Annotated in this window: 84 protein-coding genes and 1 pseudogene (1 of these 85 cut by a window edge); 46 read left to right on the forward strand and 39 right to left on the reverse strand. The window is 71.8% G+C overall.

The genetic code is table 11. The annotated features are described in order from the left end of the window. A protein-coding gene (locus tag LADH09A_RS16610; protein ID WP_238646145.1) for a YflT domain-containing protein crosses the window boundary here: on the forward strand, positions 1-540 show its 3' portion. Its footprint begins 48 nt before the window's first position; the window shows 540 of its 588 coding nt (coding positions 49-588); its start codon lies off the left edge, out of view; it ends in the stop codon at positions 538-540. A gap of 46 nt (positions 541-586) precedes the next feature. On the opposite strand, the gene LADH09A_RS16615 is transcribed toward LADH09A_RS16610, so the two are convergent. The 3 genes from LADH09A_RS16615 to LADH09A_RS16625 form a co-directional block, all read right to left on the reverse strand. Further along, positions 587-925 carry a DUF6506 family protein gene (locus tag LADH09A_RS16615; RefSeq protein ID WP_238646147.1) on the reverse strand — a complete coding sequence of 113 codons (339 nt, stop codon included), beginning with the start codon at positions 923-925 and terminating at the stop codon, positions 587-589. A gap of 115 nt (positions 926-1040) precedes the next feature. Continuing rightward, a complete protein-coding gene (locus tag LADH09A_RS16620; protein ID WP_238646148.1) occupies positions 1041-1643 on the reverse strand; it encodes a DUF1684 domain-containing protein in 603 nt (200 codons plus the stop codon). 18 nt (positions 1644-1661) lie between these two features. After that, positions 1662-2246 (reverse strand): TetR/AcrR family transcriptional regulator, encoded by a 585-nt coding sequence (locus LADH09A_RS16625; protein WP_238646149.1) that lies wholly within the window; start codon positions 2244-2246, stop codon positions 1662-1664. Positions 2247-2306: 60 nt separating this feature from the next. Between LADH09A_RS16625 and LADH09A_RS16630 the strand changes: the two genes are divergently transcribed. Continuing rightward, complete coding sequence (locus tag LADH09A_RS16630; RefSeq protein ID WP_238646150.1) at positions 2307-2795, forward strand: FBP domain-containing protein; 489 nt, start codon at positions 2307-2309, stop codon at positions 2793-2795. On the opposite strand, the gene LADH09A_RS16635 is transcribed toward LADH09A_RS16630, so the two are convergent. Further along, entirely contained in the window at positions 2785-3330 is a 546-nt protein-coding gene (locus LADH09A_RS16635) for a GNAT family N-acetyltransferase (protein WP_238646151.1), read from the reverse strand. The genes LADH09A_RS16630 and LADH09A_RS16635 overlap by 11 nt on opposite strands. Before the next feature lie 156 nt (positions 3331-3486). On the opposite strand from LADH09A_RS16635, the gene LADH09A_RS16640 reads away from it, so the two are divergent. Continuing rightward, positions 3487-3969: a MarR family winged helix-turn-helix transcriptional regulator gene (locus LADH09A_RS16640; protein ID WP_238646152.1), complete on the forward strand. Its 483-nt coding sequence runs from the start codon at positions 3487-3489 to the stop codon at positions 3967-3969. Between the two features lie 9 nt (positions 3970-3978). Beyond that, positions 3979-4965: a pirin family protein gene (locus tag LADH09A_RS16645; RefSeq protein ID WP_238646153.1), complete on the forward strand. Its 987-nt coding sequence runs from the start codon at positions 3979-3981 to the stop codon at positions 4963-4965. A 64-nt stretch (positions 4966-5029) separates the two neighbouring features. Here LADH09A_RS16645 and LADH09A_RS31685 read toward each other — a convergent pair whose 3' ends face one another. Beyond that, positions 5030-5158, reverse strand: coding sequence for a hypothetical protein (locus LADH09A_RS31685; RefSeq protein ID WP_274529629.1), 129 nt, complete (start codon positions 5156-5158; stop codon positions 5030-5032). Positions 5159-5310: 152 nt separating this feature from the next. Between LADH09A_RS31685 and LADH09A_RS16650 the strand changes: the two genes are divergently transcribed. Then, entirely contained in the window at positions 5311-6900 is a 1590-nt protein-coding gene (locus tag LADH09A_RS16650; RefSeq protein WP_238646154.1) for a phospholipase D family protein, read from the forward strand. Here LADH09A_RS16650 and LADH09A_RS16655 read toward each other — a convergent pair. After that, positions 6849-7601: a hypothetical protein gene (locus LADH09A_RS16655; RefSeq protein ID WP_238646156.1), complete on the reverse strand. Its 753-nt coding sequence runs from the start codon at positions 7599-7601 to the stop codon at positions 6849-6851. The genes LADH09A_RS16650 and LADH09A_RS16655 overlap by 52 nt on opposite strands. 376 nt (positions 7602-7977) lie before the next feature. Here LADH09A_RS16655 and LADH09A_RS16660 point away from each other — a divergent pair, with 376 nt between their 5' ends. After that, positions 7978-8802 carry a SigB/SigF/SigG family RNA polymerase sigma factor gene (locus tag LADH09A_RS16660; protein WP_238646158.1) on the forward strand — a complete coding sequence of 275 codons (825 nt, stop codon included), beginning with the start codon at positions 7978-7980 and terminating at the stop codon, positions 8800-8802. A 127-nt stretch (positions 8803-8929) separates the two neighbouring features. Here LADH09A_RS16660 and LADH09A_RS16665 read toward each other — a convergent pair whose 3' ends face one another. Genes LADH09A_RS16665 through LADH09A_RS16675 form a run of 3 tightly spaced genes read right to left on the reverse strand, consistent with a single transcriptional unit; the run spans position 8930 to position 11703 of the window. Beyond that, positions 8930-9520 carry a GNAT family N-acetyltransferase gene (locus tag LADH09A_RS16665; RefSeq protein WP_238646159.1) on the reverse strand — a complete coding sequence of 197 codons (591 nt, stop codon included), beginning with the start codon at positions 9518-9520 and terminating at the stop codon, positions 8930-8932. Further along, positions 9517-11028, reverse strand: a complete 1512-nt coding sequence (locus tag LADH09A_RS16670; protein WP_238646160.1) for an APC family permease — start codon at positions 11026-11028, stop codon at positions 9517-9519. The genes LADH09A_RS16665 and LADH09A_RS16670 overlap by 4 nt, the downstream gene beginning before the upstream one ends. 48 nt (positions 11029-11076) lie before the next feature. Then, the gene (locus LADH09A_RS16675) at positions 11077-11703 is read right to left on the reverse strand and encodes a GOLPH3/VPS74 family protein (RefSeq protein ID WP_238646161.1); all 627 of its coding nucleotides are present in this window, start codon (positions 11701-11703) and stop codon (positions 11077-11079) included. A 183-nt stretch (positions 11704-11886) separates the two neighbouring features. Here LADH09A_RS16675 and LADH09A_RS16680 point away from each other — a divergent pair, with 183 nt between their 5' ends. From LADH09A_RS16680 to hrpB, 3 genes are read left to right on the forward strand one after another with little or no spacing between them, the layout of a single operon-like run. Continuing rightward, positions 11887-12711 carry a helix-turn-helix domain-containing protein gene (locus LADH09A_RS16680; protein ID WP_308194592.1) on the forward strand — a complete coding sequence of 275 codons (825 nt, stop codon included), beginning with the start codon at positions 11887-11889 and terminating at the stop codon, positions 12709-12711. Between the two features lie 41 nt (positions 12712-12752). After that, positions 12753-12953: a DUF397 domain-containing protein gene (locus tag LADH09A_RS16685; RefSeq protein ID WP_238646162.1), complete on the forward strand. Its 201-nt coding sequence runs from the start codon at positions 12753-12755 to the stop codon at positions 12951-12953. A gap of 28 nt (positions 12954-12981) precedes the next feature. Further along, positions 12982-15537 (forward strand): ATP-dependent helicase HrpB, encoded by a 2556-nt coding sequence (gene hrpB, locus LADH09A_RS16690; protein WP_238646250.1) that lies wholly within the window; start codon positions 12982-12984, stop codon positions 15535-15537. Positions 15538-15545: 8 nt separating this feature from the next. Here hrpB and LADH09A_RS16695 read toward each other — a convergent pair whose 3' ends face one another. Next, the gene (locus tag LADH09A_RS16695; RefSeq protein ID WP_238646163.1) at positions 15546-16271 is read right to left on the reverse strand and encodes a PP2C family protein-serine/threonine phosphatase; all 726 of its coding nucleotides are present in this window, start codon (positions 16269-16271) and stop codon (positions 15546-15548) included. A 260-nt stretch (positions 16272-16531) separates the two neighbouring features. Here LADH09A_RS16695 and LADH09A_RS16700 point away from each other — a divergent pair, with 260 nt between their 5' ends. From LADH09A_RS16700 to LADH09A_RS16710, 3 genes are all read left to right on the forward strand, one after another. Then, on the forward strand, positions 16532-19141 hold the full coding sequence (locus LADH09A_RS16700) for a glycoside hydrolase family 9 protein (RefSeq protein ID WP_238646164.1): 2610 nt from the start codon (positions 16532-16534) through the stop codon (positions 19139-19141). A gap of 137 nt (positions 19142-19278) precedes the next feature. Next, the gene (locus LADH09A_RS16705) at positions 19279-20529 is read left to right on the forward strand and encodes an HNH endonuclease signature motif containing protein (RefSeq protein WP_238646165.1); all 1251 of its coding nucleotides are present in this window, start codon (positions 19279-19281) and stop codon (positions 20527-20529) included. A 276-nt stretch (positions 20530-20805) separates the two neighbouring features. Beyond that, complete coding sequence (locus LADH09A_RS16710; RefSeq protein ID WP_238646166.1) at positions 20806-22068, forward strand: MFS transporter; 1263 nt, start codon at positions 20806-20808, stop codon at positions 22066-22068. 3 nt (positions 22069-22071) lie between these two features. Here LADH09A_RS16710 and LADH09A_RS16715 read toward each other — a convergent pair whose 3' ends face one another. The 6 genes from LADH09A_RS16715 to LADH09A_RS16740 all read right to left on the reverse strand — a co-directional run bounded on the left by LADH09A_RS16715 (position 22072) and on the right by LADH09A_RS16740 (position 27580). Further along, positions 22072-22329, reverse strand: a complete 258-nt coding sequence (locus LADH09A_RS16715) for a UBP-type zinc finger domain-containing protein (RefSeq protein ID WP_238646167.1) — start codon at positions 22327-22329, stop codon at positions 22072-22074. After that, a complete protein-coding gene (locus tag LADH09A_RS16720) occupies positions 22326-23897 on the reverse strand; it encodes a Na+/H+ antiporter (protein WP_238646168.1) in 1572 nt (523 codons plus the stop codon). Before LADH09A_RS16720 ends, LADH09A_RS16715 begins: the two co-directional genes overlap by 4 nt. 38 nt (positions 23898-23935) lie before the next feature. Continuing rightward, entirely contained in the window at positions 23936-24901 is a 966-nt protein-coding gene (locus LADH09A_RS16725; RefSeq protein ID WP_238646169.1) for a TIGR03885 family FMN-dependent LLM class oxidoreductase, read from the reverse strand. A 116-nt stretch (positions 24902-25017) separates the two neighbouring features. Continuing rightward, the gene (locus tag LADH09A_RS16730) at positions 25018-26433 is read right to left on the reverse strand and encodes an NADP-dependent succinic semialdehyde dehydrogenase (protein WP_238646171.1); all 1416 of its coding nucleotides are present in this window, start codon (positions 26431-26433) and stop codon (positions 25018-25020) included. Positions 26434-26445: 12 nt separating this feature from the next. Continuing rightward, entirely contained in the window at positions 26446-26709 is a 264-nt protein-coding gene (locus tag LADH09A_RS16735; protein ID WP_238646173.1) for a DUF6343 family protein, read from the reverse strand. A gap of 52 nt (positions 26710-26761) precedes the next feature. Continuing rightward, complete coding sequence (locus LADH09A_RS16740; protein WP_238646175.1) at positions 26762-27580, reverse strand: NmrA family NAD(P)-binding protein; 819 nt, start codon at positions 27578-27580, stop codon at positions 26762-26764. Between the two features lie 131 nt (positions 27581-27711). Between LADH09A_RS16740 and LADH09A_RS16745 the strand changes: the two genes are divergently transcribed. Then, positions 27712-28314, forward strand: coding sequence for an antibiotic biosynthesis monooxygenase (locus tag LADH09A_RS16745; RefSeq protein WP_238646176.1), 603 nt, complete (start codon positions 27712-27714; stop codon positions 28312-28314). 117 nt (positions 28315-28431) lie between these two features. Further along, a complete protein-coding gene (locus tag LADH09A_RS16750) occupies positions 28432-29283 on the forward strand; it encodes a GDSL-type esterase/lipase family protein (RefSeq protein WP_088947283.1) in 852 nt (283 codons plus the stop codon). Between the two features lie 34 nt (positions 29284-29317). On the opposite strand, the gene LADH09A_RS16755 is transcribed toward LADH09A_RS16750, so the two are convergent. The 3 genes from LADH09A_RS16755 to LADH09A_RS16765 form a co-directional block, all read right to left on the reverse strand. Further along, the gene (locus LADH09A_RS16755; protein WP_238646178.1) at positions 29318-30073 is read right to left on the reverse strand and encodes an EcsC family protein; all 756 of its coding nucleotides are present in this window, start codon (positions 30071-30073) and stop codon (positions 29318-29320) included. Between the two features lie 49 nt (positions 30074-30122). Continuing rightward, entirely contained in the window at positions 30123-30269 is a 147-nt protein-coding gene (locus LADH09A_RS16760) for a hypothetical protein (RefSeq protein WP_167362424.1), read from the reverse strand. Positions 30270-30375: 106 nt separating this feature from the next. After that, positions 30376-31236 carry a peptidase M23 gene (locus LADH09A_RS16765; protein ID WP_238646180.1) on the reverse strand — a complete coding sequence of 287 codons (861 nt, stop codon included), beginning with the start codon at positions 31234-31236 and terminating at the stop codon, positions 30376-30378. A gap of 419 nt (positions 31237-31655) precedes the next feature. Between LADH09A_RS16765 and LADH09A_RS16770 the strand changes: the two genes are divergently transcribed. The 3 genes from LADH09A_RS16770 to LADH09A_RS16780 all read left to right on the forward strand — a co-directional run bounded on the left by LADH09A_RS16770 (position 31656) and on the right by LADH09A_RS16780 (position 33802). Next, a complete protein-coding gene (locus LADH09A_RS16770) occupies positions 31656-32576 on the forward strand; it encodes a proteasome assembly chaperone family protein (RefSeq protein WP_238646182.1) in 921 nt (306 codons plus the stop codon). Positions 32577-32613: 37 nt separating this feature from the next. Beyond that, complete coding sequence (locus tag LADH09A_RS16775; RefSeq protein WP_238646184.1) at positions 32614-33411, forward strand: exodeoxyribonuclease III; 798 nt, start codon at positions 32614-32616, stop codon at positions 33409-33411. A gap of 73 nt (positions 33412-33484) precedes the next feature. After that, positions 33485-33802, forward strand: coding sequence for an antibiotic biosynthesis monooxygenase family protein (locus LADH09A_RS16780; RefSeq protein ID WP_238646185.1), 318 nt, complete (start codon positions 33485-33487; stop codon positions 33800-33802). Between the two features lie 793 nt (positions 33803-34595). Here LADH09A_RS16780 and LADH09A_RS16785 read toward each other — a convergent pair. Together LADH09A_RS16785 and LADH09A_RS16790 are read right to left on the reverse strand one after the other, a co-directional pair. Then, entirely contained in the window at positions 34596-35270 is a 675-nt protein-coding gene (locus LADH09A_RS16785; RefSeq protein ID WP_238646186.1) for a class F sortase, read from the reverse strand. A 313-nt stretch (positions 35271-35583) separates the two neighbouring features. Continuing rightward, positions 35584-36213 (reverse strand): hypothetical protein, encoded by a 630-nt coding sequence (locus tag LADH09A_RS16790; protein ID WP_238646253.1) that lies wholly within the window; start codon positions 36211-36213, stop codon positions 35584-35586. A gap of 130 nt (positions 36214-36343) precedes the next feature. Between LADH09A_RS16790 and trmB the strand changes: the two genes are divergently transcribed. Then, entirely contained in the window at positions 36344-37051 is a 708-nt protein-coding gene (gene trmB, locus LADH09A_RS16795; protein ID WP_372492293.1) for a tRNA (guanosine(46)-N7)-methyltransferase TrmB, read from the forward strand. 103 nt (positions 37052-37154) lie between these two features. Then, positions 37155-39668 carry a DEAD/DEAH box helicase gene (locus LADH09A_RS16800; protein WP_238646188.1) on the forward strand — a complete coding sequence of 838 codons (2514 nt, stop codon included), beginning with the start codon at positions 37155-37157 and terminating at the stop codon, positions 39666-39668. On the opposite strand, the gene LADH09A_RS16805 is transcribed toward LADH09A_RS16800, so the two are convergent. Beyond that, complete coding sequence (locus LADH09A_RS16805) at positions 39646-40785, reverse strand: acyltransferase family protein (protein ID WP_238646189.1); 1140 nt, start codon at positions 40783-40785, stop codon at positions 39646-39648. The two genes, LADH09A_RS16800 and LADH09A_RS16805, sit on opposite strands and share 23 nt — an antisense overlap. A gap of 190 nt (positions 40786-40975) precedes the next feature. Between LADH09A_RS16805 and LADH09A_RS16810 the strand changes: the two genes are divergently transcribed. Further along, positions 40976-41620, forward strand: a complete 645-nt coding sequence (locus LADH09A_RS16810; protein WP_238646190.1) for a hypothetical protein — start codon at positions 40976-40978, stop codon at positions 41618-41620. A 615-nt stretch (positions 41621-42235) separates the two neighbouring features. Further along, entirely contained in the window at positions 42236-42763 is a 528-nt protein-coding gene (locus LADH09A_RS16815; protein ID WP_238646191.1) for an endonuclease domain-containing protein, read from the forward strand. 111 nt (positions 42764-42874) lie between these two features. Here the strand turns inward: LADH09A_RS16815 and LADH09A_RS16820 are convergent, their stop codons facing one another. The 4 genes and pseudogenes from LADH09A_RS16820 to LADH09A_RS16835 form a co-directional block, all read right to left on the reverse strand. Continuing rightward, a complete protein-coding gene (locus LADH09A_RS16820; RefSeq protein WP_238646192.1) occupies positions 42875-43822 on the reverse strand; it encodes an ABC transporter substrate-binding protein in 948 nt (315 codons plus the stop codon). 215 nt (positions 43823-44037) lie between these two features. Further along, positions 44038-44802: pseudogene (locus tag LADH09A_RS16825) on the reverse strand (ABC transporter ATP-binding protein); the annotation flags it as partial. 19 nt (positions 44803-44821) lie between these two features. Continuing rightward, positions 44822-46048 carry a FecCD family ABC transporter permease gene (locus LADH09A_RS16830; RefSeq protein WP_238646193.1) on the reverse strand — a complete coding sequence of 409 codons (1227 nt, stop codon included), beginning with the start codon at positions 46046-46048 and terminating at the stop codon, positions 44822-44824. Next, positions 46045-47091, reverse strand: coding sequence for a FecCD family ABC transporter permease (locus LADH09A_RS16835; protein WP_238646195.1), 1047 nt, complete (start codon positions 47089-47091; stop codon positions 46045-46047). Before LADH09A_RS16835 ends, LADH09A_RS16830 begins: the two co-directional genes overlap by 4 nt. Positions 47092-47232: 141 nt before the next feature. Here LADH09A_RS16835 and LADH09A_RS16840 point away from each other — a divergent pair, with 141 nt between their 5' ends. Next, positions 47233-47592 carry a YciI family protein gene (locus LADH09A_RS16840; RefSeq protein WP_238646197.1) on the forward strand — a complete coding sequence of 120 codons (360 nt, stop codon included), beginning with the start codon at positions 47233-47235 and terminating at the stop codon, positions 47590-47592. Position 47593: 1 nt separating this feature from the next. On the opposite strand, the gene LADH09A_RS16845 is transcribed toward LADH09A_RS16840, so the two are convergent. Beyond that, positions 47594-47962: a cytidine deaminase family protein gene (locus tag LADH09A_RS16845; RefSeq protein WP_238646199.1), complete on the reverse strand. Its 369-nt coding sequence runs from the start codon at positions 47960-47962 to the stop codon at positions 47594-47596. Positions 47963-48083: 121 nt separating this feature from the next. Here LADH09A_RS16845 and hrpA point away from each other — a divergent pair, with 121 nt between their 5' ends. Next, a complete protein-coding gene (gene hrpA, locus LADH09A_RS16850) occupies positions 48084-52154 on the forward strand; it encodes an ATP-dependent RNA helicase HrpA (RefSeq protein ID WP_238646201.1) in 4071 nt (1356 codons plus the stop codon). A gap of 51 nt (positions 52155-52205) precedes the next feature. Here hrpA and LADH09A_RS16855 read toward each other — a convergent pair whose 3' ends face one another. Next, positions 52206-53138, reverse strand: coding sequence for a LysR family transcriptional regulator (locus LADH09A_RS16855; RefSeq protein ID WP_238646203.1), 933 nt, complete (start codon positions 53136-53138; stop codon positions 52206-52208). A gap of 35 nt (positions 53139-53173) precedes the next feature. On the opposite strand from LADH09A_RS16855, the gene LADH09A_RS16860 reads away from it, so the two are divergent. The 7 genes from LADH09A_RS16860 to LADH09A_RS16890 all read left to right on the forward strand — a co-directional run bounded on the left by LADH09A_RS16860 (position 53174) and on the right by LADH09A_RS16890 (position 62008). After that, positions 53174-53905 carry a succinate dehydrogenase cytochrome b subunit gene (locus LADH09A_RS16860; protein ID WP_274529630.1) on the forward strand — a complete coding sequence of 244 codons (732 nt, stop codon included), beginning with the start codon at positions 53174-53176 and terminating at the stop codon, positions 53903-53905. 1 nt (position 53906) lies between these two features. Beyond that, positions 53907-55844: a fumarate reductase/succinate dehydrogenase flavoprotein subunit gene (locus LADH09A_RS16865; protein WP_238646204.1), complete on the forward strand. Its 1938-nt coding sequence runs from the start codon at positions 53907-53909 to the stop codon at positions 55842-55844. After that, a complete protein-coding gene (locus LADH09A_RS16870; protein ID WP_238646206.1) occupies positions 55841-56605 on the forward strand; it encodes a succinate dehydrogenase/fumarate reductase iron-sulfur subunit in 765 nt (254 codons plus the stop codon). The genes LADH09A_RS16865 and LADH09A_RS16870 overlap by 4 nt, the downstream gene beginning before the upstream one ends. 694 nt (positions 56606-57299) lie before the next feature. Then, on the forward strand, positions 57300-58484 hold the full coding sequence (locus LADH09A_RS16875; RefSeq protein WP_238646207.1) for a zinc-dependent alcohol dehydrogenase: 1185 nt from the start codon (positions 57300-57302) through the stop codon (positions 58482-58484). Positions 58485-58657: 173 nt separating this feature from the next. Next, positions 58658-59587 carry an SDR family NAD(P)-dependent oxidoreductase gene (locus LADH09A_RS16880; protein WP_238646208.1) on the forward strand — a complete coding sequence of 310 codons (930 nt, stop codon included), beginning with the start codon at positions 58658-58660 and terminating at the stop codon, positions 59585-59587. A gap of 113 nt (positions 59588-59700) precedes the next feature. Further along, entirely contained in the window at positions 59701-60705 is a 1005-nt protein-coding gene (locus LADH09A_RS16885) for a serine hydrolase (protein ID WP_238646209.1), read from the forward strand. A gap of 124 nt (positions 60706-60829) precedes the next feature. Continuing rightward, positions 60830-62008, forward strand: coding sequence for an MBL fold metallo-hydrolase (locus LADH09A_RS16890; RefSeq protein WP_238646210.1), 1179 nt, complete (start codon positions 60830-60832; stop codon positions 62006-62008). 85 nt (positions 62009-62093) lie between these two features. Here the strand turns inward: LADH09A_RS16890 and LADH09A_RS16895 are convergent, their stop codons facing one another. Then, complete coding sequence (locus LADH09A_RS16895) at positions 62094-63605, reverse strand: deoxyguanosinetriphosphate triphosphohydrolase family protein (RefSeq protein WP_238646211.1); 1512 nt, start codon at positions 63603-63605, stop codon at positions 62094-62096. 183 nt (positions 63606-63788) lie between these two features. On the opposite strand from LADH09A_RS16895, the gene LADH09A_RS16900 reads away from it, so the two are divergent. The 3 genes from LADH09A_RS16900 to LADH09A_RS16910 all read left to right on the forward strand — a co-directional run bounded on the left by LADH09A_RS16900 (position 63789) and on the right by LADH09A_RS16910 (position 68021). Continuing rightward, entirely contained in the window at positions 63789-66368 is a 2580-nt protein-coding gene (locus LADH09A_RS16900; protein ID WP_238646213.1) for a Tex family protein, read from the forward strand. A 276-nt stretch (positions 66369-66644) separates the two neighbouring features. Continuing rightward, complete coding sequence (locus LADH09A_RS16905) at positions 66645-67529, forward strand: aminoglycoside phosphotransferase family protein (RefSeq protein ID WP_238646256.1); 885 nt, start codon at positions 66645-66647, stop codon at positions 67527-67529. Between the two features lie 24 nt (positions 67530-67553). Further along, positions 67554-68021 carry a hypothetical protein gene (locus tag LADH09A_RS16910; RefSeq protein ID WP_238646215.1) on the forward strand — a complete coding sequence of 156 codons (468 nt, stop codon included), beginning with the start codon at positions 67554-67556 and terminating at the stop codon, positions 68019-68021. Here the strand turns inward: LADH09A_RS16910 and LADH09A_RS16915 are convergent. Next, a complete protein-coding gene (locus LADH09A_RS16915; RefSeq protein ID WP_238646217.1) occupies positions 67951-68898 on the reverse strand; it encodes a DUF389 domain-containing protein in 948 nt (315 codons plus the stop codon). The two genes, LADH09A_RS16910 and LADH09A_RS16915, sit on opposite strands and share 71 nt — an antisense overlap. Positions 68899-69145: 247 nt before the next feature. Here LADH09A_RS16915 and LADH09A_RS16920 point away from each other — a divergent pair, with 247 nt between their 5' ends. From LADH09A_RS16920 to LADH09A_RS16935, 4 genes are all read left to right on the forward strand, one after another. Continuing rightward, positions 69146-69826 carry a sugar transferase gene (locus tag LADH09A_RS16920; protein ID WP_308194588.1) on the forward strand — a complete coding sequence of 227 codons (681 nt, stop codon included), beginning with the start codon at positions 69146-69148 and terminating at the stop codon, positions 69824-69826. Positions 69827-69848: 22 nt separating this feature from the next. Next, the gene (locus tag LADH09A_RS16925; protein ID WP_238646219.1) at positions 69849-70997 is read left to right on the forward strand and encodes a DegT/DnrJ/EryC1/StrS family aminotransferase; all 1149 of its coding nucleotides are present in this window, start codon (positions 69849-69851) and stop codon (positions 70995-70997) included. Continuing rightward, on the forward strand, positions 70994-71638 hold the full coding sequence (locus tag LADH09A_RS16930; protein ID WP_238646221.1) for an acetyltransferase: 645 nt from the start codon (positions 70994-70996) through the stop codon (positions 71636-71638). Before LADH09A_RS16925 ends, LADH09A_RS16930 begins: the two co-directional genes overlap by 4 nt. Positions 71639-71784: 146 nt before the next feature. Next, positions 71785-73659 carry a nucleoside-diphosphate sugar epimerase/dehydratase gene (locus tag LADH09A_RS16935; protein ID WP_238646222.1) on the forward strand — a complete coding sequence of 625 codons (1875 nt, stop codon included), beginning with the start codon at positions 71785-71787 and terminating at the stop codon, positions 73657-73659. Between the two features lie 78 nt (positions 73660-73737). Here LADH09A_RS16935 and wecB read toward each other — a convergent pair whose 3' ends face one another. Next, entirely contained in the window at positions 73738-74862 is a 1125-nt protein-coding gene (gene wecB / locus LADH09A_RS16940; RefSeq protein ID WP_238646224.1) for a non-hydrolyzing UDP-N-acetylglucosamine 2-epimerase, read from the reverse strand. 235 nt (positions 74863-75097) lie between these two features. Between wecB and LADH09A_RS16945 the strand changes: the two genes are divergently transcribed. From LADH09A_RS16945 to LADH09A_RS31930, 4 genes are all read left to right on the forward strand, one after another. Beyond that, positions 75098-76123: a polysaccharide biosynthesis protein gene (locus LADH09A_RS16945; protein WP_308194590.1), complete on the forward strand. Its 1026-nt coding sequence runs from the start codon at positions 75098-75100 to the stop codon at positions 76121-76123. Continuing rightward, the gene (locus LADH09A_RS16950; protein ID WP_238646225.1) at positions 76120-77424 is read left to right on the forward strand and encodes a glycosyltransferase family 4 protein; all 1305 of its coding nucleotides are present in this window, start codon (positions 76120-76122) and stop codon (positions 77422-77424) included. Before LADH09A_RS16945 ends, LADH09A_RS16950 begins: the two co-directional genes overlap by 4 nt. Beyond that, positions 77421-78335 carry a dTDP-4-dehydrorhamnose reductase family protein gene (locus LADH09A_RS16955; RefSeq protein WP_238646227.1) on the forward strand — a complete coding sequence of 305 codons (915 nt, stop codon included), beginning with the start codon at positions 77421-77423 and terminating at the stop codon, positions 78333-78335. The genes LADH09A_RS16950 and LADH09A_RS16955 overlap by 4 nt, the downstream gene beginning before the upstream one ends. Before the next feature lie 61 nt (positions 78336-78396). Continuing rightward, the gene (locus LADH09A_RS31930) at positions 78397-79872 is read left to right on the forward strand and encodes an O-antigen ligase family protein (protein WP_238646229.1); all 1476 of its coding nucleotides are present in this window, start codon (positions 78397-78399) and stop codon (positions 79870-79872) included. Positions 79873-79939: 67 nt separating this feature from the next. Here LADH09A_RS31930 and LADH09A_RS16965 read toward each other — a convergent pair whose 3' ends face one another. From LADH09A_RS16965 to LADH09A_RS16990, 6 genes are all read right to left on the reverse strand, one after another. After that, positions 79940-81199: a glycosyltransferase gene (locus tag LADH09A_RS16965; protein WP_238646231.1), complete on the reverse strand. Its 1260-nt coding sequence runs from the start codon at positions 81197-81199 to the stop codon at positions 79940-79942. A 5-nt stretch (positions 81200-81204) separates the two neighbouring features. Then, positions 81205-82413, reverse strand: a complete 1209-nt coding sequence (locus tag LADH09A_RS16970; protein WP_238646233.1) for a glycosyltransferase family 4 protein — start codon at positions 82411-82413, stop codon at positions 81205-81207. After that, a complete protein-coding gene (locus LADH09A_RS16975) occupies positions 82410-83426 on the reverse strand; it encodes a glycosyltransferase (RefSeq protein WP_238646234.1) in 1017 nt (338 codons plus the stop codon). Before LADH09A_RS16975 ends, LADH09A_RS16970 begins: the two co-directional genes overlap by 4 nt. Positions 83427-83496: 70 nt before the next feature. Next, positions 83497-84966 (reverse strand): lipopolysaccharide biosynthesis protein, encoded by a 1470-nt coding sequence (locus LADH09A_RS16980; protein WP_238646235.1) that lies wholly within the window; start codon positions 84964-84966, stop codon positions 83497-83499. Continuing rightward, positions 84963-85919 (reverse strand): NAD-dependent epimerase/dehydratase family protein, encoded by a 957-nt coding sequence (locus tag LADH09A_RS16985; RefSeq protein WP_238646236.1) that lies wholly within the window; start codon positions 85917-85919, stop codon positions 84963-84965. Before LADH09A_RS16985 ends, LADH09A_RS16980 begins: the two co-directional genes overlap by 4 nt. A gap of 106 nt (positions 85920-86025) precedes the next feature. Continuing rightward, the gene (locus LADH09A_RS16990; protein ID WP_099851971.1) at positions 86026-86544 is read right to left on the reverse strand and encodes a DapH/DapD/GlmU-related protein; all 519 of its coding nucleotides are present in this window, start codon (positions 86542-86544) and stop codon (positions 86026-86028) included. Between the two features lie 293 nt (positions 86545-86837). Between LADH09A_RS16990 and LADH09A_RS16995 the strand changes: the two genes are divergently transcribed. Then, entirely contained in the window at positions 86838-89945 is a 3108-nt protein-coding gene (locus tag LADH09A_RS16995; RefSeq protein ID WP_238646237.1) for a M14 family metallopeptidase, read from the forward strand. A gap of 100 nt (positions 89946-90045) precedes the next feature. After that, positions 90046-90957 (forward strand): NAD(+)/NADH kinase, encoded by a 912-nt coding sequence (locus LADH09A_RS17000; RefSeq protein ID WP_274529667.1) that lies wholly within the window; start codon positions 90046-90048, stop codon positions 90955-90957. Positions 90958-91129: 172 nt separating this feature from the next. On the opposite strand, the gene pgm is transcribed toward LADH09A_RS17000, so the two are convergent. Both pgm and glgC read right to left on the reverse strand, forming a co-directional pair. Next, complete coding sequence (pgm, locus tag LADH09A_RS17005) at positions 91130-92770, reverse strand: phosphoglucomutase (alpha-D-glucose-1,6-bisphosphate-dependent) (RefSeq protein ID WP_238646239.1); 1641 nt, start codon at positions 92768-92770, stop codon at positions 91130-91132. Between the two features lie 31 nt (positions 92771-92801). Beyond that, on the reverse strand, positions 92802-94034 hold the full coding sequence (glgC, locus tag LADH09A_RS17010) for a glucose-1-phosphate adenylyltransferase (protein WP_124823459.1): 1233 nt from the start codon (positions 94032-94034) through the stop codon (positions 92802-92804). Between the two features lie 70 nt (positions 94035-94104). On the opposite strand from glgC, the gene glgA reads away from it, so the two are divergent. From glgA to LADH09A_RS32095, 3 genes are all read left to right on the forward strand, one after another. Further along, entirely contained in the window at positions 94105-95322 is a 1218-nt protein-coding gene (gene glgA / locus LADH09A_RS17015) for a glycogen synthase (RefSeq protein WP_238646240.1), read from the forward strand. Positions 95323-95483: 161 nt separating this feature from the next. Then, entirely contained in the window at positions 95484-97709 is a 2226-nt protein-coding gene (locus LADH09A_RS17020; RefSeq protein WP_238646242.1) for an alpha-1,4-glucan--maltose-1-phosphate maltosyltransferase, read from the forward strand. Further along, positions 97697-97823, forward strand: a 127-nt coding sequence (locus LADH09A_RS32095; RefSeq protein ID WP_372492298.1) for a GlgB N-terminal domain-containing protein, incomplete at its 3' end; no start/stop codon positions are given. The genes LADH09A_RS17020 and LADH09A_RS32095, both read left to right, overlap by 13 nt.

The raw sequence follows: 97823 nt of genomic DNA on the forward strand, positions 1-97823 counted from the left end.
GGTGGCGACCTGCTTCCATCCGGGCCCGCCGGCCGCCTGGCGACACCGGCCGGTGACGGCCACGGGCCGGAGACAGGTCCGCCGACCGTGACGATCGGCTCGTACCCGGACTACCCGGCCGCGCAGCGGGTCGTCGACTATCTGGCCGACAACCGGTTCCCGGTGGAGCACAGCGCCATCGTCGGCACCAACCTCACCCTGGTGGAGTCGGTGCTCGGGCGGATGACCACCGGTCGCGCCGGCCTGCTCGGCGCGGGCACGGGTGCCTGGTTCGGTCTTTTCATCGGCCTGCTGTTCGGGATCTTCACCGTCGGCAACTGGCTGGCGGTGATCCTGGTCGGGCTGGTCATCGGTGCGATCTGGGGCGCCGTGTTCGGCGCCGTCGCACACGCGATGACGGGCGGGCAGCGTGACTTCACCTCGGCCAGCTCGCTGCGAGCAGGCCAGTACGCGGTGACGGTCGACGCGCAGTTCGCCGACCAGGCCCGTCAGCTGCTGGGCCGGATGCAGATGTCCAACCCGGCCGCGAACACCCGCTGACCCACGATCGAACGGCCGTCCCGGCAGCACGCGCCGGGGCGGCCGTTCAGCCGTGCCGTGGGGGAGGTGGGGGCTGGTCAGCTTCGAGTCGTTCGCCGTACTGCGTCGCACCGCGCACCGAGTCCACCGCGAACGTCACGTGGCCGACGGGGACCCGGCCGTCGACGGCCTCGGCCACCCGTGCGGCTGCCGCCAGCGCGAAGCCCCCGCACAGTTCGACCAGCGCGACCCCCTCGGCCACGAGGTCCACCGCCACGGCAGGGGCCATCGACGGGTCCGGCACGGGCACGAGGTAGGTGCGTTGGCCGCCGCGGTCGAACACGACCCGGTCCTCGACGGGGTCACTGCCCGGGTGCTCGTAGATGTACGCCCAGCTGACCGTCATCGAACGCTCCTCCTCCTGGACCGGGGACGTCGACCGACCGTAGGCGTTCAACCGGACTTGAGGTCAAGCGACGCTGATCCGCCCGATGCGCCGGCCGACGGGAAACCCGAGAGGATCAAGCACCGTGGTCGTGCGTCGCGTACGCCAGCTCGCCGGCGCGGAGGTCGACCTCGACCCGGTTTTCCGGTGGTGCCAGTGGGCAGGCCCAGCGATCGTCGTAGGCACAGCTCGGGTTGTAGAGATAGTTGGCGTCCAGCCGGACGCGGTCGCCGGGCAGCAGCTCGACGCCCCGGCCGAAGGTGCCCTTCACCGTGTCGGTGAGGTAGCGCCCTCCCCCGTAGGTCTCCCGCCCGCAGGTGCCGTCCCGCAGCGGCACGAACAGCCCGCCGCCGTACGCCTCGATCCACCACAGGGTCAGCGGCCCCCACGGCGTCTCGGCCACCGCGACCCGCCGGTACGTGACCACCCCGTCCGGACCGCCGGTGTCGATCCGCAGCTCCCCGCTGGCCGGCCGCAGCGACGCCTCCACGACTGCGTCCGGGTTGGGCGGGAAGTACCGCACCCCAGAGAAGCCGCTGCGCTGCGCTGGCGGGATCGGGCTCTGCGGGTGGGTGGCGAAGAGTTCGTCGCGCCCCGCGCGGAACCCGCTCAGGTCGACGTCGGACAGGTACAGCCGGGCGACCCGCTCCCGCCAGTCGGCCAGCTCCAGATCATCCACACCACCGAGCCTATGTCGTCACGCCGCGGCACCTGAGCGTGGCGGCCAGTTGGTCAGGACGGCGTCGAGGGCGTCCAAGGTCCGGGACCACGAGTCGTCCGTAGGGCGCGGGGTGTGCCGGAAGCCCCCGGTCTTCTCCAGGCTCACGAACCCGTGGAACGTGCTGTGCATCATCCGTACGGCGTCGGTCTGGTCCGGTTCGGCGAGCCGGTAGCCGCGCAGGATGGCCCGGGTCATCTCGGCGTGCCGGACGCCGGCGCTCGTGGCGGCCGTCTCCGGGTCCAGGTCGATCTGCATCGCCGCGTACCGACCGGGATGCTGCCTGGCGTAGTCCCGGTACGCGTCGGCGAAGGCCACCAGCGCGTCCTTGCCGGCCCGGCCGGCCAGGGCGGCGGCAACCCGGTCGGCCAGCTCCGCCAGGGCCAGCAGGGCGATCCTGACCCGCAGGTCCCGCGCGTTCTTGATGTGGAAGTAGAGGCTCGCGTCCTTCACCCCGAAGTGGCGGGCGAGCGCGGCAACGGTCACGTTCTCCACGCCCACCTCGTCGGCCAGCTCGGCCGCGACCAGGGTCAGGCGCTCGGCGGTAACCCCTGCACGAGCCATGCACCACACCCCAAACCTAGCCCCAATAATCGCTTGCCTAGGAGCGCTAGGCTACTACCTATGTTAGCCCTGACCGAATCCGCCATCCGCAAGTCCTTCGTCAACTGCACCCAGGGTGAGGCGAAGCGGATGGCCGTACCGAATGATCTGCCGACACGCCCCTGGGACGACCTGGACTTTCTCGGCTGGCGGGACCCGGCGGCACCCCAGCGGGCCTATCTGGTCGCCGAGTCCGACGGCCGGCTCGTCGGCGTGGCGCTGCGCTCCGCGACGCACCAGATCGGGCGGGTGCGGCGCAGCATGTGCTCGCTCTGCCTGACCACCCACCTCGGCGACGGCGTCTCACTGATGACCGCCCGCAAGGCCGGGCCGGGTGGACGGCAGGGCGACTCCGTGGGCACGTACATGTGCTCCGACCTGGCCTGCTCGCTCTACCTGCGGAAGAAGAAGCAGGCCGGGCCACCCATGCCCGACCCCCTGCCCCTGCCGGAGCGGATCGACCACGTCCGGGCCGCCCTCGCGGCGTTCCTGCGCAAGGTCAACGAGTGATCTGAGGATCGGTGGCCAGGCGGGCGTGCAGGTGCTCGTCGTAGCGGCGACCGTCGCCGTAGCGGTACGACTCCCGCAACGTCCCCTCGGCCGGGTAGCCGGCCCGGTCGGCGACGCGACAGGAGGCCGGGTTGGCGACCGCGTGGCACAACTCCACCCGGTGCAGCCCCAGGTCGCTGAACGCCCAGTCGGTGAGCCGGACGACGGCCCGCACCGCCACCCGACGCCCGCGGGCCGCGGGCGCCGTCCAGTAGCCGATGGACGCGTCACCGTCGTGGATGCGGTGCAGTGACACCGAGCCCAGCAGTTCGCCGCCGGTCGCCGCGGTCACCGCCATCGAGACATGGCCACCGGTGGACCAGTCGGCCCGGCGGCGCACCCAGAGAAGCGCGACCTCGTCGTCGATCGGGTCGCCGCCCTGCGGGTTCCACTGGGCGATCGCCGGGTCGCGCAGGGCGTCGCGGACCGCCGGGGCGTCCGCGTCCCGCCAGGGGCGCAGCAACAGGTCGGCGGCGGTGAGTTGCACGTGTTCCACGAGGCCGGAGTCTGGCACACCACGTCACCATCGCGCCGCCGGTTTAGCGCCGCCTTTCTTCAAAGCTGCACTATTCGGTGCTGCGTGGTGGAAACGTGACCCAGGCTACGCTCAACGGCACTATTTAAATTTTGAAGTAGTGCTATCGTCAGGGGCATGACCGAGAGCCTGGACAGCACCCGAGAGGCCGCCTGGCGCGCCTACATCGAGGCCAGCCAGCGTCTCTACACCCAGTTGGAAGAGGACCTGCGGGCCGAGAGCGACCTCAGCTTCGCCGACTACCACGTGCTGGTCCTGCTCTCGGAGGCACCGGGGCAGCGACTGCGGATGGGCGAGCTGGCCAGCCGGCTCATCTTCTCGCCCAGCCGCCTGACCTACCAGATCTCCTCCATGCAGCGCCGGGGCATGGTCAGCAAGGAGCCCTGCCCGGACGACCGACGCGGCAGCGAGGCGGTCCTCACCGCCGCCGGGCTGCTCGCCCTGCGGGATGCCGCACCCCACCATCTGGCGTCGGTGCGCACCTACCTGATGGACGACCTCGACGATGACGAGGTCGCCTGCCTCACCCGGGTCTTCGGCCGGATCGGTGACCGCCTGCGGGCGTCCCGCGCCGGCTCGACCACCCACGCCACGAGCTAGGAGCCTTCGATGCCCGCGATCACCGTTGACAACGTCCTCGTCCTGCCCCGCCTGCCCCGGCTGGAGGAGTCCACCACCTTCCGCCCGGTGCGCACGGTGACCACCGCGCCCACCGGCTTCGAAGGTGAGGGCTTCCCGGTCCGTCGCGCCTTCGCCGGGGTGTCGACCACCGACCTGGACCCGTTCATCCACCTCGACCAGATGGGCGAGGTCGACTATGCGCCGGGCGAGCCGAAAGGCACCCCCTGGCATCCGCACCGCGGCTTCGAGACCGTCACGTACATCATCGACGGGGTCTTCGACCACCAGGACTCGAACGGCGGTGGCGGCACCATCACCGACGGCGACACCCAGTGGATGACGGCGGGCAGCGGCCTGCTGCACATCGAGGCGCCGCCGGAGCACCTGGTGATGAGCGGCGGGCTGTTCCACGGCACCCAGCTCTGGGTCAACCTGCCCCGCTCGGCCAAGATGAACCCGCCCCGCTACCAGGACATCCGGGGTCGGGAGTCGGCTCTGCTCACCACGCCCGACGGCGGCGCGTTGATCCGGGTCATCGCCGGCGAGATCGCCGGGCACCGGGGTCCGGGTTCGACCTTCACCCCGATCACCATCACGCACGTCACCGTGCAGCCGGGGGCGCAGGTCGACCTGCCCTGGCAGCCCGAGTTCAACGCCCTGGTGTACGTGCTGGGCGGTCGTGGCACGGTCGGCACCGACCGGCGGCCGGTGCGTACCGGCCAGCTCGCGGTGCACGGCGCGGGTGACGCGCTGCGCTTCGGCGCCGACACCGCGCAGGACAGCAACACCCCCGCGCTGGACCTCTACATCATGGGTGGCCAGCCGATCCGGGAGCCGGTGGCACAGTACGGCCCGTTCGTGATGAACACCCGGGACGAGCTGCTCCAGGCGTTCGAGGACTTCCAGGCCGGCCGGCTCGGTGTGATCCCCACCGAGCGACTGCCGCACACCGGCGGCCAGGGCACCCGGCCCTGACCCCGCGTCAGCACTGAGATCGGCGCCGGCGCCCCCGGTTCACCACGGGGGCGCCGGCGCCGCCTCAGGACACCGCAAAAATCCCGGCGACGCCCAGAATCACCATCACCAACACCGCTACCAGCGCGCCCCGTTCGCTCTCCACCGCCGGCTCGCGGTACTCGGTCACGGGATCCGTCGTGTCGCGGGGCATGGTGTGGCCTCCTCGGCTGTTGTCGCGTCGCTCGGCTGCTGTCGCGTCGCTTCCGGTGGCGTTGACCAGGTGCCGGTCTGCCGGCCTGGCATGCGGACCCGCGTCGGGGGTCCTACCGTGAGGACGTTGCCGACCTCCAGGGGGGCTGGACGTTGCCGTTGCAGGACTGGTTCCTCACTGCCGAGGAACGCGCCAACCCGGTGTCTGGGTTACCCGTCTGGACCAGGGGAAACCTCGCCGAGCCGTTGATTCACGGTGCCGCGTACTTCGACCGGCTGGTCGACGAGGTGGAGGCTCTGGGCCCCGGCGACCACCTGTTCTTCACCGACTGGCGGGGCGACCCGGATCAGCGGCTGCGCCCGGACGGCCCGACCGTGGCCCAGCTCTTCGCCCAGGCCGCCCACCGCGGCGTGGTGGTCAAGGGACTGATCTGGCGCTCACACCTCGACGTGCTGGCCTACAGCGAGGCGGAGAACCGCGACCTCAGCGAGACGATCTCGGCCGCCGGCGGCGAGGTGCTGCTCGACCAGCGGGTCCGGCGCGGCGGGTCACACCACCAGAAGCTCGTGGTGTTGCGGCACGCGGGCGCAGCGGAACGGGACATCGCGTTCGCCGGCGGGATCGACCTGTGCCACAGCCGCCGCGACGACGCCGATCATCGTGGCGACCCGCAGCCGGTGCAGATGTCCCCCCGGTACGGGCCCAACCCGCCCTGGCACGACGTGCAGCTCGCGGTACGCGGTCCGGTGGTGGGCGCGTTGGACACCCTGTTCCGGGAACGCTGGACCGATCCGATGCCACTGGACTCGGAGAACCCGGTGGCCTACCTGCGGGACCGGCTGCGCGGTGCCGACCTCCGTCCCGACCCGCTGCCCGAGCAGCCGGCCGACCCGCCGCCCTGCGGTCCGCACCAGATCCAGGTGCTGCGCACCTACCCCGCCGTGCGCCCGCGCTACTCGTTCGCACCCGACGGCGAGCGGACCGTGGCCCGGGGTTACACCAAGGCGGTACGCCGCGCCCGCCGACTCATCTACCTGGAGGACCAGTACCTCTGGTCCGCCGAGGTCGCGGATCTGTTCGCGCACGCTCTGCGGGACAACCCGGAGCTGCACCTGATCGCCGTGGTGCCCCGACACCCGGACGTGGACGGCAGGCTGGCGCTGCCGCCGAACATGGTCGGGCGGGAGCAGGCGCTGTCGCTGTGCGAGCGGGCCGCACCGGATCGGGTGCACGTGTTCGACGTCGAGAACCACGCCGGCAACCCGGTCTACGTGCATGCGAAGGTCTGCGTCGTCGACGACGTCTGGGCCAGCGTGGGCAGCGACAACTTCAACCGCCGGTCCTGGACGCACGACAGCGAGCTGTCCTGCGCGGTGCTCGACGACACCCGCGACCAGCGGGAGCCCACCGATCCGGCAGGTCAGGGCGACGGCGCGCGGGCCTTCGCGCGGGACCTGCGGCTACGGCTCTGGCGCGAGCACCTGGACCGTGACCCGGCCGGCGCGGACGACGCCGACCTGATCGACCCGGCGGACGCGGTCGCGGCTGTCACGGCCGCCGCCGACGCGCTACAGCAGTGGTACGACGACGGCCAGGTGGGCGAGCGGCCGCCCGGACGGCTGCGCCCGCACCGCCCCGAGCGACTGCCGTGGTACACCCGGGCCTGGGCGTTGCCGGTGTACCGGCTGGTCTACGACCCGGACGGCAGGCCACTGCGGGCGAGGCTGGCCGGCACCTGGTGAACCGGTCGGGCCGGCTCCGGCGTCGCGACGGTCGGGTGCACGCTCAGCCCGCCGGGGTAGGCGAACGAGGAGCGCGGCGAGTAGTAGCCGAAGCCGATGGTCAGCGGGTTGGCCGGGCGGAGCGCGTACATCGGGTGGTCGGCCTGGAGGAACTCCACCGACTCGATCTCGAACGGGGCGACCGGCTCGGCGACGAACGGGTAGGCCGAGCTGAGGAGTTGACCGTCCCGACGGGTGAAGTAGCGGTGGTGCCCACTGCTGATCACGTGGCCGGTCTCCCCCACCCGGCACCGCGCCCGGAGCAACGGTGTCCCGTCGATCTCCGTCTCGGAGAGCAGATCCTCACCGCTGACCTCGATGCTGGTCCGACCGGCGAGCACCGGGGCACCGCGGGCGGCAGCGTACTCACGGACCACCCGGCTGGAGGCCACGTAGTGGCTCCACCAGCCACCCGGGTTGAGGCCGCCGGGCGCGTCGACGCCCAGCAGTGAGACGCCGAGGTAGGTCAGCGAGTACGCGCCGAAGCCGGAGGTCTGGGTCTCGTCGTCCACGACGTACTGGTTGAGGAACACCTGGCGGTCGGGGCGGGGGCACAGGCCGGGCGGAACCAGTGCGGCGACCGCGTCCGGATCCGCCGGCAGCCAACTGAAGTAGAGCGTTCGACTGTTCACGACGAGCTGGGGAGCGGCTGGATCGAGCACGGTGCCTCCGAACCGGGTGTGTACACGCGACGCTACGGCCGGTCCCACCAGCGGGACAACGACGGATAGTCGACACTCCTGCCCCAATGTCGGGTTCCATGTTGACCGCTCGGCGCGGGTCGAGGGCCGCTCGGTCGAAACCGAGAGTCGACCGGGCGGCTAGGCATGGCCGGAAAACGGGTAAGGAGCCTCACAGTCCCCCCGACTTCCGTCGCATTCGCCCGTTTTGTTACTCGACACACCTTAAGTACATCAGCCTTTCGGCTAGATTTCCGCGAGACGATCAGGTTAAGGTGAGTCCCGAACGGCCCATAGGAAGCTAAACCAAAGCGTCACACCTTTTTTGTCCGCGGACGAGGTGCAGGGAGGACCACCCATGACCGCTTCAACGATCACCGAGCAGCCGAACACCGCTGCCAAGGCGAGCACCAAGCTTGACCCGCGCGCCCTCACCGACAGTGCCGCCGACCTGCTCAACGCCATGGCCGCGCTGCCCGCCAACCACCCGTCGCGGGCCGCACTGCGCGACCGCGCGATCGAGGCCTGGCTGCCGCTGGCCAACCACCTGGCCCACCGCTACAGCGGTCGTGGCGAGCCGACCGACGACCTGGCCCAGACCGCCGCGGTCGGCCTGATCAAGGCCATCGACAAGTTCGACCCCTCCCGCGGCGTCGACTTCGCCGGCTACGCGATCCCCACCATCATCGGCGAGCTCAAGCGGCACTTCCGGGACCGCACCTGGGACATCCGGGTGCCCCGCCGGCTCCAGGAGCTGCGGCTGGCCATCTCCGACGCCAACAGCTCGCTCCTGCAGACCCTCGGCCGCTCGCCGACGGTCGCCGACATCGCCGCCCACCTCAAGCTCACCGAGGAAGAGGTGCTGGAGGGCCTGGAGGGCGCCCGCGCGTACAACGCGGTATCGCTGTCCACCCCGACCGGCGACGGCGAGCGGGCCACCGAGCTGGGCGACATGCTCGGCGGCGAGGACGGCGAGTTCGAGCTGGCCGAGCTGCGGGTCGCCCTCGGCCCGGCACTGGCCACCCTGGACGAGCGCGAGCAGAAGATCCTCACGCTGCGCTTCTACGGCAACCTGACCCAGTCGCAGATCGCCGACCAGATCGGCGTCTCGCAGATGCACGTCTCGCGTCTGCTGACCCGGGCGCTGACCAAGCTGCGCGGTCAGCTCGACGGCACGTACTGATCAGTCCACGGAAAGAGGGCCGGGTCTGCGGACCCGGCCCTCTTTCCGTGTCCGCGTTGTCACGCGGGCGTGACAACGCGTCCGTGGGCGTACACCGGCCGGATCGACTCCGAGCCGCCCGACCCGCTCAGTGCCCGACCGGCTCCCGCCACATCGGCCAGAACGGCGTGCCGTCGGGCACCCGGAACGGCTCCCCGGCCAGGTAGCCGTTCTTCGCGTACAGGTCCCGGCTGCGCGGGCTGCTCGCCTCCAGGTACGCCGGCATCGCGTTGGCGTCCAGCCAGGCGTGGTGGTGCCGCATCAACGCGGTGCCCAGCCCCTGCCCCTGCCGGCCCGGCTGGGTCGCCAGGAACGCAAGGTGGTGGTGCTCCGGGTGCGGGTGGTTCGCGGCGAACAGCTCGTCGAGGTGCTGGAACCGGTCGGTCCACTCGCCGCAGGCCGCGGCCAGCCGGGCGTCGTAGTCCACCGGCGGCGGAGCCGGCTCGCCGACCGACGGGAACCAGACCGCGACCGAGGCCCGGTCCTCGGTGGCGTGCACGAAGCCGTACCGCATCGCGTGTCCGACCAGGATCTCGAAGTCCCCGGCCAGCACGGCCTCCCGCTTGCTCGGGTCGGGCACCAGCCAGCGCGTCACCTCCAGCACGGTGAACGCCTCGGCGATCCGGCCAGCCACCAGGGAGGTCTCGTCCGGTCCGAGTTGCTCGATGACAACGCTCATCGGGTCACCTCCACGCTGGTCGGCGGCGTCGGCGTGACGGTGGTGGCGGCGCTCGCCGCGCCGAGGCCGATCCGGGCGTACGTGTCCGGGCGGTTGCTGCGCAGCACCAGCCCCCAGACGATGCCCAGCAGGGCCGCCACCGGGTACACGGCGGGCAGCGCCCAGCGCAGGGTCGAGTCCGGCGCGACGCCGAGCAGGTTGGCGAAGTTCGACACGGCCAGCCAGATGATCACGAAGAGCGCGATGGTGGCCAGGCCGGGTGCGATGGCGCGTCGCCAGAGGTTCTCGTCGCCGACGGAGCGGGCGAAGTAGGCGATCACCGCCACCGAGGTGGTGGCGATCAGCAGCAGGACACCGAACCCGCCGGTGGTGCCGCCCCAGAAGAACAGCTGGACGACCGGGTCCCAGCCGTTGACCGCGTACACCAGGATGACCACCAGACCGAGGACGCTCTGCGCCACCGAGGCGGCCCGCGGCGCACCGGTACGGGCCGAGGTCTGCCCGAACACCGCCGGCAGCACCCGCTCCCGGCCGAGAGCGAACGTGTACCGGGCCGTGGTGTTGTGGAACGAGATCATCGCGGCCAGCACCGAGGTCAGGAAGAGCACCTGCCCGATGGTGACGGCGGTGTCGCCGAGGTGCGCGGCGGCCAGGTTGAAGATCAGCCCGACGCTCTGTTCGCCGGCCTCGGCGACGATGTTCTCCGGCCCGACGGCGACCGTCATGGTCCAGGACGACAGCGCGTACAGGCCAGCGATGATCGCCACCGACAGGTAGGTCGCGATCGGCACCGTCCGCTTCGGGTCCTTGCTCTCCTCGCTGAAGACCACGGCGGACTCGAAGCCGACGAAGCCGAGGATGGCCAGCACCAGCACCGCGCCGACCCCCGGCACGAAGAGGTTGTCCGGCGAGAACGTGGCGAAGCTGACCTGACCGTCGGCCGGGTTGCCGATCTGCCCCAGGTCGAAGACGAGGATCACGACGATCTCGGCGATCAGCAGCGCGGCCAGGACCAGGCCGTTGATGTCCACCCGGAGCAGGCCGAGCAGGCCGACCAACGCCCACGCCACCAGGGCCACGACGGCCCAGTGCGGGTGCCCGCCGAAGATCCGGTCGAGCACCGGCTCGGCCGCCACACCGATGGTGCCGTACAGGCCGACCTGGAGCGCGTTGTACGCGATCAGCGCCACCCAGGCGGCGCCCACGCCGACCGGTCGACCCAGACCGCGGGAGATGTAGGCGTAGAACGCGCCGGCGTTCTCCACCCGGCGCGACATCGCCACGTAGCCCACCGAGAACAGCGCGAGCACCGCGGCGACCAGCAGGAAGGCCAGCGGGATGCCGGTCACCCCGACCACGCCGTAGCCGGTGGTGACGACGCCAGCCACTACGGTCAGCGGGGCGGCGGCGGAGAGCACGAAGAAGATCACCGAGGGGATGCCGAGGCGGCCTCGGGCGAGGGCTTCGGAGACGTTGCTGGGTCGGTCGACTGTCGATGTCGGGGGCATTCGACTACTCCGGTTGTCGAGGGGAGGGGTAGGGGGTTACCGGGAGGATCAGGGAAGGCCGCGCAGCACGGCTGCGCCGACGGCGGCCTCGGTGTGCCCGACGAGTTCCTTCAGGGGTGCCGGCAGCGCGGGGATGAGGACGTTCAGGCGGTGGTGGGCGCGCGGGCCGGCGCTCCACAGCACCTCACGGGTCAGCCCCGCCGCCACGACCAGGCCGAGCAGCAGCGCGTCCGGCACGCCCGGCGGGTCCGGTCGGTCCAGCAGTGCCCGCAGCCGGGTGGCCGGCCAGGCCACCGCGTTCAGGTCGATCGGCAGGTAACTGACCGAGGTGCGCAGCAGCCGCCGGCTCTCCTGGCGGCGCAGCACGCCGGCACGGGCCAGCCGCTCCCCCACCGAGGTCGTCGCGCTCTGCGCCAGGAAGCTCAGCCAGGTACGCAGCGCCTGGTGCTGGGACTCGCCGATCAGCTGGTCGAGCACGGTGTGCGCCAGCGCGTCAGCCGGCGGACGGCGGTCGATGACGGTGACCCTGCCGTCCGAGACGGTGATGTGTCCATACAGGAGCAGCTCGCCGAGCAGCCCCGCGGCCAGTCCGAGGCCGGTCGCCGCCGGATGCAGCTTGGCCTTGCCGCGACTGTCGTTGTGTGCGATCAGGAAGAACTCGTCGGCGATGAGCAACGGTCCTCCCGCACAGGTGTGTCCACAGTGATCGCGACCGGGAAAGGATGCACCGAGCGCTACTGCAACGCAACTCCCAGATTTGAAAGTTGCACTCCGTGCATCTGCGACCTGCGGATCTTGTTCTGTCAGACTCGGACGGTGACCGCCGCTCCCCCCACCCGATCCGCCACCAGCCCGACCGTGCGCCGCCGACGCATCGCCAGGGAGCTCCGCCAGCTCCGGGAACGCGCGGGCATGACCCTCGACGTGGCAGCCCGTCAACTCGACATGTCCAAGAGCAACCTCTCACGCATCGAGACCGCGCAGATCGGCATCAAACCGCGCGACGTCCGGGCGGCACTCGCGCTGTACCAGGTGACCGGGTCGGACGCGGAGGCGCTGATCGAGATCGCCCGAGGGGCGCAGCAACGCGGCTGGTGGCAGAACTACAGCGACGTGCTGCCCGAGTGGTTCGAGTTCTACGTCGGGTTGGAGGCGGAGGCGGCGGCGCTGCGCACGTACGAGGCTGAGTCGGTGCCCGGGCTGCTGCAGACCGAGGCGTACGCGCGGGAGATCTTCCGGCGTACCGCCGGCGAGGACGGGCTGGAGCGCAAGGTCGCCGCCCGGCTGCGGCGGCAGGAGGTGCTGCGCCACGAGGACCCGGTCCAACTCTCGGTGGTGCTCAACGAGGCGGTGCTGCTGCGCCCGGTCGGCGGCGCCGCGGTCATGGCCGAACAACTCGTCCACATGACGCGCATTGCGCAGTTACCCAACGTGACAATTCAGGTACTTCCATTCGCGGCCGGCGGCCATCCCGCGATGAGCACTCCGTACGTGATCCTCAACTTCGCCGATGCCGCCGACGCCTCCGTGGTTTACCTGGATAACCTCACGATGGGGCTGGCTCTGGAGGATGCCGATCATGTGCTCGGGTATAGCCTTCTGCACGAGGAGCTGTGCCGGATGGCGCTCGATCCGACGGCGTCGCTGACCCGTCTTGAGCATGCTTCTCGTAACTTTGCGTGACCGCTTCTGCGGCACGCCGACGCAGACGAGAGGTACCCCGGATGACGGCGCACGACCTGACCCGAGCGGACTGGCGCACCAGCACGCGCAGCAGTGGCAACGGCAACTGCGTGGAGGTCGCGACAGCCGACGGTCAGGTCGCCGTACGCGACAGCAAGGACCGCTCCGGCCCGGTGCTCGCCTTCGGCCCGGCGGCCTGGCAGGCCTTCCTGCTCGGCGTCGGCGAGGTCCGTCGCCGCTGAGGCACCCACGCCGGTGCGAGACTGGGCCGTGCTCTCCGACGTAACCCTGGACCTGCCGGTACGCCCGGTGCTGCCGGCGCTGGTCGCGGCGCTCGACGCGGCCGGCGCCGGCGTGCTGGTGGCCCCACCGGGCACCGGCAAGACCACCCTGGCACCGCTGGCCGTGGCCGACCGGGTGACCGGCCGCGTGGTGATCGCCCAACCCCGGCGGGTGGCGGCCCGCGCCGCCGCCCGGCGCATGGCCGAGCTGCTCGGCGAGCGGGTGGGCGAGCGCGTCGGCTACGCGGTCCGCGGTGAGCGCAAGGTGGGCCCGGCCACCCGGATCGAGGTGGTCACCACCGGTCTGCTGGTCCGACGGCTGCACCACGACCCGGAGCTGCCGGGTACGGGCGCGGTGCTGCTCGACGAGTGCCACGAGCGACAACTCGACGCCGACCTCGCGCTGGCCTTCACCGTGGAGGCGCGGGCCACCCTCCGGCCGGACCTGTGGCTGCTGGCGATGTCCGCCACCCCGGACACCGACCGGTTCGCCGCGCTGCTCGGCGGGTCCACCCCGGCCCCGGTGGTGCGGGCCGACTCGGCGCTCTACCCGGTGCAGCGGATCTGGGCGCCGCCTTCACGCCCGATCGTCCCGTCCGGGGCCGGGCCGGTGGACCGGGCCCTGCTCGACCACGTGGCCGCCACCGTCCGGCGGGCGCTGTCCGAGCGCGACGGCGACGTCCTGGTCTTCCTCCCCGGGGCCGGGGAGATCGCGGGGGTCTCCGGCCGCCTGGCCGACCTGCGGGACACCGTGGCGCTGCTGCCGTTGCACGGCCGCCAACGCGGCGCCGAGCAGGACGCGGCCCTGCGGCCCGCCGACCGGCGTCGGGTCGTGCTGGCCACCGCGCTGGCCGAGACCAGCCTGACCGTCCCGGGCGTGCGGGTCGTGGTGGACGCGGGGCTGTCCCGGGTGCCGCGCATCGACCTGGCGCGCGGGCTGGGCGCTCTGGTGACCGTGCCGGTCTCCCGAGCCGCCGCCACCCAGCGGGCGGGCCGGGCCGGCCGGGAGGCCCCCGGGTACGTCTACCGGTGCTGGTCGGCGGCGACGCACGAGCGGCTGCCCGCCCGGGCCGAGCCGGAGATCGCCACCGCCGACCTGACCGGCTTCGCGCTGGAGCTGGCCGCCTGGGGTCGGCCCGACGGCGTCGGGCTCGCGCTGCCCGACGCGCCACCGGCCGCCGCGATGACGGTGGCCCGGGACACGCTGCACACCCTGGGCGCGGTCGACGTCGACGGCCGCATCACCGCGCGGGGGCGGGCGATCGCCGCTGCCGGCGCGCACCCACGGTTGGCCCGGGCGCTGCTCGACGGCGCCGGTCGGGTCGGCACCGACCGGGCGGCCGAGGTCGTCGCCCTGCTGGCCGAGGAGAGCGCGGTCGGCCCCGGTGACGACCTGGTCGCCGGTTGGCGTCGACTGCGCTCCGGTGTCGACGCGGGCGCGACCGCCCGGTGGCGCACCGAGGTACGACGGCTCCGCGCCGCGCTGCCCGCAGGCCCCGCCCCGGACGGCCGTGCCAAAGGTGGCCACGCCGACTCCGTGGGGCGGGGCGGTTCGGGTGGGCTGAGCGACGATCTCGCCGCCGGGCTGCTCGTCGGTCTGGCGTACCCGGAACGGTTGGCCCGGGTGCGCCGGGCGGGTGGTTCGGCGTACCTGATGACCGGAGGGACCGCCGCGGAGCTGGCGGTCGGTTCGGGGCTGGCCGGTGCCGACTGGCTGGCGGTTGCCGTCGCGGACCGCACCCCCGGCGCGCCGTCGGCGCGGATCCGCCGGGCCTCGCCGGTGGACGAGGCGACGGCGCGGGAGGCGGCCGGGCCGCTGCTGCGCACGAGTCGGGAGGTCGGCTGGTCCGACGGGGACGTGGTGGCCCGGGAGGTGACCCGGCTCGGCGCGATCGAGCTGGTCCAGCGACGGCTGGACCGACCGGACCGCGCGGAGGTGGCCGCGGCGTTGCTGACCGGCCTGCGCCAGGAGGGTCTCGGGCTGCTGCCCTGGACGCCGGCGGCCCGGGCGCTGCGTGAGCGGCTCGCGTTCCTCCGGCACCATCTGGGCGACCCGTGGCCGGATGTCAGCGACGAGGCGCTGCTCGACGCCGCGCCGACCTGGCTGGGGCCGGAGTTGGCCGCCGCCCGGCGCCGCGCCGACCTGGCGCGGGCGGACGTGACGTCGGCGCTGCGCCGGCTGCTGCCCTGGGCGCAGGCCGCCCGGTTGGACGAGCTGGCCCCGGAGCGGATCGAGGTGCCGAGCGGTTCGCGGATCCGGGTGGACTACACCGACCCGGCCGCGCCGGTGCTCGCGGTGAAACTCCAGGAGACGTTCGGCTGGTCGGTGGCGCCACGCGTCGGCGACGGGCGGGTGCCGGTGCTGCTGCACCTGCTCTCCCCCGCCGGCCGGCCGGTGGCGGTCACCGCCGACCTGCCGTCGTTCTGGCGCACCGGCTATCCGCAGGTCCGCTCCGAGTTGCGCGGGCGCTATCCCCGGCACCCGTGGCCGGAGGATCCGGGAACGGCGACGCCCACCCGGCGCGCCACACCACGGCGGCGCTGAGCGTCGGCCTATTCCTCCACGACGTCGGCCACCACGACGGTGACGTTGTCCGGTGCGCCGGCGTGCAGGGCCAGATCGATCAGCTTGGCGACGCACTCCGACCGCTCCGGGTAACCGGTGAGCACCTCGGTGAGGGTGTCCGGACGGACGACGTTGGAGAGACCGTCGCTGCACAGCAACCAGCGGTCGCCGGCCCGGGGCACCATCGTCGCGTACGACGGGGAGACCTCGTCGCCCTGCAGGGCCTGGGTGACCACCGCCCGTCGCGGGTGGCTGCTGGCCTGGTCCGCGGTGATCACGCCCTGGTCCACCAGCATCTGGACGAACGTGTCGTCCCGGGTGACCTGCTTGAGCACGCTCTCGCGGAACAGGTAGGCCCGGGAGTCGCCGACGTGCGCGAGGGCCAGGCAGCTGCCGGTACGGGCGAAGAGCAGGGCGGTCAGCGTGGTGCCCATGCCCTGCCGCTCGGAGTCCTCGGCGACCGCCTGCCGGATCCGGGAGGTGGCCAGCGCGATGCCGCCCTCCAGCGCGGCCACCAGCGCGTCCTCGGGAGTCTCCACATCCAGCGGGGCGACCGCGTCGATGGTGAGGGCGCTGGCCAGGTCACCGGCGGCCATCCCGCCCATGCCGTCGGCGACGGCGACGAGCCAGGTGCCGGCGTGCAGGGCGTCCTGGTTCCCGCTGCGGATCAGCCCACGGTCGCTCGTTCCCACGGAACGCAGCTTCAGGGTCATGGGAGGCAGCCTGCCAGGCGAAGGGCGCAGTTGTCTCTAGGAGATCAGGACGACGGCGCGTGGCGCGGCCAATCTCACGTCCCGGGCTCGGCGTGCCGCCGCGCGCCGAGCCGGCCGGTCGCCCTCGTCGGACACCACAACCCATTCAACCGAATCAATTGACATGGCGAACTGACGCTGGAAACATCGAACCGATATCTGGGAGCGCTCCCAGGTCAACCGCCACCACTGTTCCACTTCCCGTCCCGGAAGGACTCCCCGTGACGCCATCCCGACGCCGCCTCCTGCTGGCCGCGGCGACCACCCTGGCCCTCACCGGCGCGGGCGCCGGCGCGGCCCACGCCGACCCACCACCGGACGCCCCCGAGCAGATCGACAACGGCGACTTCAGCGCCGGAGTGAGCCCCTGGTTCTCGTTCGGCACCGGCCCCCTCGCGGTCACCGACGGCCGGCTCTGCACCACCGTCGCGGGCGGGCTGGCCAACCCCTGGGACGCCGGCATCGGCCAGGACGGGGTGCCGCTGATCGCGGGCGCCGAATACACCCTCGGCTTCGCCGTCTCCGCCACCCCGGGTGCCGCGGTCAAGGCCGTGCTGCAACTCGGCAGCGCCCCCTACACCACGTACGCGGCCGTGGACGCCAGCGCGACCGGCACCGTCCAGCGGGTCGAGCAGACCTTCACCGTCCCGGACGACAACCCGAACGCTCAACTGATCTTCCAGGTCGGCGGCTCCCCCGAGACGCAGACCATCTGCCTGGACGACGTCTCACTGCGCGGCGGTGAGCCACCCGAGCCGTACGAGCCGGACACCGGGCCACGGGTGCGCGTCAACCAGGTCGGCTACCTGCCCGGCGGCCCGAAGAACGCCACCGTCGTCACCGAGGCCACCGAGGCGCTGCCCTGGCAGCTCCGCTCGGCCGCCGGCACCGTCGTGGCCAGTGGCAGCACCACCGCACGTGGCGTCGACGCCGCCTCCGGGCAGAACGTGCAGACCGTCGACTTCTCCAGCTACCGCACCCCCGGCACCGGGCTGACGCTCACCGTGGACGGCGAGACCAGCCACCCGTTCGACATCTCCGGGGCCCTCTACGACCAGCTGCGCTCCGACTCCCTGCAGTTCTTCTACGCCCAGCGCAGCGGCATCGCCATCGACGGCGACCTGATTGGCGACGAGTACGCCCGCCCCGCCGGCCACCTCGGCGTCGCACCCAACCAGGGCGACACCAACGTGCCGTGCCAGCCGGGCGTCTGCGACTACTCACTGGACGTGCGCGGCGGCTGGTACGACGCCGGCGACCACGGCAAGTACGTGGTCAACGGCGGAATCGCCACCTACCAGCTGCTCAACACGTTCGAGCGGACCAGGACGGCGGCCACCGCGGCCGGCGGCGCCGAGCTGGGCGACAGCACCCTGCGCGTCCCCGAGCGCGGCAACGCCGTGCCGGACATCCTCGACGAGGCCCGCTGGGAGCTGGAGTTCCTGCTGCGCATGCAGGTGCCGGCCGGCAAGCCCCTCGCCGGCATGGTCCACCACAAGATCCACGACCAGAACTGGACCGGTCTGCCACTCTCCCCGCACGACGACCCGCAGCCGCGCGAGCTGCACCCGCCGTCGACCGCGGCCACCCTCAACCTGGCCGCCACCGCCGCCCAGTGCGCGCGGCTCTTCGCCCCCTACGACGCGGCGTTCGCCAGCCGCTGCGGCACTGCCGCGAAGACGGCCTACGCCGCGGCCAAGGCCCACCCCGCGGTGTACGCCAGCCCGACCGACGGCACCGGCGGCGGCGCGTACGACGACAGCAACGTCACCGACGAGTTCTACTGGGCGGCGGCCGAGCTGTACCTCACCACCGGGGCGCAGACCTACCTGACCGACCTGACCGCGTCGCCGCACCACACCGGTGACGTGTTCGAGCCCCGCGGCTTCGGCTGGCAGAGCGTTGCCGCGCTGGGTCGCCTCGACCTGGCCACCGTGCCGAACGGGCTGCCCGCCGCCGACCTGGCCCGTGTCCGTGCCTCGGTCACCGCCGCCGCCGACAGCCACCTCGCCGAGCTGCGCCGACAGGCGTACGGGCTGCCGATGCCCGGTGACGCCAACAGCTACTTCTGGGGTGGCAACAGCAACGTCATCAACAACGCGGTCGTGCTGGCCACCGCCTTCGACCTGACCCGCAACCCCGTCTACCGCGACGGCGCCGTGCAGGCCGTGGACTACATCCTCGGTCGCAACGCCCTGAACATCTCCTACGTCACCGGGTGGGGCGAGCACGCGGCGCAGAACCAGCACAGCAGGATCTTCGGCCACCAGCTCGACCCGAGCCTGCCCCGTCCGCCCGCCGGCTCCCTCGCCGGTGGCCCGAACGCCGCGCTCCAGGACCCGTTCGCGGCGCAACTGCTCGCCGGCTGCGCCCCGATGTTCTGCTACGTCGACGACATCAACTCGTACGCGACCAACGAGGTGGCGATCAACTGGAACTCGGCGCTGGCCTGGATCGCCTCGTTCCTGGCCGACCAGGGTGACGCCGGGGCGGTGCCGGCCACCACCTGCTCGGTGAACTACACCAACTACGGCGCCTGGCAGGGCGGCACCGGGTTCACCGCCCAGCTGACCATCCGCAACACCGGTGCCACTGCCGTCAACGGCTGGAACGTGCGGTTCGCGTTCACCGGCGACCAGCGGGTCCGCGAGGCGTGGTTGGCGAAGGTCACCCAGGCCGGCTCGACGGTGACCGCGCGCAACGAGTCACACAACGCCAAGATCGCACCCGGCGGCACGGTGACGTTCGGCTTCAACGCGACGACGGCCGGCGGCGCCAACCCCGCTCCGGGCCTGATCACGGTCAACGGGGGAGCCTGCACCCTCTCCTGACCGATCCTCGTCGAGCCGGTGGCCTCCCGACCGGGGAGGTCATCGGCTCGACTGGACCGGCGTACCGACCGAGTGCTCGAAGACCTCTCCCGTGCACAGTCGCCGAATCTGTCGTACACCTGTTCTATCGTCAGTCCATGGTGGAGGGGTTGGCGCAGGCGGAGGCGGCGGTTGTCGACTGCCTCGACGCCTCGACGTGGGCTCTTCCGGAGCACGACCTCGTCGCGGCCCTCGACGCCGCGCACCGGCTCGAACACCGCCTGGCCGCAGTCAAGCTGAGCCTCGTGCGCGAGCTTGACGGCCGAGGCACCGCGACCGCGCAGGGCGCGTCCTCGACGGCCGTGTGGCTGCGCGACCGTCTGCGGCTCAGCGTCTCCGCAGCTCGCCGCCTGGTCGATCTGGCCGGCGCGTTGGACGCCGGAGCGCCCGGGGTGCGCGCTGCTCTGGCCAGCGGGGTTGTCAGCGTGGAGCAGGCCCGGGTCATCGGCGACACGGTCCGCACGGTGCACACGGCCGCCGGCGCCGAGGCGGCCGAGAAGGCCGTCGGCGTCCTGGTCGAGTGGGCCGGGCAGTTCGAGCCGACCCTGCTGCGCAAGCTCGGCACCCGCATCCTCGATCACGTCGCTCCGGACGTCGCCGAAGCCGCCGCCCGGGCGGCGTTGGAGGCCGAGGCGCGCCGGGCCTGCCGCGACCGTCACGTCACCCTGTCCGAGCTACGGGACGGCCGGCTGCGACTGTCCGGCAGCCTCGACGCCGAGGCGGCCGGGCTGTTGCGCGCCGCGATCGATCCGTTGACCACACCGTCCGGTCCGGACGATCCGCGTTCTCCTGGGCAACGCCGGCACGACGCGCTCGCAGACCTCTGCCGGCTTGCCCTGCGCACCGGCGAGCTGCCCGAGCACGGCGGCGACCCCGCCCAGATCGTCGTCACCACCAGCTTCGAGACGTTGGCCCGACAGCTCGACGCCGGCACGCTCGACACCGACCTGCGGCTCATGCCGGAGACGGTGCGCCGACTCGCCTGCGACGCGGCGATTCTGCCCGCCGTCCTCGGCGGCGCCGGTCAGACGCTCGACGTGGGCAGGCAGCGCCGGCTCGTCACCGGCCCACTCCGCCGCGCCCTGGTCCTGCGCGACCGAGGCTGCGCCTTCCCGGGCTGCGACCGGCCGCCCCGCTGGTGCGACGCCCACCACATCCACCACTGGGCCGACGGCGGCAGCACCAGCCTGACCAACGCCGTGCTGCTCTGCGCCCACCATCACCGACACGTCCACCGGGGCGAGTGGACCGTCCGGCTCGGTGGAGACGGTCACCCCGAATTCCTTCCGCCGGCCTGGCTCGACCCCGACCGGGTCCCCCGCCGCAACCAGTACCACCGGCGGACGTGACACCCCCATGGTCGGGCCCAGCCCCGGTCCCGGCCCCGAGCCCCAGCCGCCGCCGAACCAGCCGCCTCCGAACAGGCCCCAGCCGCCAAGGCACCGGAGCCGCCAACCAAACCCCAGCTGCGACCAGACCGCAGCCCGGCAAGCGGGTCGCCGCCGGCCAGACGAGCTGAAGACTGGCCGTGACGCTTGGCGCACCGCGCGGGACACCGGCGGGCTGTGACGGACGCCGCACCCAGCGGGGCATCGGTGAGCATCCGCCGGTCCTACCGTCGAGGTGTGGGCACCACGGCGGAGGTTCGCGGCCGTTGGCGGTCGCTGTCGCCGCTGCCGCCGCCCGGTCGGCTGCGCACCCTCTCACTGGCCACCCTCGCCAACACGGTCGGCCTCGGGCTGTGGGTGACCGGTGTGGCGCTCTACCTCACCCGCGCCGTGGGGCTGACCCCGACCGAGGTGGGGCTCGGGCTCACTCTCGCCGGCCTGGTCGGGCTCACTGCCAGCGTGCCCCTCGGCGGGCTGGCCGACCGACGTGACCCCCGCAGCCTCCGCGCCGTCCTGCAACTGGCGCAGGCCGCCGTCGCCGCCGCGTACCTGCTGGTCGGCTCTTTCCCGGCCTTTCTGCTGGTGGCCACACTGGACGCTCTGCTGATCTCCGGCAACCTGGCCGTCCGCGCCGCGCTGGTCGCGGCGGTAGGCGGCCCCGAGGGCCGGGTGCACGCCTTCGCCACCCTGCGTGCGGTGGCCAACCTGGGCGTGGCGCTCGGCGCGGGGCTGGCCGCGTTCGCGCTGGTCGCGGACACCGGGTGGGCGTACCGGTTGCTGGTGCTCGGCAACGTCGCCACCTATCTGGTCTCGGCGGCGCTGATCATGCGACTGCCGGCGTACCCGCCGGCGGAACGGTCGGTGCGGCAGAGAGCCGGCCGGGCGCTGCGCGACGGGCCGTTCCTCGCCGTCGTCGGTGCCTCGGCGGTGCTCTCCGTGCACCACGTGGCGTTGACGCTGGTGCTGCCGCTGTGGGTGGTGGCGCACACCGACGCGCCTCTGGTGACGGTCTCCGCCGTCCTCCTGGTCAACACGCTGCTCACCGTGCTGCTGGCCGTACGGCTGAGCAGGGGCGCCCGGCACGCGGCGCCGGCGGCGGCGACGATGCGCCGGGCCGGGCTGGTGCTCGCGGCCGGGATGCTGCTCTGGGCCGCGACCGCCGTCGTGCCCACCACGGCGGCGGTCGGCCTGCTGCTGGTCGCGACGGTGATCTACACCCTGGGCGACCTGTGGCACGCCGGGGCCGGGGCGGCGCTGGCCTACGACCTCGCCGCCCCGGACGCCCTCGGCGCCTACCAGGGGGTCGACGGACTGCTCGCCGGGCTGGTCCGCGCGGCCGGCCCGGCCCTGCTGACCTGGTTGATCATCGACGGCGGCCCGGTCGGCTGGCTGGCGTTGGCGGGGCTGCTCGCGCTCACCGGCCTCGCCGTGCCGCCGCTCACCCGACACGCCCTGGCCGACCGCGCCGACCACGCCGACCAGGCACCGCACCCGGGCTGACGGTCAGCCGATCTCCTCGTCGACGAAGCACCATCGCCAGGCCTCGCCGGGCTGCGCCGAGCGGATCACCGGGTGGCCGGTGGACGCGAAGTGCTTGCTCGCGTGCTGGTTCGGCGACGAGTCGCAGCAGCCGACCTGCCCACAGCTCAGGCAGGTGCGCAGGTGCACCCAGTAGGTCTCGCCGTCGGCGACGCAGTCCTCGCACTCGTCGGGGGTGCGCGCCTCGGCGGCACCCGCCTCGCTCAGGTGCTGACAGCTCACTTTCCGACCTCCCTCAGCAACGACTCCTCCAGGTCCAGGTCACGATAGGCCTGCACCAGCACCTCCTCAGGGATCCGACCGTCGTCCCGGGCAGCCCGGAACACGTCCCGCTCGGCGTCGATCATCTTTTGTCGCAACCGACCGTACGCCTGCGACGGGGTCTCCCGCTCGGTGCCACCGAGCCGCTCCCACGCCATGTTGGTGCGGTCCTCCACCGCTCGGCGCAGCCGGTCCACCACCGCGTCCGGGGCGCTGTCGGCCAGCTCGTCGAGACGCTCCTGGGCAGCACGGCTGGCCTGCTGCTGCACACCGGCCGCGGACAGCGCGTCCTGCACCGGGTCGTCCTGCGGCAGCTTCAACCGACGGGCGACCAGCGGCAGCGTGGCGCCCTGGCCGACCAGCGTGAAGACGATCACCGCGAAGGCCAACCAGATGAACAGAGCCCGGGGGTACGACTCGCCGTCGGCCAGGGTCAGCGGCAGCGCGAGCGCGGCGGCCAGGGTCACCACGCCACGCATCCCGGCCCAGCCGATGATGATCGGGAACTTCGGCGACAGCCGGGCATCGCGTCGGCGGACCCGGGGCACCAAACGAGCCAGGTAGGTGGCCGGGAAGAGCCAGATGAACCGGGTCAGGAAGACGGTGGCAAGCACCGCGAAGGTGACCAGGATGAGCGAGCCGATCGGCTCGTCGAGGTCGCGCAGCACCTCCCGCAGTTGGAGCCCGACCAGCAGGAAGACCAGGCCCTCCAGCAGGAACCGGACCAGCCGCCAGAACGCGCCGATCTGCAACCGGGACGCCGCCGACAGCAACTGCGGCAGCTTGTGCCCGAGCACCAGACCGGTGACGACCACCGCGACCACGCCCGAGGCGTGCAGGTGCTCGGCGGTGAACACCACCGCGAACGGAATGATCAACGACAGCGCGTTGTCCAGCAGCGGGTCGCTGATCCGCCGGTGCAGGAACCCGAAGACCAGCGCGCCGAGCGCCCCGATCAGGATGCCGCCGCCGGTGGACCGCAGCACCTCGATGGCGATCTGGCCCGTGCCGACCGCCGAGCCGATGGTGGCCATCGTCGCGACCCGCAGCAGCACCAGCGCCGTCGCGTCGTTGACCAGGCTCTCCCCCTCCAGGATCGTGACGACCCGGCGGGGCAGGCCCACCCGCCGGGCCACCGCGGTGGCGGCCACGGCGTCCGGCGGGGCGACCACCGCGCCGAGGGCCAGGCAGATCGCGAACGGCAACTGCGGCAGCAGCAGGTGCAGCACCAACCCGACCACGAACGCGGTGAACAGCACCAGGCCGACCGCCAGCAGCAGGATCGGCCGGATGTTGTTCTTGAACGCCGGCACCGAGGTCTCCAGCGCCGCCACGTAGAGCAGCGGCGGCAGGATGCCGACCAGCACCAGCTCCGGGTCGAGTTCGACCTGTGGGAAGCCCGGCACGAACGAGAGCGCCAGACCGAGTACGACCAGCACGATCGGCGCAAGCAGGCCGAGCCGGCGGGCCAGCGCGGCACCCAGGGTGGCGATCGCCAGGAAGACGACGACCGGAAACAGGCTTTCCATGGGGTACGAGCCTAGGGGTCCGTGGATTCAGCCCTCGATCAGGCGGTTGGGCGCAACTTCGGCAGCACCTCGGCGCCGAACGCGTCGATGAAACCGCGCTGCTCCTGCCCGACGTGGTGAATGGCGATCTGGTCGAAGCCGAGTTCGACGTACTCCTCCAACCAGCCGACCTGCCGACCCAGGTCCGCGGACACGTTGACCACCTCGGCGACCCGCTGCGCCGGCACGTCGGCGGAGACCGCGTCGAAGTGCTCGGCGGTCTCCAGGTCCCAGCAGACCGGCGGGGCGAAGACGTTGCTGCGCCACTGGTCGTGGGCGATGGCTTCGGCCTGCGCCTGCTCCGGCGCCCAGGAGACGTGCACCTGCAGGTGCAGTGGCCCGCGCCCACCGGCGTCCCGGTACGCGTCGATCATCTCGCGCAGGTGTGCCGTCGGGGCGTTCACGGTGATCAGCCCGTCCGCCCACTCGGCGCACCAGCGGGCGGTGGCCACGCTGACGGCGGCGCCGACCAACGCGGGCGGCTGCTCCGGGCGGGTCCACAGCCGGGCCCGGTCCACCCGGACCAGGCCGTCGTGGCTGACCTCCTCGCCGGCCAGGAGCGCGCGGATCACGTCCACGCACTCGCGCAGCCGGGCGGCGCGGACGTCCTTGCGCGGCCACGGGTCGCCGGTGATGTGCTCGTTGCTGGCCTCGCCGGTGCCCAGCGCCGCCCAGAACCGGCCCGGGTACATCGCGCCGAGCGTGCCGATCGCCTGCGCGATGATCGCCGGGTGGTAACGCTGGCCGGGGGCGTTGACCACGCCGAACGGCATACCGGTGGCCTGCAGTGCGGAGCCCAACCAGGACCAGGCGAAGCCGGACTCGCCCTGTCGGGCGCTCCACGGCGAGAAGTGGTCGGAGCACATGGCGGCGTCGAACCCGGCCCGCTCGGCGTGCATCACCGCCTCCAGGAGGGCGCGTGGACCGATCTGCTCATGCGAGGCGTGGAAACCGAACGACGTCATGGGCACACTTCCTACCCACGACGGCGACGGCTGATGCCTGCGACCTGTTCGGCGCGCGCGCCTGCGACCTGTTCGGCGCGCGTGCCCGCGAACTACTCGGCGCGCGCGCCGGCGAACTACTCGGCGTGCGCGCCTGCGCCGGCCGAGGCGGCGCCCTCACCCACCCAGACCGTCTTGGTGTTGCAGAACTCCCGCATGCCCAGCGCGGACAGCTCACGCCCGTAGCCGGAGTTCTTCACACCACCGAACGGCAACTCCGGGTAGGACGTGGTCATGCCGTTGATGAAGACGTTGCCCGCGTCCAGGTCGGTGGCGAAGCGCTCCTGCTCGGCCGGGTCCCGCGTCCAGGCGTTCGAGCCGAGCCCGAAGCTGGTGCCGTTGGCGACCTCGATCGCCTCCTCGTACGTCGAGACGCGGAACAGGCCGGCGACCGGGCCGAAGACCTCCTCGGACCACATGCGCATCTGGGGGGTGAGGTCGGTGACCACCGTCGGCGGGTAGAACCAGCCGTCGCCGGTTGGCAGCTCGCCACCGCAGAGCACTCTCGCACCGTTGTCCACGGCGTCGCGGACCTGGGCGTGCACCTCGTCGCGGCCCCGCTCACTGGCCAGCGGCCCCACGTCGGTGTCCGCGTCCATCGGGTCACCGACCCGCAGTGCGGCCATGTTCGCGGCGAACTTCTCGGCGAAGGCGTCGAACACGTCGGTGTGCACGATGAACCGCTTCGCGGCGATGCAGGACTGGCCGTTGTTCTGGCAGCGGGCCGTGGTGGCCACCTCGGCGGCCCGGTCCACGTCGGCCGAGGGCATCACCACGAAGGGGTCGCTGCCGCCGAGTTCGAGGACGGTCTTCTTCAGCTCCCGTCCGGCGATCTGGGCGATGGACCGGCCGGCCGGCTCGCTGCCGGTGAGCGTGGCGGCGCGCACCCGGTGGTCACTGAGGATGTGATCGACGGCGTCCGAGCCGACCAGCACGGTGGTGAAGGCACCCTCGGGGAAGCCGGCCCGCCGGAACACGTCCTCCAGCAGCAGCGCGGTCTGCGGCACGTTCGAGGCGTGCTTGAGCAGGCCGGTGTTGCCGGCCATCAGCGCCGGAGCGGCGAAGCGCATCACCTGCCAGAGCGGGAAGTTCCACGGCATCACCGCGAGCACGACACCGATCGGCTGGTAGCGGATGAACGCCCGGATCGCCTTCACGGCGTCGGCGTCGGCCGGCTCGTCGGCGAGGAAAGCCGGGGCCTTGTCGGCGTAGAAGCGGGCGGCCGTGGCGCACTTCGTCACCTCGGCCTGCGCCGCCACGTACGTCTTGCCCATCTCCGTGGTCATGATCCGGGCGATCTCGTCGCGCTCGGCGTCGAGCAGGTCGGCCGCGGCGTTCATCCACTGGGCGCGCTGGTCGACGGTCGTCTCCCGCAACTGCTGGTACGCGAGGTCGGCGCGCTCGATGGCACCGTCGAGTTGCTCGGTGGACATCGCCTCATAGGTCTTGAGCACCTGGCCGGTGGCGGGGTTGGTGGTGGCGATATCGGGCATCTCGTCCTCCTGTCACTCGAACAACGAGTGTCGTACGCCCGGCTCCTCGCGGCGGCGGGCGGCGCGGCGGCGCTGGATCACGACCAGGTCGACCACGGCGACCACGGCGAAGATCGCACAGATCACGCCGAGCCAGGCGATGCCGGCCCAGAACGCCAGCACCGCGAACAGCACCATGATCACCAGCCCGAAACTGGCGAGGGTGAGACGGAGGTTCAGCGCGCTGTTCGCGTGGCCGACCGTGCCACGGGCGCGCCGGGGCTGCGATCTCGTCATGCCCAGGGACCTACCCCCGATCGTCGGCGTTAACCTGCCTCGGACACCTCGGTCAGTCGCGCCAGGCGCCGCGCGACGCCGCCTCGGCGGCGTACGCCGAGAAGTCGCGCGGGTCTCGACCGGTCAGCCGGCGGACGGTGTCGGTGGGCTCCGCGTGGCCGAGGTCGCGCAGGGCCGTGAAGGCCGCGATCTGTTGCTCGATCTCCTCGGTGGGCACGCCCAGCGGACCCAGCGCGGCCCGGTAGTCGTCGGCCGCGCCGAGGTGACGCACCGGTCGACCCGCCTCCCGGCTGATGACGTCGGCCGCCTCGGCGAAGGTGATCGCCCGCGGCCCGGTGACCTCGTAGACCTGGCCGGCGTGCCCGGGCTCGGTGAGGGCCGCCACCGCGACGGCGGCGATGTCGTCCGCGTCGACGAACGCCTGGCGCGCCGCACCGACCGGCACGCTGACCGCACCGGCCAGCACCGACTCCCGGAAGACGCCCTCGTCGAAGTTCTGGTCGAACCAGTCCGCCCGCAGGATCGTCCAGTCGGTGCCGGCCTCCCGCACCGTCCGTTCGGCGGCCAGCAGGCGCTCGTCGCCCATCGCCTCGATCGCCCGGCTGGAGAGCAGCACCACGTGCCGCACCCCCTGGTCGAGGGCCAGTCGTACGAGGGCCGGCTCGACCGGCTGGCCGTCCGGTGCCATCAGGTAGACCCGGGACGCGCCGGCCAGGGCGGGCGCCCAGGTCGACTCGACCGACCAGTCGAAACGCACCGGGCCGCCGCGGGAGGCAGCGCGGACCCGGACGCCCAGCGCCCGCAGTCGGTCGGCCACCCGTCGCCCGGTGGTGCCCGTCGCGCCGAGCACGAGGATCGCGCTGTCGTCCATGCTCCGAGTAGAGCACCGACCCCCGACAGCGTCCGGCCGACGGCCCGCGCCGCCGGGGGCACCGGGGTGCCACCGGTGTGCTCGATTACATCCGTTCGCGTCGTAGCCCCCGCCGACCGCAGGATGGACGCATGTCATTGACCCTCGCCGTGCCGGTGACCGTCGCCATCGCCCGCCGTGTCGACCCGGCCCGGTCCAGCGAGATGGTGGCCTGGATGCGGGCCGGCACCGCGCTGGCCGAGGCGTTCCCCGGGTTCCTCGGCGCCGGCTGGGTGCAGAGCGGTCCCGGTTCGCCGGAGTGGCACATGCTCTACCGCTTCGCCGACGCCGAGACGCTGCGCCGCTGGGAGGAGTCGCCGCAGCGGCACTGGTGGCTCAGCTCGGCGCAGGGCATCGTCGAGCACACCCGGGTCGAGCGGCGTACCGGGATCGAGGGCTGGTTCGACCCTCCGCTGGAGCACTCGGTGGACCCGGTGGGGCCGGCCGAGCCGGTCGGGCCGACGTCGCCGCCGAGGTGGAAGCAGGCGGTGACGATCTGGCTGGCGTTCTTTCCGCTGAGCCTCAGCGCCACCCTGCTGACCAGCCGCTTCCTCGACGCCGTGCCGCTGGCGGCGCGGGTGCTGCTGATGACGCTGTGCCTGACCCCGCTGATGACCTATCTCGTGCTGCCCCGGATCACCCGGGCGCTGCACTGGTGGCTGCACGGCCAGCCGGCACCCTGGCGGGCCTCATAGCACCCCGCCGGCCCCCGCGTCGGCGCTCTGCCGCATACCCGACAGCACCTCCCCGGCAAACCACGTCCTACGCATAGAGTTACCGCGCTGTCGCTCTGTGCTGTGGGAGGGGATGTCATGCCTCGACGGGGGGTCACCGCCCTGGCCTGTCTCGCGGCGCTGGTGGCGCTGGCCTGCGAAGGCGGCACCTCCGCGACACCCCGCCCGACCAAGAGCGCGCCGCCGTCGAGCGGGCCGGGCGGCATCGCCGCGCTCGGCGACTCGATCACCACCGGCTTCGCCTCCTGCCTGGTGCTCACCTCCTGCGAGCGCAACTCCTGGTCGACCGGGGACGGCCTGCGGGTGGAGAGCCACTACCGGCGGCTGCTGGAGCAGAACTCGGCGATCCGCGACCGGACGTACAACCATGCCCGTCCCGGCGCCCGAGCGGACGCGCTGGAGGGCCAGGCCCAGGCAGCGGTACGCGACCGCGCCGACTACGTCACCGTGCTGATCGGCGCCAACGACGTCTGCCGGGGCGGAGTGGACGCGATGACGCCGGTGGCGCAGTTCCGGGCCGACGTCGACCGGGGCCTGCGGGTGCTGCGGACCGGCCGGCCGAAGGCCCGGGTGCTGGTGGTCAGCATCCCCGACCTGTACCGGCTCTGGGAGGTCGGGCACGACGACGCCCGGGCCGTGCGCGCGTGGCGGCGGGGCATCTGCCCGTCCCTGCTGGCCGAGGCGACCTCGACCGCGCCCGCCGACCGGGCGCGCCGGGCGGCCGTCCGGGACCGGATCAACGCGTACAACACCGAGTTGGTGGCGGCCTGCCGGGCGTACGGCTCCCGCTGCCGGCACGACGGCGGCGCGGTGCACAAGGTCCGGTTCACATTGGACCTGCTCAACCCGCTGGACTGGTTCCACCCCAACGCCACCGGCCAGGGCCGGCTCGCCGAGGTCACCTGGCGCTCCTCCGGCCTGGCCAACTGACCCCGGCCGGCCAACCGACCCGGCTGGCCGGCCGTCAGTGGTGGCGGGGCTCCGGGACGGCCACGCCGCGGGAGCGGTACAAGGTCCGGGATCGCTGCGCGAGGTCCTTCGTGGCCGACGAGTTGGCCCAGGTGCCGAGCACGATGGCCGCACCGGGAATGATCTTGGCGACCATCCGCTTGGCGGCCCGGACGCCGGCCATCTGGGCCAGCCGTACGCCGAGTTGCAACATGACCCGACCGAGCGGGCGCCGGCCGCCGGAGCCGAAGAGCGCGTCGGCGCGTTCCCGGCCGGCGGCCACGCCGAGGGCCAGCCGGGCGGTCTCGGCGACCTTGTGCACCCGCTGGAGCACCAGGAGGTCGGTGGCCCGGTCGCCGTGCAACGGGTCGACGTCGTACGCGGCGGCGATGTGCAGCACCATCCGCGCCTGGGTCCAGGCCAGCACACCCACGTCGATCACGGCCCCGGGCAGCCCGGCCGCTCCGGAGACCGCGCCCGAGAGGCGGGCCAGGTTGACGAACTTGCGGGCCGCCTGGTCGGCCAGGACGTCGGCCGACACCCCGGGTTGTTCGGCCCGGGCCCGACCGGCCCATTGCGCGGCCTCCGGCCCGAGCCGGCGCACCGCCTCGAGGGCCAGGTGCTCCGGGGCGTACTGCGGATCGTCGCGCATCCGGTCCCAGAGACGGGCCGGCGGACCCTCGGGGGCGTCCACCGGCCCTGCCGGCAGGCCGACGGACGGCTGGGGGGTAGGGGCGGCAGGTTGGCCGCCGACGGGTGGGCTGTCGGTCACCGGGTCTCCCGAGGGGTGGGAAAGGCGGACAGGGCGGCCGATGGAGCGGTCAGCGGCGGCGGTTGGAGAACCGGGCCGCCAGCCCCTTGAGCTTCTGCTGGTTTCCCGGCTTGGCCATCTCCCGACGGCCTCGCTCCACCAGCTGCTGCCCCTTCGGCGATCGCAGGAACGTGGTGATTCGCTGCATCAGTGACATGGCGTCCTCCTGTCGATGGTCCCTCTGTCATGTGTACCCCTAACCCGCAACACATGTACCCGGGATGCGACAGCCTCAACCCTCACCGTCCACAGTGGGCGGTAGGTTACCGCCCCGCCGGCACGATGGCGTCGACGACCCGGGTGGCCCGCCACTCGTGCTGCTGGTAGTGCTCGGGGTACGCGGAGACCTGCACCGCCTGGGCGGCGTCGGTGAGCCGCATCCGCTGCCAGCCGGGCACCTGGGTGAGCGCGGCGAGGAACTGCCGGGTGGCGAACTCGGGGTCCATCAGTCGACCCACCGGGCCCCAACCGCTGCTGGAACGCTGCTGGAACAACCCGACCGAGTCGTGGTCCCAGCCGACGCCCTGGTGCGGGTAGTCCTGCGACTCGGGCAGCACGCCGCTGGCCACGTTGTAGAGGTTGCTCTCCTGCATGGCGGTGGCCACCGCGATCACCAGGCCGCGCCGGGGCACCCCCATCGTGCGGCCGGCACGGACGATCGCCTCCGCGTTCTCCATCTGGTCCTCGTCCAGCCCGGCGACGGGCGCCGGGTCGGTCGGGCGAGCCGGGGCGGCCTTCCGGGCCGGCGCGCTGGTGTCCGGGTCGGCCGGGGTCGCCGCGGCGGACGGCACAGCGGCGGAGGTGCTCGGGGCAGCGGTCCGGTCGAGGCCACGGGAGGCACGCTGCTGCTCGGCGCGCTGCGCCAACTCGGAGTTGGAGATCGCACCCTCCCGCGTCGCCGCTCCGGCGGACTCGTCGCGGACCTGTGCGACGGCGGCCAGGCCGAGGCAGCAGACCACGCCCGTCGCCAGCGCCACCTGCGCCCGGCGTCGACCGGTCAGGTCCCGGGCGTACGCCCGAAGCCGACTCGCGGCGGTTGTCCGTTCGGTTGAGGTGCCATCCTCCGTATCGGCAGTAGGTGTGCTCGGGGCATACGGGTCGTCGAGGGTGCCGTCGTCACGCATCAACCGAGGCTAGGCAGGGAGAAACCCTGATCACGCACGGTGATCACGTGGCGCTCCCCACACATTCGGCCCGTACTGGTGGACGACCCGGGCGGCTCGACCCGCCCGGGGAACGGACCTCGCGTACCGGATCAACCGGGCGGCGCACGCAGGCGCGCTCGGTCCCGGACAGGCCGGGACATCCGACCGCCCGGCACGACATGATCGACAAACTCGGCCTTTGGGCCGAACCGGACTCATCCGATCGGTCAGCCGGACTCGCCTCGCGGCGTAAAGAGATGATTGGTCCGATCACACCCACCCTCCGGGCGGCGGATCGCCCGGAACAGGAATGCATCAGGATGGCGGGTACGTTGCCCGAACGGGTGCCCTCCGTCGCGTCGGCACCCAGCAGGCACATTCCAGGGAGGTCCGCACCGGTGCTCGACCCACACGAGCTCTACCAGCTCACCGACGATCTGCCCGACCTCGGGCAACCGGTCCTGATCCAGGCCCTCACCGGGTTCGTGGACGCCGGCAACGCCAGCCGGCTGGCGCGCGAGCAGCTGCTCACCTCGCTGGAGGGTCGGCCGATCGCCACCTTCGACGTCGACCAGCTCTTCGACTACCGGTCCCGACGACCGGTGATGACCTTCGTCGAGGACCACTGGGAGAGCGTCGACACTCCCAAGCTGGAGCTGCACCTGCTGCACGACGACGACGAGACGCCGTTCCTGCTGCTCACCGGCCCCGAGCCGGACCTGCAGTGGGAACGCTTCGTGGCCGCCGTCGCCGGCCTCGCCGCCCGGTTGGACGTCCGGCTCACCGTGGGGCTCAACTCGATCCCGATGGCGGTGCCGCACACCCGGCCGACCGGCGTGACCGCGCACGCCACCCGCCCCGAGCTGATCGGCGGCTACGAGCCCTGGCTGCAACGCGTCCAGGTGCCCGGCAGCGTCGGTCACCTGCTGGAGTTCCGGCTCGGTGAGCAGGGCCGTGACGCGCTGGGCTTCGCCGCCCACGTGCCGCACTACGTGGCGCAGACCGAGTACCCGGCCGCCGCCGAGGTGCTGCTCACCTCGGTGTCGCGCAGCACCGGCCTGCTGCTGCCCGGTGACGGGCTGCGCTCGGCCGCCGAGGTGGTCCGCGTGGAGATCGACCGGCAGGTCGCCCAGACCGACGACGCCGCCGCCCTGGTCCAGGCCCTGGAGGAGCAGTACGACGCGTTCGCCCGGGGCCGGGGCGAGAAGAGCCTGCTCGCCCCGGACGCCGGACCGCTGCCCACGGCCGACGAACTCGGCGCGGAACTGGAGCGGTTCCTGGCCGAACAGACCCGTCCCGGCGACACCCCGGGTAGCTGACCGGGCGTCGCGGGGGCGGATACGGCAGGCTGGGGGTATGCGCCTGGCGACCTGGAACGTCAACTCGGTGAAGGCCCGCCTGCCCCGACTTCTGGAGTGGCTGGCCGACACCGCCCCCGACGTCGTCTGCCTGCAGGAGACCAAGTGCCCGGACGGCGCCTTCCCGGCGCCCGAGGTGGGCGAACTCGGCTACACCGTGGCCAGCCACAGCGACGGACGGTGGAACGGGGTCGCCATCCTGTCCCGGGTCGGGCTCGACGACGTCCGGGTCGGGTTCGCCGGTGAGCCCGGCTTTCCCGACCCGGAGGCCCGGGCCATCTCCGCCACGTGCGACGGAGTGCGGGTCTGGTCGGTGTACGTGCCCAACGGCCGGACGCCGGACGACCCGCACTACGCGTACAAACTGGCCTGGTTCGCGGCACTGCGCGACGCGCTGGCCGCGGAGCTGGCCGGTGGACTCCCGCTGGCGGTCTGCGGCGACTTCAACGTCGCCCCGACCGACGCCGACGTCTGGGACCCGGCGGTCTTCACCCACTCCACGCACGTCACCCCGGCCGAGCGGGCGGCCCTCGCCGCGCTGCGCGACCTGGGCCTGAGCGACGTCGTGCCCACCCCGATGAAGGGGCCACACCCCTTCACCTACTGGGACTACCGGGCCGGGATGTTCCACCAGAACAAGGGCATGAGAATCGACCTGGTGTACGCGTCCGCACCGTTCACACGAGCGGTCCGCTCGGCGTACGTGGACCGGGAGGCCCGCAAGGGCAAGGGCCCCTCCGACCACGCACCGATCGTGGTCGACGCGGACCTGGTCCCGGTGGTCGAGGCGTTCTGATCTCACGTCCTCGTCCTGGTGCCGTGGGTGGTGGCCGGCTTTTGGTGCGGTGGGCGGTGGCTAGGGTGGGCAGATGGCAGTCGTGAAGATCAACGCAATCGAGGTCCCACCCGGCGGCGGCGCGGAGTTGGAGAAGCGGTTCGCCGCGCGGGCCGGCACCGTGGAGAACTCCCCCGGTTTCCTCGGCTTCGAGCTGCTCCGGCCGGTCGCGGGCGAGACCCGCTACTTCGTGTACACCCGGTGGGAGACCGAGGAGGCCTACCAGGCCTGGGCCGCCGGCCCCTCCCGCGCCGCCCACGCCGCCGCGCCCGGCGAGAAGCCACGCCCCCCGGTCGCCACCGGCGCCAGCCTGCTGGAGTTCGAGGTGGCCCTGGACGTCCCGAAGTCCTAGGAGGCGTGCCCTCAGCGGCGGGGATCCCCGCCGCGGCCAGTGGCCGGAATCCTCACCCGTGACCTCCTGGATCTCCTGCGCTGAGCTGGAAAGACCTGCGGGGCGCATCGATCGGCGGCCTGCCGGCCCCGCAGGCCGGCGGGCCCGCCGGCTTCCCGATCGGCAGAACCGCCGGCCCCGCAGGTCGACAGGCCGGCAGGTCGGCAGTCTGCCGGCCCCGCAGGTCGGCAGGTCGGCAGATCGCAGGTCGGCAGATCGCAGGTCGGCAGGTCGGCAGATCGGCGGTCTGCCGGCTCCGCAGGTCGGCAGGTCCGCAGGTCGGCAGGTCGGCAGATCGGCAGATCGGCAGATCGGCAGATCGGCAGATCGGCAGATCGGCAGATCGGCAGCCTGCCGGCTCCGCAGGTCGGCAGTCTGCCGGCTCCCCCGATCCACGGACCTGCGGGCACCGCCGGTTGATCGACTCGGGATCAGCGAAACCGGGGTATTCGGCCCGGCGCGATACACCGACATCGTGAAAACCGAGTCGATCTTGCGTTGGTAGCGAGCTGAAACCGGGTCGACCTGCGGGTGCCAGCTATTGATCCACTCGGTTTCACCAAAACCGGGCTGTCCGGGTCGGATTGATACCCCGTTTTCAATGATCCCGAGTCGATCAAGCAGCAGGGCCCGCCGAGCGGGCGGCCGAGCGGGCGGCCGAGCGGGCGGGCGGTTGGGCAAGCGGCCCGCCGGCCGAGCAAGCGGGCGGCCGAGCGAGCTGGCGGCCGAGCGAGCGGGCCTGGGCGGCCGCAGGTCAGGACTTGCGGGAGGACTGCAGGGTGGCGAAGGCGATGACGTTGTCGGCGTAACCGGTGCGGCCGCCGATGAACTGCCCGCCGCAGGTGATCAACCGCAGGCCGGGCGGCCCGTCGTGACCGTAGATCCGTTCGGCGGGCAGTTGGTCCTTCGGGAAGTGCTCGACGGTGTCGACCCGGAACACCACCACCGACTCGTCCGCCCGGGCCACCTCGATCAGGTCGCCGGGGTGCAGCTTGCCCAGGTCGTAGAAGACCGACGGTCCGGTCTTGGTGTCCACGTGCCCGACGATCACCGCCGGGCCGGACTCGCCGGGCGTGGGCCCACGGTCGTACCAGCCGGTCTCGTCGTGCCGTTCGAGCGGCGGTACGGCGATCGAGCCGTCCCGTGCCTGCCCGACGGGCGCCACCGGCGCGGCCACCTTGATCGCCGGGACCGTGAGGCGCACCGGTCGGCTGGCGGACAACCCGACCGTCTCGCTGCGGGCCGGTTGGTCACCGCCGGCCGGGGCGAAGTCGAACGGGCCGACCGAGCGGCCCAGCCCTGCCCCGGTGGCGAAGACCCCGGCCAGCACCAGCACCACGGCCAGCGGCACCGACCAGGGGCTACGACCGCTACGACCGGGAGGACGGCTACGCCGAGGCGCGACGGCGGTCGGCGGGCGAGCAGCCACCGCCGGGCGGTGGACGACCAGCGGACGGTCGTCGCGCGGTAGGCGGTCGTCCTCCGGCCAGGGGTCGTCCAGCGGTAAGCGGTCGTCCTCCGGCCAGCGATCGTCCCGCGAACGGCGAGCACCGGGAGAGGGCTGGGCACCCGAGGACGCACCAGCACCCGAAGACGCACGCCCACCGGAAGACGACCCTGCACCGGGAGACGGACGCGAGCCGGGAGACGGACGCCCACCGGGAGACGGGCGTGAGCCGGAGCCGCCGGGCTGGCGGGGACCGGCCGGCGGCGACGGGGGACGGAAGATCGCCATGGCGGGCTCAGCGCCGCGTAGCGCCGTGGGCCGAACGCGGCCGGCGCAGCGCCGTCACGGCGAGGATCAGCCCGGTGATGGTCAGCGCCGCGCCGCCGGGTAGCAGCAGCTTGCCGGTCATCCCGCCGGTGCCCCCACCGAAGCCGGTGGCCGGACCGCGACTGGGCTGGGACGGGACCTTCTTGACCACCTGGAGCATGGTCGAGGCGGTGTCGCCGTCGCGGCACTCCAACTTGACCCGGTAGTTGCCGGGGCGCGTGCGCTCGCGCACCATCGGCGCGGCGGTGAGCACTCCGCGCTGCGGCTGCACGCCAACCGCGCCGAAGGCGTCGGAGACGACGGTGGCGCCCACCGAGTTGTCCCGGCAACTGGCGCGGATGCCGACCAGGTAGCCGGGCTGCACCGTGCTGGGGCTCACCTCGACGAAGATGTCCACCGGCGATGGCTGAGACGCGCCGCCCGGCGGACCTTCGGGCTGCGGCGCCGGAGCGGCGAGCACCGAGCCGACAAGCGCAGGAGCGGCGAGCACCGAGCCGCCAGGCACGGGAGCGGCGAGCGCGGGAGCGGCGGCCAGCAGGGGGCCGACGAGCACGGCCAGCACCGACAGGGTCACGCCGCCACGGGTCACTGTCACGATGCCCCCTCTCGACGCCGTGCGGCCGTGTCGGGCAGCGGAGCACCCGACCTGCCGTACCAGTTGGATCCTCTCATTTCCGGTCGCACATCACACCCGATCCGTCGACGGCTTCGCGTACGCTCGGGTCGCTGTGACCGCCACCGACCATGACCCCGCCGTCCCGCCCGAGAGCCGGACGATCCGCACGTTCCATCCCCGTCGGGGTCGGATGAGCGACCGGCAGAACGATGCGCTGGGCCGGCTCTGGCCCGCGTACGGCCTGGATGTGCCGGACGGACCGGTCGTGCCCGTCGACCTGGCCGACCTGTTCGGTCGCCGGGCGCCGGTGGTGCTGGAGATCGGCTCTGGCATGGGCGACAGCACCGCCGCGATGGCTGCTGCCGACCCGGATCGAGATTATCTGGCGGTCGAGGTGCACACGCCGGGAATCGCCAACCTGCTCAACCTGGTGGAGCGCGGCGGCCTGCGCAACGTACGGGTGGCGCAGGGCGACGCGTTGTCCCTGGTCAACGGCTTGCCCGAGGGCGCGCTGGACGCCGTGCACGTCTTCTTTCCCGACCCGTGGCCGAAGACCCGCCACCACAAGCGGCGCATCATCCAGCCGGCGCACGTGGCGCTGCTGCGGTCCCGGCTGCGGCCCGGCGGCACGCTGCACTGTGCGACGGACTGGGCCGAGTACGCCGAGTCGATGCGGGAGACCCTGGAGGCCGACCCGGGGCTGGTGGACGCGTACGGCGGCTTCGCGCCGCGTCCGGCGCACCGGCCGGTGACGAAGTTCGAGCGGCGGGCGATCACGGCCGGCCGGCCGGTCGCCGACCTGATCTACCGCCGACGGTGACGCGCCGGGCCGGACCGGCGGCCCGGACCCGCCTCCCCGGACGGGGGTCCGGCGGACACCGGGTTGGCGTAGCGGGGCATGATCCAGGCACCATGGACAGGCTATGACGCTCACCGCCGCGCTTCCGAGAAGCGCCGACCCCGACACCCTCTTCGACGCGTTCGCCGGTTGGGCGAAGGAGCGCGGCCTCGACCTCTACCCCCATCAGGAGGAGGCGGTCATCGAGATCGTCTCCGGCGCCAACCTGATCATGAACACCCCGACCGGCTCGGGCAAGAGCCTGGTGGCCATCGCCGCGCACTTCGCGGCGCTCTCCGACAGCCGGACGACCTTCTACACCGCGCCGATCAAGGCGCTGGTGTCGGAGAAGTTCTTCGCGCTCTGCGAGGTCTTCGGTGCCGAGAACGTCGGCATGCTCACCGGCGACGCCAGCGTCAACGCCGACGCCCCGATCATCTGCTGCACGGCGGAGATCCTGGCGAACCTGGCGCTGCGCGAGGGTGTGAAGGCCGACGTCGGCCAGGTGGTCATGGACGAGTTCCACTTCTACGCCGAGCCCGACCGGGGTTGGGCGTGGCAGGTGCCGATCATCGAGCTGCCGCAGGCCCAGTTCATCCTGATGTCCGCCACCCTGGGGGACACCACCCGGTTCGTCGACGACCTGACCCGGCGTACCGGGCGGCCGACCGCCGTCGTGCGCTCGGCGGAACGGCCGGTCCCGCTCATCTTCTCGTACGCCATGACGCCGCTGCACGAGACGCTTGAGGAACTGCTGGAGACCAAGCAGGCCCCGGTGTACGTGGTGCACTTCACCCAGGCCGCCGCGCTGGAACGCGCCCAGGCGCTGACCAGCGTCAACGTCTGCACCCGCGCCGAGAAGGACATGATCGCCGAGGCGATCGGCGGTTTCCGGTTCACCGCCGGCTTCGGCAAGACGCTCTCCCGGCTGGTCCGGCACGGCATCGGCGTGCACCACGCCGGCATGTTGCCCAAGTACCGCCGACTGGTGGAAACTCTCGCCCAGGCCGGTCTCCTCAAGGTCATCTGCGGCACCGACACCCTCGGTGTCGGCATCAACGTGCCGATCCGCACCGTGCTGTTCACCGGCCTGTCCAAGTACGACGGGGTCCGTACCCGGCTGCTCAAGAACCGGGAGTTCCACCAGATCGCCGGGCGGGCCGGTCGGGCCGGCTACGACACCATTGGTCGGGTCGTGGTGCAGGCCCCCGAGCACGTCATCGACAACGAGAAGGCCCTCGCCAAGGCCGGCGACGACCCGAAGAAGCGGCGCAAGGTGGTCCGCAAGAAGCCACCGGAGGGCTCGATCGGCTGGGGCCAGCCCACCTTCGACCGGCTGGTCGACGCGGAGCCGGAGCCGCTGACCTCCAGCTTCCAGGTCAGTCACTCGATGCTGCTCAACGTCATCGGTCGACCCGGGGACGCGTTCACCGCGATGCGGCACCTGCTCACCGACAACCACGAGGAGCCAACCGCCCAGCGCCGGCACATCCGCCGGGCCATCGCCATCTACCGGGCGCTGCGCGCCGGTGGGGTTGTCGAGGAGCTGCCCGAGCCGGACGAGACCGGCCGGCGGATCCGGCTCACCGTCGACCTCCAGCTGGACTTCGCACTCAACCAGCCGCTCTCGCCCCTGGCCCTGGCCACGATCGAGCTGCTCGACGCCGAGTCCCCGTCGTACGCGCTCGACGTGCTGAGCGTGGTCGAGTCGATCCTCGACGACCCCCGGCAGATCCTGTCCGCGCAGCAGTTCAAGGCGCGCGGCGAGGCGGTCGCCGCGATGAAGGCCGAGGGCATCGAGTACGAGGCCCGCCTCGAACTGCTCGACGAGGTGACCTACCCGAAGCCCCTCGCCGAGCTGCTGGAGGCCGCGTACGAGATGTACCGGCAGGGGCACCCCTGGGTCGCCGACCACCAGCTCTCCCCCAAGGCTGTCGTCCGCGACATGTACGAGCGGGCCATGACCTTCACCGAGTACGTGCAGTTCTACGGGCTGACCCGCTCGGAGGGGCTGGTCCTGCGCTACCTGGCCGACGCGTACAAGACGTTGCGCCAGACCGTGCCCGAGGACGCCAAGACCGAGGAGCTGATCGACCTCATCGAGTGGTTGGGCGAGCTGGTCCGCCAGGTCGACTCCAGCCTGATCGACGAGTGGGAGCGGCTGCGCAACCCGTCCGACGTTGCCGAGGTGGCCCTGGCGCACGCCGCGCTGACCGACCGGCCGCCGGCGGTGACCCGCAACGCGCGGGCGTTCCGGGTACTGGTGCGCAACGCGCTGTTCCGCCGCGTCGAGCTGGCCGCCCTGCGCCGCTGGGACCTGCTGGCCGAGTTGGACGCCGAGGACGGCTGGGACTACGACGCGTGGGCCGAGGCGCTCGCGCCGTACTTCGAGGAGTACGACTCGATCGGCGTCGGGCCGGACGCCCGAGGGCCAGCGCTGCTCATGATCGAGCAGGGGCGGGAACGGTGGACCGTCCGCCAGAGCTTCGACGACCCCAACGGCGACCACGACTGGGGCATCAGCGCCGAGATCGACCTGGTGGCCTCCGACGAGGTCGGCGCCGCGGTCGTCCGGATCACGGACGTCGGCCAGCTCTGAGGTGTCTGCCCCCGACGGACCGTCGGGGGCCGACCGACCCGGGGCGCAGGAGCGCCGGGGTACGCCGGGCGGCCACGTCCTCGACCCAGCCGAACAGCAGCACCGCACCGGCGGTCAGTAGGCACACCCCGGTCAGCCGCAGCGCGATCGAGGCGGCCGAGTTGAACGGGAGCAGCGGGGCGAGCAGCAGGAACATCCCGAGGCTGGCCGGGATGTGCCAGAGGTAGATGGTGACCGCCCGCGCGTTGACCAGCTGAAGGGCGCGGCGCAGGGACGGAGCGCCGACGAGCCGGGGCCGGATCCTCAACAGCACGGCGACGAGGGCCATCGACCAGAGCGTGGTGCCACCCGCGATGTGGTTGAGGTCGACGGCCCGGCCCGTCACGATGGCGCCCACGACCCACGTCCCGCCGACTCCGGCCAGGCCGGCGACCAGGCAGGCGTACCCGGGCCACGGGACGCGGTGCAGCAGTCGGTCGTGGCGGGCGAAACCCAGCAACCAGCAGGACAGGTAGGCGGCGACGAAGTAGCCGGCGTGCACCCGGGCGAGGTGCATCCCGACGGGCAGGGCGGTCGCGACCACGATGCTGGGCCATGGCCAGCGGCGGAACACCCACAGCAGGACCGGCGAGAGCAGCACCAGCCACAGATAGGTGACGACGTACCAGAGCCCGATCTGGAACGCCCAGGCCCAGGACGGCCCGCCTACCGGAGGCACCCGCAGGGGCAGGACCCACCAGAGCAGTTCGCCCCAGCCGGACACGCCGCTGGGCAGCGGCCGCCACCCGGCGGACAGCACGATCAGGGTGATCGCGCCGAACGCCCAGAACGGCAGCAGCAGCCGGCGTAGCCGCCGGACCACCGCCTGCGGGCCGTTCCGGTCCAGCGACGCCGCCATCAACGAACCGGCGATGCCGAACATCAGACCCATGGCCGGGACCAGCAGGCTCAGCCAGATCCAGCCGGTGACGTGGTAGAGCACGACCCGGACCAGTGCCAGCGTCCGCAGCAGATCCAGGTATCCGTCCCGGTCCGACGCCGAGTCGCCGGGTCGGACGGTCCGCGCCGCCGCACCTCGCCGGAGATCGAGCACCCTGGGGGCCCAGATAATGGTCACAACGCACACTAACGCCACAACTGGGACAAAATTCTCAATTGCGAACGCGACCTGAGAGCAGCGACATCTTTTGGCGACCGCTGCACCGCGCCGCAGAACGCCGGTCCGCGCCCTCAACGTCACTGGGCAATGTCAGACCCGTCGATTAGAATGTATGTACTAATCAAGATCCTGACCTGGGAGGACGCCCGTGACCGCGACCGCCTCCACGCCCCTCACCCCCTACGCCACACTGCTCGGTTTCACCCGCTACGTCGACCGCACCGGCCCCACCAAGGCGACCTTCGTGGGCGGGCTGCGCAAGCAGCGCGCCAGCAGGTCCGGCTTCAACCCGCACGGCCAGTTCGTCAAGGCGCTCAAGGCCGACATCGCCTTCCACACCGGTGGCACGCACCTGACCGGGGTGGTCGACGTGGTGAAGCCACGATGGCGCCCGCTCTACCAGGCGCTCGTTCCCGGCGCCACGGCCTGGCTGCACTCCCTCGGCGAGCCGGCAGCCGTCGACCTCGCCCAGACCCGCGACGCCCTGGCGATGCTGGGTGACCTGCCCGTCAAGATCAACCCCCACTTCGGCGTACGCCACTCCGACGGCCGCGCCGAAGCCGTCCGCCTGCACTTCGACGAGACCCCACCGAGCGAGGAATCGGTGCTCGCCACCCTGCACCTGATGGCCCGACACATGGACGCGGTGCTCCCGCACGCCGAGCCGATCCTGGTCGACATCCGTCGTGGCCAGGCCCACCGCATGCCCAACGACGCCAAGCCCGACCAGATCGAACGATGGCTGTCCGGCGAAGCCGCCGCCTTCCGCGCCATCTGGTCCACCGCCGCCTAACCCCCACCCCACCCCACCCCACCCCACTCCCACCGTCCGCGTGCCGCCCCCGCTCACCCGTCTTCGCAAGATCACGCTCGATCCAGGATGTAGTGGCCTCGCCCTCTCGGGAGGCCACTACATCCATGTTCGAGCGCGATCATGGGGACAACGGCGTGCACGACCACCGAAGCCTGGTCGGTGGTTATCCACAGGGGCAGCGTGGCGCGAGGCTGATCGGCCAGCCTGGAGCCCATGCCGAAAGCTCCTCGACGTCCGCCACAGCTGCGTAATCGGGTCTTCCGCGGCTCGATCGCCGTCTCGCGCGGTTTGCTGAGCCGAAACGACCTGCGCAGCTCCGCGTGGCGACCACTGTTCCGGGACGTCTATGCCGATGCCAGGGTCCGAGTCACGCACCAGGTCAGGTGCGCCGCCGTCGGGCGTTGGCTGATCCCATCAGAAGCGGCCATCGCGGGGCGCTCCGCTGCGGCCCTGTACGGCTGCCCGGCACCCGCTGCGAACGAGCCGGTGGACGTGCTGGTTCCCCGAGCAACTCGGATCGGGCCGGCCGCCGGGCTCCGAATTCACCACGCGGAGTTCGATCCCGGCGACGCGGTGGACAGGGCAGGGCTGAGGGTGACCAGTCCGGCGCGCACCTGCTGGGATCTCGCCCGGTGGCTCGATGTGATCGAGGCGGTGGTCGTCCTCGATGGCATGCTGGCGAGACGGCTCACCGACGTGCCGGCCCTACGGGAGTACGCCCTGAGCCGGGCTGGTCGACGCGGCTGGCGGTCCCTGCTGCGTGCGGTTGATCTCGCCGACGGCGGCGCGGAGTCACCCCAGGAGTCACGCACGCGGGTGCGGCTGGTGCTCGCCGGCCTGCCCCGCCCTCAGACGCAGTGGGTCGTAGCCGACCAGGGCCGGTTCGTGGCCCGACTCGACCTGGCTTGGCCAGAGTTCAAGGTGGCGGTGGAGTATGACGGGCTCTGGCACGACGATCCTGAGCAGTTTCATCGGGACCGCCGGCGGCTCAACAAGCTGCTCGGCGGGGACTGGATCGTGCTGCACGTGACCGCCAGGCGCCTCCGGGACGACTTCGACGGATTCCTCGCCGAGGTCAGGGCCGCGCTGCGGGCGCGCTCCCGCTCCGTCCGGCCACGATGATCGCGCTCGAACATGGAAGTAGTGGCCTCCCCGCAAAGGGATGCCACTACTTCCTGGATCCAGCGCGATCATGCGCGCGCGTGCCCGTAAGGCGCTCGCGCCCGCGGGTTGTTATGCGGCGGGGAGGTACTTGGTCAGGTCGTCGAGGATCTTGTTGGCGGCACCGACGCCGATGCCCGTCATCCAGACCTCGTCGGAGACGGGGTACGCCTTGCCGGCCTTGACGGCGTTGAGGCCCTTCCAGAGGGTCCCGCCGGCGACCTTGGTCTGCTCGGCGGCAGCCTTGTCGCCGTACGCGGTCACGAAGATGACATCACCGTCGACCTCGTTGACCCGCTCGGGGCTGACCAGGTCGAAGCGCTTGTCCTCCTTGTTGGCGAGCAACTGCCGCTCGGGGCGGCCCAGACCGGTGTCGCCGATGACGATGCCGGAGAACGAGTCCGGGCCGTACACCCGGATGTTGCCGGGCAGGAACCGCACGATCGACACCTTGCGGGTGGCGGCGTCGCCGAGGGTCGCACCGAAGTCCTTGGCCCGCTTCTCGTACGCCCCGAGCAGATCCTTGGCCTGCTGCTCGCGGCCGAGCGCCTTGCCGTCCAGGAGGAAGTTGTCCTTCCAGGTGATGCCCACCTTGTCGGTGAACACGGTCGGCGCGATGGCGGCCAGCTCGTCGTAGAACTTCTCCTGGCGGAACTTGCTGCCGAGGATGAGGTCCGGCTTGAGCGCGTTGATCGCCTCCAGGTCGGGCTCGGCGAGCACCCCGACCTCCTTGATGCCGGCGAGCTTGTCCGCGCCGAAGTAGGTGGGCCAGCTCTTGGCTTCGCCGGCCGTGGCGGCGCCGACGGGCGTGACGCCCAGCGAGAGCGCGGTGTCGATCTTGTCGGTGTCGAGCACGACGACGCGCTTGGGCTCGGCCGGGACCTTGGTGGTGCCCATGGCGTGGGTGATCTCCCGGGTCTCCCCGGTGGTGGAGCCGGCGACCGGGTCGCTCTCACCGCAGGCGGTGAGTCCGACGCCGAGGGCGACGGCCGCGGCGAGAGCGGCGACGAGACGACGCATCAGAGTCCTTTCGAAGGGTGCGAGCCGGCGAGCGGGGTGGCCGCGTCGCCGGTGGTGGGTCGGGCGCCCGGTACGGACGCCGTCGACGAATCAGGGTCTCCCGTGACAGCGGACCCGACGGAACCGCCCGCGCCGCCAACGGACTCGGACCCGGCGGAACCGCCCAGGCCGCCCACAGACAAGGACGCGGCCCCGGCGGAGTTGCCGCCCGTGTAGGCGGGCACCACCAGCGGCGCGCCGGTCACCGGGCAGGGCACGACCACGCAGGCCAGCCCGAAGACGTCGCGGACCAGGTCGGCGGTGAGGATCTCCCGGGGCGGCCCGGCGGCCACCACGGCACCGGCGCGCATCGCGACCAGGTGGTCGGCGTAGCGGGCGGCCTGGTTCAGGTCGTGCAGCACGGCGACCACGGTGCGGCCCCGCTCGACGCGCAGCCGGTGCAGGAGGTCCAGCACCTCCACCTGGTGGGCCAGGTCGAGGAAGGTGGTCGGCTCGTCCAGCAGCAGGGCGTCGGTGTCCTGGGCGAGCGTCATGGCGATCCACACCCGTTGCCGCTGACCGCCGGAGAGGCTGTCCACCGGTCGGTCGGCCAGGTCGGTCACGTCGGCCAGGGCCATGGCCTGGTCGACGGCCGCGCCGTCCTCCGACGACCACTGCCGCCACCAACGCTGGTAGGGCTGCCGGCCGCGCCCGACCAGGTCGGCCACGGTGACGCCCTCGGGCACCAGCGGGCTCTGCGGCAGGACGCCGAGGCGGCGGGCCACCTCGCGGGTCGGCAGCTCGCGGATCGCGGTGCCGTCCAGCAGCACCGTGCCCCGGCGTGGGGTGAGCAGTCGGGCCATGGTGCGCAGCAGGGTGGACTTGCCGCACGCGTTCGGGCCGACGATCACGGTGAACGCGTCGGCGGGCAGGTCCAGGTCGAGCCCGTCGAGCACGGTCCGCTCGTCGTAGCCGGCGACCAGGTCGCGGGTGGAGAGCATCACACGACTCCTTGAGGCGTCACGAGGACCGCCGCCGTCCGCGCAGCAGCAGGAAGATCAGGTACGGGCCACCGATCGCGGCGGTCAGCACGCCGGCGGGCAGTTGGGTGGGTGCGAGCAGCCGTCGGCCGGCCAGGTCGGCCAGCACCAGCAGCAACGCGCCGAGCAGCGCGGCGCAGACCAGCGGTGGCCGTTCGGCGCGTACCAGTCGACGGGCCACCTGAGGCGCGACCAGCGCGACGAAGTCGACGGCGCCGACCTGGGCGGTGACCATCGCGGCGACGAGCACGCCGGTGCCGGCCAGGCCGATCCGGCGGGCCACCGGGCGCAGCCCGACGCCCCGGGCGGTGTCGTCGTCCAGGGCGGTGCTGTTCAGCGCCCAGCCGGCCCAGGCCAGCACCGGCAGGAGCACCAGCAGGGTCCCGGCGATCCAGGCCGCCTCGGTCCAGCCCTTGCCGGCCAGGGTGCCGATCAGCCAGATCTGCGCGCGGAGGCCGTCGATCGGGTCGGCGGTGAGCATGACCACCTCGGTGAGCGCCCGGAAGCCGAAGGCGACCGCCACCCCGGCGAGCACGAACCGCTGCGCGGCCAGCCCGTGCCGGGCGCCGAGGGCGAACAGCAACACCGCCGCCAGCAGCCCGCCCACCAGCGCGGTGGGTGCCACCAGCACCGCGGCCATGCCGCTGGTCAGGGCCACCGTCGCGGCGAGGCCGGCGCCCTGGGTGATGCCGATGACGTCCGGGCTGGCGAGTGGGTTGCGGGCCACGCTCTGGATCAGGGTGCCGGCGATGCCGAAGGCCGCGCCGGCCACCGCCGCCAGCACGACCCGCGGCAACCGAAGATCAAAGACCACGAGGTCGTACGGGGTGCCGGCGCCGGAGAGGGCGCGCAGCACGTCGGCGGGGGCGACGTAGGGGGTGCCCAGCGAGAGGCTGAGCACGACCGCCAGCAGGAGCAACACGGTCAGCACGGCGGCGACCAGCACCGCGCGGCGGCGGACGACCAGGCTGACCGCGCCGACCCGCAGCAGCGACCGCCCGGGCAGCCGGGCAGAGCCGCCACCAGGCGAGCCGGCGGCCCCGACGGCCAGCGATCCAGCGGAGCGAGCCGGGCCAGCCAGGCCGACAGAACCAACGGGACCAGCAGAACCCGCCGAGCCAGCCGAGCCGGCCGAGCCAGCAGAGCCAGCCGAGCCGGCAGAGCCAGGTGGGTCGGTGGGGCCCGAGGGGCGCTGGGTGGTGGTCACGCGGTCACCACCCGGGCGCGGCGGACCAGGACGGCCAGCAGTGGCGCTCCGATCAGCGCGGTGACGATCCCGGCCGGTATCTCGCCGGGCGGGGCGACGACCCGGCCCACGATGTCGGCGCCGAGCAGCAGCGCGGGCCCGAGCAGGGCGGAGACGGCGAGGGTCCAGCGGTGGTCCGCGCCGACCAGGGCGCGGGCCAGGTGCGGCACGGCCAACCCGACGAAGGCGACCGGTCCGGCGGCCGCCACCGCGGCCCCGGTCAGCAGCACGGCGGCGAGCCCACCGCCGAGGCGGACCAGGCCGATCCGGTGGCCGAGACCGCGGGCCACGTCGTCGCCGAGGGCCAACGCGTCCAGGCCTCGAGCCACCAGGGCGGCCAGCACCAGACCGGCGAGGACGAAGGGCAGCACCTGCGCGGCGACCGAGAGATCGCGGCCGCCCAGGCCACCGACCACCCAGAACCGGTACTCCTCGAAGGTGCGGGCGTCGATGCTGAGCAGCGCGTACACCCCGGAGGCCAGGCTGGCGTCGAGCGCCGCGCCGACCAGCGCGAGGGTGACCGGGCTGGCGCCCTCGCGGGCCCGGGTGGCGATGGCGAAGACCAGCAGCCCGGCGATCAGCGCCCCGGCGATGCCGAACCAGACGTACCCGGCGAGCGTGCTGATGCCGAAGACGGAGATGGCGAGCACCACACCGAACGACGCGCCGGCGCTGATGCCGAGGATGCGGGGCTCGGCGAGGGGGTTGCGGGTGAGCGCCTGGAACAACACGCCAGCCACCGCGAGGGCGAGCCCGACGGTGAGGCCGAGCGCGGTGCGCGGCATCCGCAGCTCACGGACGATCGTGCTGGCGTCGCCGCCGTCCGGTGCGACGAGAGCGTGCCAGACCTGGTCGATGCCGAGTTGCCGGCTGCCGAGCGCGAAGCTGGCCAACACGGCGAGCAGCAGCACCAGCGCGGACCCGACGGTGACGGCCACCCGGCGGCCGGTGCGGGTGCCGGACCGGTTGCGGGCCTGGGTCGGCCGGGTGGCGAGGGTGGTCACGAGTCTCCTGCACGTTCATGCTTAGGTACGCCTTACCTTAGCCGCTCAGGTGGGGGCCACCTAACTGGCGCTTGTCGATCCGCGCGCGCCTGAGCAGGGCAGACGCCCGCGCGAAGGGGGCGGCGCACCTAGGGTGGGCTCATGCGATTCGACCAGCACACGGTCGTCCTCCTGGCCCGACCGTCACACCCGCCAGAGTTGCCGCAGGACGCGATCGACCGGTTGCAGGACGCGCACCTGGCCCACCAGGCGGGGCTGGTGGAGCAGGGGCTGGTGCTCGCGACCGGGCCGTTCCTGGACGCCGACGACGACCAGCTGCGGGGCTTCGTCGTGCTCTCCATCGCCCCGGACGAGGCGCGTGACCTCTACGCCAACGACCCGGCCGTGCGGGCCGGACGCCTGACCGTGCGGGTGATGAGCTGGATGGTGCCCGAAGGCAACGTGCGGTTCGAGGGCGTGCCGCTCCCCCGGTCGATGCTGGAGGCGGCGGCGGGCGACTGAGTCAGCCGGTCAACGCACCGATCTCGACCACGCGCAGCGCGTCCAGCTCCCCGGTGATGACGCGCAGCGCCGGAAAACAGTCGGCCAGCACCTGCCGGCAGTCGCCGCACGGCTCGCTGACCTCGCGGCCCCGGTCGGCGACCGTGACGATCGTCTCCAACTCGGTGACGCCCTGTGTGGCGGCCGTGCCGATCGCCACCAGTTCGGCGCAGGCCCCTCCGGTGGAGTGCTGGACGTTAACGCCCGTGAAGACCCGCCCGTCGGCGGTCCGGGCGGCCGACGCGACGGTGTGGTGCCGGCTGCGGCAGCGCAGCTTGGCGACGGCGGTGGCGGCCTGCACCAACGCACGGTCGGTGTCCCGCAGCTCCATCTCGGCCCCCAGCGCTCGACGTCGAGCGCCCACTCTAGGTGCCGGTCGCGGGCGTCCACGGACCGGCCGCGCGGTAACCCAGGGGCGGTACGCCGCCGGGCTGCCTATCCTTGGGCACGACATGCAGAATCCAACCGCCTCCGTCGCGACCGACCCGGTTCGCGAGCTGCACCGCCGCCTGACTCCTCTGATGTTCCGCGACCAGCGCCGGCTCCAGCGGCGGCTGGACGGTGCCCGCAAGCTGCGTGACCCGCAGCGTCGGGAGGCGGCGCTGGCCGAGATCACCGCCGACCTGGTCCGGGCCGAGCAGCGGCTCGCCAACCGCCAAGCGGCGGTGCCCGTGATCACGTACCCGGCGGGGCTGCCGGTCAGCGATCGCAAGGACGACATCGCCACCGCCATCCGTGATCACCAGGTGGTGATCGTGGCGGGCGAGACCGGCTCCGGCAAGACCACCCAGATCCCCAAGATCTGCCTGGAGTTGGGGCGCGGGGTGCACGGCCTGATCGGGCACACCCAGCCCCGACGGTTGGCCGCCCGCACGGTGGCCGACCGGATCGCCGACGAGCTGGGCACCGAGCTGGGTGACGTGGTCGGCTACAAGGTGCGCTTCACCGACCAGGTCAGCGAGCGCAGCCTGGTGAAGCTGATGACCGACGGCATCCTGCTGGCCGAGTTGCAGACCGACCGGATGCTGCGCCAGTACGACACGTTGATCATCGACGAGGCGCACGAGCGCAGCCTCAACATCGACTTCATCCTCGGGTACCTGCGGGAGCTGCTGCCCCGCCGACCCGACCTCAAGGTGATCATCACCTCGGCGACCATCGAGACCGACCGGTTCGCCCGGCACTTCGCCGGGCCGCCCACGGCCGACGAGCCGGAGGGCGTGCCCGCGCCGGTGGTGGAGGTCTCCGGGCGTACCTATCCGGTGGAGGTGCGCTACCGGCCGCTCGTCGAGCTCGCCGAGGGCGAGGAGGACGGCGACGACGACGGCGAGAACGTCCGCGACCAGATCCAGGCGATCGGCGACGCCGTCGAGGAGTTGGCCGCCGAGGGTCCCGGCGACATTCTGGTCTTCCTCAGCGGGGAGCGGGAGATCCGCGACACCGCCGACGCGCTGGGCAAGCTGGTGCAGAAGAAACGCTCGCTGCTCGGCACCGAGATCCTGCCGCTGTACGCCCGGCTGTCCAGCGCCGAGCAGCACCGCGTGTTCGCCGCGCACAGCTCGCGCCGGGTGGTGCTCGCCACCAACGTCGCGGAGACCTCGCTGACCGTGCCCGGCATCAAGTACGTGGTGGACCCGGGCACCGCCCGCATCTCCCGCTACTCCAGCCGGCTCAAGGTGCAGCGGCTGCCCATCGAGCCGGTCTCCCAGGCGTCGGCCAACCAGCGCAAGGGCCGCTGCGGCCGTACCTCGGACGGCATCTGCATCCGCCTCTACGACGAGCAGGACTTCGGATCCCGCCCCGAGTTCACCGACCCGGAGATCCTGCGCACCAACCTGGCGTCGGTCATCCTCCAGATGACGGCGATCGGGCTCGGCGACCTGGCCGCGTTCCCGTTCATCGACCCACCGGACAAGCGCAACATCACCGACGGCGTCAACCTGCTGCACGAGCTGGGCGCTCTGGACCCGACCGAGGCGGACCCGGCGAAGCGGCTCACCGCGCTGGGCCGGCGCCTGGCCCAGTTGCCGGTCGACCCGCGCCTGGCCCGGATGGTGGTCGAGGGCGAACGCAACGGTTGCGCCACCGAGGTGCTGGTGATCGCCGCCGCGCTCTCCATCCAGGACCCGCGCGAGCGGCCGGCGGAGAAGCAGGCCCAGGCCGACCAGGCGCACGCCCGGTTCGCCGACAAGGAGTCCGACTTCGTCGCCTACCTCAACCTGTGGCGTTACCTGCGGGAGCAGCAGCGGGAGTTGTCCTCCAGCGCGTTCCGTCGGATGTGTAAGGCGGAGTACCTGAACTACCTGCGGATTCGCGAGTGGCAGGACATCGTCAGCCAACTGCGTCAGGTGCTGCGTACCCCGGCCGAGGGCGACCGGCGCGGTGGGCGACCGGCGCGCGACGCCGCCGACGGCGCGGACGCCGGCCGGGGTGAGAGCCGCCGTGGCGGCGCGGACCTGCCGGAGGAGATCGACACCCCGAAGGTGCACCAGTCGCTGCTGCCCGGCCTGCTCTCGCACATCGGCCTCAAGGACGCCCAGAAGCACGAGTACCTGGGTGCGCGGGGAGCGAAGTTCGCGCTCTTCCCCGGCTCGGCGCTGTTCAAGAAGCCGCCGCGCTGGGTGATGGCCGCCGAGCTGGTGGAGACCTCCCGGCTGTGGGGCCGCATCGCCGGCCGGGTCGAGCCGGAGTGGGTCGAGCCGCTGGCGCAACACCTGGTCAAGCGCAGCTACAGCGAGCCGCACTGGGAGAAGAAGCAGGCCGCGGTGATGGCCTACGAGAAGGTCACCCTGTACGGCGTCCCACTGGTCAGCTCACGCAAGGTCAACTTTGGGCGGATCGACCCGGCGCTGAGCCGGGAGCTGTTCATCCGGCACGCCCTGGTCGAGGGCGACTGGCAGACCCATCACCAGTTCTGGGCGGACAACAAGCGGCTGCTCGCCGACATCGAGGAGTTGGAGAGCCGCGCCCGCCGCCGGGACATCCTGGTCGACGACGAGACCATCTTCGGCTTCTACGACCAGCGAATCCCGGCCGACGTGTCCTCCGGACGGCACTTCGACAGCTGGTGGAAGAAGACCCGCCGGGAGCAACCCGACCTGCTCACCTTCACCCGTGACCTGCTGGTCAACGACGGGCGACCGGGGGTGGACGAGGACGACTACCCGGACGAGTGGCAGACCCAGGGGGTAACTCTGCCGCTGACCTACCGCTTCGAGCCGGGCACGCCGACCGACGGCGTCACCGTCGACATCCCGCTGCCCCTGCTCAACCAGGTGCCGGCGGAGAGCTTCGACTGGCAGGTGCCGGGGCTGCGCGAGGAGACGGTGATCGCGCTGATCCGTACGCTGCCCAAGGCGGTGCGCCGCAACTTCGTCCCGGTCCCGGACTACGCCCGCGCCGCCCTCGCGGCCATCACCCCGGGCGAGGAACCGTTGCTGGACGCGCTCACCCGGCAGCTACGCCGGATGACCGGCGTCACCGTCCCCCGCGACGCCTGGGAGCCGGGCAAGCTCCCCGCCCACCTGCGGGTCACCTTCCGGGTGCTCGACGCCGACGAGAAGCCGGTCGCCGAGGGCAAGGACCTGCCGGCCCTGCAACGTCAGCTCCGCCAGGAGGTACGCCAGGTCGTGGCGGCCGCCGCACCGGAGGTGGCCCGTACCGGGCTGCGCGAGTGGAGCATCGGCACGCTGCCCCGCAGCATCGAGCAGGTCCGCGCCGGCTACGCGGTGACCGCGTACCCGGCGCTGGTCGACGAGGGCGCCACGGTCGGGGTGAAGGTGTTCGACTCCCCCGCCGAGGCGGAGGCGTCGCACTGGGCGGGCACCCGCCGGCTGCTGCGGCTCACCGTGCCGTCCCCGGCGCGGTTCCTCCAGGGGCGGCTCACCAACGAGGCGAAGCTGGCGCTGAGCCGCAACCCGCACGGCGGCGTGCAGGAGCTGATCGAGGACGCGGCGGGCGCGGCCATCGACCGGCTGATCGGCGCGGCGGGCGGGCCGGCGTGGGACGCCGACGGGTTCGCGGCCCTGCGCGAGAAGGTCCGCGCCGACCTGGTCGACACCGTGGTCGAGGTGATGGACCGGGTTCGCAAGGTCCTCGCCGCCGCGTACGCCGTGGAGCAGCGCCTCGGCGCCACCCGCAACCTCGCCGTGGTGGCGGCGTTGGCCGACATCCGCAGCCAGCTCGCCGGGCTGGTGCACGCCGGGTTCGTCACCGAGACCGGGTACGCGCGCCTGCCCGACCTGCTGCGTTACCTCACCGCCATCGAACGTCGGCTGGAGCGCCTCGGCGGCAACCCGCAGCGGGACCGCCAGCAGCAGGACCGGATCGCGGCGGTGCAGAAGGAGTACGCCGACCTGCTCGCCGCTCTCCCGCCGGCCCGTCGGCAGGAGACCGCCGTCCGACAGATCCGCTGGATGATCGAGGAGTTGCGGGTGAACGTCTTCGCCCAGGCGCTGGGCACCCCGTACCCCGTCTCGGAGCAACGGATCTACCGGGCGATGGACGACGCCGAGGGCCGCTGACCCGGTCGGTCCGCTCTGGCCCGGCTGGCTCCCCGGGTCAGCCGGGCCGGGTCAGGTCAGGGGCTCCACGCCGGGCGGCAGCTCACCCCGGTCGATAGCGGACTGGATGTAGTCGAGCAGGATCCGCCGCAGCTCCCGACCCGCGTGGGTGGGCACGATGTCGCGGCGGCGGGCCACCGCGATGGTGCGTCGCACCCCGGGCGGGGCGAGGGGGGTGATCCGCACGCCGGGGCGGCGGGCCAGCACGATGCCCGGCACCAGCGCGATGCCCAGCCCCGCCTCGACAAAGCTGAGCACGGCGTCCATCTCGCCGCCGTCCACCGCGAAGCTCGGTTCGAAGCCCGCCTCCCGGCAGGCCTGGATGGTCGCGTCCCGCAGGTCGTAGCCCTCCCGGAACATGACCATCGGCTGGTCCCGCAGGTCGGTGATGCGCAGCTCACCGGTCGCCGACGCGGTGGGCACCTCGCCCACCGAGGCCACCACCAGGCTCTCCCGCAGGATCGGGTCGACCCGCAGCCCGGGGTCGGCCCCCTGTGCCGGCATGATGATCAGGGCCAGGTCGAGGTCGCCCCGGAGCAGGTTGCGCACCAGGTCCTGCGAGCCGCCCTCCTCGACGCGCAGGTCGATGGTGGGGTGCGCGTCACGGAACCGGCGCAGCACCGGCGGGGCGAGCGAGGTGGCCAGACTCGGGGTGGCCCCGAGCCGGACCCGACCCCGACGCAGCCCGACCAGCTCCTGCACCTCCCGGGTGGCGGTCTCCACGTCGGCGAGGATCCGGGTGGCCAACGGCAACAGCACCTCCCCCGCCGCGGTGAGGGCGATGTTGCCCCTTACCCGCTCGAACAGTGGTGCTCCGAGGTCGGCCTCCAGAGCGTGAATTTGCTTACTGAGAGACGGCTGAGTGATGCCCACGATGTCGGCGGCTTGGGTGAAATGTCGTACTTCGGCCACCGCGACGAAGTACCGGAGCTGATGGAGCTGCATCTACATAGCCTACGGCTATCAACACTGCGAGTTTGATGCATTGGACGACTGATCGAAGTGCTCCTAGCGTCGGTCCTGTGGTAATCACGAAAACTCGGTCGCCCATCCGCTCGAACGTCGGCCTCAAGGCCGTCATGGCGGTGACGGGCATCCTGCTGGCGCTGTTCCTGATCGCCCACATGCTCGGGAACCTCAAGGTGTTCACGGGGGAGACCTCGTTCGACCACTACGCGCACTGGCTGCGCGACATCGGCAAGCCGCTGCTGCCCGGCGTCTGGTTCCTCTGGATCCTGCGCACCGTGCTGCTCGTCGCGGTCGTCGCCCACATCGTCGCCGCCACCGTGCTGGCCCGACGTGCCCGCGCCGCCCGCCCGGTCAAGTACGCGCACCGCAAGAAGGTCAACGGCAGCTACGCGGCCCGCACGATGCGCTGGGGTGGAGTGATCATCCTGCTCTTCGTGATCTACCACCTCCTGGACCTGACCACCGGCACGCTGAACCCGGTCGGCGACGCCAGCAAGCCGTACGGCAACGTCGTCGCCGACTTCGCGCCGGAGCGCTGGTACGTGACGCTCTTCTACACGCTGGCCATCCTCGCGGTGGGCTTCCACCTGCGCCACGGCGCGTTCAGCGCGTTCCGCAGCCTGGGTCAGCAGACCCCGCGAGGCGAGCGTCGGGCGCGTACCGCAGCTCTGGTCTTCGCCGTGCTGCTCTGCGCCGGGTACCTGGTGGTCCCGTTCGCCGTACTCACCGGATTGGTGTCCTGACATGGAACTCTTCACCGAGGGCGACCCGATCGCCGACACCAAGGCTCCCGCCGGCCCGGTCGAGAAGCGCTGGGAGACCCGCCGCTTCGAGGCCAAGCTGGTCAACCCCGCCAACCGACGCAAGATGACGGTGATCGTGGTCGGCACCGGCCTGGCCGGTGGCTCGGCCGCGGCGACCCTGGCCGAGCAGGGCTACCACGTGAAGTCCTACTGCTACCAGGACAGCCCGCGCCGGGCGCACTCCATCGCGGCACAGGGCGGCATCAACGCGGCGAAGAACTACCGCAACGACGGGGACTCCGTACACCGGCTGTTCTACGACACCGTCAAGGGCGGCGACTTCCGCTCCCGCGAGTCGAACGTGCACCGGCTCGCCGAGGTCTCCGTCAACATCATCGACCAGTGCGTCGCCCAGGGCGTGCCGTTCGCCCGCGAGTACGGCGGCCTGCTGGACACCCGCTCCTTCGGCGGTGCCCAGGTGCAGCGCACCTTCTACGCCCGGGGCCAGACGGGTCAGCAGCTGCTGCTCGGCGCGTACCAGGCCCTGGAGCGGCAGATCGGCCTGGGCAACGTCGAGATGAACGCCCGGCACGAGATGCTGGAGCTGGTCCTCGTCGACGGCAAGGCCCGCGGCATCGTCGTCCGGGACCTGGTCACCGGCGAGATCAGCACCGAGATGGCCGATGCCGTGGTGCTCGCCTCCGGTGGCTACGGCAACGTCTTCTACCTCTCCACCAACGCCAAGGGCTGCAACGTCACCGCCACCTGGCGGGCGCATCGCAAGGGCGCGTACTTCGCCAACCCCTGCTACACGCAGATCCACCCGACCTGCATCCCGGTCTCCGGCGACCACCAGTCGAAGCTGACCCTGATGAGCGAGTCACTGCGCAACGACGGCCGGGTCTGGGTGCCGAAGACCAAGGGTGACGACCGCAACCCTCGGGAGATTCCCGAGAACGAGCGGGACTACTACCTGGAGCGGATCTACCCCTCCTTCGGCAACCTGGTCCCCCGCGACATCGCCTCCCGCGCCGCGAAGAACGTCTGCGACGAGGGCCGGGGCGTGGGGCCGACCAAGCTCGGCGTCTACCTCGACTTCGCCGACGCGATCAACCGGCTGGGCCGCAAGGCCATCGAGGCCAAGTACGGCAACCTCTTCGAGATGTACGAGCGGATCACCGGCGAGGACCCGTACGAGGTGCCGATGCGGATCTACCCCGCCGTGCACTACACGATGGGCGGCCTGTGGGTCGACTACGACCTCCAGTCGAACATCCCCGGCCTGTTCGTGATCGGTGAGGCCAACTTCTCCGACCACGGCGCGAACCGCCTCGGCGCCTCCGCGCTGATGCAGGGCCTCGCCGACGGTTACTTCGTGCTGCCCACCACCCTCGCCAACTACCTGGCCTCCGGCCCGCTGGAGAAGGTCGACGCCAGCCACCCGGCGGCGGTCGCGGCCCGCACCGACGTCGAGGACCGCGTCCAGCGGCTGCTTGCTGTCGACGGGGACCGGACCGTGGACTCGTTCCACCGGGAACTCGGCCAGATCATGTGGGAACACTGCGGCATGGAACGCAGCGAGGCCGGGCTGCGCAAGGCGATCGACGAGATCCGCGGCCTGCGCGAGCAGTTCTGGCAGCGCGTCAAGGTGTCCGGCACCGGTGAGGAGCTCAACCAGTCGCTGGAGAAGGCCGGCCGGGTGGCCGACTTCTTCGAACTGGCCGAGCTGATGTGCATCGACGCCCTGCACCGCGAGGAGTCCTGCGGCGGCCACTTCCGGGCCGAGCACCAGACCCCCGACGGCGAGGCGCAGCGCGACGACGACCGGTTCGCGTACGTGGCGGCCTGGGAGTTCACCGCCGACGGCGAGCCGTCGGTGCTGCACAAGGAAGACCTGAAGTTCGAATACGTCCACCCCACGCAGCGGAGCTACAAGTGAACCTGACCCTGCGCATCTGGCGCCAGAAGGGCCCTGAGGACAAGGGTCGGATGGTGACCTACCCGGTCGACGACGTGTCCCCGGACATGTCGTTCCTGGAGATGCTCGACGTGCTCAACGAGCGGCTGATCCTCTCCGGCGAGGACCCGGTGGCGTTCGACCACGACTGCCGCGAGGGCATCTGCGGCATGTGCGGCCTGATGATCAACGGTGACGCGCACGGGCCGCAGCGCGGCACCACCGCGTGCCAACTGCACATGCGGCAGTTCAAGGACGGCGAGACGATCGACATCGAGCCGTGGCGGGCCAGCGCCTTCCCGGTCATCAAGGACCTGGTGGTCAACCGGGGCGCCTTCGACAAGATCATCGCGGCCGGCGGCTACGTCACCGCGCCAACCGGCAGCGCGCCCGAGGCGCACTCCACCCCGGTCGCCAAGGCCAACGCGGACGCCGCCTTCGAGTCGGCGGCCTGCATCGGCTGCGGCGCCTGCGTGGCAGCCTGCCCGAACGGCTCCGGCATGCTCTTCACCGCCGCCAAGCTCACCCAGCTCTCGCTGCTACCGCAGGGCCAGCCGGAGCGGTACACGCGGGTGATCGGCATGGTCGACGCGCACGACGAGGCCGGCTTCGGCGGCTGCACCAACGCCGGCGAGTGCACCCCGGCCTGCCCGAAGGGCATCCCGCTGAACACCATCGGCCGACTCAACCGCGACTACCTCGCGGCCACCGCGAAGGGTGCCAACAACACCCCCGGCTCCTGAGGCCACCGCACGACGCCGGACCGCCGTACCCCTGCACTGTTTTCGGGGTACGGCGGTCCGGCGTTTGCCCTTGGCCCGGCGTTCGGTCCTTGGCCCGGCGTCCCCCGAGCCCGAGCCCGCTTGATCCACTCGGATTTCATGAAGTCGGGCTTTCACCGCACCTCGGATACCGCGACTTCAAGGAACACGAGTCGATCAAGCCGCTCTCGGCCTGCCCGAGTCGCGCGGCAGGACAACAGAACCGACAAGCCGGACACATCGAGGCGCGATGACCAGGGCTTGCAGACCAGCGCGTGCAGACCAGCGCACTGAGCCCACCCGAAGCGCCCCCACCTGCCGGGGTTGTCGGGCGGCGCGCAAGGAGCGGACGGACAGCGGCCACCCACGGGGCTGGGGGCGACCGTTCCCGGCGCAGGGATCAAGCCTGACCGCCCGGAGCCGGGGACGGTCGCCCCCAGCCCCAGACCGCAACCACCGAAGAAGACGCCGCGCCAGCCCCGGACCGCAACCACCGACGAAGACGCCGCCCCAGCCCCCACCGCCACCACCGACGAAGACGCCGCCCCAGCCCCCACCGCCACCACCCACCGCAAGACAGCGCCGCGAACAAACCGGACATCGGAGCGCGAAGCCGGTTCAAGTGCCCGAGCCCGGGTAGCAGTCTCTCGAGACCGCGTGAGAAGGGACGAGGGACATGAAGGCACTGACCTGGCAGGGCAAGCGGGACGTACGGGTCGAGGAGGTGCCGGACCCTCGGATCGAGGAGCCCACCGACGCGATCGTGAAGATCACCTCAACCGCGATCTGCGGCTCCGACCTGCACCTGTACGAGGTTCTCGGGCCGTACCTGAAGCCGGGTGACGTCCTGGGCCACGAGCCGATGGGCATCGTCCAGGAGGTCGGGTCGGAGGTGACCGGGTTGAAGCCGGGCGACCGGGTGGTGGTGCCGTTCAACATCTCCTGTGGGAGTTGCTGGATGTGCGACCGCCAGCTCTACGCGCAGTGCGAGACCACCCAGGTGACCAGCGAGGGCAAGGGTGCGGCGCTGTTCGGTTACACCTCGCTCTACGGGTCGGTGCCCGGTGGGCAGGCCGAGTACCTGCGGGTCCCGCAGGCCCACTTCGGCCCGATCGTCGTCCCGCCGACCGGCGCCGACGAGCGTTACCTGTACCTGTCCGACATCCTCCCGACCGCCTGGCAGGCGGTGAAGTACGCCGACACCCCACCCGGCGGCACCCTGGCCGTCTTCGGGCTGGGCCCGGTCGGGCAGTTCTGCGCTCGGATCGGCCGCCACCTGGGCGCCGGCCGGGTGATCGGGTTGGACCTGGTGCCCGAGCGGTTGGAGCTGGCCCGTCGGCACGGCATCGAGGTGCTCGACGTCCGTGAACTGTCCGACGTGCCGGGCGCGCTGATCGACCTGGTCGACGGGCGCGGCCCGGACGCGGTGATCGACGCGGTGGGGATGGAGGCGCACGGTTCGCCGGGGGGCAAGCTGGCCCACGCCGCCGTCGGACTGCTGCCGGACAAGCTGGCCCAGACGATGACCGACCGGGTCGGCATGGACCGGCTGTCCGTTCTGCACGCCGCGCTCAAGGCGGTTCGCCGTGGCGGCACCGTTTCGCTCTCCGGCGTGTACGGCGGCGAGGCGGACCCGATGCCGCTGATGGAGATGTTCGACCGGGGCATCCAGTTGCGGATGGGGCAGTGCCACGTGCGCCGGTGGACCGACGAGATCCTGCCGTTGCTCTCCGGTGATGACGACCCGCTGGGTGTGGAGGACCTGCGCACCCACCGGGTGCCGCTGGCCCGCGCGCCGGAGGCGTACGAGATGTTCCAGAAGAAGGAGGACGGCTGCATCAAGGTCGTGCTCGCACCGTGAGTGCGAGGAGTGAGCCGGGGTTGCGAGCCCCGCAGTCACGAATGCAGCCAGCGCCGTGAGTGCGAGGAGTGAGCCGGGGTTGCGAGCCCCGCAGTCACGAATGCAGCCAGCGCCGTGAGTGCGAGGAGTGAGCCGGGGTTGCGAGCCCCGCAGTCACGAATGCAGCCAGCGCCGTGAGTCGAGTGGTCGTGATCGTCGGCGCGAGCAGCGGGATCGGCCGTGCGACGGCCCGGGCGTTCGCCGAGCGCGGCGACCGCCTGGTCCTCGCCGCTCGCGCCACCACGACCCTGGCTGAGGTACGCGCGGAGTGCGCGGACGTCGATGTGTTGACCGTGCCGACCGACGTCACCGAGCCGGGCGCGCTGGACGCGCTCGCCGACGCGGCGATCGACCGGTTCGGCCGCATCGACGTGTGGGTGCACACGGCGGCGGTGATGGCCTACGGTCGCTTCGACGAGCTGCCCGGGCGGGTCTTCGACCAGGTGGTGCGGACCGACCTGCTCGGCGCGGCCAGCTCGGTGCGGGTGGCGCTGCGACACTTCCGGGCCACCGGGGTCGGCACGATCGTCCTCACCGGCTCGGTGCTCGGGCACATCACCGCCCCGTACATGAGCGCGTACGTGGCGAGCAAGTGGGGGTTGCAGGGGCTGGTCCGCACGGTGCAGCAGGAGTTGCGGGACAGCCCGGGGATCCGGCTGTGTCTGGTCAACCCGGGCAGCGTGGACACTCCGGTCTACCAGCAGGCGGCGAACTACCTGGGTCGGGTCGGGCGACCTCCACTGCCGATCAGCGGCCCGCAGCGGGTGGCCCGTGCCATCGTGCACTGTGTGGACCGGCCTCGCCGGGAGGTTTCCGTGGGCCGGCTCAACGTGGTGATGCGGGCCGGGTTCATCGTGCTGCCGGGCGTCTACGACGTCCTCGTCGGGCCGTTGATGCGACTGGCCGGCCTGAGTGGACGGCCGGTCGCCCCGAACGACGGCAGCGTCTTCGCCCCGAACCCGGCTGGCGAGTCGGTACGCGGCGGCCACCTGCCCGACCTGCGACAACTCGTGACCGGGTCGGCCGGCGCGGTCGGCGCCGCACTTCGCCGACGGTTCGGCTGAGCTGTTCGGAGTTGTTCGGGACTGTTCGGGGGGACATTGTGGATCGATCAACTCGCCTAGGGTGGTGTGCCAGCAAGCGCACTGGCACACCACGATGGGGGAGAAGATCGATCATGCGACTGAACCGCAGAACTGCACTCGGGTTGGGCACGGTGGCCACCGCGGGCACGGTGCTGGGTGCCGCCTCCTCGGCGAGCGCCGCCGAGAGCACCGAGGTCGCCCCGACCACTCCCGCCCGGGCAGCCCACCGGGTCGGCGCCGTCTTCGCCAAGCACAGCGCTGAGGCCGGCGGTAACTGGCAGGCGTACGTCAGCGTCGCCGACCCGGCCGGCTCGCCGGTGGTCGCGGTGGAGACCGACGCGGACCGGCGGATCGAGGCGTACAGCGTCAACAAGATCGCGGTCGCGACCGCGGTGCTCGACAAGGTCGACCGGGGGCTGCTCACCCTGGACCAGCAGGTCGAGGTGAGCGCGGCGATCGTGGTGCCGGGGGGTGACGGCATCTTCAGCCTGGACGGCGCATACCCGAGCATGGTGACCCTCGGGCACGTGCTGGCCAACCTGCTGACCGTCTCGGACGACACGGCCGTGCGGCTGTGCGGGCTGGTCGCCCCGGCCGCCGAGATCAACTCCATCCTGGTCGCCAAGGGTTTCCCGAACACCCAGGTCCAGCCGGTGGCCAACCCGAACCGGTTCTTCCTCGGCACCAGCACCCCGCGCGAGACGCACGACCTGCTGCGTGCCCTGGTCGGCGGCACGCTGCTCTCCCCCGCCTCGACGACGTACCTGTTGGGTCTCCTGCGTGCCCCGGTGGCGTTCACCGACGGCATCCGCCGGACGATGTCCTCGGACGAGCGGGCCCGGATCGCCACGAAGGCCGGCTGGTACGGCGACGCCCGGCACGAGGCCGGAGTGATCTTCGACCGCTCCGGTGCGGCCGTGCTCACGTACGCGCTCTTCGCCGACGGGCAGGCCAACCCGGAGGACTTCGGGGCCACCCACCCGGCGGTCCAGGCCCGGGCCGCCATGGGCCGCAGGTTCCTGACCGCCGTCGACCGGATCGCGGGCGTGGGCAAGACGTTCCGGATCACCGCCCGACGCCCCAGCAACGGCGGCTAGGGCGCCAGCTGAGCCTGTCCCGGGTCGGTCGCCACCGCTGGCGACCGACCCGGCGTGGCGACCGCCGAGGCACGGACCGGTCCGGGTGACTACCGTGTAGGGCGGACACGTCGGAGGGACGGCAATGGCACGAGCGCAGAGCACGGACGTCGAACGGTCGCTCGGGCGGCGGATGCGGGGCGCGGCCGGGCTGGCGGCGCTGGCCGGGCTGGCCTGGGTCGCCCGGGATGTGCCGGCAGCGCTCGGCGGCCGGCTCAGCGGGGCCCGGGCCGAACGGGCGGCCCGCTCGCCCCAGTTCCGCGAGGGCACCTTCCACAACCAGGTCGGCACCCGCACGATGGTCGCCGAGCCGGGCCGCAACCTGCTCCGCGAGCTGATCTTCGGCAAGCAGAAGCGACGCCCCACCGCTGCCGTGCCGCTGCTGCGCCCCAGCGCGTCCGGGCTTGCCGGCGCGCCGGCGGCCGCCGACACCGCCGACACCGCCGACACCGCCGACGAGCTGAACATCGTCTGGTACGGCCACGCCTCGACGCTGATCGAGATCGAGGGCCGGCGGGTGCTGCTCGACCCGGTGTGGAGTGAGCGGTGTTCTCCCTCCGGGCTGGTCGGTCCTCGCCGGCTGCACGAGCCACCGGTACGCCTCGACGAGCTGCCGCCGCTGGATGCCATCCTGATCTCGCACGACCACTACGACCACCTCGACATGGCCACCGTGCGGGCGCTGCTGGTCGGGCAGTCCGCGCCGTTCCTGGTGCCGCTCGGGGTGGGCGCGCACCTGGACCGCTGGGGCGTCCCCGCCGAACGGATCATCGAGCTGGACTGGTCCGAGTCACACCGGGTCGCCGGGCTGGAGATCACCGCCACCGCCGCCCAGCACTTCTCCGGGCGGGGTCTGCGCCGTGACGGCACGCTCTGGAGTTCGTGGGTGGTGGCCGGGGCCCGCCGCAGGGTCTTCTACACCGGTGACTCCGGTTACTTCGACGGGTACGCGACGATCGGCGCCGAGCACGGGCCGTTCGACGTGACGCTGATGCAGATCGGCGCGTACGACCGGGCCTGGCCGACGATCCACATGTTCCCCGAGGAGGCGGTCGACGCCCACCTCGACCTGCGCGGCGGGCTGTTCGTTCCGGTGCACTGGGCGACGTTCAACCTGGCCCTGCACGACTGGTCCGAGCCGGTCGACCGGCTGTGGGCCGAGGCGAAGGCCCGCGACGTGCGGCTCGCGGTGCCCCGCCCCGGCGAGCGGGTGGTGGTCGACCAACCACCAGCCGTCGACGGCTGGTGGCAGTCGGTCGCCTGACGTCGGGTCAGCGCGCGGTCGGGTCAGCGCGGGGTCGGGTCAGCGCGGGGTCGGGTCAGAGCAGGTCAGGCCGCGCGGGGTCGGGTCAGAGCACGAAGGCGTCGGTCCAGAGGGCGCCGGAGCGACCGGAGAGCGCATCCAGCATGGCCACCGCCTGACCGTCGGTGAGCTGCGCGACGAAGTCCACGATGGCCCGCCCCCGGGCGCGGCCGATCCGGTCCGGGATCCGCGGGTGCAGCTCCGCCTCGGCCAGCTCGACCAGGTCGTGCAGCCGGCGGGGCAGCCGCGACTCCTCCTCCGGGTCGAGCAGCCACTCCCAGAGCGCCTCGACCAGGGTGCCCAGCAGCCGTGCCTGGCCGCGCTGGTGCAGGGCGAGATCCGGTCGGGCCAGTACGAACCGGTGGTGGACGAACTTGAGCACCTGTACCTCGTGCCACTGCGCGCAGCCCAGCAGCACGTGACCCGAGCGCACCGACGGCTGGTCGGTCACCGTGATCGCCTCGACGAAGCGGGTGGACCAGCGGGCGGAGAACCGCGCCACGTACTGCTCGGCCTCGATCGAGCCGTCGAACGGCATCGCCAGCAGCCCGTCGACCAACTCTTCGCGGACATGCTCGACGGCGGCGGCGAACGCGTCGTCGTCGGCGATCCAGGCGTCCTTGCGGTGCAGCTGTCGACGCAACCGCTCGATCGCCGCCCCGGGACGCCGCGCCGCGGTGGCCAGCGCCGCGTCGGTGATCGCCCGGAAGTGCCCGCTCTCGCGCTGCCACGCCATCAACTCGGCGGACACCGACCCCTGTTGCAGCACACCGACCCGGTAGAAGTCCTCCACGTCGTGGATGGCGTACGCGATGTCGTCGGCGGTGTCCATCACCGACGCCTCCACGGTCTGCTGCCAGTCCGGGATGCGACCGGCGAACGGCTCGCGGGCCTGCCGCAGGTCGTCGAGTTCGGTCCGGTATGCGCCGAACTTCGAGGAGCCGCTCTCCGGGTCGTCCGGCGGCGGGGTGGCTCCGCGCGGCGGCGGGTCCATGGTGCGCGGGTGCGGGTCGGGGTGGTCCAGCCGGGTCCACGGGTACTTCAGCATCGCCGCGCGGACCGCGGCGGTCAGGTCCAGCCCGGTGGTGGCCGCGCCGCGGATCTCGGTGCTGGTGACGATCCGGTACGACTGGGCGTTGCCCTCGAAGCCGTCGGCGAGGCCGAGGCGCTGGCGAGCCAGCCGGTCCAGCACCCGCTCCCCCAGGTGCCCGAACGGCGGGTGGCCGAGGTCGTGGGCGAGCGCGGCGGCCTCCACCACGTCGGGGTCGCAGCCGCCGAGCTTGTCCAACAGGGCACGCCACCGGTCGTCGGCGTTCAACCGCTCGGCGACCGCCCGGGCCACCTGGGCGACCTTGAGGCTGTGGGTGAGCCGGTTGTGCACCAGCAGCCCGGAGCCGACCGGGCTGATCACCTGGGTGACACCACCGAGGCGGGCGAAGAACGGCGAGCCGACGATCCGGTCCCGGTCGGCGCGGAACGGGTTGGCCGTCAGGTCGCCGAGGGCCCGGGCGCTGCCGCCGAAGAGCCGCCGGGCGCGCGGCTCCGCAGGTGTTTCCATGATCGCCACGCTAGCGCAGGCCCGACGGGACCGCCGCCGGTCACCCCGGCCGGGCGCGGAGGGTCAGCCCGGATGCGGCGGGTCAGCCCGGCCGGGCGCGGCGACAGCGCCGAGGGCCGCCCGGCAGAATGCAGGCGGTAGCCGCCCTGTGAAGGCGGATCGAGTCGAAGGCGGATCGAGATCGTGACCCAGTCTGTTCATCAGCGGATCGCCGACGAGCTCGGCGTGGCCGAGCGTCAGGTACGGGCGGCCGTGGACCTGCTCGACGGCGGCGCCACCGTGCCGTTCATCGCCCGTTACCGCAAGGAGGCCACCGGCCTGCTCGACGACACCCAGCTGCGCACCCTGGAGGAGCGGCTGCGCTACCTGCGTGAGCTGGACGAGCGTCGGGCGGCGGTGCTGGAGTCGATCCGCGGTCAGGGCAAGCTCGACGAGGCCCTGGAAGCGCAGATCATGGCCGCCGACTCGAAGTCCCGGCTGGAGGACATCTACCTGCCGTACAAGCCGAAGCGGCGGACCCGGGCGCAGATCGCCCGCGAGGCCGGGTTGGCGCCGTTGGCCGAGACGCTGCTGGCCGACCCGAACCAGGACCCCCGGGTCACCGCCGCCGGGTTCGTCGACGAGGAGAAGGGCGTCGCCGACGCCGCCGCCGCGCTGGAGGGCGCGCGGGCGATCCTCATCGAGACCTTCGCGGAGGATGCCGACCTGATCGGCACGCTGCGCGAGCAGATGTGGTCGCGAGGCCGCCTGGCTTCCCGGGTACGCGAGGGTCAGGAGACCGCGGGCGCCAAGTTCGCCGACTACTTCGACTTCTCCGAGCCGTACCCGAAGCTGCCCTCGCACCGGATCCTGGCCATGTTCCGGGGCGAGAAGGAGGGTGTGCTCGACCTGACCATGGAGTCGGAGGAGGCCGGCGAGGCCGACGCCGCGCCGACCGGCCCGACCCGGTACGAGGCGGCCATCGCCGGCCGGTTCGGTGTCTCCGACGCGGGCCGCCCGGCCGACCGCTGGCTGGCCGACACGGTCCGCTGGGCCTGGCGTACCCGGATCCTCATCCACCTCGGCGCGGACCTGCGGATGCGGCTGTGGCAGGCGGCCGAGGAGGAGGCGGTGCGGGTCTTCGCGACCAACCTGCGCGACCTGCTGCTGGCCGCGCCGGCCGGCACCCGGCCCACGATGGGCCTGGACCCGGGCCTGCGGACCGGCGTGAAGGTGGCCGTGGTGGACGCCACCGGCAAGGTGCTCGCCACCGACACGATCTATCCGCACGAGCCACGCCGGCAGTGGGACGCGTCGGTCGAGACCCTCGCCCGGCTCGCCGGGGCACACGGGGTGGAGCTGATCGCGATCGGCAACGGCACCGCCTCGCGGGAGACCGACAAGCTGGCCGGTGACCTGATCAAGCGGCACCCGCAGCTCAACCTGACCAAGGTGATGGTCTCCGAGGCCGGCGCTTCGGTCTACTCCGCCTCCGCGTACGCCTCGCAGGAGCTGCCCGGGATGGACGTGTCGCTGCGCGGCGCGGTCTCCATCGCCCGGCGGCTCCAGGACCCGCTCGCCGAGCTGGTCAAGATCGACCCTCGGTCGATCGGGGTCGGCCAGTACCAGCACGACCTGTCCGAGGTGAAGTTGTCCCGGTCGCTGGACGCGGTCGTCGAGGACTGCGTCAACGCAGTCGGGGTGGACGTCAACACCGCCTCGGCGCCGCTGCTGACCCGGGTCTCCGGGATCGGCGCCGGGCTGGCGGAGAACATCGTGCTGCACCGGGACGCCAACGGGCCGTTCCGGTCGCGTACCGAGCTGAAGAAGGTGGCGCGGCTCGGTCCGAAGGCGTTCGAGCAGTGCGCGGGCTTCCTGCGCATCCCCGACGGCGACGACCCACTGGATTCCTCCAGCGTGCACCCCGAGGCGTACCCGGTGGTGCGCCGGATCCTGTCCAGCACCGGCCAGGACCTGCGCTCGGTGATCGGTAGGAGCACCATCCTGCGGGGGCTGCGGGCCACCGACTTCGTCGACGACCGCTTCGGTCTGCCGACCGTCACCGACATCCTCGCCGAGCTGGAGAAGCCGGGCCGGGACCCCCGCCCGGAGTTCCGCACCGCCACCTTCGTCGAGGGGGTGGAGAAGATCGGCGACCTGACGCCGGGCATGGTGCTCGAGGGCGTGGTCACCAACGTGGCCGCGTTCGGCGCGTTCGTCGACGTCGGGGTGCACCAGGACGGTCTCGTGCACGTCTCGGCGCTGTCCCGGACCTTCGTGAAGGACCCCCGCGAGGTGGTGAAGTCCGGTGACGTGGTCAAGGTCAGGGTGCTCGACGTGGACGTACCCCGTAAGCGCATCTCGCTGACCCTGCGCCTGGAGGACGACCCGGCGGCCGCCGGTGGTGGTCGGACGAGCCAGGAGGGGCGCGGCGGCCCGGCGCAGCGCGGGCCGCAGGGTGGTCGCGGCGGGCAGGGCGCATCCGGTGGCCCGCAGGGCGGTCGCGGCGCCGGACAGCAGGACGGTCGTGGCGGTGGGCAGGGCGCCCGCGGCGGACAGGACGGTCGTGGCGGGCAGGGCGGTCGTGGCGGGCAGCAGGACGGTCGTGGCGGGCAGGGCGGTCGTGGCGGGCAGCAGGACGGTCGTGGCGGGCAGGACGGTCGTGGCGGGCAGGGCGGTCGTGGCGGTGGGCAGCAGGGCGGTCGTGGCGGGCAGCGGCAGGGCGCACCCGCGCCGGCCAATGACGCGATGGCGGAGGCCCTGCGCCGCGCCGGACTGGCCTGACCCAGCACGAGATGGCGACCGGGATGCCGCCGCACCGGCGGTCATCCCGACACCTCTGCCTCTGCTGGCGCTCGCCTGAACGCCAAGGCACAGCAGATCTTGGACAGTTTCCGTTCCGACGTGACGGAAACTGTCCAAGATCTGGAGTCATCGAGCCAGCGAGGTCAGGCCCGGGGCCCAGACTCGGCCGGAACGGCTGCGGACAGCGGCCGACGCGGGCGGCGGGAAATCCGCTCGCGTGGCGGTGGGGTTCGCGGTGATGATCTCGCGGTGAAGATGCATGCCGATCAGGTCGACGTCGACGCCGAGGTGGTGGCCGCCCTGGTCGCCGAGCAGTTTCCCGAGTGGCGGGCGCTCCCCGTCCGTCCGCTCCCCTCGACCGGCACGGTGAACGCCCTCTTCCGGCTCGGTGCCGAGATCGTCCTGCGGTTCCCCCTGCAACCGACGGCCGACCCCGAGCTGCGGGCGGAGCTGCTGCGGGAGCAGGAGCACGCCCGGCTGCTCGGCCGGAACCTGCCGGTCGCGGTGCCCGAACCGCTCGGCCTCGGCGAGCCGGGCGAGGGGTATCCCGGGCCGTGGACGGCGTACCGCTGGATTCCCGGGGAGCCGATCCATCCCGGCCGCCTCGGCGACCTGGACGCCTTCGCCCGGGACCTGGCCGGTGTCGTCACCGCCCTGCACGCCATCGACACCGGCGGTCGGGGCTGGTCCGGGTCCGGCCGGGGCGGCCCGCTGGCCGACCACGACGCCGGGGTGCGCTCGGCCCTGGCCAGCAGCGTCCAGCTCACCGACACCGCTCGACTCGCCGAGGTGTGGGACCGCTGCCGGGCCATCCCCCGGCCCCAGGTGGCCGACAGGTGGATCCACGCCGACCTGATGCCGGGCAACCTGCTGGTTCGTGACGGTCGACTGGCCGCGGTCATCGATCTGGGGGCCGTCGGCGTGGGCGACCCGGCGGTGGACCTGATGCCGGCGTGGAACCTGTTCGACGCCGGGTCGCGGGAGACGTACCGGCGGGCGCTCGGCGTGGACGACGCGACGTGGGAGCGCGGGCGCGGATGGGCGCTTCAGCAGGCGATCAACGCGCTGCCGTACTACGTCGAGACCAACCTGGTGATGGCCGCGATCGCCCGGCGTACCCTGCGGGCCGTACTCGACTGATCCCCGTCGCGTACCGTCGGCGTCGTGAGTGAGCCGGACGGCCGGACGTGGCGGGATCAGCAGCGGCAGGCGGTGCGGGCGCACGCCGACGCGGACGCGCGGCGGCGGGCCGCCGAGCACGCGGAGGCGGCGAAGCTGGTGGCCTGGTTCGTGGCCGAGGCGACCCGGCGCGGGCTGCGCACCGACCGGCTGGTCGCCCGGGGTTACGACGGGCGCGGGCGCTACCGGACCAGGCTGACCGGCTGGTACGTCGACCGGGCCGAGACCCGGGCGGTGGACGTTGCCGGCCGGTTCCACCTGCTGACCGTGCCGGGCGGCCTGCGGGCCCGGCTGTTCGGCGTCGACCCGGAGCCCAGCCCGGCCCCGTTGGTGGTCGGGGCCGGTGGCCGCGACGGCGAGTCGATCCCGTTGCGAACGCTGCTCACCCGGTTGCTGGACGACGGAACCGGCGAGCCAGACGCCACCACAGGACCTGCTGCACCACGAGGGTGAGCAGTCCGGCCAGGATGATCGCACCCAGGTTGATCACCAGTTGGAGCGCCGAGCCGCCCGCCTCGTCCCACACTCCGTAGGCGGCCGCGACCGCCACGTTCGCCGCGGCCGGGACGGTGGTCACCGAGATCAGCACCCCGACCAGGCTGCCGGACTTCTTCGACGTCAACGAGAGCATCCCGGCCACGCCGGCGAGTAGACCGACCACCCAGGACAGCGCGTCCGGCCGCCAGATGAAATCGGTGAGTGGGCGGTCGGCCAGCAGCATCTCCCGGCTGACCAGGCCGGCTGCGGTCAGCGCCCAGGTGCTCAGCACGGTCGCCACCATGGCGGCCAGGAAGCCGACCACGAGGGCCTGCACCGAGCGGCCGACCACCGGGAGCTGGCGGCGCAGCAACGCCACGCAGAGCGCGGCGAGAGGGCCGAACTCCGGACCGACCACCATCGCCCCGACGATGAGGATCGGCTGGTCCAACAGCACGCCGATGCCGGCGATCATGGTGGCTACCACGATCAGCACGAGGTAGGTGCCGGACAGGTGGGTCTGCTCGCCGGTCTTCGCGGCGATCTCGTCCCAGACCACCGCGTCCGCGCCGCTGCCCGGCGCGCGGTCCGCCGCCCGGTCGGCCGCCGCGGAGATGGTCAGCTCGACGTCCTCGGCCGCGATGCCGCCGCTGGTGTCCACGCCGATCCGGCGCAACTCCCGCAGCACGCGGTCGGCGCTCTCCCGCACCACGTCGCAGAGGATGAGGTCACCCGGCGGTTGCCGGGCGGCACCGGGCAGCACCGCCAGGTGGGTCACCCCCGCCTCCGCGGAGAGCAGGTCGACGACCTCCGTCGACCGGTCCGCCGGAGCGATCACCCTCAGGTGCAGCACGTCAACCCCCCTCGCCCGACCGGCCAGTTCTTCCCTCGCCCGACCGGCCGTCGCGACTCTACCGCCGCGCCCGTCGACCCCAGGAGCTGCACAAGGCCGCTGATCTGGCCGTGTCCGACTACGGGGTTTCGGGGTTGATCGGGGGAATGCGGACCGAGTGTCGCTATTCGTCCTCGCCGCGCCGTGTGTACCTGGTATGACAAATATGTACGTTTTACGTAATTATGCGGGAGGTCACAACGTGCCGGTGCCTGATGGTCTCGTGGACGCCGATCTGTCCCTGCCCCGCCCGAAGCCCGGCAAGCGCATCATCGACGTCGTCGTGGCGGCGGTCCTGCTCATCCTGGCCACTCCGTTGCTGATCGTGGTGGCGGCCCTGGTCGCGGCGGGTCTCGGTCGCCCGGTGCTGTTCCGCCAGTGCCGGGCCGGCCTGCACGGACAACCCTTCGAGTTGGTCAAGTTCCGCACCATGCGGCCCCCCAACCTGAGCCTCGGCCTGCTCGGAGACCGTGACCGACTCACCCCGCTCGGGCGCTGGCTGCGCGCCACCAGCCTGGACGAGCTGCCCACGCTCTGGAACGTGCTGCGCGGCGACATGAGCCTGGTCGGCCCGCGCCCACTGCTGCCCGAGTACCTCAGCCGCTACTCCCCCCGCCAGGCCCGGCGGCACGAGGTCCGGCCCGGCGTCACCGGGTTGGCCCAGGTGCGGGGGCGCAACAGCCTGAGCTGGGAGGAGAAGCTGGAATTCGACGTGCGGTACGTGGACAGCCACAACCTCCGGGTGGACCTGTCGATCCTCGCCGCGACCGTGCGGACCGTGCTGCGCCGCGAGGGAATCAACGCGGCCGGGTCCGCGACCGCGCCGGAGTTCCTTGGTACGCCGCCCCGACGCCCGGCGCCGACGCAGCGCGACCGGACACCGGCATGACGATCCCTCGGGGAGCCGGCCGATGAGCCAGACGATCTACCTGTCCCCGCCCGACGTCGGGCCGCTCGAAGAGTCGTACCTGGTCGCCGCCCTGCGTTCCGGCTGGGTGGCGCCGGCCGGCCCGGACCTCCAGGCCTTCGAACACGACATCGCCGAGCGGGTCGGCACCAGCGGCGCCGTGGCGGTCAGCTCCGGCACCGCCGCCCTGCACCTGGCTCTGCTCGGCGTCGGCGTCGGGCCTGGCGACGTGGTCGTCGTGCCCACACTCACCTTCGTCGCCACCGCCAACGCGGTCCACTACATCGGCGCGCGTCCGGTCTTCGTCGACTGTGATCCTCGGACCGGAAACGTCGACGTCGACCTTGTCGCCGAGCTGCTGCGCCGGCTGCGGTCGCGCGGCGAGCGGGTCGGCGCGGTCGTCCCGGTGGACATGTTCGGCAGCTGCGTCGACTACCGCTCGCTGGCGCCGGTCTGCGCCGAGGCCGAGGTCCCCCTGGTGGAGGACGCCGCGGAGGCCCTCGGAGCGAGTCACCGGGGGCAGCCCGCCGGCTCCTTCGGGCACGCCGGAGTGCTGTCGTTCAACGGCAACAAGATCATGACCACCTCCGGTGGCGGAATGCTCGTGAGCGACGACGTCGCCCTTCTCGACCGGGCCCGCCACCTCTCCACCCAGGCCCGCGAGCCGGCACGGCACTACGAGCACCGGGAGACCGGCTACAACTACCGGCTCAGCAACCTCCTCGCTGCGCTCGGCCGGGCCCAGTTGCTCCGGCTGGACGGAATGATCTCGCGACGCCGTCAGCTGCGCGACCACTACGCCAAGCTCTTCGCCCCGGTGCCCGGCGTCCAGCTGCTCGGCACCGAGGACACCGAGTCGAACTGCTGGCTCACCGTCATCACCGTCGAGCGGGAGCGGTGTGGTTGGCAGGCCGAGGACCTGGCGGCCCACCTGGCCGAACGGGACATCGAGACCCGGCCGGTGTGGAAGCCGATGCACCTCCAGCCCATGCACGCCGGCGCGGAGAGCCTGCTCAGCGGCGCGGCGGAGCGGCTCTTCGCCGACGGGCTCACCCTGCCCAGCGGAAGCGCACTGACCGAGCCGCAGATCGCACGGGTGCTCGCCGCGATCGACGAGTTCCTGGCCGTCCAAACGGGAGGGCCCGCGGCGTGACAACGGGACTGGTGGTGGTCGGCTGCGGCGGCCACGGCCGGGAGGTGCTGACCATCGCCCGGGCCGTGAACGAGGCCGCCGGACGGCCGATCTGGCGGCTGCTGGGCGTCGTCGACGACCGGCCCACCGAAGAGAACCTGAAACGGTTGCAGCGACTCGACGTCCCGTACCTCGGGGACGTGGCCTGGCTGCGGGACGCGCCCCCGGACACCCGGCACCTCATCGGCATCGGCGATCCCCGGGTCCGCCGCGTCATCGGCGCCCGGATCGACGGGTACGACACCGCGGCCGCGAGTCTCGTCCACCCGGACGCCACCATCGGGCCGGACAGCGAACACGGGCCGGGTTTCGTGGCCTTCGCGGGAGCCCGGGTCACCACGAACGTCACCCTCGGCCGGCACGTCCACCTCAACCAGAACGCCACCGTCGGCCACGACAGCCGGCTTGCGGACTACGTCTCGGTCAACCCGCTGGCCGCGGTGTCCGGTGACTGCCACCTGGCCGAGGGCGTGCTGATCGGGACCACCGCCGCAGTGCTTCAGGGCCTGCGGATCGGACGGGACAGCACGGTCGGGGCAGGTGCCTGCGTCGTTCGCGACGTACCCGATCAGGTGACGGTCAAGGGCGTTCCGGCCCGCTGAGGGCATCCGGACAGACAACATATTCAGCTTGTAACAGTTGAAAGCGCCCAAAAGCGCAGCTTTGGCATGTAACAAGAACAAAGAGCCTAGAGGCTCCTTCTGCCGTGCGGGCAGCGGGAGCGTGCGACGGGACAGGGAGCCAGCACATGCCGCAGGACACCGAGAACACGCAGGCCGCGGACCGGCAGGCCCGGCGGGCCAGGGCCCGCCAGCGCACCGCCGGGTTCCTCGCCACCGACACCACCGCCTGGGTCGGTGGGTTCGTCGCCGCAGCGTGGACCCGGTTCGAGTTCCAGCTGCCCCCGGGCCAACTGGGCCGAGCAGCCGCGGTCGGCGTCGTCGCGGCGGTCGTACACGTGGCGGTGGCGGCACTGCGACGGCTCTACTCCGGACGGCATCCACTGGGCAGCCTCCAGGAGGTCCAGGGCGTCGCCGGGACCGCCATCACGACGGCCGGCATCGTGCTGCTGGCCCTGCTGCCGTCCGGCGAGCGGGCGGTTCCGGCGAGCACCCCTCTGGTCGGTGGCGCGCTCGCCCTGCTGTTCATGCTCGGCGCCCGGTTCGCGTACCGGCACCGGCGCGACCTCGCCATGCGACCGGACGTCCGGTCGTCGACGCCGGTGCTGCTGTTCGGGATGGGTGACGCCGGCCAGGGCCTGCTCCGCGCGATGCTCAGCGACCCGCGCGGGCGGTACCTGCCGGTCGGCGCGCTCGACGACGACCCGGACAAGCGTGACCTGCGCATCGGCCGGGTACGCGTGCTGGGCGGACGGCGCGACGTCGCCGCCTCGGTCCGGCGCACCGGCGCCACCACCGTGATCTTCTCGGTCGCCAACGCGGACGCCGCACTGATCCGTCAGATCCGCGAGGCCACTCTCGGGGCCGGCGCGGTCTTCAAGGTGCTGCCCCCGGTGCGGGACCTGGTCGACCACCGGATCACCGTCACCGACGTCCGGGACGTGCAGGTCAGCGACCTGCTCGGCCGCCGGCAGGTGGTCGGCGACCTGCCACTGAGCACCAACAGCCTGACCGGCCGGCGGATCCTGGTCACCGGCGCCGGCGGGTCGATCGGCTCCGAGCTGTGCCGCCAGGTGATGAAGGCCAACCCCGGTGAGCTGATGATGCTCGACCGGGACGAGTCGGCCCTGCACAGCCTCCAGATGTCGCTCGCCGGACGGGCCATGCTGGACGGACCCGAGCTGATCCTCGCCGACCTGCGCGACGACGAGGGAATTCGACGGATCATCCGGGAGCGCCGCCCGGAGATCATCTTCCACGCGGCGGCGCTCAAGCACCTGACGCTGCTCCAGCGGCACCCGGGTGAGGCGATCAAGACCAACGTCTGGGGCACCCTGTCGGTGCTGGACGCCTGCCAGGACGTGGCGAAGTTCGTCAACATCTCCACGGACAAGGCCGCCGACCCGATCAGCGTCCTCGGCTACTCGAAGCGGATCACCGAGCGGTTGACCGCCCACGCCGCGTCCCGGTTCCCGGGCACGTTCCTCAGCGTCCGGTTCGGCAACGTGCTGAGCAGCCGCGGCTCGGTGGTGACGGCCTTCCAACGGCAGATCGAGACCGGCAGACCGCTGACCGTCACCCACCCGGACGTCACCCGCTACCTGATGACCCTCCAGGAGGCCGTCCACCTGGTACTCCAGGCCGCTGAGATCGGCCGGGACGGGGAGGCGCTGGTGCTCGACATGGGCGACCCGGTCCGGATCGTCGACCTGGCCCGCCAGATGGCCGACCAGGCGTCCAGCGACGTGCCGATCGTCTACACCGGCCTGCGCCCCGGCGAGAAGCTGCACGAGGACCTGCTCGGGGCCGGCGAGGTCGACACCCGGCCGCTGCACCCGCTGGTGTCCCACGTGGCCGTGCCGGCGCTCGATCCGATGGAGGTCAGTGGCCTCGACCCGTACGAGGATGCGGCGAAGGTCGTCGAGCACCTCGCGCTGCTCTGCACCCAGCCGACCGACCCGGTGGTGGGGGGTTCGCTGGGCGTACCACTGCAGTCGCGCTGACCGACCCGGCCGGCAGGCTCCACACGACAGGGCCGGCGACCGTGGTGAAGCGGTCGCCGGCCCTGTCGGCTGTCCCGGTCAGCGGCGGATGCCCGCCCAGTCGTGGTGCCGGCGGACCGTGGAGAGGATGAAGTCGACCACCCGCCGGGAGGTGTCCGGCACCTGGTAGTCGACCGGGCAGGGCACTCCCCGCGCGGCGACCTGGGCCACGGTGACCCCGATGGCCTCGACGACGCCCTCCGGGTCGAGGCCGGTCATGATGATCCCGCCTGCGTCCAGCGCCTCCGGACGCTCCATCGAGTCGCGCAGGGTGACCGCCGGGAAGCCGAGGATCGCCGCCTCCTCGCTGATGGTGCCGCTGTCGGAGAGGGTGCACCGGGCCTGGCTCTGCAGGCGTACGTAGTCGAACAGACCGAACGGCTCGTGGAAGGTGATGCCGTCCGCGCTGAGGTTGACGTCGGTCAGGGCCTCCAGCCGCTTCTTGGTGCGGGGGTGGGTGGAGACGAGCACCGGCAGCCCCCAGGTCTGCCGTACGGCGTGGAGGCAGTCGAGCAGCCGACGCAGCCGGGCCGGCTGGTCGACGTTCTCCTCCCGGTGGGCGCTGACCACGAAGTAACCGCCGGGTTCGAGGCCGAGCTGGCGCAGGACGTCAGAGCCGGCGATGTCGGCGGCGTAGTGGTTCAGCACCTCACGCATGGGCGAGCCGGTGTGCAGGATCCGGCGCGGGTGGAGCCCCTCGGCCAGCAAGTTGCGCCGGGCGTGCTCGCTGTAGACCAGGTTGAAGTCGGCGATGTGGTCGACCAGACGCCGGTTGGTCTCCTCCGGGACGTTGAGGTCGAAGCAACGGTTGCCGGCCTCCATGTGATAGACGGGCACTCGCATCCGCCGTGCCATCAGGGCGGCGATGCTGCTGTTCGTGTCGCCGAGGACCAGGAGCGCGTCCGGGCTCAGCTCGGTGATCGCCGTCTCCATGCCGGTCAGCACCCCACCCAGCACCCGTCCCAGCGAGGACGTGTCCACCCGGAGCGACCGGTCCGGCTCCCGGAGCCCCAGCTCCTTGAAGAAGACGTCGGAGAGGGTCGCGTCCCAGTTCTGCCCGGTGTGGACCAGCACGTGCTCCACGGTCTCGTCGAGCGCGGTCATGATCCTGGACAACCGGATGATCTCTGGTCGGGTCCCTACCACGGTCATCACCCGTGTCATGTGTCCACCCTTCGCCGATGACTGCGCCGGACTCCGTCTCGGGCCGGCAATTCGATCGTTGGACAAACGAGTCGAGATAGCCGGTGGTAGCGGCATTTTTAATGAAAATTAGTCGTCTATCAAGTTTGTCGGTGGTTATCCGGTTTCCCAGGTTCTTAGTCTGCTTAGGACGGTATGGTCCGGATCTATGACAACTGCGAACTCCCCTGAAATAGCGCAGACGGCTGGAGGAGAAGTGATTTCCTCGCTTTCGGACCGACGTTTCCTGATCACCGGCGGGACCGGCTCCTTCGGGCAGACCATGGTCCGTCGCCTGCTCGACGCCGGGGCCTCCGAGGTGCGGGTACTCAGCCGCGACGAGTCGAAGCAGGACGCGATGCGACACCGCATCAGCGACGACCGGGTCCGCTACTACGTCGGCGACGTACGCGACTACGACTCCGTTTTCAAGGCCAGCCGGGGCACCGAATTCGTCTTCCACGCGGCTGCTCTCAAGCAGGTCCCCTCCTGTGAGTTCTTTCCCCTGGAGGCGCTGCGGACCAACGTGTTGGGCAGCGCCAACGTCGTGGACGCGTGCGAGCGCAACGGCGTCGAGGCACTGGTGTTGCTGAGCACCGACAAGGCGGTCTATCCGGTCAACGCGATGGGCATGACCAAGGCGCTCATGGAGAAGGTGGCGCAGGCCCACGCGCGCAACAACCCGAACGCCCGGACACGCGTCTGCTGTGTGCGCTACGGCAACGTCATGTACTCGCGGGGGTCGGTGATCCCGCTGTTCATCGACCAGATCCGCAAGGGGACGCCGCTGACGGTGACCGAGCCGACGATGACCCGGTTCCTGATGTCGCTGGACGAGTCGGTGGACCTGGTCGAGCACGCCTTCCACCACGGCCAGCCCGGCGACATCTTCATCCGCAAGGCCGACGCCTGCACGATCGGCGACCTGGCCACGGCGCTGTGCAACCTGTTCGGCGTGCCCGTCAAGATGAACGTGCTCGGGATCCGGCACGGCGAGAAGCTCTACGAGACCCTCGCCAGCCGCGAGGACCTGTCCCGCGCCGAGGACTTCGGGGATTTCCTCCGGGTGCCGGTGGACAGCCGGGACCTCAACTACGCCCTCTACTTCGACGAGGGCAGCGTCGACCGGGGCACCCAGGACTTCAACTCGCACAACACCCGCCGACTCGTCGTTCCGGAGATCGAGTCGCTGCTGCTGAACCTGCCGGAGGTGCGGGCGCACCTCGACGCCGTCGCGGCGTGAGCGCCCCGGCCACAAGCGGCGGACGACCCGACCGGGTCGCACTGGTCAGTCAGTGGTTTCCCCCGGAACCGGCGCCCTTCGCCGAGGGCATCACCGACTCACTGCGCCGACAGGGCTTCGACGTCGACGTGCTCACCGGGGTGCCGAACTATCCGAAGGGCGTCGTCTACGACGGCTACTCGGCACGCCGGCGGACCGTCGAGCTGCGCGACGGCTCCCGGGTCATCCGTACGCCCCTGCACCCGAGCCACGACCGGTCCGCGGTCGGCCGGGCCGCCAACTACCTGAGCTGGGCGGCGTCGTCGTCCCTGCTCGGCGCGTCCGTCCTGCGCACCGCCGACGTCGCTCTGGTCTACTCCTCACCGGTGACCGCCACGGCCGCCGCGATGACGGCACGGCGACGCTGGGGCACCCCGTACGTGACCATGGTGCTGGACCTCTGGCCGGACTCCATCTTCGCCACCGGGTTCCTCACCGACGGGCTGGCCCGCCGGCTCGCCGAGGCGAGCCTCGGCTGGTTCACGGACCGGACGTACCGCTGGGCCGACCACGTCACGGTCCCCGCGCCCGGCCTGCGGGACACGATCATCGCCCGGGGCGTCCCGGCCGAGAAGGTGTCGGTGGTCTACAACTGGGCCGACGAGAAGGTCATGCAGCCGACCGAACCGGAGCCCGGCCTGCGCGCCCGGCTCGGCCTGCGCGACGACGACTTCGTGCTGATGTACGCGGGCAACCACGGCCCGGCGCAGCGACTCGACACCGTGATCGACGCCGTGGCCCGGCTGCACGACCTGCCGGACGTCCACCTGGTCCTGGTCGGCGACGGGGTGGAGAAGGACGCGCTGATGGCGCAGGCGGCGCGCAGCCGGCCCGACCACGTGCACTTCCTCGACCCGGTGCCACCGGAGCGCCTGGCGGCCCGGATGGCAGCCGCCGACCTGCACCTCGTGTCCCTGGCGAACGATCCGCTGTTCAGCATCACCCTGCCCAGCAAGGTCCAGTCGATCCTGGCCTGCGGCCAACCCGTGCTCGCCTGCGCGCCCGGCGACGCCGCCCGGGTCGTCCGGCACGCCGGGGCCGGCTTCGACGCCCGCCCCGAGGACCCGGAGAGCCTGGCCGAGGTCGTCCGGCAGGCCCGGCAGACACCGCGGTCGCGGCTGCGGGCGATGGGACGGGCGGGCCGGCAGCACTACCTGGCCCACATGAGTCAGGCGACCAACGTGCAGGTCCTCGCCGACCTGCTCACCGAAGCGGCACGGCGGGCCAGGAGCGACACCCGCCGGGACAAGGAGTCACGATGACCCGACGCGTCCTCGTCCTCGGAGCGACCGGGATGCTGGGCCACGCCCTCGTCCGGGAGCTGAGCGCGGATCCCGGGCTCGACGTGTACGGCGCCGCGCGGAGCATGGAGGGCCGCGCGCACCTCTTCCCGCCCGACCTGCTCGCCCGGATCACCCCCGCCCTCGACGTCAGCCGGTTCGACCAGGTGCGGCAGGTGCTCGACGACATCCGACCGGACGTCGTCGTCAACTGCGTCGGCGTGATCAAGCAGCGCCCGGACGTCCAGGACGCCGTCCACACGGTGATGCTCAACGCGCTCTTCCCGCACCTGCTGGCCGACGCCTGCGCGCAACTCGGCAACCGGCTGGTGCACGTCAGCACCGACTGCGTGTTCTCCGGCAACCGGGGTGGCTACCTGGAGGACGACCTCCCGGACCCACCCGACCTCTACGGGCAGTCCAAGTTGCTGGGCGAGACCCGGTCGGCTCCCGCGCTCACCCTGCGCACCTCCATCATCGGGCACGAGTTGACCACCAACCGGTCGCTGCTGGACTGGTTCCTCTCCCAACAGGGCCTGGTGAACGGGTTCACCAGGGCGATCTACAGCGGCGTGACGACCGTCGAGTTCGCCCGGCTGCTGCGCGAGGTCATCCTGCCCCGCGAGGACCTGACCGGGCTGTACCACCTCGCCGCGGAACCCATCTCGAAGTACGACCTGCTCCGGCTGGTCGCCGACGTGTACGGCTGGCGGGGCGAGTTGCTGCCGGACGTCGACTTCGTACTCGACCGGTCGATGCGTGCCGACGCGTTGGAGCAGGCCACCGGCTACCGGCCGCCGACCTGGCCGGACATGATCCGGCTGATGCACGAGGCGCGAGCCAGGTGGAACATCCCCGAGGCACTGGTGAGCCGCCAGACCGCGCCGGTCTGACCGCACGTACGCCAGGGGTCGGCTGCCCGCCGGCCTTTCCGCAGGAGCCGAAGGACATCACGTGGTAGAACGCCTTGGCCTCGTCGCCCTCGTCGTCGGGGCAGTCTGTCTCACGGCGGTCACGACCGCCTTCGCCCTGGACGAACCGATGATCGCCGCCGGTGTGGCGGTCCTGCTCGTCGCGCTCTACCTCACGCGGCGGCTCGACGGTTTCCGGCGGATCCTGGCGGTGGCGACGATTCTGCTGGTCTGCGCCTCGTCGAACATGCCGTCGCTGGTCACCTTCAGCTTCTACGGCCGGTACGTCGCGGTCGGCTGCCTGGTCCTCTGGGCGTTGCTGGGGCGCGACCGCAGGATCCGACCGGCCGACAGGTGGACGCGTCTGTTCATCGGCACGCTCTGGGTGACCGCGGGGTTGGCCACGCTGAGCAGCGTGTGGTCGATCGTCCCGTTGCACACCCTCCAGCAGGGCGTCGCGCTGGTGCTCCTGGCCGCGCTGGCCCACGTGTTGCTGCGCCGCCGGTGGGCCGACACGGCGGCCGTGGCCGCAGACCTGCACGTGGTCTACGTGGTGCTCAGCCTGTCGCTCGTGGTCAGTCTCGGCTACCTGATCGCCGGGCGCCCGTCGGCCACCTCCTTCAACGACCGGTTCCAGGGCCTGTACGCCAACCCCAACATGCTGAGCATCATCTGCGCCCTGACGATCCCGCTCGGCTGGGCGCTCTACCAGCAGTCGGGCAGGCGGGCGCAGCTGCTCGGCATGGTGCCGGCGCTGATCGCCGTACCACTCACCGAGTCCCGCACCGCGTTGATCGCCGTCGTCGTCGGCGGACTCTGGGTGGTGCTGCGGCACGGGGTCGGGCCGATGGCACGTCTGGGGGTGGTGGCGGTCGGGGGCTTCGGGCTCGCGTACCTGTTCGGTATGGTCCCCAGCTTCGTCGGTTCCACCTGGGTGCAGACCTTCACCGCCCGGTTCACCGACCCGGACAATGGCGACCTCTCCAACGGACGCACCCAGACCTGGCAGGCCGCCTACGAGCTGTGGCAGAGCCGCCCGACGCTGGGCTTCGGCTACGCGTCGGGAATCCACCTGTTCGAACAGACCCGCCAGAACGGCTTCTTCGACGTCAGCGTCAACCTGGTGCACAACAGCTACCTGCAGTGGCTGCTGGAGCTGGGGGTCATCGGCGTCGCCCCGCTGCTCCTGCTCCTGCTCGCCGCGATGCGGGCGGTGCTGCTGGCCCCCATCGGGGCACTCAACTCGGGTCTGGTCTGGCTCATCGTCACCGGCCTGCTGATCCAGGTCACCGAGTCGACGATGTTCGGCATGGGTCAGCCCTACCCGTACGTGTTCTGGCTGGCCGTGGCCGCCGTCCTGGTGAAGACCCGCTCGGGGCGCCACGTCTCCGGGGTTCCCGCCACCGCGTACATCTCGGCGCGCGCCGACGGCGGGCCGTACCCGCACAGCGCGGCGGGTCGGCGGCAGCCGGCCGGTGCGCACGGTCCGGCCCGGCGGGAACGGGTGCCCGTGCGGTAACGCCCGCCCAGGAATGCCGGACGGCCGCCCCACCGGGGCGGCCGTCGGTCGTTCCGGAACCCGCGCGTCAGCTCGCCGCGCCGCCCGTGGGGTCGAGGAAGGCCGTCACCCGTGCCCGCCAGGCCCGGTGGTCGAAGGACTCACGGGCCGTCCTGCGGGCCGCTTGGCTCATCGCCGACCACTCCTCGTCCCGCAGGCGCAACGCCCGCTCGATCCCGCGCTGGACGTCGTCCGGACCGTTGCCGTCGAGCACGAGGCTCTCCACCCCGTCCCGCACGTACGCGGCGAGGTCGCTGGTGTAGTTGAGCATCACCGGACATCCGGCGGAGAGGCTCTCCGGCACCTTGGACGGGAAGCCGTGGGCGGCGTATCCCCCGGTCGGGCGCACCAACAGCGAGAAGTGCGCCTCCGACAGCAGGGTGAGCACCGTGTCGCGGGGCACCCGGCCGAGGAACGTCACCTCGGCCGACACCGAGTCCAGTACCGAGACGTCCAGGTCGGACAGCGCGGCGGCGTCCTGGCGGGTGACCCCGGCGATGGTGAGGCGTACCCGCGCCTGGTCCTGCGGTGTGAGCCGGCTGATCCCGCGGAGGATGACGTCGAGCATGTCCTTGCGGCCGGGGGTGCCGGCGTACAGCAGACGCAGCCCGCCGGTCAGCGACGACGGCCGCGGCTCGGCGAACTCGTCGCAGTCCACCTGCGGCGGCACCACCAGCACGTCGAGGCCACGCCGTTCGAAATAGCCACCGAGGGTGGTCGACACCGCGATGGCCCGATGGACGAGGCGGGCGGCCAGGAAGGTGGACCAGCGGTGCCGGACGAAGTACGGGGCCAGCCAGCCGCGCCGGAACTGGCGACGGTCGTGCCGCTCGCTCGCGTCCACCACCACGGGGCAGCGCAGCGCGAGCCGCAGCACCGCCCAGTTGCCCAGGGTCATCATGGCCATCGGCAGCAGCACCACCGAGACGTCACCACGCGCCACGCCCCGGCGGCGCATCGCCCGCAACACCCGCACCGGGCGGGCGAGGCGGGCCGACATCCGGGCGAGGCGGTTTCCTCCCTGGGTCCGCAACGTGATCAGCTCGATGCCCGCCACCTCGTCGCGCTCCGGTGGCACCGACCCGTCGGACGGCCAGTCGTTGACCACCAGCGTGTACCTGCCGTGCGGCGCCGCACACCGGGCGAGTTGCAACAGCCGGTTGGAGGTGGCGTCACCGTAGGGAAAGCGGTAGTGGCCGATCAGGAGCGGACGTGGCTGCTCCGTCCGCCGCGCCGGGACGTCGCGCCTCCCGTGGTCGGTGCCGAGCACCGTCGTCTGGTCGTTCATCTGTCTCACCGTTCCGAAGCGGCGGGCAGCCGACTTCTGTCCTTGACAACAGGTGCGGACGGCGGGCCCTCGGGCAGCCGCCGCCGGTAGATAGCCAGGTGTGTCTCGACCGCCGACTCGATCGCGAAGGGGCTCAGCTGGAAGCGTCGGCCGGCCGTGTCGGGATCGGTCGCCATGGTGTGGCCGGCGGCGGTCGCCACCGCCGCCGCCCAGACCGACGGCGCCGCGTCGGTGTCGACGATGGTGACTCCGGGCAGGTGCTCGTCGATGAAGCGCACACCGGGCAGGTCGGCGGCGACCGTGCCGATCCCCAGGGCAATGGGTTCCAGCACACCGCCCGGCAGGCCTTCCAGGCAGGACGGGTGCACGACCACGTCGGCCTGCCGGAGCAGGCCGCCCACGTCGTCGCGTGGGCCGAGCAGGTGCACCCGGTCGGCGACGCCGTGCTCTGCGGCGGCTGCTCGCACACGCGCTTCGTCGTTGTCGTCCGAGGGACCGATGAGGACGACGTGGGCGTCGACGCCCTGGTCGCGCAGACCAGCCACGATCGGCGGCAGGAGCCAGCGCCGCTTCTCCGGTGAGGCCCGTCCCACGCTCACGCAGAGCAGGTCGTCCGGGCCGGCCCCGGTCAGGGCCCGTAGGTGGTGACCGGTCGGCCGGTGGAGCCGGTCGAGGTCCAGACCGTTGAGCACGACCTGACAGCGCGGGTCGTCCCGCCAGGCCCGGTCGTAGCCACAGGTGAGAGCGCTGGGCGAGACGCCGAGGATGTCCGTGGCCGACGCTCGCAACAGCTGTCTCCAGAACCACCGCTGCGCCCGCCGACGCAGGTTGCGGTGCTGGTTGTCGTCACCCCGGAAGTGGGCGACCCGGGTCGGTACGCGGCCGAGCAGGGCGAGGCAGAGAAGCACGCCGGAGAAGTTCGCGCAGTCCACGTGCACCACGTCCGGACGCAGCCGCCGCAGCAGCCGGAGGAAGCGCAGCGCGAACCGGGCATCGAGCGGGATCGGGATGACCGACCCGCCGTGTCGGACGGCCGCCTCCGCCAGAGGGCCGGGCCCGATCCGGTCGCTGAGCGTCACGAAGTGGACCTCCGTACCGGCGGCGGCGAGACGGGGCAGCAGCTCGGCGGTCCGCATCTCCGTACCCCCGAAGTTCAGCTCGCCGAGGACCCGCAGCACCCGGCACCGGCCGTCGTCACCCCGACGTCCCGTCACGGGCGGACCGCCCGCGCGGCGGCCGCCGACGACCTGTCGACCTGGCGGCCCGGACGCTCCCGGTCCAGCCCGAGCAGCCGGGTGAAGTACGCGCCCCGCTCGAACGCGTCCGGTTCCGCCACCACCACCCGGTCGATCTCGTCGAGCGCGTCCGCGAGGCTCGCCACGTCCGAGGTGCGGTACGGGGTCAGGGCACTACCCGCGACCTCGCGGGACTGCGCGCTGTCCGGCGCGAACACCGGCAGGCCGTAGACGCGGGCCTCGGCGAGCGGATAGCCGAAGGACTCCACCAGGCACGGGAAGAAGACGGCCGTCGTCCGTCGCCAGTGTTCGGAGAGTTCGTGGTGCGACAGCTGCCCCAGCAGGTCCAGTCGCGGATGCCGGGCCAGGTCGTCCGGCAGTTCGTGGGGGTGCGCGGTCATCCGTACCCGGGCGGGGTGCTGGCGCCGGTCCAGCGCGGCCAGCAGCACGCGGAGTTCCGTGACCACGTTCTTGAACGGTGACGGCACGATCGGGACGAGGATCGACACCTCGTCCGTGGGCACCCGCGGGCCGACCGGGCTGACCGGGTTCGCGAGCACCAGCAGCCGGTCGCGTACCGCCGGCACCCGGTCGGCGACCCGTTGCGCCATCGCCGAGCACGGGACGGCGATCACGTCGGCCCGGTGCAGCAGCCGCCGGACCACGGGAATCTGCGCCCGCAGCGACCGGGGTTGCAGTGTCAACAGCCGCCCCTCGGTGGGTGCCAGGAAATGCAGGGCGTTGTGCACCAGCACCCGCCGCTCGGCGCCGCGCCAGGCGAACGAGACGTTGTTCAGCGAGACGACCACGGGGGCGCCGGCGGCGGCGACCTCGCGCCGCACCAGCCACGACGGAGTGAGGTGGCGGTCCCGCCCGATGACCCGGATCGGGGCGGTGCCATCGGCGAGGAAGGCGTCGAGTTCGGTCTTGAGCCGGCCGGCCCCGCCGCCCGCCCCGCCCGCGGCGTCGATGACGATCTGCGCCTGTTTCATCGAAGGACTCCCCTAGCTGTCGAAGAGGACCGGCCGACTGGCGGTCCACACCGAGTTGGACGGCGGACGGTCACACCGCCACCTCGGACCCGTCACGTGTGGTGGCAGGGTCGGACCTGGCCAGCGCGCGCCGGTAACCGGCGATGGCGGCGGGCCACATGGTGAGCAGATAGGCCAGGCAGCCGGCCAGCGGCAGCCCCACCAGCCCGAACTCGCGTAGCCCTGCGATCTTCAGCGCCGTCGCCAGCAGCAGGAAGGCGGCCCAGCCGACGAACTGCGGGCGCAGGAGGCCGATGCTGTTCTGCACGAGAAGCAGCGGGGAGGCGACCGCCACCAGGAACGACCAGAGCGCAAGCCCGGCCAGGACGGCGACCGGCACCACCGCGGCGTCGACCCCACCGACCCACAGGTCGAGCAGCCGGTGACCGAGGATGACCAACGCGAGCCCGGCCGTCCCCACGATCAGACCGTTGAGCAGCATCATCCGTCGGGTGGTCCGGCGTACCCAGGCGATGTCGCCGCGGGCGAGGGCGGCCCCGTTGGCCGGCCACACCGTCATCCCGACCAGCGCGACGAACAGGGACAGGACGCCGAAGAGCTTCCCGACGACCGCGTAGTACGCGGCGACGCTGAGCCCGAGGACGTGTGCGACCAGCGGGCTGTCCACGTTCAGCGCGATCGACGACATCGCCGAGAGCGCGAAGAACTGGAGACCCAGCCGGAGCAGGCCCACCGCCGTGGCCCGGTGCACCAGCCCGGGTCGCGGCCGTGCGGTGGACTCCTGACGCCAGAAGTAGACGAGGGTGTTGACCAGGTTGGTCAGCGGGACGGCCAGCACGGCGCAGGCGATCACCGTCAGCGGGCTGCTCCCGGCGGCGATCGCGGCGAGCACGGCCACCATCGAGGACAGGGCACCGGATGCCTGCCACGCATTGCTCTGGGTGACCTGCGCGCGGGCGTACTGGACCCGCTGGATCAGGGAGAGCGGCACGTTGATCGCGAAGGCCCCGAAGCAGAGCAGGGCCAGGGCGGACGCCTCCGCGGCGATGGTGGGGTCGGTGACGCCGAACACCCGGGCCCAGGGCACCAGGGGTTCGAGCAGGACGAGGCCGACCAGCAGGGCCAACGCGACCGCGCCGAGCGTGGCGTACGCGCTGGAGATCTCCCGCGCCCGCTGGCGGGGGTGGTCGGCGAGGAGGCTGAGCCGCGTCAGCAGGCCGTTGCCCAGCCCCAGGTCGGCGAACCAGGCCATCCCGGTGAGCGCGGTGATCGCCATCCACAGGCCGTAGCGCTGGTCGCCGAGATACCGGAAGCACGCCGGGGTGATGACCAGCGGCGCGGCGAGACCGACCCCCTTGGCGACCAGGGAGGTGGCGATGTCCACGCTGAGTCGGCGGTCGCGCCCCGCGGGCAGCAGGCGCGACAGGCCACGTCGGGATCGGACCTCCGGCGCGGTCGGTGCGCCGGGGTCCGGGGGTGGGAGGGGCGGTTCGGCGGTGAGTTGGGCCCGCTCTGCCCTGCTCGTCGACTTCTGGGTCACCGCTGTGCGGCGTGTTCGACGTGCAACAGCCCGGCCATCCACTCGATGGTCGCCCGGAGACCGTCGGTACGGTCGATCGGTACGACGTCCGGGAACAGCTCCCGCAGCGTGGTGTTGTCGGCCAGCGAGTGGGGGACGTCCCCGACGCGGGGCGGGGCGTACTCGCGGGCGATCGGACGATCCAGCAGCTCGCTGAGTTCGTCCAGCACCTCCAGCAGGTTCGCCCGCGCGCCGAAGGCGAGGTTGACCGGGTGCGGGTGGTGCACGCGCCGACGGAGCGCGTCGAGGATGACCTCGCACACCGTGCCGACGAAGGTGAAGTCGCGGGACTGGGTGCCGTCGCCGTGCAGCACCACGGGCTCCCCCCGCAGGGCGCCGTGGACGAACCGGGGAATGACCGCGGCGTAGGCATGGTCGTGCCGCTGCCCGGGGCCGAACACGTTGAAGAACCGGAACGCCAGTGTCGGCAGACCGAACGACGCCTGGTGGGCGAGGGCGTACGCCTCGGTGGCGAGCTTGCTGGCGGCGTAGGGGCTCATCGGCCGGGTCCAGGTGAGCTCCTCCTTCGGCAGCGCGGGGTTCATCCCGTAGACCGACGACGAGGAGGCGACCAGGACGTGGCCGACGTCGTGCCGTCGTGCCGCTTCGAGGACCATGAGCGTGCCCGTCGCGTTCGCGTGGTGGGAGGCGAGCGGGTCGATCAGCGAACGGGGCACGCTGGGCAGCGCCGCCAGGTGGACGACCGCCTCGCGTCCGGCCATCGCGGCGTCCAACGCACCGGGATCCAGGATCGATCCCTCGACGACGTCGACGTCCAGCCCGTCGAGGTTGCTCCGCAGTCCGACCGACAGGTCGTCGAGGATGGCCACTTCCTTCACCGCAGGATCGACCAACGCGGCGCGGGCCAGGTTCGAACCGATGAAACCGGCCCCACCAGTGATCAGAATGCGCATGGACAACCTCTCGGGGGTATGGACCGACCACCTGTACATCGAGGCAGGCCAGGGTGCAGTGACGGGCATCCGTGACGTAACGGGAGAAGCCGACGGCCAGCCGGCCTCAGACCGTCGTGACCCCGTAGATCTTCTTGATCGCCTCGTGCTTCGCCTGGACGGCGAGATGGCCGATGCCCAGCGACTTGGCCTGCAACTGCTTGAGGTACTCGTCCGTGGTGCGCAGCGGGCGAGCCGGCACTCCGGCCGCCACGGTGTTGTCCGGGATGTCGCGGGTGACGATCGACCCCGCCCCGATCACGCACCGGTTACCGATGTTGACCCCAGCCAGGATCATCGACCGCATACCGATGTAGACGTCGTTGCCGATGGTGATCGGTGCCGTCCAGTCCAGCTCGGGATGGTCCTTGCGCAGGATCAGGGTGCCCCCGTCATGCGTCACGAACTGGACCCCGGCGGTGATGTAGACGTTGTCCCCCATCGTGATCAACCAGGGCTCGGACCCGAACATCGCCCGGTTCACCGCGTAGAACTTGACCCGGCCGTTCAGCTTCACACCAAGTGACCGGGCGAACGCCTCAGGATCACGGGAGCCGGCGAGGTGGTCCTGAACCCTGCGGATCATGGTGCGAACGCGACTGGGCACCTGTCGACCTCACTTACTGAGCAATCGGCGGAGGGAATGGCATACCGTGACCGGACCAAACACCTCCGTAACGATCCCGCCGAGCCGAGGTGACGGAAACTCCCGAACGCCGCTCCGGTCCGGACCGACCACGGTCAGCTGCCCCCGCCATGCCGATCACGTGCGGCACCGATGCCGACACGGTCAGCAACACCACCCCCATCGAACTATTGACAGGTATCACCCCCGCGCCGAAGGCTCGCGCGTAGAGATCCTTCACCCAAGGAGGCGCGATGAGACCGAGACGACTGGCGATCGCCAGCGTGGTCACCCTGCTCGGCGCACTGGCACTCACCCCACCGGCCAGCGCGCGGCCCCCGTCCGAACCGGGCCTCCGTGACGGCCTGGAGGTGTACGTCGGCACGGTCGACGCGAAACAGCGGGATCAGCTACGCGCGGCGGGGGTCGACCTCGGCCACGACGCGGAGACGGACTCGACCGGCCGCACGACGGTCGAGACGGTGCTCAGCCGCCAGCAGGCGAAGCGACTGACCGACAAGGGCGTTCCACTGTCGGTCAAGAAGGTGCGGGGCAAGGACGCGTCGCAGGTGCTGCGGGAACAGGCTGCGGCCGGCTGGTCGTCGTTCCGCCCCTACGGGGAGCCGGGCGGCATCCGGGACGAGTTGAACGCCACCGCGGCCCGGTACCCCAAGTTGACCAAGGTGGAGACGATCGGCCGTACTCACCAGGGCCAGCCGATCCTCGCCGTGAAGGTCACCAAGAACGCGCGGACCGTCGCGGACGGCCGGCGACCGGCGGTGCTGTACGCCGGCGCACAGCACGCCCGGGAGTGGATCACGCCGGAGATGACCCGTCGGCTGATGCACCACGTGCTGGGCAGCTACGGCACCGACGCGGAGATCACCCGTCTTCTGGACACGACCGAGCTGTGGTTCCTGCCGGTGGCAAACCCGGACGGCTACGACCACACCTTCACCCCTGGCAACCGGTTGTGGCGCAAGAACCTGCGCGACAACAACGGCGACGGGCGGATCGGCTCCGGCGACGGCGTCGACCTCAACCGCAACTTCGCCTACAAGTGGGGCTACGACAACGAGGGCTCGTCACCGGATCCGAACAGCGAAACCTACCGGGGGCCCAGCCCCAACTCGGAGCCGGAGACCGTAGCCCTGGATCGGTTCTTCAAGCGGGTCGGGTTCGAGTTCCTCGTCAACTACCATTCGGCAGCCGAGCTGCTGCTCTACGGCATCGGCTGGCAGGTGAGCACCCCCAGCCCGGACGACGTGATCTACGAGGCGATGGTCGGGGACGACGCGCACCCGGCGGTGCCCGGCTACGACCCGGACATCTCCGCGGAGCTCTACACCACCAACGGTGACACCGACACTCACGCCACCATCCGGTACGGCACGCTGGGCTTCACCCCGGAGATGTCCACCTGTGAGGCCGCCTCGGCCGTCGACCCGGACGACGAGTGGCGCCCGGAGGACTGCGTCAGCGGATTCATCTTCCCCGACGACGAGGAGCTGATCGCCGGCGAGGTGGGCAAGAACCTACCGTTCGCGCTGGCCGTGGCGAAGTCGGCGGCGGACCCGGACGAGCCGGTTTCGGTGGTCGGTAGGAGCACCCCGGACTTCGTGGTGGACACCTTCGACACCTCGTACGGGCGTAACCAGCAGGTTGCCTCGATCACCCGTCGGGCGCTGAAGAACGTCAAGATGCACTACACGGTCAATGGCGGACGACCGAAGACGGTCGCGGTCCGCGAGTGGCGCGGCGGGGAGCGGTACGGCGACACGCACGACGACTACTACGCCGAGCTGCGCGGCACGGTCGGCGGCACGAAGCCGGGTGACCGGGTGGAGGTCTGGTTCACCGGCAACAAACCGCGTTCCGGCGTGGTCGCGAGTGAACACTTCACCTACCAGGTGCACAGTGACGTCGGCGGTGAGGTGCTGATCCTCGCCATGGAGGACGTCACCGGCCTCAGCCCGGCGCAGACCGGCACCACCGCGAAGTACGCCGACGAGGTCGCGGCGTCGCTGACCGCCGCCGGGCGAAGCAGCGACGTGTATGACTTCGACACGATGGGCCGTGCGGCGCCACACCCGCTCGGTGTGCTGTCGCACTACAAGGCGGTGGTCTGGGAGACCGGCGACGACGTGATCCTGCGCTCTCCCGGCCAGGTGGCCGGCACCGCGGCAAAGGCAGCGCTGGACACCGAGCTGGCCGTCCGGGACTACCTCAACGAGGGCGGCAAGCTGCTGGTCAGCGGTCAGTACGCGCTGTTCGCGCAGGGCGCCAACGGATCGTACGTGTACAACCCGGACGCGCCGCCGGATTGCACGGATGCCGAGGACATCAGCTGCCTGCCGCTGCTGAACGACTTCCAGCAGTACTGGCTGGGGGCACACACCTATGTCAGTGACGGCGGCACCGCGCCGGAGGGAGAGCCGTTCCCGGTCGTCGGGAAAGACGCGGCGTTCACCGGCTTCAACGGGCAGCTCAACGCACCCGGATCGGCGGAGAACCAGGCGCACACCGCGTCGTTCCTGACCACGTCGAGCTTCCTGCCGCCGGACCAGTTCCCGCAGTTCGCCAGCTCCGCACCGGTGGGTTGGGCCCGGCCGGGCGGCGCGCCGTTCGACCCGCGCACGGGCGAGTGGTACCTGCACAGCGGCCAGGCCGACGAGGCGTACAAGCGGCTCACCCGCACCGTGGACCTCACCGGGGCGAACAGCGGTGAGCTGCGTTTCTTCGCCTCGTACGAGATCGAGCAGAACTGGGACTTCCTCTTCGTCGAGGCGCACGCGGTGGGCAGCGACGACTGGACGACCCTGCCGGACGCCAACGGCAAGACCAGCACGGCCACCGGGGACAGCTGCCCCGAAGGTTGGGTGGAGCAGTTGCACCCGTTCCTCGGGCACTACCAGGGCGCGGACTGCTCCTCCACCGGCACAACCGGGGCCTGGAACGCGGCGACCGGGTCGTCGAGTGGCTGGAAGGAGTTCGTGGTCGACCTGTCCGGCTACGCCGGCCAGCAGGTCGAGGTGTCGATCACGTACGCCTCGGACTGGTCCACCCAGGGCCTCGGCGTCTTCCTGGACGACGCCCGGGTGCTGGTCGACGGGTCGACCGTGGCGGATACCTCGTTCGAGTCGGCCGACCTGGGCGGCTGGACGGTGGCTGGGCCACCGGCCGGCTCCGCTGGCAACGCCAACGACTGGTCACGCAGCCAGCAGGCGTTCGAGGAGGGCTCGGCGGTGGTCACCGGGGACACGGTGTATCTGGGCTTCGGGCTGGAGGGCCTGCCCCCGGCCGCCCGCGATGACCTGGTCGCCCGTTCGCTGACCCATCTCACCGGTCAACCCCGCCCCTGACGGCGGCGAGGTGCGCCGGCGGCCTGCGGGCCGTCGGCGCACCTTCGGTGTACGCCGGGTGCGCCCGCCACCGATGTGATGAGCTGTACGGGTGTCGGGGCTGGGACTTGTGCTGCACCCCACCCGGGATGTCACCGAGGTGGTCGGGATCATCGAACGGTGGGCGACGCGCCACCGCAAGACGCTGATCGTGCGCGAGGAGGACCAGCACCGGGTGCCGTCCTGCGTCGAACCGGTGCCGGCGAGTGAGGTCGCCACGCGGGCCGACGCACTGATCAGCATCGGCGGCGACGGCACCATGCTGGGTGCGCTGCGCTCCGCCATCCGCGACCCGAAGCCGGTGCTCGGCGTACACCTTGGTCATCTGGGGTTTCTCGTCGAGATCGAGCCGCCGGAACTGCCCGACGCGCTGAGCCGGCTGCTGTCGAGGGACTTCACCATCGAGTCGCACGCCTGCCTGGCCTGCGACGTCTGCGGCGACGACGTCGTGGCGTTCAACGACATCGCGCTGGTGCGCCAGCCCGGCTCCGGCTTCGTCAGCGTCACCCTCGCCATCGACGGTCAGCAGTACGGCTACTACCGCAGCGACGCCGTGGTGGTCAGCACCCCGATCGGCTCGACGGCGTACAGCTACGCCGCTGGCGGCCCACTGATCTCCCCCGCCGCCGACTCGGTGGTGATCACGCCGTCGGCGCCGATGGCCGGCATCTCCCGGTCGGTGGTGCTCTCGCCGGACGAGAAGATCCGCCTGGAGCTCCAACCCAACTCGTCGCCGGTCGTGGTGGAAATGGACGGGCTGGTGTTCCGCGACGCGGCGACGGAGGGGACGGTGGACATCACCTACCGGCGCAACGCCGGCCTGGTGGTCCGTTTCGACCCGCTGCGTTACCAGGAGCGCAACCAGTTGAAGATGACCCTGCTCGACCTGCCGTTCCTCCCCGAACAGCTCCGCGAGCTGCTCCCCGAAGAACTACGAAGACGCACCCAACAAGAACTGAACCCACCCTGCTGAACCCCCACCCCACCCCACCCCCACCCCACCCGGCCCCGCCCCCACCCGCCGTTGATCATGAAGTTATTGCCACGACACGCCGAGGCGGAGGGCAATAACTTCATGATCAACGCGGGCGGGCGGGCGGGGCGGGGCGGGCGGGCGGGCGAGGGCGCGGGCGGGCGGGGGTGGGTTAGGGGGTTAGGGCTTGGTCTACCAGGGCTTTGGCTTCTTCCTGGATCTTCTTGAGGTGGTCGGGGCCCTGGAAGGACTCGGCGTAGATCTTGTAGACGTCCTCCGTGCCGGAGGGCCTCGCGGCGAACCAGCCGGACTTCGTGCTGACCTTGAGGCCACCGATGGGGGCGTTGTTGCCGGGGGCGGTGGTCAGCGTCGCGGTGATCGGCTCACCGGCAAGCTCGGTGGCGGTGACCTGGTCCGGCGAGAGCTTGCCGAGCACGGCCTTCTGCTCCCGGGTGGCCGGGGCGTCGATCCGGGCGTACGAGGGCGCGCCGAACCTCTCGGCCAGCTCCGCCCAGTGCTCGCTCGGGCTGCGCCCGGTGGTGGCCAGGATCTCGGACGCGAGCAGGCAGAGCAGCAGCCCGTCCTTGTCGGTGGTCCAGGTGGAACCGTCGCGGCGCAGGAACGACGCCCCGGCGCTCTCCTCACCGCCGAAGCCGACCGCGCCGTCGAGCAGGCCGGGCACGAACCACTTGAAGCCGACCGGCACCTCCAGCAGCGGACGACCCAGGTCCGCGGCGACCCGGTCGATCATCGACGAGGAGACCAGCGTCTTGCCCACCGCGGCGTCCGGACCCCACTGCGTACGGGTGCGGAACAGGTGACCGATCGCCACCGCCAGGTAGTGGTTGGGGTTCATCAGCCCGGCGTCCGGGGTGACGATGCCGTGCCGGTCGGCGTCCGCGTCGTTGCCCGTGGAGATCTGGTAGTCGGCGCGGGCGGCGATCAGCGATGCCATCGCGTTGGGCGAGGAGCAGTCCATCCGGATCTTGCCGTCGCCGTCCAGGGTCATGAACCGCCAGGTCGGGTCGACCGTCGGGTTGACCACGGTCAGGTCCAGCCGGTGCCGCTCGGCGATCTCACCCCAGTACGCCACACTGGCCCCGCCCAGCGGGTCCGCACCGATCCGGATTCCGGCGTCGCGGATGGCGTCGATGTCGATCGCCGACGGCAGGTCGTCGACGTAGTGGGCGAGGAAGTCGTACTTCCCGGTGGTGTCGGCGGCCCGGGCCCGCGCGTAGGTGACCCGGCGGACCTCCTTGAGCCCGGCGGTGAGGATGGCGTTGGCCCGGTCCTGGATCCACCGGGTGACGTCGGTGTCGGCCGGCCCGCCGTTGGTGGGGTTGTACTTGAAACCGCCGTCGTCGGGCGGGTTGTGCGACGGGGTGATGACGATGCCGTCGGCGAGCCCGCTGGTGCGACCCCGGTTGTGGGTGAGGATCGCGTGCGACAGCGCCGGCGTGGGGGTGTAGCCGTCGCGGCTGTCCACCAGCACGGTGACCCCGTTGGCGGCGAGCACCTCCAGGGCGTCCACCGCGGCCGGCGCGGAGAGCGCGTGGGTGTCGCGGGCGAGGAAGAGCGGCCCGTCCAGGCCCTGCTCCCGCCGGTAGTCGCAGAGCGCCTGGGTGACCGCGAGGATGTGGTCGGAGTTGAACGCGTTGCGCAGGCTGGAGCCGCGGTGCCCGGAGGTGCCGAAGGAGACCTGTTGCGCCGGGTCCGTGGGATCCGGATGCTCGGCGTAGTAGGCGGTCACCAGGCGCGGCACGTCGACCAGGTCGGCGGGCTCGGCGGGCTGGCCGGCACGGGGGTGGGTCACTGCGGGATCCTCCTCGGGGAGTGCGCGTCGGTCACGGCTCGACCTTCTGGCCCTTGCCGATCACCACGATGCCGTTGTCGGAGACGGTGTAGCGCTGCCGGTCCTTCTCCAGGTCGACGCCGATCTCGGCGCCCTCCGGGACGAACACGTTCTTGTCCAGGATCGCCCGCCGGACCACCGCATGCCGGCCGATCTCCACACCCTCCATCAGCACCGAGCCCTCGACGTGCGCCCACGAGTGCACCCGCACCTTCGGCGAAACGATCGAGTTCTCCACCAGGGAGCCGGAGATCACCACGCCCGGGGAGACCATCGAGCCGACCGCCCGGCCGACCCGCTCACCCCACTGGTGGACGAACTTCGCCGGCGGCCACGGCGGCTGCTCGGTGTAGATCGGCCAGTCGAAGTTGTACATGTTGAACACGGGGTGCACGTTGATCAGATCCATGTGCGCGTCGTAGAACGAGTCGAGCGTCCCCACGTCGCGCCAGTAGCCGCGGTCCCGGTCGGTGCTGCCCGGCACCTCGTTGTCGCGGAAGTCGTAGACGTTGGCCTCGCCCCGCTCGACGAGCATCGGGATGATGCTGCCGCCCATGTCGTGCTTGCTGGTCTTGTCTTCCGCGTCGCGCTCGACCGCCTCACACAGCGCCCGGGTGGTGAAGACGTAGTTGCCCATCGAGGCGTAGATCTCGTCCGGCGCGTCGGGCAGACCCACCGCGTCGGTGGGCTTCTCACGGAACGCCCGGATCCGCTTGCCGTCCTCGCCGACCTCGATGACACCGAACTGGTCGGCCATCGACAGCGGTTGGCGGATGCCGGCGACGGTCACCGCGGCGCCGGAGGCGATGTGGTCCTCCACCATCTGCCGGGGGTCCATCCGGTAGATGTGGTCGGCACCGAAGACGATCACGTAGTCAGGCTGCTCGTCGTTGATCAGGTTGAAGCTCTGGTAGATGGCGTCGGCCGAGCCGGCGAACCACCACGGGCCGCGACGCTGCTGCGCCGGCACCGGGGTGACATAGTTGCCGAGCAGCGTGGACATCCGCCAGGTCTTGGTGATGTGTCGGTCGAGGGAGTGGGACTTGTACTGGGTCAGCACGACGATCTTGAGATAGCCGGCGTTGGCCAGGTTGGAGAGGACGAAGTCGACCATGCGGTACATCCCGCCGAACGGGACGGCCGGCTTGGCCCGATCCGTGGTGAGTGGCATCAGGCGCTTGCCCTCCCCACCCGCCAGGACGATCGCGAGCACCTTGGCAGCCATGCCCCGACGCTATCCACCCGCGTCCCACTTCACCACTCGTACGGGGACTCTTCTGCACTAGGGTGCGCACATGACCGACTCCTCCCCGGCCACCGGATCCCTGCGCGTCGATCTGCTCACCCGCGAGTACCCACCGGAGGTCTACGGCGGCGCCGGGGTGCACGTCGAGTACCTGGCCCGGGAGTTGCGCCGCCTCACCGACGTCCGCGTGCACTGCTTCGGCCTGCCGCGCACCGAGCCCGGGGTCACCGCGTACGCCGAACCGCCCGGCCTGACCGGCGCGAACGCCGCGCTGCGCACGATGGGCGTGGATCTGGAGATGGCCGCCGGCGCGGCCGGCACCGACGTGGTGCACAGCCACACCTGGTACGCGAACATGGCCGGTCACACCGCGAAGCTGCTGCACGGGGTGCCGCACGTGGTGACCGCGCACAGCCTGGAGCCGCTGCGGCCGTGGAAGGCCGAGCAGCTCGGCGGCGGTTACGCGCTCTCGTCCTGGATCGAGCGCACCGCCATGGAGGCCGCCGACGCCGTGATCGCGGTCAGCGGGGGGATGCGCAACGACGTGCTGACCGCCTACCCGCAGATCGACCCGTCCCGGGTCCGGGTGGTCTACAACGGCATCGACACCATCCAGTACGCCCCGGACTCCGGCACCGACGTGCTGGACCGGCTCGGTGTCGACCCGTCCCGACCCAGCGTGGTCTACGTGGGCAGGATCACCCGGCAGAAGGGCCTGCCCTACCTGCTGCGGGCCGCCCGGGAGCTGCCGGCGGACACCCAGCTCGTGCTGCTCGCCGGCGCGCCGGACACGGCCGAGATCGCCGCCGAGGTGGAGGAGCTGGTCGCCGAGTTGCGGGCCAACCGGTCCGGCGTGGTCTGGGTCGCGGAGATGCTGCCCAAGCCCGAGGTGATCCAGGTGCTCACGCACGCCACCGTGTTCGTGTGCCCCTCGGTGTACGAGCCGATGGGCATCGTCAACCTGGAGGCGATGGCCTGCGAGACGGCGGTGGTGGCGACCGCGACCGGCGGCATCCCCGAGGTGGTGGCCGACGACGAGACGGGCCTGCTGGTGCCGATCGAGCAGGCCACCGACGGGTCCGGGCGACCGCTGGCCCCGGAGAAGTTCGTGGCCGACCTGGCGGCGGCGATCAACACGCTGCTTGCCGACCCGGCGCGTACCGAGCGGTTCGGCCTGGCCGGTCGGCGGCGCGCGGTGGAGCACTTCTCCTGGGACGCCATCGCCCGGCAGACCGTCGAGATCTATCGCTCCGTCGGCGCAGCCTGAGGAAGACCGACGACGACCCCGGCCCTCGTCCGACCTAGATCCACTCGGGTTTCCGGAAACCGCCGCATCCAGGTCGCGCCGATACCGCGCTTTCAACAAACCCATGTCGATCTTGACGGCTTGGCCGCGCGCGAACGGATCTCGCGCAGTAGGTTGGCGGGGTGACTGGACGGTTCCCGATCGAAGACGTCTCCCCCGTCGTCTCGTGCGGGCGGTACCCGGCCAAGGCGGTGGTCGACGAGCCGGTCCCGGTGTCGGCCCGCGCCTACCGGGAGGGGCACGACGCGCTCGGCTGCAACGTGGTCTGGACGGGTCCGGACGGCGTCACCAGGCCGTTCACCCGGATGCGCCCCGGCGAGCCCGGCCAGGACCGGTGGCACGCCACCATCGCGCCGGATGCCGTCGGCTCGTGGTCCTTCGCCGTCGAGGCGTTCCAGGACCCGTACCTGACCTGGCAGAACGCGGTGACCAAGAAGATCGCCGCCGGGCAGGGTCCGGAAGATCTGGCCAACGACCTGGCCGAGGGCGCGCGGGTGCTCGCCGCCGCTCAGGGCCTCGTCCCGACCGCCGACCGGCCCCGGGTCGCCGACGCCCTGACCGCGCTGGTCGAGACCGACCTGCCGCTGCCCCAGCGGGTCGGCCCGGCGCTGGCCCTGGCCGACCTGCTCTGGGAGCACCCGGTGCGGGAGCTGGTCACCGCCGGCGACACGTACTCGATCTGGGTTGACCGCAAGCGGGCCCTCTACTCGGCCTGGTACGAGTTCTTCCCCCGCTCCGAGGGGGCGGTGGGTGGGCGCTCCGGCACCTTCGCCACGGCCACCGACCGGCTGCCGGGCGTGGCCGCGATGGGCTTCGACGTGCTCTACCTGCCGCCGATCCACCCGATCGGCCGGATCAACCGCAAGGGCCGCAACAACGCGCTCACCGCCGGGCCGACCGACGTGGGCTCGCCGTGGGCGATCGGCGCCGCCGAGGGCGGCCACGACACCATCCACCCCGATCTGGGTACGCCGGCGGACTTCCGCGCCTTCATCCAGGCGGCGGCGGCGCAGGGCCTGGAGGTGGCGATGGACCTGGCGTTGCAGTGCGCGCCGGACCACCCGTGGGTCACCGAGCACCCGGAGTGGTTCACCACCCGGGCCGACGGCAGCATCGCGTACGCGGAGAACCCCCCGAAGAAGTACCAGGACATCTACCCGGTCAACTTCGACAACGACCCGGAGGGCATCCGGGCCGAGGTGCTGCGGGTCGTGCTGCACTGGGTCGGCGAGGGCATCCGGATCTTCCGGGTGGACAACCCGCACACCAAGCCGTTCGACTTCTGGCACTGGCTGATCGCCGAGGTGAAGACGGTCGACCCCGACGTGCTGTTCCTGGCCGAGGCGTTCACCCGGCCGGCCATCATGCACGGCCTCGGCAAGGTCGGCTTCACGCAGTCGTACACCTATTTCACCTGGCGCACGACGGCGGCCGAGATGCGGGAGTACTGCGAGGAGCTGGTCGAGTCGGCCGACCACATGCGGCCGAACTTCTGGCCGAACACGCCGGACATCCTGCACGAGTCGTTGCAGCACGGCGGCCCGCCGATGTTCAAGATCCGGGCGGTGCTGGCTTCGCTGCTCTCCCCCTCCTGGGGCATGTACGCCGGCTTCGAGCTGTTCGAGCACGTGGCCCGGCCGGGCGCAGAGGAATACCTGGACAACGAGAAGTACGAGTTGCGCCCCCGGGACTGGGCCGGTGCCGAGGCGCAGGGCCGGTCGCTGGCACCGTTCCTCACCACCCTCAACCGGGTACGCCGGGACAACCCGGCCCTGCACCAGCTCCGCAACCTGCGCTTCCACGAGATCGACAACCCGGCGCTGCTCTGCTGGTCCAAGCACGACCCGGAGACCGGCAACACCGTCATCGTCATCTGCTCGTTCGACTCGCGCGAGGTGCAGTGGGGCAACACCACCCTCGACATGCCGTCGCTCGGCTTCGACTGGCACGAGCGGTTCACCGTGCACGACGAGCTGACCGGCACCAGCTACGACTGGGGTCAGCGCAACGCGGTGCGGCTCGACCCGTACCTGCAACCGGCGCACGTGCTGACCGTTCGCCGACCGGTCGCACCCTCCGCCCCGGAACCCGCCGGCGCCGAGCCTGCGGACCTCACCGTGGAGGACGTGCCGGACGACCTCTCCGGTGGCACCGCGCCGACAGCTCCCGCACCGACAGCTCCCGCACCGACAGCTCCCGTTCCGACAGCTCCCGCGCCGACAGCTCCCGTTCCGACTCCGCCCCGCCGGTCGGGCCCGGTTCCGACCCCGCCGCGCCGAGCGGCCACCCGCCCGTCCGCCTCCGCACCGACCGACGCCGCCCCGAAGGACGCCCGATGGACCAGCTGATCTCCGGCGCGACGCACGACCCGCACGCGCTGCTCGGCGCGCACCCCGCCGACTCCTCGACGACGATCCGCACGATGCGCCGGGGTGCCGGCGACGTGGTGCTGCTCGTCGGCG

Origin of the sequence: Micromonospora cabrerizensis, from assembly GCF_022230955.1 — a bacterium.
In the GTDB taxonomy this organism is placed as follows: domain Bacteria; phylum Actinomycetota; class Actinomycetes; order Mycobacteriales; family Micromonosporaceae; genus Micromonospora; species Micromonospora cabrerizensis.

What these genes read in the sequence shown, in the direction of transcription:
- LADH09A_RS16615 (WP_238646147.1), bottom strand. Translation starts at nt 925, where the DNA reads ATGACGGTCAGCTGGGCGTACATCTACGAGCACCCGGGCAGTGACCCC.
- LADH09A_RS16625 (WP_238646149.1), bottom strand. Translation starts at nt 2,246, where the DNA reads ATGGCTCGTGCAGGGGTTACCGCCGAGCGCCTGACCCTGGTCGCGGCC.
- LADH09A_RS16630 (WP_238646150.1), top strand. Translation starts at nt 2,307, where the DNA reads ATGTTAGCCCTGACCGAATCCGCCATCCGCAAGTCCTTCGTCAACTGC.
- LADH09A_RS16640 (WP_238646152.1), top strand. Translation starts at nt 3,487, where the DNA reads ATGACCGAGAGCCTGGACAGCACCCGAGAGGCCGCCTGGCGCGCCTAC.
- LADH09A_RS16645 (WP_238646153.1), top strand. Translation starts at nt 3,979, where the DNA reads ATGCCCGCGATCACCGTTGACAACGTCCTCGTCCTGCCCCGCCTGCCC.
- LADH09A_RS31685 (WP_274529629.1), bottom strand. Translation starts at nt 5,158, where the DNA reads ATGCCCCGCGACACGACGGATCCCGTGACCGAGTACCGCGAGCCGGCG.
- LADH09A_RS16660 (WP_238646158.1), top strand. Translation starts at nt 7,978, where the DNA reads ATGACCGCTTCAACGATCACCGAGCAGCCGAACACCGCTGCCAAGGCG.
- LADH09A_RS16665 (WP_238646159.1), bottom strand. Translation starts at nt 9,520, where the DNA reads ATGAGCGTTGTCATCGAGCAACTCGGACCGGACGAGACCTCCCTGGTG.
- LADH09A_RS16670 (WP_238646160.1), bottom strand. Translation starts at nt 11,028, where the DNA reads ATGCCCCCGACATCGACAGTCGACCGACCCAGCAACGTCTCCGAAGCC.
- LADH09A_RS16685 (WP_238646162.1), top strand. Translation starts at nt 12,753, where the DNA reads ATGACGGCGCACGACCTGACCCGAGCGGACTGGCGCACCAGCACGCGC.
- LADH09A_RS16695 (WP_238646163.1), bottom strand. Translation starts at nt 16,271, where the DNA reads ATGACCCTGAAGCTGCGTTCCGTGGGAACGAGCGACCGTGGGCTGATC.
- LADH09A_RS16705 (WP_238646165.1), top strand. Translation starts at nt 19,279, where the DNA reads ATGGTGGAGGGGTTGGCGCAGGCGGAGGCGGCGGTTGTCGACTGCCTC.
- LADH09A_RS16720 (WP_238646168.1), bottom strand. Translation starts at nt 23,897, where the DNA reads ATGGAAAGCCTGTTTCCGGTCGTCGTCTTCCTGGCGATCGCCACCCTG.
- LADH09A_RS16725 (WP_238646169.1), bottom strand. Translation starts at nt 24,901, where the DNA reads ATGACGTCGTTCGGTTTCCACGCCTCGCATGAGCAGATCGGTCCACGC.
- LADH09A_RS16730 (WP_238646171.1), bottom strand. Translation starts at nt 26,433, where the DNA reads ATGCCCGATATCGCCACCACCAACCCCGCCACCGGCCAGGTGCTCAAG.
- LADH09A_RS16735 (WP_238646173.1), bottom strand. Translation starts at nt 26,709, where the DNA reads ATGACGAGATCGCAGCCCCGGCGCGCCCGTGGCACGGTCGGCCACGCG.
- LADH09A_RS16740 (WP_238646175.1), bottom strand. Translation starts at nt 27,580, where the DNA reads ATGGACGACAGCGCGATCCTCGTGCTCGGCGCGACGGGCACCACCGGG.
- LADH09A_RS16745 (WP_238646176.1), top strand. Translation starts at nt 27,712, where the DNA reads ATGTCATTGACCCTCGCCGTGCCGGTGACCGTCGCCATCGCCCGCCGT.
- LADH09A_RS16750 (WP_088947283.1), top strand. Translation starts at nt 28,432, where the DNA reads ATGCCTCGACGGGGGGTCACCGCCCTGGCCTGTCTCGCGGCGCTGGTG.
- LADH09A_RS16760 (WP_167362424.1), bottom strand. Translation starts at nt 30,269, where the DNA reads ATGTCACTGATGCAGCGAATCACCACGTTCCTGCGATCGCCGAAGGGG.
- LADH09A_RS16765 (WP_238646180.1), bottom strand. Translation starts at nt 31,236, where the DNA reads ATGCGTGACGACGGCACCCTCGACGACCCGTATGCCCCGAGCACACCT.
- LADH09A_RS16775 (WP_238646184.1), top strand. Translation starts at nt 32,614, where the DNA reads ATGCGCCTGGCGACCTGGAACGTCAACTCGGTGAAGGCCCGCCTGCCC.
- LADH09A_RS16780 (WP_238646185.1), top strand. Translation starts at nt 33,485, where the DNA reads ATGGCAGTCGTGAAGATCAACGCAATCGAGGTCCCACCCGGCGGCGGC.
- LADH09A_RS16800 (WP_238646188.1), top strand. Translation starts at nt 37,155, where the DNA reads ATGACGCTCACCGCCGCGCTTCCGAGAAGCGCCGACCCCGACACCCTC.
- LADH09A_RS16820 (WP_238646192.1), bottom strand. Translation starts at nt 43,822, where the DNA reads ATGCGTCGTCTCGTCGCCGCTCTCGCCGCGGCCGTCGCCCTCGGCGTC.
- LADH09A_RS16840 (WP_238646197.1), top strand. Translation starts at nt 47,233, where the DNA reads ATGCGATTCGACCAGCACACGGTCGTCCTCCTGGCCCGACCGTCACAC.
- LADH09A_RS16845 (WP_238646199.1), bottom strand. Translation starts at nt 47,962, where the DNA reads ATGGAGCTGCGGGACACCGACCGTGCGTTGGTGCAGGCCGCCACCGCC.
- hrpA (WP_238646201.1), top strand. Translation starts at nt 48,084, where the DNA reads ATGCAGAATCCAACCGCCTCCGTCGCGACCGACCCGGTTCGCGAGCTG.
- LADH09A_RS16855 (WP_238646203.1), bottom strand. Translation starts at nt 53,138, where the DNA reads ATGCAGCTCCATCAGCTCCGGTACTTCGTCGCGGTGGCCGAAGTACGA.
- LADH09A_RS16860 (WP_274529630.1), top strand. Translation starts at nt 53,174, where the DNA reads ATGCATTGGACGACTGATCGAAGTGCTCCTAGCGTCGGTCCTGTGGTA.
- LADH09A_RS16865 (WP_238646204.1), top strand. Translation starts at nt 53,907, where the DNA reads ATGGAACTCTTCACCGAGGGCGACCCGATCGCCGACACCAAGGCTCCC.
- LADH09A_RS16875 (WP_238646207.1), top strand. Translation starts at nt 57,300, where the DNA reads ATGAAGGCACTGACCTGGCAGGGCAAGCGGGACGTACGGGTCGAGGAG.
- LADH09A_RS16885 (WP_238646209.1), top strand. Translation starts at nt 59,701, where the DNA reads ATGCGACTGAACCGCAGAACTGCACTCGGGTTGGGCACGGTGGCCACC.
- LADH09A_RS16890 (WP_238646210.1), top strand. Translation starts at nt 60,830, where the DNA reads ATGGCACGAGCGCAGAGCACGGACGTCGAACGGTCGCTCGGGCGGCGG.
- LADH09A_RS16895 (WP_238646211.1), bottom strand. Translation starts at nt 63,605, where the DNA reads ATGGAAACACCTGCGGAGCCGCGCGCCCGGCGGCTCTTCGGCGGCAGC.
- LADH09A_RS16905 (WP_238646256.1), top strand. Translation starts at nt 66,645, where the DNA reads ATGCATGCCGATCAGGTCGACGTCGACGCCGAGGTGGTGGCCGCCCTG.
- LADH09A_RS16925 (WP_238646219.1), top strand. Translation starts at nt 69,849, where the DNA reads ATGAGCCAGACGATCTACCTGTCCCCGCCCGACGTCGGGCCGCTCGAA.
- LADH09A_RS16935 (WP_238646222.1), top strand. Translation starts at nt 71,785, where the DNA reads ATGCCGCAGGACACCGAGAACACGCAGGCCGCGGACCGGCAGGCCCGG.
- wecB (WP_238646224.1), bottom strand. Translation starts at nt 74,862, where the DNA reads ATGACACGGGTGATGACCGTGGTAGGGACCCGACCAGAGATCATCCGG.
- LADH09A_RS16955 (WP_238646227.1), top strand. Translation starts at nt 77,421, where the DNA reads ATGACCCGACGCGTCCTCGTCCTCGGAGCGACCGGGATGCTGGGCCAC.
- LADH09A_RS16965 (WP_238646231.1), bottom strand. Translation starts at nt 81,199, where the DNA reads ATGAACGACCAGACGACGGTGCTCGGCACCGACCACGGGAGGCGCGAC.
- LADH09A_RS16975 (WP_238646234.1), bottom strand. Translation starts at nt 83,426, where the DNA reads ATGAAACAGGCGCAGATCGTCATCGACGCCGCGGGCGGGGCGGGCGGC.
- LADH09A_RS16985 (WP_238646236.1), bottom strand. Translation starts at nt 85,919, where the DNA reads ATGCGCATTCTGATCACTGGTGGGGCCGGTTTCATCGGTTCGAACCTG.
- LADH09A_RS16990 (WP_099851971.1), bottom strand. Translation starts at nt 86,544, where the DNA reads ATGATCCGCAGGGTTCAGGACCACCTCGCCGGCTCCCGTGATCCTGAG.
- LADH09A_RS16995 (WP_238646237.1), top strand. Translation starts at nt 86,838, where the DNA reads ATGAGACCGAGACGACTGGCGATCGCCAGCGTGGTCACCCTGCTCGGC.
- glgC (WP_124823459.1), bottom strand. Translation starts at nt 94,034, where the DNA reads ATGGCTGCCAAGGTGCTCGCGATCGTCCTGGCGGGTGGGGAGGGCAAG.
- glgA (WP_238646240.1), top strand. Translation starts at nt 94,105, where the DNA reads ATGACCGACTCCTCCCCGGCCACCGGATCCCTGCGCGTCGATCTGCTC.